This window comes from Micromonospora haikouensis (assembly GCF_000876225.1).
GTDB classification, from domain to species: Bacteria; Actinomycetota; Actinomycetes; order Mycobacteriales; family Micromonosporaceae; genus Micromonospora; species Micromonospora haikouensis.
Genome location: NZ_JXSX01000002.1, coordinates 115,344 through 230,686 on the forward strand (window position 1 = coordinate 115,344; position 115,343 = coordinate 230,686).

Sequence of the window (115,343 nt, forward strand, 5' to 3'; positions counted from 1 at the left end):
CGCGCGGGTGGACCCGGTGGCGGCGAAGAAGAACTTCGAGGCGAGCCACGGCTGGGCGCAGCGCAGCCCCCAGCCGGACCTCGCCGCCGGCCGCGCCTTCGCCCGGCTGCTGGGGCTCTCCGGCGCCGCCGCCGAGGTCAAGCGGGGCACCGCGCCGGCCTCCGGCGGCGAGTCGACCGGCGCGGCCCCGGCCCCCGGCGCCGAGCTGGGCAAGGTCGAGTCCCCGCCGATGATCCGGCTGGTCGACATGATGATCACCGACAGCGACAACGTGATCGCCGAGGCGCTCGCCCGGCAGGTGGCGCTGGCCCGGGACCAGCCGGCGTCCTTCGCCGGCGGCGCGGCGGCGATGGACATCGTCCTCGGCGAGCTGGGCCTGCCCGCCGACGAGATCACCCTCTCCGACGCCAGCGGGCTGTCCCGCAGCGACCGGATCAGCCCCTCCCTGCTGACCGACCTGATCGCCATCGCCGGCGACGGCTCCCACCCGGAGCTCGGCAGCATCTTCGGCGGCCTGCCGGTGGCCGGCTGGTCGGGCACCCTCGACGGGCGGTACCGGTCGGACGGCACGACGGCCGGGGCCGGCGTGGTCCGCGCCAAGACCGGCACGCTGACCGGGGTGCACGCCATCGCCGGGCTGGTCACCACGGCCGACGGGCGGCTGCTCACCTTCGCCGTGCTCGCCGACAAGGCCCCGGCGGGCAGCCTCGACGACACCCGCCGCGCCCTCGACCGCGTCACGTCCGCCCTGGCCCGCTGCGGCTGCCGCTGACCGGTCCGCGGTGGTATGTCCTCCGATCACCGAAAGGTGGGGGTGTTCCGGCGCGGGTACGGTGGGTGCATGGCGCAGTTCGTGGACTGGGATCTGGCCGCCGCGACGGCGGGGGCCCTGGGCAAGTCGGGGCCCCGGGTGTCGTACGCCGAGGCCACCGAGGTGGTCTCCGAGCTGCGGCGGCTGACCGACGAGGCGGCCGGGCACGTGGCCGACTACACGGGGCTGCGGTCCCAGGTGGTCCACCCGCCCGTGCGGGTGGTGGACCGCCGGGACTGGGCGGCCACCAACATCGCCGGGCTGCGGGAGGTGATCACCCCACTGGTCAGCCGGCTCTCCGGCGACAAGCGGCCGGGCCCGCTCACCGAGGCGGTCGGCTCCCGGCTCACCGGAGTGCAGGCCGGCACCGTGCTGGCGTACCTGTCCGGCCGGGTCCTCGGCCAGTACGAGGTCTTCTCCGGCGACCCCGGCCAGCTGCTGCTCGTCGCGCCGAACATCGTCGAGGTGGAGCGGAAGCTCGGGGCCGACCCGCGCGACTTCCGGCTCTGGGTCTGCCTGCACGAGGTCACCCACCGCACCCAGTTCACGGCCGTGCCCTGGATGCGGGCCTACTTCCTCGGCGAGGTGCAGGCGTTCGTGGACGCCTCGCAGGGCGGCGAGCACCTGCTGGAGCGGCTGCGCCGGGGCGTCGCCACCCTCTCCGACGCGGTGAAGGACCCGGACAGCCGGGCCAGCGTGCTGGACATCGTGCAGACCCCCGCCCAGCGGGCCGTGCTCGACCGGCTCACCGCGCTGATGACCCTGCTGGAGGGGCACGCCGAGTTCGTCATGGACGGCGTCGGCCCGCAGGTCATCCCCAGCGTCGAGTCGATCCGGGCCGCGTTCAACCGGCGCCGGGAGACCGGCAACCCGCTGGAGAAGGCGATCCGCCGGCTGCTCGGCGTCGAGGTCAAGATGCGCCAGTACGCCGAGGGCCGCAAGTTCGTCCACGGCGTCGTCGAGCGCGTCGGCATGGAGGGCTTCAACAAGATCTTCGGTTCCCCGCTGACCCTGCCCCGGCTCGACGAGCTGGGCGACCCCGACGCGTGGGTGGCCCGGGTGCACGGACCGGCCGGCACCCCGACCGCCGGCTGACCGTACGCCGATGCCCGCGCTCGCCCCGGCGGTCGCCGCCGTCCGGCTCGCGGTCCGCCGCGCGCTGACCGGGCTGCCCGGGGCCGGGCCGGTGCTCGTCGCCTGCTCGGGCGGGGCCGACTCGCTGGCACTGGCCGCCGCCGCCGCGTTCGTCGCGCCCCGGCTGGGCCGCCCGGTCGGCCTCGTCACCGTCGACCACGCGCTGCAGGCCGGCTCCGACCGGCGGGCCGCCGACGTCGCGGCCTGGGCCGCCGGGGCCGGCTTCGCGCCGGCCGAGGCGGTACGCGTCGACGTCGCCGGCCGCCCCGGCGGCCCCGAGGCGGCGGCCCGCGAGGCGCGCTACCAGGCGCTCGCCGAGGCGGCCCGGCGGCACGGGGCGGCGGCCCTGCTCACCGGGCACACCCGCGACGACCAGGCCGAGACGGTGCTGCTGGCGCTGGCCCGGGGCGCCGGCCCGCGCGGGCTGGCCGGGATGCCGCCCCGGCGGGACCTGGCCGGGGTGCCGCTGCTGCGGCCCCTGCTCGACGTGGGCCGCGAGCAGACCCGCAAGGCGTGCGCCGCGCTCGGCCTCACCCCGTGGGAGGACCCGCACAACGCCGACCCGTCGTACGCCCGGGCCCGGGTCCGGGCCGACGCGCTGCCCGCGCTGGTCCGCGCCCTCGGCCCCGGGGTGGTGGACAACCTGGCCCGGACCGCCCGCCTGGCGGCCGCCGACGCGGCGGCCCTCGACGAGCTGGCCGCCGCCGCCCTGCCCGCGACCTCGTCGGCCGGCAGCTCGTCCGCCGTCGACGGTCCGGCCGGCGTGCGGGCCCCCGGCGGCGGGCTGGTGGTGGCGGCGCTGGCCGGGCTCGCCCCGGCCGTGCGGACCCGGGTGTTGCACGCCTGGGCCCGGGAGCTGGGCGCGTCGCCGGCCGCGCTGTCGCACCGGCACGTCGAGGCGCTCGACGCCCTGGTCACCGCCTGGCACGGACAGGGCGACGTCCATCTGCCCGGCGGCCTGCGGGTGGCCCGCCGCGCGGGCCGGTTGACCGCGGCCGGCCCGGCCGGCTGACCGACGTCGCGCCGGCTGCGCCCACGCCGCCGCCCCGGCCGGCTCGGGTGATCGACTCCGTGCCGGCGACATGGGGGCTTCCGGCTCACGGTGACCCCGCCAGGTCGCCGGCCTGGAGTGGAGCACGCTGGAGGCTCAGGAGGCGGCGACGCGGTCGCGGAAGGTGGTGCGGTAGGCGTGCGGGGTGGTGCCGACCCGCCGGGCGAAGTGGTGCCGCAGCGCCGCGGCGTCGCCGAAGCCGGACCGGCCGGCCACGCTCTCCACGCTCAGCGGGGTCTCCTCCAGCAGCCGCCGGGCCAGCAGCACCCGCTGGTTGGTCAGCCAGTCGTGCGGGGTGGTGCCGGTCTCGGCGCGGAACCGGCGGGCGAAGGTGCGCGGCGTCATCCCGGCGCGGGCGGCGAGCTCGTCGACGGTGACCGGCCGGTCGAGGTGACCCACCAGCCACGCCAGGACCGGCTCCAGGGTGGGCGCCTCGGGGGCCTTCGGGATGGGCGCCTCGACGTACTGCGACTGGCCGCCGTCGCGGTGCGGCGGGACGACCATCCGGCGGGCGAGTCGGGTGGCGATTGCCGACCCGTGCTCGTGGCGCACCAGGTGCAGGCAGGCGTCGATGCCGGCGGCCGTGCCGGCGCCGGTGAGCAGGCGGCCGTCGGCCACGTAGAGCGAGTCGCAGCGGACCCTGGCCCGGGGGTGGCGGCGCTGCAGTTCGTCGACGTGCCGCCAGTGGGTGGTGCACTCCCGGTCGTCGAGCAGCCCCGCCGCGCCGAGCACGAACGCGCCGGTACAGACGCTGAGCACGTACGCGCCGCGCGCGTGCGCCCGGCGCAGCGCCGCCAGCACCTCGGGCGGTGCGACCGCGCCGTCGTGCCCGGGGACCGCCACGAGGTCGGCGTCCTCGACCGGCGTCAGGTCCGCGTTCGGGGTGACGAGGAAGCCGGAGGAGGTACGCACCGGAGCGCCGTCGGCGGCGCAGACGTCGAACCGGTAGCCGGGGAAGCCGTCGTCGGTGCGGTCGGTGCCGAACACCTCGGCGAACACGCCCAGCTCGAACGGGACCACCTGGTCCATCATGACGACGGCGACGGAACGGAGCATGTGACGAGGGTAACCGCTCGGGTGGCAGGAAATCGAGGTGCAGTGGCGTTCCTGCCACTGTCCCGCCGCCCGGCGGGGGCGCAGACTTGGGTCAAGTCCGGTGCGCACCGGCGGCGAAAGCATCCCAAAGCCTGCGAAAGCGAGCGCCGCCATGGAATCCCTGTTGCTCCTGCTCTTCCTGCTCTTCCTGGCCGCCGCCTCGGCGGCCGGCCTCACCGCCGACACCCGGGACTCGGCGGACTGGAAGCCCACCGACGGCGGCCGCCGGTGGCGGTCCCGCACCTGCTGACCTGATTGCTGTCGGTATGCGCGAGAAATGCCAGGCGGGGCCGGCCCCGAAAGAGGCGGCCCCGCCGACGGCGGACATCCGGCGTACGGCAGGCTAGGAGCCATGGCTGACGGCTCCTGGTACGACGCCGACATCGACCACGTGATCATTTCCGAGGCGCAGATCCGCGAGAAGACCGCAGAGCTGGCCAAGCAGGTGTCGGCGGATCACGCCGACGTCGACGGGCTGCTGCTCGTCTGCGTGCTCAAGGGCGCGGTCATGTTCATGGCCGACTTCGCGCGGGCGCTCGGCCGGCAGGGCCCCCCGGTCGAGCTGGACTTCATGGCGATCTCCTCGTACGGCCAGGGCACCACCTCCTCCGGCGTGGTGCGCATCCTCAAGGACCTGGACCGGGACATCGCCGGCCGGCACGTGGTGGTCGTGGAGGACATCGTCGACTCCGGCCTCACCCTGTCCTGGCTGCTGCGCTACCTGGAGTCGCGGTCGGCGGCCAGCGTCGAGGTCGTCGCCCTGTTCCGCAAGCCGGAGGCGATCAAGGTCCCGGTGCCGGTGAAGTACGTCGGGTTCGACATCCCGACCGAGTTCGTCGTCGGCTACGGCCTCGACTTCGGCGAGCGCTACCGCGAGCTGCCCTACGTCGGCGTGCTCAAGCCCGAGGTCTACGCCCGCGCCTGACCGACGGGCGCGGCGCGGTGCCCGTCAAGCGGACGTTCAGCGCACTCTCAGCTGATCGGACTACGGTAGAGGCCGGTGGTGTGGACGCACCCTCCACGTCCGACCCCTCGACCCGCGTGACCGGGCGGTCGGGTGGCCGGGCGGGGAAACCACGCCACGCCGGCTGAAACCCGGTTCGCCTTACGCGTAACTGCTGGCCTCGCAAGGCCACATGTCGCGCACACGGTGTACCGTCGAGTGACCGTGACGCGGCAGTGACGCGTCCCGGGGTCGAGGCCGGCCCGCACGGCGGCTCCGGCCGCCGCCGCGGCGGCGACAGCCATTCAGACGGTCAGGACGTCGATCAGGAGGATGCGGGCGTCTCGGCGCTCGACAACAGCATGGAACGTACGCGTTTCTTCCGCCGACCGGTGGTCTGGATCATCCTGGTCATCCTCGGCGCCGTTGTGCTCAGTCAGCTGTTCACCGCTGGTCCCAGCTACCACCGCGTGGACACTTCCGTTGCGCTCGACCAGCTGCACACCGCCAAGATCAAGAAGGCGGTCTTCCAGGACAAGGAGCAGACGCTCCAGCTGGACCTGGAGAACAAGACCAAGTTCGGTGACACCACCACCGACCGGATCGAGGCCCAGTTCCCGTACGAGGTCGGTGACGAGGTCTGGAACGACGTCCTCGCGGCCAAGGCGGCGAACCGGATCACCGGCCCGGCCGACACCAAGGTGTCGTCCGACAGCGTCTGGGTGAGCCTGCTGGTCAACCTGCTGCCCATCGCGCTGCTCGTGCTCCTGCTGCTGTTCTTCATGTCGCAGATGCAGGGCGGCGGCTCCCGGGTGCTCAACTTCGGCAAGTCCAAGGCGAAGATGATCACCAAGGACACCCCGAAGACGACCTTCGCGGACGTCGCGGGCGCCGAGGAGGCCGTCGAGGAGCTGCACGAGATCAAGGACTTCCTGCAGAACCCGGCGAAATACCAGGCCCTGGGCGCGAAGATCCCGAAGGGCGTGCTGCTCTTCGGCCCGCCCGGCACCGGTAAGACGCTGCTCGCCCGCGCCGTCGCCGGCGAGGCGGGGGTGCCGTTCTACTCGATCTCCGGCTCCGACTTCGTCGAGATGTTCGTGGGTGTAGGCGCGAGCCGGGTCCGCGACCTGTTCGAGCAGGCCAAGTCCAACGCCCCGGCGATCGTCTTCGTCGACGAGATCGACGCCGTCGGCCGCCACCGCGGCGCCGGCATGGGCGGCGGCCACGACGAACGCGAGCAGACCCTCAACCAGCTCCTCGTCGAGATGGACGGCTTCGACACCAAGGGCGGGGTCATCCTGATCGCCGCCACCAACCGGCCGGACATCCTCGACCCGGCGCTGCTGCGCCCCGGCCGCTTCGACCGGCAGATCCCGGTGGACGCCCCCGACATGGAGGGCCGCAAGGCCATCCTGCGGGTGCACGCCAAGGGCAAGCCGTTCACCCCCGACGTCGACCTCGACTCGGTGGCCCGCCGCACCCCGGGCTTCAGCGGCGCCGACCTGGCCAACGTGATCAACGAGGCCGCGCTGCTCACCGCCCGCAAGGACCAGCGGGCGATCACCAACGACTCCCTGGAGGAGTCGATCGACCGGGTCATCGCCGGCCCGCAGCGCCGCACCCGGGTGATGAGCGACCAGGAGAAGAAGATCACCGCGTACCACGAGGGTGGGCACGCGCTGGTCGCCTGGGCGCTGCCGCACGCCGCACCGGTGCACAAGGTGACGATCCTGTCGCGTGGCCGCTCGCTGGGCCACACGCTGGTCCTGCCGACGGAAGACAAGTACACCCAGACCCGCGCCGAGATGGTCGACACCCTGGCGTACGCGCTGGGCGGCCGGGCCGCCGAGGAGCTGGTCTTCCACGAGCCGACCACCGGCGCCGGCAACGACATCGAGAAGGCCACCGGGCTGGCCCGCGCGATGATCACCCAGTACGGCATGAGCTCCAAGCTCGGTGCGATCAAGTACGGCACCAGCGGCGACGAGCCGTTCCTCGGCCGCAACATGGGCCACGAGCGGGACTACTCCGACGCGGTGGCCGCCGAGATCGACAACGAGATGCGGGCGCTGATCGAGCTGGCCCACGACGAGGCCTGGGAGATCCTGGTGGAATACCGGGACGTCCTGGACAACATCGTCCTGGAACTGATCGAGAAGGAGACCCTCTCCACCGCCGACATGGCCCGGATCTGCGCCCGCGTGGTGAAGCGCCCGCCGATGGCCCCCTACAACGGCTTCGGCAAGCGTCAGCCCTCCACCGAGCCCCCGGTCCTCACGCCGACCGAGAAGGAGGCGCTCAAGGCGCAGGCCCAGGCCGACGGTGCCTCCGTCGGCGGCGGCCTGCCGGGCTCCAACAACTCGGACGGTACGCACTGAGCACCGACCCGACGCCCGGTCACGAGGCACCGATCCCGAGTGCCTCGTCGACCGAGCCCGACACCGACGGTCTGGACTACCTCGCCGCGCGGCTGGTCAACGGTAAGTTGACCGGTCGCCCGGTCGAGGAGTCCGTCGACCTGGCCCGCATCGAGAAAGCCGTACGCGAGATCCTCATCGCCGTCGGCGAGGATCCCGACCGCGACGGTCTCGTGAAGACCCCGGCCCGGGTCGCCCGCGCGTACGCCGAGCTCTTCGCCGGCCTGCGGGTCGACCCGGCGCAGGTGCTCAGCACCACCTTCGAGGCCAACCACGAGGAGCTGGTGCTCGTCCGCGACATCGATGTGATGAGCCTCTGCGAGCACCACCTGCTCCCGTTCCGGGGCAGCGCGCACATCGGCTACATCCCCGGGCCGGACGGCCGGATCACCGGCCTGTCCAAGCTCGCCCGGCTCGTCGAGGTCTTCGCCCGCCGTCCCCAGGTGCAGGAGCGGCTCACCTCGCAGATCGCCGACCTGCTGATGAGCAGCCTCGCCCCGCGCGGCGTCGTGGTCGTGCTCGAATGCGAGCACATGTGCATGGCCATGCGCGGCATCCAGAAGTCCGGAGCGAAGACCATCACCTCCGCGGTGCGCGGCGTGCTCCAGCACGACGCCAAGTCCCGCGCCGAGGCGATGGCCCTGATCATCCCCCGCTGACCGGCGGGGCAATCCGACGCCGGGGCGACCACGCGGTCGCCCCGGCGTCGTCGTACCCGGCCCCCTGGCCGCGCGGCCGGTCACGGCCCTGTTGGTCAACCGGCCAGCATCGCCAGCACGAGCCCGGCGGTGGTCAACACAGCCGGGACGAGACACACCAGGACCCCCCACCGGGGCGTCCGGTCCACCGGGCTGCCGGCCGGGGCACCGGCCCGCCCGCCCGGAGCGGAGGGCACGGCACCACCGCCGGTCAGCACGGCCGGGTCGCCCGCCGGGCGGACCGGGGCCGCACCGTGCGCCGCTGCCCCACCGGCGGGCCGTTCGGCGTTCCGTCCGGCGTGGTGTGCCGCCGCCGCCCCCGAGGTCTCGCCGAAGAGGCGGCCCACGCCGATCCAGCCCACGACGAAGGCGGCCGCAGGCATCGGGAGCCCGCACACCAGGGCCACCACGCTCGCCGGACCGGGACCCGTCGTCGCGTACAGCAGCACCTGAAGCAGCGGAACGACCAGCGCGAGCGGCCCGTAGACCAGCATGTTGCGCAGCCGTGGCGGCCAGGTCCCCGCACCGGTCCGGCCACGCCCGGCCAACAGGCCGTCCGCCCCGTCCGCCCACTCCCGCGCCGCGCGCAGGGCCGTCGACACCGCCGTCGGCCCGCCGACCATCTCCCGGGCCGCCTCGCTCAACTCCGGCGGCGACGGCGCCAACACGATCGGGGGTACGCCCAACTCGCGCAGCCGGGACCGCTGTGGTGCCAGCCGCTCGCGTACCCCGGTCAGCTCCTCGCGGGCGGCCTGCACCGCCCGGGCCTGCTCTGTCGCGGCGGTCGCCGCGCCCCGGCGTACCCCGTCGAGCTGGCGGGCGGCGGCGACGTACTCCGTCCACGCCGCGGCGCCGTCGACGGCGGGCACCGGGTCGACGCCGGTCCGCTGCCGGACCGGCCCCGCAGCCGGCGGCGCGGCGACGACGCTGATCGACTCCCGGCTCACTCGCCCTCCCCGTCGTCGGTCCCTGCCGTGGCACCGGCGGCCCCCGTCGCGGTGCCGCCTCCCGTCGCGATGCCGCCTCCCGTCGGGGTGTCGGCTCTCGTCGCGGTGCCGCCTCCCGGCGTGGTGTCGGCTTCCGTCGGGGGGCCCGTCGACGGCGGAGCGTCACCGCCCGGACCGGCGAACGGCACCAGCAGGACGCCCCGCTCGTCCGGGCCGTCCCAGAGCATCGCCCGGCCCGGCCGGGGACGCCACTGCACCGGACGCCCGAACAGCGCCGCGAGCTGGGCTCCCGGCACGTCCACCGCGACCACGGCGGCCAGCTTGTCGAGATCGTCCTCGGCCCGGGCCATCGCCGTGAACGGCGGCACCGTGCGCCACCAGCCGAGCAGATGCCGGCCGGCGGGCGGGCCGTCCCGCAGCAGGACCCGCAGCCGGTCCGCCAGCAGCTCGTGAACGGCGGCCGGGTCGGCCGGCCGATCGCGCGTGTCAGGCCCGTTCGCCGGCCGCTCGTTGGCGGCGCGCCGGTCCGTCGGCCGCCCCTGCGGGGCAGGCCCGTCAGCCGGTCGCTCCTGCGAGGCGACCCTGTCCAACCCGAAGACCACGAGGTAACCGGGTTCCTCGGCGTCGACGGCGGCGAGCAGTCCCGGCAGGTCGACACGCTCCACCCGGTGCTGGCCGGCGAGGTCCGCCGCGAGGGAGTCCGCCACCGGTGCCGCCTCGGCGGCGAGTGCGGCCACCACGAACCGTCCCGTGCCCGGTGGGTGGTGCGCCGCGACACTACGGGCCGCGGTGGCCAACAGGGCGACCGCCTCCGCCCCCGGGCCGAGGACGGCCAGATTGCGGCCGGCACCCGCGCCCAGCGGCACCATGACCGTCGACCGGGACAGATCCACCGCCCGCCCCAGCAGGGCCACCGGTCCCCGAGCCCGTCCCGCGAAGGCCGCCCGGTAGTGCGGATCGTTACGCAACGACGGGCGCGCCCAACCGGCGAAGACGACCGGCGGAGCCGACCGCTCCGGACGGGCCGTCCAGAGCCTGCGCCGCAGCTCCCCGATCGTCTCCGGAGCCTCGTGCGGGTCGGGGAAGCGGACCATCCGCTCGTGCCCCCGGGTGGCACCCCGGGGACCGCCCAGGCCGCCCGCAGTGTTCACCACCGCACTGCCCACCGGCAGCCCGGCCGCGGCGTCGTTGCTCGGCTCCAACACCGGACCGCCGCCGGCCAGCGCCACCCGCACCGGGAACTGCCCGAGCATCGAGTCGCGGGTCGTCGGCCCGCCGGCGATCCCGAGATCGCCCTCCCCGGCCAGGACCAGGTGCACGCCGTACGCCCGACCGGAGCGGGCCAGGGCGTCCAGCCGGGCGACCGCGTCGGTGGCCAGCCGGTCCCGCTCGGCCAACAGGAGCGGAAGATTGTCGATCACGCAGACCACCCGGGGCAGGGCCTGGTGCTCACGCAGGCCGGCGAACCGCTGCCCACCGGCGCGCTGGCCGGCCTCCTCCCGGCGACGGGCCTCCGCCGTCAGCTCGTCGAGGAGGTCCAGCACGTACTCCCGGTCGGCGGCCATCCCCGCCGACCGCACCTGCGGCACCCAGGACCGGTCCCGCTCGGTCTGCAGGAACTCCGCGAACGACTCGCCGTCACCCAGGTCGGCCAGGTGCAGGACCAACTCGTCCGGGCCGTACCGGGCGGATAGGCCGAGCAGCACGTTGCTGAGGAACGCGGCACGATCCGCCCCGGACCGCCCGCTGACCAGCCAGTGCGGGGTCAGCTCGGTGAATCCCACGGTCACCGGACGACCACCCGCGTCCCCGACCGTGGTGGAGACGCCCTCCGCGGAGCCCACCGCCCACAGTGGCGCGGTCGGGTCGGGCAGCAGGTCGGCCAGGCTGAGCCGGGAACCGGCCTCGATCTCCGTGGCCAGCCGTCGGCACACGGCGTCGACCAGCTCCGACGGCGGATCGTCGTCGACGAAGACGGGGGAGTTCAGCCCGCCGGGTGGCTCCGCCCCCGGACCCGCCAGGGAACTACCCGGCGGGTCACCCAGCAGCGCGTACGCGTTGCGCATGGCCAGGGGGGTGGCCTGCGGCAGGGGAGCCCGGGTCGCGCACGGGCCGGCCGGTGGCCAGCCGGCCACGATCAGGTGCAGGCCGGCAGCCCGACCCCGCGCCGCCAGCGCCTCGACCCGATCCAGATCGGCCGGATCCGTCGCCTCCGGCCACCCGGCCACGACCAGCAGCAGCGTACGGTCGTGCCGGCGCGGCCGGCCACTGCCCGGCGACACCCACTGCTCCGCCTCGGTGAGCACGGCCCGCAGCCCGGCGACGTCCGTGGCCGGCGGGGGCAGCAGGCCGGCGTCCGCGAGCCCGGCGAACGGGGCGAACGTGCCATCCGGTGGTGCAGCCCGTCCGGTGCCGGTGCCGCTGGTGTCGGTGGTCGTGGCCGGGCTCGCGCCTGTACCGCTGGTGTCGGTGGTCGCGGCCGGGCTCGCGCCTGTACCGCTGGTCGTGGCCGTGCGCGCGGCGGTGGCGGTGCTCGGTCCTGCGCCGGGCACCGTGTTCGTTCGCGCGCCGGTCGCGGTGCCGACGGTGGTGGTGCTGATGCTTGCGGCGCCGGTCCCGTCGACGACGCGGACCAGCAGGCAACCGGCGGGCGTCCCCGCCAGCAGGCGCAGCAGTACGGCCCGGAGCAGCCCCGCCACTCGTGGATCCCGGGCGTCGCTGTCGATCGTCAGATGGCCGGTGCCGAGCAGCGGCACGAGGGCGGGGAAGCGTGCGTCGTCCAGCGGCGCCGCCATGCCCACCCGGACGAACGGCGGTGGACCCTCGCCCGAAGGGGCCGCCACGGTGAGTGTCTCCAGTGACGCCCCCGCCCAGCCCGGTGCGAGCAGAGCCGCCGTGGACCGCAGCCGGTCCGCCAACTCGTACTGGCGGCGCTGGTCGGCCGGCGCGGGCCGGATCTCGTCGAGGATGGCGGCCGCCGCGGCGGCCGTCGCCTCCGCCCTGCGGTGCAGGGCAGCGGCGCGGTTGGTGCGTGTCCTCGGACCGAACACCGCGTCCACCCCCTCGTCCCGAGGTTGGGAACCCCTCCCCGAGCAGTGACGGTATCCCAGGTCCCGCCCGTCCTCAGGGATGCGGCACGGCGGGTGCGCCGGAGATGTCCGTGACCGGTCGGATTCTCACCGCTGGGGGTCGTCCTGTCACGATCCGCTGCATCCTGGGCATTGGGTACGAGGCGTCCAGCCGATAGCCTCAAGGGGTGGAATCAGTGCAGCCCCCCGCCGGTTCCCAGGTCTCCCGCGTACCGGCGCAGCGGACCCCGCCGGAGCAGTTGGTGCCCCCGTCGGGGACACCGACGCCGGCACGTCGGCCGGGGCGGGTGCGGACCATCATCACGGTGGTGGCCGGGGTGCTCGGGTTGCTGCTCGTCGGCGGCGGTATCACCGCCTTCGTGCTGTACGACCGCGCGACCAGACCGGATCGCAGCGCCCCGGACGTGGTGGTCGACAACTATCTGCGTGCGTTCCTTGTCGACCGCAACGACATCAAGGCCGACCAGTTCACCTGCTCAGAAAGCCCGCCGGAGCTGGAGGAACTCAGCACACTTCGCGACGATCTGGTCGCCCGTGAGGACCGGTTCTCCACCACGATCTCCGTGAGCTGGGGCAGGCTGGACCTTCAGGAACAGGGGGAGGGGGTGACTGTTCGGGTTGATCTGATCATCTCTGCTTATGTCGACGGGGTCTCACAGAGCGACCGCCAGTCGTGGCAGTTCGATGTCAGAAAGACCGGTGATGAGTGGCGGGTATGTGGCGGCACCGCTGCGGCCTGAACTTCCTCACTACTCGATCCAGAGGAGATGGACCGGCACCTCCAAGGTGGTGGGCGGCTGACCTCGCCAGGCCCAGCGATACCACTCCAGTTCCGGCGTGACCCGAACGCAGATGTCCCCCTCGGCCCCCGAGTAGGTCTCGGTCACCGCGCGGAGGTCCCGCTGCTCACCGGAATCGGCTACGTGCACGACCCGGCGTCCCGTGACAGCGCCGGCCTCGAAGACGGGAGTCGGTGCCCGATGGGTCGGCGCGTCCAGGGAGACCAGGTTGACGCTGGAGACCCCGACCGGCGGGACGCTCGGCCGGTTTCCCAGGGTCTCGACCCACACCCGCTCGACCGGCACCAGCGGGGCAAAGACCTCGACCTGCTCGGACTCCGCGCGGTACCACTCCTGCTCGGGAATGACCGGCACGTACGTCCGGCTGTTCTGCACCACGCGTTCGTCGGCGCGCAGGTCGCCGCGCCAGCCGAGACCGGGCAGCCCGACCAGCACCCGCCGTCCCCGCAGTTCGACCCGTCCGGTCGCGGGCACGATCTCGACCGGCCTGGGTGGCTGGGGTGCCCAGTCAGGCTGGTCGGCGAAGGGGTCGGGAAGTGGCCCGGTCATGCGTACCGGAGTCCTACGCCTTGCCGTTCAGCGGCGCGCCCCGGTCCCGCATGAAGGGCACCGGGTTGACGGCACCACGACTGGACCGGTCCCCGTCGAGGTGCACCTCGAAGTGCAGGTGCGGGCCGGACGAGTTTCCGCTGCTCCCGACCTCACCGATCACCTCACCGGCCTTGACCAGTTGGCCGGGGACAACCCGAGGCTTGACGATCATGTGGCAGTACCGGGTCACGTAGCCGCCGGCGTGCAGCACGTCGACGAACCAGCCACACCCACCCTTGCCCGGATAGCCGTCCACATCGCAGCTCAGTTGGCCGTTGTTGGCAGGGTCGCAGCGGGCGACCAGCACCCGGCCCGTTGCCGCCACGCGGATCAGGGTGCGCTTCGGCGCAGCGATGTCCACCCCGTTGTGCCGGGGGCGACTGGCCGTCCGGAATCCGGAGCCGACGCCCCCCGGAATCGGCGCCGTCCAACCCGAGGCGGCGATCTGGCCGCGGGAGGCGGCATTGCAGATGCTGCGCTGAGCCACCTGCACCGTGCGGGCCGCCCCGCCGGCGAGCGCGTCGACGATCTTGCTGGCCAGTTCCTCGTGCTTTGCGTAGGCGTCGGGGAAGGCGCTCACCTGCACCCGCTGGGCGGCCCTGGTCAGCGAGAGCTGCTCCCATCCCGGGATCTTCACCAGCTTCTCGTAGAACTTGCGTGACGAGTAGGACGGATCCTGCAACTGCTCGGGAGACCCCCAGCCCTGGCTGGGACGCTGCTGGAACAGGCCCACCGAGTCGTGGTCGTTGCGGCTGCCCAGGTGGGGGAGGTTACGTAGGCCGGACTCCTGCATGGCGGTCGCGACGGCGATCACCCACCCGCGGGGCGGGACCTTCATGTCCGAGCCGACCTTGATGATGACCGCGGCGTTGCGGATCTGGCTCTCCCCGTACTGTGCGAAGCGAGGCATCTTGCCGGAGACCTTGACCTGGTGGGACGAGCCGCAGGCGGACTGGGCCTCTGGGGAGAGATCGTCGCTGCCGCCGCTCAGTTCGGTGAGGAAGAACGCCGCGGTCCCTCCGGTGCAACAGAGCAGCGCGAGCGTGGCGGTCAGTGCTACGGCCAGCGCGCCGAGCCGCAGCTTGCGCCGCGGGTTGTTGCTGTCTCCCGTTTGCTCGCTCATGTCCGCTCCCAGTCCACGGCGTCGACCAGCCACTGCCCGTCGGGGGCCACCAGTTCCAGGCGTAGCCGCCCGGTGTCGAGCGGAACCAACACCTCGACGAAGCGTTCCGTCCGCGGGCGGAGGCTCGCTTCGCCGGTCGTTCGTTCCGCCGGAACACCCGCCGGATCGGCGCCCGAGAGCTTTTCGGTGAGCTCCGGGGTGGAGAGCGGGCGCAGGGCCTCGTGCCACTCGTCCGCGCTGTTCCCGCGGCCACCGAGCCACGCGGCGACGAACCGGTCCGCGATCTGCTCGGGGGTCGGTGCGCCGGGGCTGGTCACCGGCGTCGGGGGCGCGGTGCCGCCGAGTACGCCGTCGTCACCATAGGTCGGGTCGACGGTGGTGATCGGCTGCCGGGGCCGATTGCTCAGCCCCGCCGCCGGGTCTCCCGGACCGGACACCAGCCGGGCGGCACCGATGACGCCGAAGACCAGAACCCCGATGGCCAGTGCGATGCCCAAGCGGGACCGCAACACCCGAGTGAAGAGGAACTCCACCGCTCGTCGCATGGCCCTCACCGCGCTTCGGTGCGGATCCGCGGTGCGGAAGGCCGGGGCGTGGCCGGCTCGGCGGTGCCAGGCCGGTAGATGACGAAGGACGGGTTCTCCGCCGGGACGTCCGGCTCGGTCCAGTTCGAAGGCTGACGGCGTCGTGGTCGGGGCGCGGCGGGCCGCGCGGGGCTGCGCCGTTCCGGCACGGTGGCCTCGTCGGGACGTTCGCGTCCGTCGGGTCGCTGCCGCTCCGCGGCGTTCGCGTTGCCGACGGCGGCGTGGCTCGGGTCCTCGTGCCGGGCCTCGGGCCGCAGAGTCGTCCGCTCGACCGTCGCGCCGCGCTTCCGGGCCAGGGCCGGCTCGTTCGTGCCACCAGGCTCGGCCACGTCGAGCCTCGCAGCGGTGCGCATGTCCCGGAAGAACCGGCGGTGCCACGATCCCGCAGAGCTGACGGCCTCGCTGCTGTCCTTGCCGCCGAGCTGGGTGATCCGCCGGTACGGCCGCAGCAGCAGCCAGCCGACCACCCCGCAGAGCCAGACGAGCACCACCTGGAGCCAGCCCGCCAGGGTCGCCGTGCTCATGATCAGATCCACGGCGAAGAGGTAGATGGCGGCCCCGGTGCCGAAGATGGCGATGTTGAACACGGCGGCGACGACGGCGTTGGCCAGCCGGCGCAGCCCGGCGCTCGCCGGGCGCATCAGCCCAATCGTGCCGAGGATCGGCGCCGCGATCACCGCCCACCGGAAGATGAGGAAGCCCAACAGCACCAGCAGCGACGCGGTGAGGTCGAACATCGCGAAGAGCAGCGCGGCGAGCACGGCGATGAAGCCCGAGCCGACCCGGTCCATGTCCCGAAGGCCCTGGAGGTACTCGTACGCCTCCCGATCCTCGTTCTTGATCTGCTCCGCGACCCGGGCCCACTGCTGCTGCTTGGCGGAGATGGTCGTGTCCCGGGTCGCCGGATTGGCCCGGATCTTCTCCGTCTCCTCCCAGGACAACGACTTGGCGTCGTAGAGCGCCGGTCCATACTTCTTGGCGGTCTCGCTGTCTGCCGATCCGAGCACCCCGCGCAGCCAGTTGCGGTAGAGCATGGACTCGGTCGCGGTGTCACTGGCCCGCACGGCAGGAGGGCGCTTGTCGATGCAGGCATCCGGGTTGGGCAGGGCGCACTTTTCAGGCGGGGTGTCCCGGGTCGCTGGCCCGACGGCGTCGTGGACCACGCCGAGGGTGGTGACGAGCGTGCCGTCGGCGATGTTCGCGGACTTCACGGGCCACGCGGCGAGGGCGGTCACCGCCACCATCACCAGCAGGGCCCAGCCGGCGGTGGTCATGGCGTTGCTCATGTCGGACTGGCGGGACCGCCAGAGCAGGTAGAGCCCCACCACGCAGAGCGTGATGATGCCGAAGACGCTGAACACCTTCTGGTAGACGGCCTTGGTGGCCTGCTCCACCAGGGGGTCGGCCCAGGCCCACATCGACCGGGGATCCCAGGCCCGCTCCCGCAGCGCGTTCGAGCCGCCGATGATCGCGGTGGCGATCATGAACTCGCCGTTCGCCACCGTGGTGGTGAACTTGTAGTCCGGATGGATCACCGCGGAGGCGCAACCACCGGGCAGGTCGTAGGTCGGGAAGCTGTAACCGGCGTATCCGTAGTCGCTGTAGAGGCCCTTGGGGCCGGGCAGCTTGGCGGAGTCGGGGCGGGAGGCGAACCAGCCGGCGAGGCCCGAGTCGGGTGCGGAGGGCACCGGGGCGTTGCGGCACTCCACCTGGTCCTTGCTGACCGCGCCCAGCTTGTCGACGCAGGTGCGGAAGTCCGCCTGCCATTCCTGGGTGCTGCACAGGTCAGCCTTGGCCTGCGCGGTCGGCAGGGCGGCGTACGCCGCGTCGCCGCCCACGACCGGCCAGGAGACCGTGGCGCCGGCGAGTACGCCGAGCGCGAGCAGGAACGCTGCTATTCGGGCCCGGCCCCTCGCCATGTCACGCCTCCAGGTCCGCGATGGTCGGCAGTTGGCCCGCTGCCGCGGCGACCGCGGCGGGGGTGGTGTCCAGGTGGTCCAGCAGCCCGTCGACGTACGACACGTCCACCCGGACCTTCTGCACCCGCCCGTCGACGTCGCGCATGACGAACTCGCGGAAGCCGAGCCGGGTGGCGGAGGTGGCGTCCGCTGTGGAGAGGGAGGCCAGTGTCGCCTCGTACCCGTCGTTGACGGGGACGCGGAGCAGCCGCAGCGCCTCGGAGGCGATCTCGGTGTCCTCGGCGATGCGGCCGACGAACACGGTGGAGACGAGGTTCTGCACGTCGAGGCCGAGGATGTCGCGCGGGTTCTGCGAGGCCACCAGCGCGGCGAGGTTCCATTTGCGGGAGTCGCGGGCGAGGCGCACGAGGAACGACCGGCCGGAGCGCCAGCCCTCCATGAAGTGCGCCTCGTCCAGGCCGACCAGCTTCCTGGAGGACATCGACCCGCCGTAGCAGCGCCGCACCGCGAGCCGGTGGGCGGTGTGCAGCATGGGCAGCGCGAGCGCCTCCTCGGCCGACCAGTACTCGCGTTCGATCTTGAGGTCGGGCAGTCGCAGCCCGGCCATGGTGATCACGGTCAGTGCCGCGTCGGCGCCGAGCAGCCCCTCCGGCGGGCGGCCGAAGAAGAGCATGGCCAGCGGCATCTCGGCGGTGTCGAGCAGCAGGTTCGCCAGTTCCTTGCCGGCGTCGTCGTCGAGTTGACCGAGGCAGGCGACCACGTCGTCCAGGGTGGACGTCTCCTCGGCCGGCACCTGCCGGACCGCGTGCCGGAACAGGGTGGCGGTGGACGCCTCCCGGGCCACCTGCGGCGGCACCAGCATCATGCAGATGTCCTGCACCAGCATGCGCCGCTCGGCGCGGGCGTTGGAGACCGCGATCTCGAACTCCCGGTCGCCGGCCGCACCGGCGCTGAACTCGCTGCGCAGCGGCGTCGGGATGAGCGCGTACGGCGCCAGCGTCCCCTGCTCGGACCCGGTGAGGTTGAGCACCCGCGAGTATGGTCGCAGCTCCGGCATGCTGCACAGCCGGGCCAGCGGGCCGGACGGGTCGAGCAGGGTCACCTGCACCCCGCGCCGGGCGGCCAGGTAGCCCAGCGCGCCGAGCAGGGTCGACTTGCCGCCGCCGGGCTCGGCGACGAAGACCGCGAGCCCGGAGCGTTCCCGCACCTCCATCGGGAAGTGCAGGTCGAGGAAGACCGGCCGGCGGCAGGTGCCGGCGGTACGCCCGATCAGGTCGCCCCGCCGGTCGCCGACGGTGGACGCGGCCTGTGGGAGCGCGGCGGCGAGCAGGTTGACCGGCATCCGCCGGACGTAGCCGGTGTTGGCGATCGGCTCGCCGGGGATGAACTCGCGGGCCAGCCAGTCCTGGTTCTTCGGGTGCTGCAACGACACGCGCAGTTCCCGGGAGTAGAGCTGGATCAGCCGGCGGGCCCGCTCCAGGCACTCCTCGCGGGTGCGGCCGCCGACGGCGATGCGGTGCCAGCCGTGGGCCCGGGCGGAGTCGACCGGCAGGCCGGTGGTCATCTCGTCGCCGATGACCAGCGCCCGCTTGGCCAGCCGCTCCAGCTCGGGCGGGGCGTCGATGCCGTGCTCGGCGTAGTCGAGCTGCTGGGAGCGGATCATCCGCAGCCGGTGTTCGAGGTTGCGGAAGGAGTCACCGGAGCCGAGGATGTCGACCCGGGTGGAGATCTCCATCGGCCAGGGCAGCCGCTCGTGGAAGTGCAGCCAGGGCTCGTGCCGCTCGGGGATCTCCAGCGGCTCCATCCGGCCGACGGCGAGCACGGCCACGTGCCGCTCCTCGCCGGTCATCCGGTTGACCAGCTTGACCGTCGACCCGTACGGGGTGCGGTACCGCTCCACCTGCTCGGTGAGGGCGAGCAGGTCGCCGCGTTCCCACCGGCCGTTGGTGACGGGGGAGAGGGCGCCGGGCGGGGCCATGCAGAGCGCCACCGAGCGGTAGAGCAGCCACTCCAGCTCCTGGGCCGTGACCCGCCGGCCGCGCATGCCGAACGCCCCCAGCACCTCGTCGAACTGCTCGACGGTGCGGCCGAGCTTGCGGCGTTCGCCCTCGGCGACGCCGCGGCCGAAGGTGCGCAGGAGCCGTTCGGTGAGCGAGTCGCCGAGGGAGCGTCGGGCGAAGGTCACCCCGAGGTACGTCTGCCCCTCGGCGTGGTTGACGGACAGCAGGTGCCGCTGGGCGGCCACCAGGTGGTCGCCCCAGCCGGTGGTGCCCGGCACGTCCGGCAGCGGGGACGCGGTGTGCGCGTCGATGGTGCGGGCCCACTCGTCGGCCGGGAACGGGCGGGTGGTGCGGCGCAGGTGCAACCGGAAGCCGGCGAGGCCGGCGTACTGCTCCGAGATCGCGGCGAGCAGGGCCTCCCGCTCGGCGTCGGGCCGGAACGCCCAGCGCACCTCGGGCAGCCAGTACCACGCCGTGACGGTGTTGGGGGTGAAGGTCAGGTGGCCGGCGATCTCGGTGATGGCCAGCTCGACCGACGGGTCACGGTCCCCGAACTTGATCTTCGGCGGCTTCACCTGCCGCGCGGGGCGGGCGGGCTTCGCGGGCTTGGCCGGCTTGGCGGGTTTGCCGGCCCGCTCCCGCCGTTCGGCCGTCCGCTGCCGGGGTGCCGTCACCTCGCGGCCGGCCGGGGGCTGCGCCGGCTCCGCCGCCGGGCGTGCCGGTCGGTCCGGCTCCCAGCCCCGGGGCGCTGCCTCGGCGTTGCGCTGCGGGGACGAGACGGAACCGCGCTGCGGGGACGGCGTGGCACCGCGCTGCGGGGCGTGCGCGTCCTCCCGCCGTGCCGACGGCTCGGTGTCCCGCTGCGGGGACCGCTCGGGTTCCCGGCGTGCGGGCGGCTCGGCGTCCTGCCAGCCGTACGTCTCGTCGTCGGGGTCGGTGGGCGGCGCGACCACGACCGGGGGCGGCGGCAGGTCGGGCGCGGGCGCCGGTCGCGCCGCCGGCAGCCGCTCGACGTGCTGCTGGGGGACCCGGGGCCGGCCGTGCGGCGTGGGGGCGGCGGGGGGCCGTTCGGCGGGGGCCGGCGGGATCTCGGCCCGTGCGGGCGGGGCCGCGACGGCCGGCGGCTGGTGCGGGATCGGGGGGTGCTCGCGGGCCGTGGGTCGGGGCGGCGCGGGCAGCGCGGGCCGGGGCACCGGGTGGGCGCCGCCGAAGAGGTCGAGGAACGGCGAGTCGATGTCGGCGCTGTCGGCGACCATCGGCGGGCTCGGCTCGGGGCCGGCCGGCACGGGGCGCCCGGGCGTGGGTCGGGGTGCCTGGAAGACGCCGACGCGGCCGTGGCCGGGGGTGGTGGCCAGGGCGGGGTCGAGGGCGACCTCGTCCAGATCCTCGTCCGGAGGGTAGTCGAACGAGCGCGCACGGTTACCGTGCGTGGCCGCGTGACGTCCTGCCGGGGAACCCGGCGTGGAAGAGCGACTCATGCCACCGCCTCATCCGCGTGCTGCTTCGGCCCGATCGGCGTACGCCCGGTCATGCCAGTTCCTCCCGGATCCTGATCCGGCTCGCCACCAGGCGCGGATCGCGCTGCTCGGCGGCCGACTCCCGGGTGCGCCGCCAGTCGGTCAGCGCGGTGCGGATCACCATGCGCGCGGGCCGGTCGGGGTCGACGTACCGGAAGATGAACGAGGTGCTCACGATGGCGAGCGCGATCTCCCAGGCGGGAAAGAGCTCGACCTGCAACGTGAACAGCCAGTGGATGAACATGTAGAGGGGTACGAGCAGCATGAACACGCCGTACTGGGCGTACGGCAGGTGGACGGGCAGGGTGTAGCCGGGCGGCCCGAGGTAGACCAGGCGGGCCCGGTAGATGTCGTCGTCGGTGCGCAGCCGCATCTGCCCGCGCCTATTCGAAGATCAGGTCGATCAGGTAATCACCGACGAAGAAGAGTGTGGCCGCTCCGGCGATGAAGGCCAGCCCGACGATCGCGATGGCGGAGCTGGTCAGGACCTTGGAGATCTCGCCGCGGCTGGCCCGGCCGATGAAGATGACGCCGAGCACGGCCAGCAGGATCGGCGCGATCTTGCTGGCGAAGAACGTGACGACGCTGTTGGTGTCGATGCCCTTGGGTGCCGGCTCGGCGAGTGGAGTCGACGCCAGGGTGTGGAGCGCGTGGGTGACGCCGGACGACGTCGCCTCCATGAGCTCGATGGCGATCACTGGAACCTCCCCATGTTGCGGCCGGCAAAGCCGCGGCGGTGCGGTAGGCGAGCTTGGCGGGATGGTGCTCACTCTGCGCAGTGTCGGCGACCCTGCGTTCGTCACCCACCACGCGGAGTAGTGAGCTTTGGGGGGATTTTTCCCGCTTCGGCCCTCCCTCCAGGCTTCGCCGTCTCGCTGCTGGGCAATTCCAAAGGGTACGGGCCGCCCCCCTTTGCGACAAGCCGCGAAGAGTCGGCCCGGAACGACCCGGACGACCGATCGTACACTCGTTCTAATTGCCATGTCAGGGGTGTCGCCGGCGGGGCGCACCGGGCTGCCGGAGCCCACCGCCACGACCGGTACCGTGCAGTCGTGACCGATCTGGTACGGACTCGGACCCCGGTGGTGATGGGCGTCCTCAACGTCACGCCCGACTCCTTCTCGGACGGCGGCCGATACGCCGATCTCGACGCCGCCGTCGCACACGGGGTGCGACTGAAGGAGGAGGGCGCGCACCTGGTCGACGTCGGCGGCGAGTCCACCCGTCCGGGGGCCGACCGGGTGGACGCCGCCACCGAGGCAGCCCGGGTGCTGCCGGTGGTCCGGGAGCTCGCCGCCACCGGCGTCGCGGTCAGCATCGACACCAGCCGGGCCCGGGTGGCCGAGGCCGCCCTCGCGGCCGGGGCGGCGGTGGTCAACGACGTGTCCGGCGGGCTGGCCGACCCGGACATGGCCCGGGTGGTCCGCGACGCCGGCTGCCCCTGGGTGCTCATGCACTGGCGCGGGCACTCGCGCGGCATGAGCGCGCTGGCCCACTACACCGACGTGGTGACCGACGTGCGGGCCGAGCTGGCCGAGCGGGTCGACGCGGCCCTGGCCGCCGGGGTGACCGCCGACCGCATCGTCATCGACCCCGGGCTCGGCTTCGCCAAGACCGCCGAGCACAACTGGCAGCTCACCGCCCGCCTGCCCGAGCTGCTGGAGCTCGGGCTCCCGCTGCTGTTCGGGGCGAGCCGCAAGTCGTACCTGGGCCGGCTGCTCGCCGCCGCCGACGGCACCCCCCGGCCGACCGCCGGCCGGGAGACCGCCACCGCCGCGACCAGCCTGCTCGCGGTCGCGGCCGGGGCCTGGGGGGTACGCGTGCACGACGTGCTCGGCACCGTCGACGCCCTGGCGGTCTGGCGGGCCAGCGGCAGTCCGCGCCTCGCGCCCGCCCGCGAGGGTGGGCGGGCGGCCGGCAGGGGCCCGAGGGCGACGGCAGGAGTCGGAAGTCCGACGGAGGGGGAACGGTGACCGACCGGATCACGCTGACGGGCCTGCGGGCGCACGGCCGGCACGGCGTCTACGACTTCGAGCGGGAGCGGGGGCAGGAGTTCGTCGTCGACGCCGTCCTCGAACTCGACCTCGCGCCCGCCGCCCGTTCCGACGAGGTGACCGACACGGTGCACTACGGGGAACTGGCCGACCGGCTGGTCGCGGTGCTGACCGGCGAGCCGGTGAACCTGATCGAGACGCTCGCCGACCGGCTGCTCGCGATCTGCCTGGCCGATGACCGGGTGACGCGCGCGACGGTCACCGTGCACAAGCCGGAGGCGCCCGTGCCGCACGCCTTCACCGACGTCGCCGTCACCATGACCAGGACGCGGACCGACCCCCCACCGGCCGCACCGGACGGGGGTGCGGCGTGACCCGCGCCCTGCTCTCCCTCGGCAGCAACCTCGGCGACCGGGCGGCCCACCTGCGCTCGGCGGTCGACTGCCTCGGCGAGGCGGTGCTGCTGGTCTCGGGCGTCTACGAGACCCCGCCGTGGGGCGACGCGGACCAGCCCGCGTACCTCAACGCGGTGGTGCTGGTCGAGGACCCGGCGGCGGCCCCCCGGGACTGGCTGGCGCGGGCCCGGGCAGCCGAGCGGCGGGCCGGCCGCGAGCGCGACCCGGCGCGCCGCTTCGGCCCCCGCACCCTCGACGTCGACGTCGTCGCCGTCTGGGACGACGCCGGCGAGCCGGTGGTCAGCGACGACCCGGAGCTGACCCTCCCGCACCCCCGGGCCCACCTGCGGGCGTTCGTGCTCCGGCCGTGGATCGACATCCAGCCGTACGGGCGGCTGCCCGGGCACGGCTGGCTGACCGACCTGCTCAACGCCGAACCGGTGGCCGGCGACGCCCTGGAACTGAGCCCCCGACCGGATCTGGCGTTAGAGTCGTCGGCATGAGCCAGTGGAGCCGGCCGGCATGACCCAGGCGCAGTCCCGACCGCCGGGCGGGTCGGATCCCGACCGCTCCAGGATGGGCCCCACCCGGATCTCCACCCTGGTCGTCGCCGGCCTGGCCGCCGCGGCGGTGGCCTGGCTGCTGATCAGCACCCTCTACGGCGGCTTCCCGCGGCTGCCCTGGCTGCCGGTGGTCACGCTGGCCGCGTTGGCGGTGCTGGAGGCGTACGCGGCGGTCAACACCCGCAGCCGGATCGAGCGCCGGCCGGGGCGCGACCCGGTCAATCCGCTGCTGGTGGCCCGGTTCGTGGTGCTGGCGAAGGCGTCCGCCCTGGCCGGGGCGATCTTCGCCGGCTGGTGCGCCGGGCTGACCGGGTGGCTCTTCGTCGAGCCCACCCGGGCCGCCGCAGAGGACCGCCCGGCCGCCGGTGCCGGCCTGCTCGCGGCACTCGCCCTGGTGGCCGCCGCGCTGTGGCTGGAGCGGTCCTGCCGGGTGCCGGAGCGGCCCGAGGACGAGCGTGACGCCGACCGGCGGGAGGGCGGCCCGGGTCAGCGCTGAACACGGGGGGTTACGCCCGGAGCGGCGCGCAGGTACCGTGCCTGGCGACCGGAGAGCAACGGCCGCCCCGGTCCGCCCGGGTCGGACCCTGCGGCCGTGACCTGGGGAGGGCACGCGTCATGGGGCACGAGGATCCGGGCCGGCACAACCCCGTGGAGCCCTCGTCGGGCGTGCCCGCGTCGGTGCTGGAGAACGTCTTCGACGACCCGGCCCACGGCGAGCCGGGCCGCGACCGGGTCGCCGTGCACGTCGTCTGGGAACTGCTGCTGGCCGCGGCCCTCGCCGTACTGACCTGGCTGCTGTGGCAGGCCGAGCCGGCCGCGCTGCGTGACGACGGGCTGCGGTCCCTGCTGGTCGACGTGGTGGCGCTGGGGCTGCTCGTGCTGGCGGCCGGGCTGACCCTGCGGACCTCGGCCGTGAACCTGGCGGTCGGCCCGGTGGCGGTCGCCGCCGCCCTGCACGTCGCCGAGCAGGGCGACCGCGGGGTCGAGGTCGCGCTGGGCCACGCCGTGGCGGTGGCCGCCGTCGGCGGGCTGGCCGTGGGGCTCGCCGTGGTGCTGCTGCACGTGCCCGGCTGGGCGGCGAGCCTGGCCGGCGCGGCCGGCGTGGTGGTCTACATCCAGCAGCGCCCCGCGCCGGTGCTGGTGCAGGGCGGGTACGACCCCCGGGACACCGCGTTCTACCTCTTCGCCGGCTTCGCCGCCGTGGCCGTCCTCGGCGGACTGTTCGGGGCCATCCGCCCGGTGCGCCGCCTGATCGGCCGGTTCCGCCCGGTGGCCGATCCGGCCCGCCGCCGGGGCGGGGTGGCGGCCACCATCGTCGTGTTCGCCTTCGTCCTCTCCACGGTGTTCGCCGCGCTCGCCGGCATCCTGTTCGCCAGCAACGGCGACGGGCCCGTCGTCCCCACCGAGGGGCTGGGCTGGACGACGCTCGCCGTCGGCATCGCGCTGCTCGGCGGCACGAGCGCGTACGGCCGGCGGGGCGCGATCTTCGGCACGCTGCTCGCCGTCAGCCTCGTCGTGGTCCTGCGGGCCTGGCTGGACGCCGAGGGCTGGATCGTGAGCCGGTGGGCGGTCGGCGGGGTGGCCCTCGGCGTCGGGCTGGTGGTCACCCGGCTGGTCGAGACGTACGGGCGGCCCCGGACGGCGGGCGCGGAACCGGAGCCGGTCCCCCGGGGCGACGGCACGATCAGCTCCGGCTGGTCGGTGCCCCGGCCGGCGCCGGTGGGCGACTGGCCCCCGGCCCTGCCCACCCGCACCGACGACACCCCGACCGACCCCTGGGACGCGTCGCGCTGGGACGACCGCCCGCCGCGCTGGGACGCTGGCGACCGCTGACCTGCACGAGTCGGGGGCGGCGGCGCGCCGCCGGTGATCTCGCCGGTTAGGCTCGGCGGCATGACCGAGACACCTTCCACCGGCACCGGCGGGCACACGTTCGACGAGTTGGACGCGCTCTCCACGGACGAGCTGCGGGAGCGGGCGTTCGCGACGGCCCGGGAGCGGCGCGACGTCGGGTTCTTCTGGTCGGTGCTGCGCCACCTGCCGAACGCCGACGAGGCCGCCGCGCTGGACGGCGCGCCGAACTCCGTCGGCCCGACCATCGACGAGGCGGCGGCGCTGTGGCGGGAGCTCACCGGGCACGGCTACGAGGAGTCCGCGCCGCTGCTGCGGGCCAAGTTCATCGACTACCTGATGAAGCACTGACCGGAGCGCGGTCACCGTGGTCCGCAGGTTTGCCCGCCGGGGCGCGCCGGGAACTGGTCGCCTCATGGCCGCCATCAACCGCTCGGGTGTCACCAGCCGGTCGGGCCCCGTCAGCCGGTACGGGACCGCGGCCGGCACCGGCACCCTCGCGGTGCTGCTGCTCGTCGCGGTCTGCGGCAGCCCGCTGTACGTCGGCTGGGCCGAGGACCACACCGACCCCGAGTCTGCCGGCGGCTGGTTCCTGCGGCTGCTGGCCTGGCCGGCGTGGCGGTTCGGCTCCGGCGACTCGGGGCAGGGCGTGCTCGCCACCGACCTGCGCGCCATCCTGCTGGTGGTGCTGGCGGCGGCCCTGCTCTACCTGCTGCCCGCGTCCCAGGTGGCCCGGGTGCAGGGGTCGGTGAGCCAGTTCTTCTCCGGCTGGGGCGCGTACGTGCTGGCCGCCGGCCTGGCCGCGCTGCTGAGCACGCTGCTCGGGCCGGCCCCGTCGCTGCTCGCCGCGCTGCAGGCCGCCGGCACCGGGGCCGGGTACGGCTTCCTCTCCGGCTGGATCATCGGCACGGCGAGCCTCGGCGGCCGGGCCTGACCGCCGCTGCGCAGCCCCGCCGCCCCGCCTGACTCAGGCCGTCTCCCGGCCGGCGCCCAGCGCGCGTTCCCGGGTGAGCACGCCGGCCGGCCCGCCGTCGGCGGTCACCAGCACCCGGTCCGCGCCGGAGGTCAGCATCACCGCGAGCGCGTCGTACGCCGAGGTGCCCAGCGCGACCTGCGGCAGCCCTGCCGGGTCGGCGGGGGCCGGCTCCAGCGCCTCCCGGGTGACCGGGGTGACCGCCAGCGCCCGGATGCCCCGGTCCGCGCCGACGAAGTCCCGGACGAACTCGGAGGCGGGCGCGGCGAGCAGGGCCGCCGGGGTGTCGTACTGCTCCAGCCGGCCGCCCTGGGAGAGCACGGCGATCCGGTCGCCGAGCCGGACGGCCTCGTCGAGGTCGTGGGTGACCAGCACGATGGTCTTGCGCACCTCGGCCTGGAGGCGCAGGAACTCCTCCTGCAGCCGGGTCCGCACGATCGGGTCGACCGCCGAGAACGGCTCGTCCATCAGCAGCACCACCGGGTCGGCGGCGAGCGCGCGGGCCACCCCGACCCGCTGCCGCTGCCCGCCGGAGAGCTCGTGCGGGTAGCGCCGGCCGAACCGGCCCGGGTCGAGCCCCACCAGCTCCAGCAGTTCCTCGCTGCGGCGGCGGATCCGGTCCCGGGGCCAGCCGAGCAGCCGGGGGACGGTGCCGACGTTGGCCACGACCGTCTGGTGGGGGAACAGGCCCACGTTCTGGATGACGTACCCGATGCGGCGGCGCAGCGCGACCGGGTCGACGCGGGTCACGTCCTCGTCGCCGAGCAGGATCCGGCCGGCGGTCGGCTCGATCAGCCGGTTGATCATGCGTAGCACGGTCGACTTGCCGCAGCCGGACGGCCCGATCAGCACCACCAGCTCGCCGGCCGGCACCCGCAGGCTCAGCTCGCGGACCGCCTCGGTGCCGTCCGGGTACCGCTTGCCGATGCCCTCCAGCGCGATGGCCGCCGTGGGGGTTCCGGCCGCCTCGGGTCCGGCGGGGGTCCGGGTGTTCGGGGTAACGTCCACGCATGTCCTTCCGCCTGAGCTACCGGGCCGACCCGGGTAACCCGTGGTTCTCCTGGCAGTACGTGCGGGACAACTCTGACACGATCGTCGCCGCGCTGCGCGACCACGCCTCCCTGACCGCCCGGGCCGTGCTGATCGCCGCCCTGGTGGCCCTGCCGCTCGCGGTGGCGGCCCACTGGTTCCGCCCCCTCGCCGGCCCGATCCTCGCGTTCACCGGGGTGCTCTACACGATCCCGTCGCTGGCCCTGTTCGCGTTCCTCGCGCCCTACCTCGGGATCGGGGCGGTGACGGTGCTCAGCGTGGTGGTGCTGTACGCGCTGCTGGTCATCGTCCGCAACGCCGTCGCCGGGCTGAGCCAGGTGCCGCCCGAGGTCCGCGAGGCGGCGGAGGGGATGGGGTACGGCCGGTGGGGCCGGCTGCTGCGGATCGAGCTGCCGCTGGCGCTGCCCGGCATCCTCACCGGCCTGCGGCTGGCCACCGTGTCGACCGTGGCGCTGGTGACCGTCGGCGTGGTGGTCGGCCGGGGCGGGCTGGGCCAGCTCATCTTCGCCGGCTTCCAGAACAACTTCTACAAGGCCGAGATCATGACCGGCACGCTGCTCTGCGTCCTGCTCGCCCTCGTGCTGGACCTGGTCCTCGCCGGGCTCGGCCGGGCGGTCACCCCCTGGCTGCGCGGGCGGGCCCGGTGAGCAACCCGGTCGGCCAGGCGGTGCTCTGGCTCAACGACCCGCTGAACTGGACCAACCCGGGCGGCATCCTCGACCGGCTCGGCGAACACCTCGGCATGTCGGCCGCGGCCGTGCTGCTCGGCTGCCTGGTGGCCTGGCCGGTCGGGCTGTGGCTCGGGCACACCGGTCGGGGCGGCGGGCTGGTCGTGCTGGTGTCCAACGTCACCTTGGCGATCCCCACCCTGGCCCTGCTGACCATCCTGCCGCTGACCTTCCTCGGGTTCGGCCGGCCCGCCGTGGTGGTCGCGCTGGCCGTGTTCGCGGTGCCGCCGCTGCTGGCCAACGCGTACACGGGGGTGCGGCAGACCGACCCGGAGGCCCGGGACGCGGCGCGCGGGATGGGGCTGTCGGGCGGGCAGGTGCTGCGCCGGGTGGAGCTGCCGCTGGCGGTGCCGTACCTGGCCGCCGGGTTCCGTACGGCGGCGGTGCAGGTGGTGGCGACGGCCGCGCTGGCCTCGTTCGTCAACGGCGGCGGGCTGGGCCAGATCATCCGGGCCGGCTTCGGCCTGGACATCGCCGCCGGTGGCGGGCAGATCATCGCGGGCGGTCTGCTGGTGGCGGGGCTGGCGATGCTGGTCGAGCTGGTGTTGGCCCTGGTCGAGCGGCTGGTCACCCCGCGCCCGCTGCGCCCGGCGCGGCGGCGGGCCAACCGCCGGGCCGCCGACGCCGTCGCCGGGAGCTGACGGCCCGGGTCACGCTCGGGTGACGATCCGGTGACGAACCTCGCCTCGGGTTGTCGGTCCCGGCGGGCAGGATGTTGGGTGGAAGATCGCGGGCGACGACAGGAGATCGTCCGTCGGACACGCGGCCGGCCCGGAGGGTCGCGCCGGGACACGGAAGGCGGGCTTGATGCGCGCACGTACACGGCTGGCCATCGGCGCGGTCGGCGCCCTCGCGGCGGCCGGTTTCCTCACCGGCTGCGGCGACGCCGGCTCCTCCGGCACCGAGGCCCCGCAGCAGGGGGCGTCGGGGGCGGGGTGCGCCCCGGTGGCCGGTGACCAGCTCGTCGTCCTCGCCGACGACAAGAAGCTCCAGAACACCGACAACGTCATCCCGGCGGTCAACGCCAAGGCGGCCACCCCGGAGCTGCTCGCGGCGCTGGACAAGGTCTCGGCCGCGCTGGACACGCCGAAGCTGATCGCGCTCAACAAGGCCGTCGACGTCGACCGCAAGACCAGCAAGGTCGCCGCCGAGGAGTTCGTCACGGCCAACAACGTCACCCAGGGCATCGCCAAGGGGTCGGGCGGCACGATCGTCGTCGGCGCCGGCAACTTCACCGAGAGCCAGACCATCGCCGAGCTGTACCGCATCGCGCTCACCGCCGCCGGCTACCAGGTCAAGGTGCAGCAGATCGGCAACCGGGAGCTCTACGAGCCGGCCCTGGAGAAGGGCGAGATCCAGGTCGTCCCCGAGTACGCGGCGACCATGGCCGAGTTCCTCAACACGAAGGCCAACGGCAAGGACGCCCAGCCGGTCTCCTCGCCGGAGCTGGACAAGACCGTCGCCGCCCTCAAGGCCGCCGGCGAGAAGGCCGGCATCGCCTTCGGCACGCCGTCCGCCGCCCAGGACCAGAACGCGTTCGCCGTCACCAAGGCGTTCGCCGACAAGTACGGGGTGAGCACGCTGTCCGAGCTGGCGGCGAAGTGCTCCGGCAGCGCGACCGTGCTGGCCGGCCCGCCGGAGTGCCCGCAGCGCCCGAAGTGCCAGGCGGGCCTGGTGGAGGTCTACGACTTCAAGGCCGGCTCGTTCAGCTCGCTGGACGCGGGCGGTCCGCAGACCAAGAACGCCCTGAAGACGGGGAGCGCCAGCGTCGGCCTCGTCTTCTCGTCCGACGGGGCGCTCGCGGCCAGCTGACCCGCCCACCGGTCGCCGGTGTCCCCACCGGGCCCCGGCGACCGGTGCTGGCAGGGCGTTCCCAGTAGGCGGAACTCTCGGTAGGCTGCACATCCATGCCCGCCCCGGTTGCCGCCACCGACAGGCGTGATCCCCGACTGCTGTCCGTGCTGTTCTGGATCGGCGTGGCGCTGGCCCCCGTCGCGGCGCTGATCCTGCTGGTCGCCGACGGCAACGGCCCGCTGCGGTTCGCCGCCGTGCTGGCGATCGTCGCCGTGGTGCTGATCGGCCTGTCGATCGCGCTGCGCGCCGACGGCGACGGCGGGCACGGCGAGGCCGAGGAGCTGCGGGACGAGATCGACCAGCTGGGCCGGGAGCTGCGCGGCGAGATCGCGGCCGCCGCCCAGCGCGGCAACCAGGCGCTCGATGCGTCCCAGCGGGCCCAGGAACAGGTCGGCGCGCTGCGTCGCCGGCTGGACGCCGCGGCGGCCGGGATCGCCGCCGACCCCGAGCCGCCGGCTGTGCAGTGGGCGGGCACGCAGCCGGCGGGTGCGGGCCGGGCCCGGGTCGCGCCCGCCGAGACGTACGCCGACGCCGGCCCGCCCGGCGACGCCGAGGCGGCCCCGGCGGGCCTGTTCCGTGCGCCCGCCCTCCCGGACGACGCGTCCCCCGGCCACCGCCCCCGGCCGACCCCACGCCACGGCGCGGACGGCCCGCCCCGACCGGGTGTCTACGGCGGCGACCGTCCGGCCCAGCCGGGCGTCTACGGCGCGTCGGCCCGCCCGGCCGAGCCGGGCATACGGGTGCCGCAGCCGGCCTCCCCCGACCCCGCCCCGGCCCCGCGCCCGGTCGGCATGGTCCGGCACACGGAGACCGTGCACGTCACCACCCGGCACACCGTCGTCGACGGGCCGGACCCGGCAACGGGCGGCTACGGCGGCTACGGCGGCGAGCGCTGGTCACCGGCTCCCGGAGGTTACGGCGACGGGTGGTCCCCGGCTGCGGACGACCGGTGGTCACCGCCTTCCCCGGAGCGGTCGTGGGCCGGCGGCCGACGACCGGCGACCGGCGAACCGGAGGGCCGGTCGTGGGCCGGGCACGCCGACCCGGCCGCCCACGTGCGGGGCGCCGACGCCCACCGGGACCCTGCCCAGGTCGACCCGGAGCCGTTCGACGACCGCGCCTGGGCGCGGCAGCCGCCCTCCCGGGACGAGCCGGCCCACGCCCCCCGCCCCCAGGCTTGGAGCGCGCCCGTGCAGCCGGAGGCGCGGGGCGTCTACGGCGGTGTGCCGGCCGGCGGCGGCGCGGCGGGTCGGTACGAGGTGGACCGCGCCCCCGCGTCCCCGCCCGCGCCCGCCGCCTCGGGCCAGTGGTCCGAGGCGGAGGCCGGCGACCGGTGGGCGGAGGTACGCGACGACGACCGGGGCCGGGAGGTCCGGGTCGGTGAGCGCCGGGCCACGGCGCACGCCGACGCGACCGGCAGCGGATACCGGGTGGAGGACCGCTGGGCGGCGGTCCGGCAGGGCGACCCCCACCCGGAGGGAGGCCCGGTGGACCGCTGGTGGGACGCCGCCGCTGCCGGACCGGGGACCGACCGGTCGGGCGGTTGGCCGGACGCGGACCGCAGCGGCGCGGGCCCGGACGGTCGGCCCGGCCGCGCGGAGCCGGGCAGCGGCACGGACTGGGACCGCGGGACGTGGTCGGAGCCGGCCTCCCCGGCGCTGCCGGCGGGCGGCGTGCCGGTGCCGGCGCAGTGGCGGCCGCCGGCCCCACGCGAGGCACCGTCGGCGGAGCAGTGGGGCGCGGCGGAGCAGTGGGGCGCGGCGGAACCCGAGCCGGCCCGGCCCAGCCGGCACCAGCGCGCCGACGGGCAGCGGTACGGGTATCCGCCCCGCGACGAGACGCCCCGCGCCGGCGCTGCCCGCCCGGCCGACCACTGGCGCTGACCGGCGGCACGGGCCGGTCAGGACCGGGCGACCCGTTACTTGTCGATGTCTCCCACCACGAAGAACATCGAGCCGAGGATCGCGATCAGGTCCGGCACCAGGCACCCCGGCAGCAGGGTGGCCAGCGCCTGCACGTTCGCGTACGACGCGGTGCGCAGCTTCAGCCGCCACGGCGTCTTCTCGCCCCGCGACACCAGGTAGTAGCCGTTGATGCCGAGCGGGTTCTCCGTCCACGCGTACGTGTGCCCCTCGGGGGCCTTCACCACCTTCGGCAGCCGGGTGTTCACCGGCCCGGTGAGCCGGTCCACCCGCTCCAGGCACCGCTCGGCGAGGTCGAGCGAGACGTACACTTGGTCGAGCAGCACCTCGAACCGGGCGTGGCAGTCCCCGGCGGTCTTCGTCACCACCGGCACGTCGAGCTGGTCGTAGGCCAGGTACGGCTCGTCGCGGCGCAGGTCCAGGTCGAGCCCGGAGGCGCGGGCGACGGGCCCGGACGCGCCGAACGCGGCGGCGTCGGCGGCCGACAGCACGCCCACCCCGACGGTGCGGGCCAGGAAGATCTCGTTGCGCCGGATCAGGTTGTCCAGGTCCGGCAGGCGGCGGCGCACCTCGCCGATGGCGGCGCGGGCCCGGCCGGTCCAGCCCGCCGGCACCTCCTCCTTGAGCCCGCCGACCCGGTTGAACATGTAGTGGATCCGGCCGCCGGAGACCTCCTCCATGACCGCCTGGATGGTCTCCCGCTCCCGGAACGCGTAGAAGACCGGGGTGATCGCGCCGATCTCCAGCGGGTAGGACCCGAGGAACATCAGGTGGTTGAGCACCCGGTTCAGCTCGGCCAGGGCCATCCGCAGCCAGGTGGCCCGCTCGGGCACCTCCATGCCCATGAGCCGCTCGACGGCGAGCACCACGCCCAGCTCGTTGGAGAACGCCGACAGCCAGTCGTGCCGGTTGGCGAGCACGATGATCTGCCGGTAGTCGCGCACCTCGAACAGCTTCTCCGCGCCCCGGTGCATGTACCCGACGATCGGTTCGGCGGCGACCACCCGTTCCCCGTCGAGCACCAGCCTGAGCCGCAGCACACCGTGCGTGGAGGGGTGCTGCGGGCCGATGTTGAGCACCATGTCGGTGCCGAGCTGCTCGCCGCCGGCCCCGGTGCCGACGGTCAGCTCGCGCAGGTCACCGGTGTCCGTGGTCATGCCCGTCATCGTGCCATGAGCGCATCGACGGCGACGCCGACCGGCTGGAGCAGCCACCAGTGCCCGCCGAGCCCGGCCGGGTCGGTCAGCTCGGCCACCGCCGACGCGGCGGCGAGCGCCCGCACGTAGCCGGCCGGGTCGGTGCCGGCCAGGCTCAGCGGCGGTCGCCCGCCGTCGGCCCCGAGCGCCCGCAGCGCCTCCCGCTGCGACACCAGGGTGTACGCGCACCCGGCGACCCGCTCACCGGCGGCGGCGACGGAATCCATGGCCACGTGGGCGGTGACGTCGCACGACCCGTCCGGCACCGGCGGCACCTGCCGCCCGCCCCGGTATCCGGTCAGCGTCCCGCCCACCGGCCGCGCCTGACGCAGGTGCCCGTAGTCCACGCCCAGCGCCACTCCCCGCCGCAGGCGCCCCACGACCCCGGCCCAGGCCAGATCCCGCCCCCGCCCCACCTCAACCCGCCCCCCGTACTCGGTGATCAAGAGGTTTGCGTCAGGTTCGGGCCCTTCCGCTGACGCAAACCTCTTGATCACCGGGCCTGGGGTGGGGGTGGGGGTGGGGTGCCAGTGGGTCAGCCAGGTGTGGTCCTCATCGGTCAGTGGGGGGCCTGGGGTTTCCTCGCCCGTGCTCGGGTTCACCAGTTGGTAGCGCCAGCCGGTTTCGGTGGGGACGGCCACGTCGACGGGGACGTTGTCCAGCCATTCGGTGGCCAACAGCAGGCCGGTGATTCCCGTCGGGGTCTCGGTCGTCCAGCCGATGGCCGGAGGCAGGTCCGGCGGGCGGGGGGCCAGTTCCACGGCCGTGAGGCGCAGGCGGCTGCTGAGGGACCCGGCAGCCTCGTCGGCCAGGGTGGCCAGGGCGCGCAGCAGCTCGCCCCGGCCGGCGCCCACGTCCACGATGTCGAACGGCGTGGGGAACCCGAGGGCGGCGTCGAGCCGTGAGACGAGCCGGAACACCGCCGCCGCGAACGCCGGGGAGGCGTGCACGCTCGTGCGGAAGTGACCAGCCGGGCCCGCCCCGGCGACGAAGAAGCCCGTCGGCCCGTACAGGGCGCGGTCCATCGCGTCCCGCCAGCGCAGCGCCGTGGAGTTCATCCCGCGTTCAGGGTCCGTCACCGTGCCGACCCTACGGTCTGCGGGCATGAGACGAATCGCGATCCCCGCGCTGGTGGCCGTACCGCTGCTGCTGGCCGCCTCCGGTGCCGCCGCCGCCCCCGCCCGGGACGACGCGCTGCGCGCGGTGCGGGCGGTGGCCGAGACCCCCAGCCTGTACGACGACGAAGCCGGCGGCGACGCCGACGCCGACGACCCCGCGATCTGGGTGCACCCGACCGACCGGGCCGGCAGCCTCGTGATCGCCACCGCCAAGAACGGCGGCCTGCGGGTCTACGACCTGGCCGCCCGCGAGCGGCAGGCGATCGCCACCCCGCCCGCCCCGGGCCCCGACGACGAGTCCGGCCGGTTCAACAACGTCGACCTGGTGGCCGGGTTCCGGCTCGCCGGGCAGCGGGTCGACCTGGCGGTGGTCACCGACCGGGGGCGCGACCAGCTCCGGTTCTACCGGATCGACCCGGCCACCCGGCTGCTCACCGACGTGACCGCGCCGGGCGTGCCGTACGCGTTCAGCCGGGACCAGGCCGAGGTCGACGAGCAGCGCACCGCGTACGGGCTGGGCACCTACGTCGACCCGGCCGGTGCCGCGTACGCGGTGGTGAGCCGGCGCAGCACCCCGGAGGTGGGGGTGTTCCGGCTGGTCGAGCGCGCCGGGCGGGTCACCTACCGGCCGGTGGACCGGCTGACGCTGCCGTCGGCGTTCACCCTGCCCGACGGCACCGCCTGGTCGCCGTGCACCGACCCGGGCGACGGCCCGCAGGTGGAGGGGACCGTGGTGGACCCGGACACCGGCGTGGTGCACCTGGCGCAGGAGAAGGTGGGCCTGTGGCGGACCCGGCTCGCGGGCGGCCGGTTCGCCGGGGCTCCGAAGCTGGTCGAGCGGGTCCGCGAGTACGGCGTGCCGGCGGCGTTCGACCCGGCGGAGGACGACTGCGTGACCGACTACCCGGCCGACCCCGGGTTCGGCGGTCGGATCGCGCAGGACGTGGAGGGGTTGACGATCTACCGGACGGGCCGCCTGACCGGCACCCTGGTCGTCTCCGCGCAGGGCGACGACACGTTCCACACGTACGACCGGCGCACCGGCCGCCCGACGGGCCGCTTCGCGGTGGTCGACGGCGCGGTGGACGGCTCGCAGGAGTGCGACGGCGCGGCGGTGACCGCGACCCCGCTGCCGGGCTTCCCCGGCGGGCTGCTGGTGGTGCACGACGGCCGGAACACCCCGGAGACCCCGGGCGGGGACGGCGAGGCACGCCCGGACACCGACTTCAAGTTCGTCGACGCCGGCTTCCTGCGCGGCCGGTGACCGTGGCCGGGCCGGGCCGCCGTGGCACCCTGCGGCGGCCCGGCCCGCGCCGGCGGTGAAGGTTTTCACACCTTCTTGTTGCGACCTCTTCACCGCGGCGCATACTTGCCATCGACCGGTACCCCCTTCGAGGACTGGATCGTTGCCATGAGCGCACCGCTGCGCCCGCGTCCGGCTGCCCCCGCGCGGGCCGTCGCACCCTCGGGCGGCGCCACACTCTCCTTTCCCCGCGTGCTGACCGTCGGCGTCCTCGGCGCCGGCCGGGTCGGCGCCGTGCTGGGCGCGGCGCTCGCCGCCGCCGGGCACCGGGTGGTCGCCGCCTCCGGCGTCTCCGGGGCGACCAAGGCCCGCATCGCCCTGCTGCTGCCCGACGCCGCCAACCGTTCCGCCACCTCCGTGGCCCGTGCCGCGACCGACCTGCTGCTGGTCGCCGTGCCCGACGACGAGCTCGCGGCGGTGGTGGCCGGCCTCGCCGAGACCGGGGCGCTGCGCCCCGGCCAGGTGGTCGCGCACACCTCGGGCGCGCACGGGCTGGGCATCCTCGCCCCCGCCGCCGCCGTCGGGGCCCGCCCGCTGGCCCTGCACCCGGCGATGACCTTCACCGGTACGCCCGACGATCTCGGCCGGCTCGCCGGCATCTCGTACGGCGTGACCGCGCCGGCCGAGCTGCGCCCGCTGGCCGCCCGGCTGGTGGCCGACCTCGGCGGGGTGCCCGAGTGGGTGGGGGAGGCCGACCGCCCGCTCTACCACGCGGCGCTGGCGCACGGCGCCAACCACCTGGTGACCCTGGTCAACGAGGCGGCCGACCGGCTGCGCGACGCCGGGGTGGGCCAGCCGGAGAAGGTGCTCGCCCCGCTGCTGCGGGCGGCGCTGGAGAACGCCCTGCGCCTCGGCGACGACGCGCTGACCGGCCCGGTGTCCCGGGGCGACGCCGGCACCGTACGCCGGCACCTGGAGCGGCTGGCGGCGACCGCGCCCGAGTCGGTCGCGGCCTACCTGGCCCTGGCCCGGCGCACGGCGGACCGGGCCATCGCGTCGGGCCGGCTGCGCCCGGCGGACGCCGCGCCGCTGCTCGACGTGCTCGGCGGGACCCGACGAGAGGTGAGGCACGCATGACGGAGCTGGTGCGGACCCGCGCGGAGCTGGCGAAGGCGCGCGCCGCCCTGACCGGCACCGTCGGCGTGGTGATGACCATGGGCGCGCTGCACGCCGGCCACGAGACGCTGCTGCGCGCCGCCCGGGAGCGGGCCGACCACGTGCTGGTGACGATCTTCGTGAACCCGCTCCAGTTCGGGCCGAACGAGGACTTCGACCGCTACCCGCGCACCCTGGAGGCGGACCTGGAGGTCTGCCGGCGGGCCGGTGCCGACGTGGTCTTCGCGCCGGACCGGGGCGAGGTGTACCCGGACGGCGAGCCCCTCGTGCGGGTGGACCCGGGTCGGCTCGCCGACGACCTGGAGGGCCTGAGCCGGCCCGGCTTCTTCCACGGGGTGCTCACCGTGGTGCTGAAGCTGTTCCACCTCACCCGCCCCGACCTGGCGTTCTTCGGCGAGAAGGACTACCAGCAGCTCACCCTGGTGCGGCGGATGGCCCGGGACTTCGACGTGCCCGTCGAGGTGGTCGGCGTGCCGACCGTGCGGGAGCCGGACGGGCTGGCCCTGTCCAGCCGTAACCGCTACCTCTCGCCCCCCGAGCGGGAGGCCGCGCTGACCCTGTCCGCCGCGCTGCGGGCCGGCGCGGCGGCAGCCGACCGGGGCGAGCCCGGCGGCGAGGTGCTGGCCGCCGTGCACCGGGCGCTGGGCGACGGCCCGCCCGGGGTCGAGGTCGACTACGTGGCGCTCACCGACGCCGACCTGGAACCCGGGCCGCCCCCCGGGCCGGCCCGGCTGCTGATCGCGGCCAGGGTCGGCACCACCCGCCTGATCGACAACGTGGCGATCCGGCTCGCCCCCCGACCCTGACCCGTCCTCCCGCCCCGCGAAAGGCAAGGCACCCCGATGTTCCGCACCATGCTCAAGTCGAAGATCCACCGGGCCACGGTGACCCAGGCCGACCTGCACTACGTGGGCTCGGTGACCGTGGACGAGGACCTGCTCGACGCGGCCGACCTGCTCCCCGGCGAGCAGGTGGCGATCGTGGACGTCACCAACGGCGCCCGGCTGGAGACGTACGTGATCCCCGGCGAGCGGGGCAGCGGCGTGATCGGCATCAACGGCGCCGCCGCCCACCTCGTGCACCCGGGCGACCTGGTCATCCTGATCTCGTACGGGCAGTTCGACGACGCCGAGGCGCGGGCGTACCGGCCCCGGGTGGTGCACGTCGACGCCGCGAACCGGGTGGTCGAGCTGGGCGCCGACCCGGCCGCGGCCGCCCCGGGCACCGCCGGCGACCCGGTCCCGAGCCCGCTGGCCGTCGTCGGCTGACCCGGGCCGCCCCGGCCGGATCCCCGCCGCCCGCGCCGCCGGGCGTCCGGGTCGACCCCCGCAGTCGACGCGGATGTCTGCCCGTACGCGGTATGTCACCGATGGTCATCCCTGGATACTCTTGGGTCCCGTCGCGAGCTGGTGGTTGGGGAGGCCCGATGCGTCGTGCGTTGACGAGCGTGTGCGCCGCCCTGGTCACGGCGGTCGTGCTGGCCGGCTGTGGGGGCCAGGCGGGCCTCGACGGCGACCTCACCGACGACTGGGCCGCCCCGGGGCCGGCGGGCCCGTTCACCCCGGCCGCCGAGGTCTGCCAGGTGGCCGACTTCGTCGACGTGCTGCCCCTGTCGGCGTACGCGCCGGTCGACTGCGCGCTGCCGCACCGGGTGGAGACCGTGCACGTCGGCGCGTTCCCGGCCGACCGGGCCGCCCCGCCCGGCAGCGGCTCGCCCGAGCTGCGCGCCCCGTTCGCCGACTGCGACACGAAGGCCACCGCGTACGTGGGGGACGACTGGCGGGCCGGCCGGCTCCGGCTGGCCGTGGCGGTGCCGTCGAAGACGGGCTGGACGTCCGGGGCCCGCTGGTACCGCTGCGACCTGACCGAGGTCAGCACCGCCGAGGCGGGCGCGACGCCGGTCACCCGCACCGGCAGCCTGCGGGATGCCCTGAAGGGTCCCTCCCCGCTGCGGCTGGGCTGCCAGCGCAGCGACAACGTCGGGCGGCGCGGCGCGCAGGTGCTGAAGCCGGTGGAGTGCGCCACCCGGCACGACGCCGAGTTCGTCGGGGTGTGGAAGGCGCCGGACAAGCCGTACCCGGCCCGGGACGCCGACTGGCTGCCCTTCTACACCGGCTGCCGCACCGTCCTGGCCCGGTACGCGGGGGTGCCGGACGACGACGACCTGCGCTACCGCAGCGGCCTGGTGGTGCGCCCGCCGGGCGCGGGGCGCTGGCGGGTCGGCGACCGGGGGGTCCGCTGCTACCTGTGGCTCAGCGACCGCACGGTGACCGCCTCCCTGAAGGGCGCGGGCCCGGCCGGCCTCCCAATCCGGACGAAGTGACCGCCGCCCCGTCGGCCGGGCGCGGCGACGCCCCCCGCCCGACCCGGACGCAGGGCACGCCGGCCGCCCGGGGTAGCCCAAACCACTCGTCCCGCCCCCGCCGCCCGAGGTGAACGGCGTTCGGGTTGACTGTGCTCATGGACCTACCGACCGTCGACCTGCCCGTCCTGCCGACGATGCTGGCCGCGCCCGCGCCCGGTTGGGTGGAGACCACCGACGTGATCGTGGTCGGCTCCGGGGTGGCCGGGCTGACCGCCGCGCTGCACCTGCGCGAGGCCGGCCTGCACGTCACCGTGGTCACCAAGGTCAACATCGACGACGGCTCGACCCGCTGGGCCCAGGGCGGCATCGCCGCCGTGCTCGACCCGGCGGACACCCCGGCCGCGCACGCCTTCGACACCGAGGTCGCCGGGGTCGGGCTGTGCGACCCCGCCGCCGTGCGGGTGCTGGTGGAGGAGGGGCCGACCCGGCTGCGGGAGCTGATGCGCATCGGCGCGGAGTTCGACCGCCACCCCGACGGCTCGCTCATGCTCACCCGGGAGGGCGGGCACCGGGCCGACCGGATCGTGCACGCCGGCGGGGACGCCACCGGCGCGGAGGTGCAGCGGGCCCTGCACGCGGCGGTCCAACGCGACCCGTGGATCCGGCTGGTCGAACACGCCCTCGTGCTCGACCTGCTGCGCGCCCCCGGCGACGGGCCCGGCGGGCTCGGCCCGGCCTGCGGGATCACCCTGCACGTGCTCGGCGAGGGCAGCGAGGACGGCGTCGGCGCGCTGCTGGCCCGCGCGGTGGTGCTCGCCACCGGCGGGATGGGGCAGGTCTTCTCCGCCACCACCAATCCGGCCGTCTCCACCGGCGACGGCGTGGCGCTGGCCATGCGGGCCGGCGCGGCGGTCACCGACGTGGAGTTCGTCCAGTTCCACCCCACGGCGCTGATCACCCCGGCCGGCGCCGGCGTGCCGGGGGCCGGCCGGGCGCAGCAGCCGCTCGTCTCCGAGGCGCTGCGCGGCGAGGGCGCGCACCTCGTCGACGGCGACGGCAAGCGGTTCATGGTCGGCCAGCACGAGCTGGCGGAGCTGGCCCCCCGGGACGTGGTGGCCAAGGGCATCCACCGGGTCATGCTGGCCACCGGCGCCGACCACGTCTACCTCGACGCCCGGCACCTCGGCGGCGACTTCCTGGCCGGGCGCTTCCCGACCATCGTCGCCTCCTGCCTGGCCATCGGCGTCGACCCGGCCACCGACCTGATCCCGGTCGCCCCGGCCGCCCACTACGCCTCGGGCGGCGTCCGCACGGACCTGCGCGGTCGCACCTCCATCCCCGGCCTGTACGCCTGCGGCGAGGTGGCCTGCACGGGCGTGCACGGCGCGAACCGGCTGGCCAGCAACTCGCTGCTGGAGGGGCTGGTGTTCTCCCGCCGGATCGCCGAGGACATCGCCGCCGGCCTGCCCGAGCAGGCCCGGCCCGCCGAGGGCGGCGCGTGGGCCGGCGGGGGCGGCTGGGTGGTGCCCGCCGAGGGGACGCCCGCGCTGCAGCGGGCGATGACCCGGGGCGCCGGGGTGCTGCGCTCGGCGGACACGCTCGCCGCCACCGCCACGGAGCTGGGCGAGCTGGGTTCCGGCCGGGGCACCCCGCGCACCGCCGACTGGGAGGCCACGAACCTGATCACGGTGGCGTCGGCGCTGGTCGCCGCCGCGTACGCCCGCCAGGAGACCCGGGGTTGCCACTGGCGGGAGGACCACCCGACGGCGGACGAGCGGTGGCGGGGCCACCTGGTGGCCGAGGTCGGGGCGCAGGGCAGGCTGACGTCTCGCTGGGAGGCTGGAGAGCGATGAGGGATACGACGGAGCAGGCGCTGCGGGCGGCCGGGCTGGACCCGGCCGAGGTACGGCGGGTGCTCGTCACCGCGTTCGCCGAGGACCTCGGCCCGGACTTCCTCGACGTCACCAGCGTCGCCACGATCCCGGCGACCCAGACCGACACGGCCGACCTGGTCGCCCGCGCCGACGGGGTGGTCGCGGGGCTGGCCGTGGCGGCCGCCGCGTTCGAGCTGGCCGCCGAGGTGACCGGCTTCCCGGCCGGCCCCGGTGCCGGGCCGGCTGCCGGCGCGAAGGCGGGCGGTGGCCGTACCGTCGAGGTGTCGGTCGTGGCCCACGACGGGCAGCGGGTGGCCCGCGGCGACGTGCTGGCGACGGTGGCCGGGCCGACCCGGCTGCTGCTCACCGCCGAGCGCACGGCGCTCAACCTGCTCTGCCGGATGTCCGGGGTGGCCACCCACACCCGGGCCTGGGCGGACGCGCTGGCCGGCACGAAGGCGACCGTGCTGGACACCCGCAAGACCACCCCGGGCCTGCGGGCGCTGGAGAAGTACGCGGTGCGGGCCGGCGGTGGCACCAACAAGCGGATGGGCCTGTACGACGTCGCCATGATCAAGGACAACCACAAGTTCGCGGCCGGCGGTGTCGCGGCGGCCTACCGGCGGGTCCGGGAGGTCTTCCCCGGCGTGGCGGTGCAGGTGGAGGTGGACACCCTCGCCGAGGCGCTGGAGGCCGTGGAGGCGGGCGCCGACTTCCTGCTGCTGGACAACATGACCCCGGCGACGCTGCGCGAGGTGGTGGCCGCGGTGGGGGACCGGGCGGAGCTGGAGGCGACCGGCGGGCTGACCCTCGACGTGGTGGCGGAGTACGGGGCGACCGGCGTGGACTACCTCTCGGTCGGCGCGCTGACGCACTCCTCGCCGATCCTGGACGTCGCGCTGGACCTGCGCCCCCGGTGAACCTCCGCGCGTCTAGGCTGCGTGCGTGCTGCTCTGCATCGACATCGGAAACACCAACACCGTGCTGGCGACCTTCGACGGCGACAAGCTGGTGCACTCCTGGCGGATCAAGACCGACGCCCGCTCCACGGCGGACGAGCTCGGGCTGATGTTCCGGGGGCTGCTCGCCGGTGACGCCGTGGAGATCACCGGGGTGGCCGCCTGCTCGACGGTGCCGGCCGCGCTGCGGTCGCTGCGGACGATGCTCGCCCGCTACTACGCCGACCTGCCGAGCGTCATCGTCGAGCCGGGGGTACGCACCGGCGTGCAACTGGCGATCGACAACCCGAAGGAGGTCGGCTCCGACCGGGTGGTCAACACGCTCGCGGCGTACACGCTGTTCGGCGGGCCGTCGATCGTGGTCGACTTCGGCACCACCACCAACTTCGACGTGATCAGCGGCCGGGGGGAGTTCCTCGGCGGCGCGTTCGCCCCCGGCATCGAGATCTCCTTCGACGCGCTCGCGGCCCGCGCCGCCCAGCTGCGCAAGGTGGAGGCGGCCAAGCCCCGCTCGGTGATCGGCAAGAACACCGTCGAGTGTCTCCAGTCGGGGCTCTACTTCGGCTTCGCCGGGCAGGTCGACCGGATCGTCGAGCGGATGACCGAGGAGCTGGGCGAGGTGCGGGCGGTGATCGCCACCGGGGGGCTGGCGTCGGTGGTGATCGGCGAGTGCCGCACCATCACCCACCACGAGCCGATGATCACTCTCATCGGCCTGCGCATGGTCTACGACCGCAACGTGTGAGGTGCAAGGAAGGGCCCCCTGTCAACGCTTTCGGTAGAGAAGGGCACCCCTCTCACCCCGTACCCGTTGGGGCGGCGGCCGCGCCGAACGACAGGGCTTCGGTGGGGTCGGTCATGGCGGGAGGTTATCCCGTAACGGCCGCCAGAGCCCTTGAGTACGCTCGGCCCTGACCCCGCCGAAACTCCTTAGCTGAGGAAGCGTGCCGTGACCGAGCAGAACGCCGTGCCAGTCGACCCCGCCGACGACCTTCCCGAGCAGATGAAGGTCCGCCGGGAGAAGCGGGACCGGATGCTCGCCGAGGGCGTCGAGCCGTACCCCGTCGGGTTCGCCCGGACCGACACCCTGGCCGAGGTCCGCGCGCGTTACGCCGACCTGCCCACCGACACCGCCACGGGCGACCGGGTCTCGGTCACCGGCCGGGTGATCTTCGTACGGAACACCGGCAAGCTCTGCTTCGCGACGTTGCGGGACGGCGACGGCACCGAACTCCAGGCGATGCTCTCCCTCGACCGGGTCGGGGCGGAGCGGCTGGACGACTGGAAGCGCCTCGTCGACCTGGGCGACCACGTCGGGGTGACCGGCGAGGTGATCACCAGCCGGCGCGGCGAGCTGTCGGTGCTGGCCGAGCAGTGGGCGATCACCGCGAAGGCGCTGCGCCCGCTGCCGGTGGCGCACAAGCCGCTCAGCGAGGAGGCCCGGGTCCGCCAGCGCTACGTCGACCTGATCGTCCGCCCGCAGGCGCGGCAGATGGTGCGTACGCGGGCCGCTGCCGTGCGGAGCCTGCGCGACTGCCTCCACGGGCAGGGCTTCGTCGAGGTGGAGACGCCGATGCTCCAGTTGCTGCACGGCGGTGCGGCGGCCCGGCCATTCGTGACCCACAGCAATGCGTTGAGCACCGATCTGTATCTGCGAATCGCACCGGAACTGTTTCTCAAGCGCGCCGTGGTCGGCGGCGTCGATCGGGTGTTCGAGATCAACCGTAACTTCCGTAATGAGGGCGTCGACTCTTCGCACTCGCCCGAGTTCGCGATGCTGGAGGCCTACGAGGCGTACGGCGACTACGACACGATGGCGTCGCTGACCCGTAATCTGGTGCAGGAGGCCGCGATCGCGGTCGGCGGCTCGACCGTGGTGACGCACGCGGATGGCCGCGAGTTCGATCTGGGCGGCGAGTGGCGCTCCGTGACGCTCTTCGGGGTGCTTTCGGAGGCGCTCGGTGAAGAGGTCACCGTCCGCACCGAGCGGGCCCGCCTCGTCGAGTACGCCGACAAGGTCGGCCTGGCCGTCGACCCGAAGTGGGGGCCGGGCAAGCTCGCCGAGGAGCTGTTCGAGGAACTGGTCGTGCCGGGGCTCCAGGCGCCGACGTTCGTGCGGGACTACCCGGAGGAGACCAGCCCGCTGACCCGGGCCCACCGCAGCGAGCCGGGGCTGGCCGAGAAGTGGGACCTCTACGTCCTCGGGTTCGAGCTGGGCACCGCGTACTCGGAGCTGGTCGACCCGGTCGTGCAGCGGGAGCGGCTCGTCGCCCAGGCCCAGCTCGCGGCGCGCGGCGACGACGAGGCCATGCGGCTCGACGAGGACTTTCTCCGGGCCATGGAGTACGGAATGCCCCCGGCCGGCGGCATGGGAATGGGAATCGACCGGCTGTTGATGGCGCTGACGGGCCTGGGAATTCGGGAAACCATCCTCTTCCCGTTGGTCCGCGCGGAGTAGCCGACCGGCCACACCGCTAGGGGCAGTTACCGCATCCTATTGACGAGGCAAGCATCGGGCGGGTTATTGTGCTCTCAGTTTGCAGGATCACCCTGCTCGAAAGGAATGTGGGACGTGGCCAAGCAGATCATTCACAAGCTGGTCGATGACCTGGACGGCGGGGACGCTGACGAGACCGTCAAGTTCGCGCTCGACGGCGTTCAGTACGAGATCGACCTGTCCGCCACGAACGCCGAGAAATTGCGGGAGGTTTTCTCGCCCTACGTCGCCAACGGCACCAAGGTGGGCCGGGGCGGCGTGGTGGTCGGCGGGCGGGCTGCGCGCGGCCGGGGTGGCGCCACCGCCGACCGTGAGCAGAACAAGGCGATCCGGGCGTGGGCCAAGCGGGAGGGCAAGGAGATCTCCGACCGGGGGCGCATCCCCCAGGAGATCGTCGACGAGTTCCACGCGAAGCGCTGAGCGCCGAGGCGGTCCCGGGTGACCGCCGCAGTCGCCGGGTGCGACAAGGCCCTCGGCGGGACAACCCCGACACGGGCGACACCGACGCCGGACCGGAGCACACCTCCGGGCCGGCGTCGCCGTGTCACCCCCGCCGGGAAGAACCCGCTCCACCGCGGCGTTGTCCACAACCGGTGGAAAACTCGTCCACAGCCTGTGGACAACCGGCCGTCGGCCTGGTCCGCTCGTCGGCCCGGCCGAACCGCCGCCCGACCCGGGTCTCCGGAGGGCGGCTGCGGGCCCGCGGGGAGGCCCGCAGCCGGGTCCCACCGCCCGTCCGAATTTCGCTCTGCGCGTACACGCGGAGACCCCGGAACACGCCCTGAGCGCGGACGGTTGGCTAAAACGACGCGTACCGGACCCCCGCGGAGGACACACGACCTCAGCGGAGTCGGTCCGCGGCGATAGAGTAATGAGGCAAGGACGCCCGTCCCGGACGTCCGCGCACCGGCCCCGCCGAGATCTGACCATCAAGGCGCACGGCACGTGAGGAGCACGAGGGCATGTTCGAGCGGTTCACCGACCGAGCGCGACGGGTTGTCGTCCTGGCCCAGGAAGAGGCCCGGATGCTCAACCACAACTACATCGGTACGGAGCACATCCTGCTGGGCCTGATCCACGAGGGTGAGGGTGTCGCGGCGAAGGCCCTGGAGAGTCTGGGGATCTCGCTGGAGGGTGTGCGTCAGCAGGTCGAGGAGATCATCGGTCAGGGCCAGCAGGCGCCGAGCGGGCACATCCCGTTCACGCCGCGGGCGAAGAAGGTCCTGGAGCTGTCGCTGCGCGAGGCGCTGCAGCTCGGCCACAACTACATCGGCACGGAGCACATCCTGCTCGGCCTGATCCGCGAGGGCGAGGGCGTCGCCGCCCAGGTCCTGGTGAAGCTCGGGGCCGACCTCAACCGGGTCCGCCAGCAGGTGATCCAGCTCCTCTCCGGCTACCAGGGCAAGGAGCCCGCGGCGGCCGGCACGACGACGGGCGAGGCCGCGCCGTCGACCAGCCTGGTGCTGGACCAGTTCGGTCGGAACCTGACCCAGGCTGCCCGCGAGGGCAAGCTCGACCCGGTCATCGGGCGGGAGAAGGAGATCGAGCGGGTCATGCAGGTGCTGTCCCGCCGCACCAAGAACAACCCGGTGCTGATCGGTGAGCCCGGCGTCGGCAAGACCGCCGTCGTGGAGGGCCTGTCCCAGAAGATCATCAAGGGCGAGGTCCCGGAGACGCTGAAGGACAAGCAGCTCTACACCCTCGACCTGGGCGCGCTGGTCGCCGGCTCCCGCTACCGGGGTGACTTCGAGGAGCGCCTGAAGAAGGTGCTCAAGGAGATCCGCACCCGGGGCGACATCATCCTGTTCATCGACGAGATTCACACCCTCGTCGGCGCGGGCGCGGCGGAGGGCGCGATCGACGCGGCGTCGATCCTCAAGCCGATGCTGGCCCGTGGCGAGCTGCAGACCATCGGCGCCACGACGCTCGACGAATACCGCAAGCACCTGGAGAAGGACGCCGCCTTGGAGCGGCGGTTCCAGCCGATCCAGGTGGGTGAGCCGTCCCTGGCGCACACGATCGAGATCCTGAAGGGCCTGCGCGACCGGTACGAGGCGCACCACCGCGTCTCGATCACCGACGCCGCCCTCGTGGCCGCCGCAACTCTGGCCGATAGATACATCTCCGACCGCTTCCTGCCGGACAAGGCGATCGACCTGATCGACGAGGCGGGCGCGCGGATGCGGATCCGCCGGATGACCGCGCCGCCGGACCTGCGGGACTTCGACGAGCGCATCGCGCAGGTGCGCCGCGACAAGGAGTCCGCGATCGACGCGCAGGACTTCGAGCGCGCCGCGCAGCTCCGCGACAAGGAGAAGCAGCTGCTGGGCCAGAAGGCGCAGCGGGAGAAGGAGTGGAAGGCCGGCGACCTCGACGTCGTCAGCGAGGTCGACGACGAGCAGATCGCCGAGGTCCTGGGCAACTGGACCGGCATCCCGGTCTACAAGCTGACCGAGGAGGAGACCTCCCGCCTGCTCCGCATGGAGGACGAGCTGCACAAGCGCGTCATCGGCCAGGAGGACGCGGTCAAGGCCGTCTCGAAGGCCATCCGGCGCACCCGGGCCGGCCTGAAGGACCCGAAGCGCCCATCCGGCTCGTTCATCTTCGCCGGCCCGTCCGGCGTGGGTAAGACCGAGCTGTCCAAGGCGCTCGCGGAGTTCCTGTTCGGCAGCGAGGACGCCCTCATCCAGCTCGACATGTCCGAGTTCCACGACCGGTACACGGTGTCCCGGCTCGTCGGTGCCCCTCCCGGCTACGTCGGGTACGACGAGGGCGGGCAGCTGACCGAGAAGGTGCGGCGTCGGCCGTTCTCCGTGGTCCTCTTCGACGAGATCGAGAAGGCCCACCCGGACGTGTTCAACACTCTCCTCCAGATCCTGGAGGACGGGCGGCTGACCGACGGCCAGGGCCGGATCGTGGACTTCAAGAACACGGTCATCATCCTGACCACCAACCTCGGCACCCGGGACGTCGCCAAGGCCGTGTCGCTGGGCTTCCAGGCGTCGGAGGACTCGGAGTCCAACTACGACCGGATGAAGCAGAAGGTCAACGACGAGCTGAAGCAGCACTTCCGGCCGGAGTTCCTCAACCGGATCGACGACACCATCGTGTTCCACCAGCTGCGGCAGACCGAGATCCTCTCGATCGTGGACATCATGATCGCCCGGATCGAGACCCAGCTGCGCAACAAGGACATGGGGCTGGAGCTGACCGACAACGCCAAGAAGTACCTGGCGAAGAAGGGCTTCGACCCGGTCCTGGGCGCGCGGCCGCTGCGGCGCACGATCCAGCGCGACATCGAGGACAACCTGTCCGAGCGGATCCTGTTCAACGAGTTGACCCCCGGCCAGATCGTCGTGGTCGACTGCGAGGGCGACCCGGAGGACATCGACAAGTCCAAGCTGGTGTTCCGCGGCTCGGACCGACCCGCCGAGGTCCCCGACGCCGTCCCCGCCGAGCTGGGCGGCACCGAGGCCGCCTGAGCCGAGGAGAACGACGACAGAACGGGCGAGGGCCCGGCGGCGAGAGCCGCCGGGCCCTCGCCCGTTCTTCCTGCGGTGGATGCCGGGGATATGGGGGCATCAGGCGGCGCGGAAGCCGCGATGTCGGCGACCTGGCGGCCCTGCCTGAGCGGGGCGGGACACGAAGGCGGTCCGGGGGCGGTCCGGGCTGGCCGGGTGGGACCCCGGCCGGCCCGGGGCGGGTCAGGCGTCCAGGGCCGGGGCCGGGATCGCCGGGCCGTCGCCCGCGAGGCGGAACGTCTCCCCGCCGGCCGGTTCCACCAGGCCGTCGGTGACCAGCCCCGCGAGGGCCCGGGAGCGCTGCACGTCGTCGGTCCAGACCTGGTCCAGCCGTTGGCGCGGCACGGGCCCGCTGGACTCCCGCAGCACCGCCAGCAGCAGCCCGCGGACCTGGCGGTCCGTGCCCGCGTACCGCTGGGGACGCCGCGTCGGGCCGGCCGGCGCCGCCTGGCCGGAGGCCCGCCAGGCGCAGATCGACTCCACCGGGCAGACCGCGCACCGGGGCGACCGGGCGGTGCAGACGACGGCCCCCAGCTCCATGAACGCGGCGCTGGCCAGGGCGGCCTCGGCCGGCTCCGCCGGCAGCAGTTCCTCGGTGGCCACCAGGTCGGCGGGGCGGGTGGCCGGGCCGGCGTCCGGCTCCCCGGCGACCGCCCGGCTGACCACCCGCCGCACGTTGGTGTCCACCACCGGGTGCCGCTGCCCGTACGCGAAGGCGGCCACCGCCCGCGCCGTGTACGTGCCGACCCCCGGCAGGGCGAGCAGCTGCTCCAGCCGGTCCGGCACCTCGCCGCCGTGCCGCTCGACGATCGCCACCGCGCAGTCGTGCAGCCGCATCGCCCGGCGCGGGTAGCCCAGCCTTCCCCACATCCGGATCGCCTCGGCGGGCGGGTCGGCGGCGAGCGCGGCGGGCGTGGGCCAGCGGGCCAGCCACGCCTCGTACGCCGGCAGCACCCGCACCACGGGCGTCTGCTGGAGCATGACCTCGCTGACCAGGATCGCCCACGCGCCCACGCCGGGCACCCGCCACGGCAGGTCGCGGGCGTTGCGCTCGTACCACCGGCTGACGCGGGTGGCGAAGGTGTGCTCGGACATCGCGTCGTCGATCATGTCACGGGCCGCCTTCCCGCAGGTTGGGCGGGCCGGGCGGGGCGACGCGGAGGCCGCCCCCCGATCGGGCAGAATGCCCGGATGAGCGAGCTCGCGATCACCGTCATCGGCCGGGACCGGCCCGGCATCGTGGCCGACGTCGCCGAGGTGCTCGCCCGGCTGGGCGCGAACCTCACCGACTCCACCATGACCCGGCTGCGGGGCCATTTCGCGATGACCCTGATCTGTGTGGGCCCGGCCGCCGCCGACGTCGAGGCCGCGCTGGCCCCGCTCGCCGCCGACGGCCAGCTCCTGGCCACCGTACGGGCGGTCGCCCCCGACGGCGCGACCGCGCCGACCGGTGAGCCGTACGTGCTGGCGGTGCACGGCGCGGACCGGATGGGCATCGTCGCGGCGATGACGCGGGTCCTGACCGACGCGGGCGGCAACGTCACCGACCTGAGCACCCGGCTGACCGGCTCCCTCTACGTGGTGGTGGCGGAGGTCGACCTGCCGCCGGGCACCTTCGACGAGGTGGCCGGCCGGCTGGCGCGTACCGCCGCGGAGTTGGGCGTGGGGGTCAGCCTCCGCCCGGCGGACACGGACCTGCTGTGACGACGGAGTACGCGGGCCTCGCGGGCTGGACACCGGCGGCGCTGCCGGTGCCGGGGGAGGTGCGCCCGGTGGTGTCCGCCCCCGACCCGGTGCTCAGCCGGCCGGGGCCGGAGGTGGATCCGACCTCGGACGAGGTGGTCCGCCTGGCCGCCGACCTGATCGCCACGATGCGGGTCTCACCGGGTTGCGTGGGCCTCGCCGCCCCGCAGGTCGGCGTGGGCGCGCAGGTGTTCGCGGTGGACGTCACCGGTCACCCGAAGGCGCTCACCGTGCACGGCACGTTCGTCCTGTGCAACGCCCGGGTGGTGGAGGCGACCCGGTGGAAGAGCGGCCGGGAGGGCTGCATGTCGGTGCCCGACCTCACCGGCGACGTCAAGCGGGCCAGCCGCCTGGTCGTCGAGGGGCTGCTGCCGGGCACCGGGGCGCCGGTGCGGCTGGTCACCGACGGCTTCGAGGCGCGCGCCTTGCAGCACGAGATCGACCACTGTCTCGGCCTGCTCTTCCTGGACCGGGTGGCCGGGGCGCACGCGATCTACCAGCGCAAGGTCTACCAGTGACCGGTCCCGGCACCGCCGGGCCGGGTGCCGCTGCGGGCGGGACCGCCGTCCCCGGCGGGGTGTCGCTGTCGTGAGTGGAGGGTCGTCACGGTGAGCCGAGGGTGCTCCGGCGCGTCGCGCCCGACGACGGTGCGTCGCGCCGCTACGGTGGGGGCATCATGCGTCTGACGGTCGGCCCCCTGCCACCCGCCGTGTACTGGCGGCGTCGCGCCGTCGTACTTGGAGCGGGCCTTCTCTTCCTGATTGTCCTGCTCTATTCCTGTAATGGCGCGGGCAACACCGGCACCACGCCGCAGTCGAAGTCGACCCCGACTCCGACGGCGACCCCGGGTGCGGGCGACCCGTCGGCGGTGCCCGACCCGAGCGGCTCGGTGCTGACGCCGCAGACCGGCCTGCCGCCCGGCGGGTCGGACGACCCGGGCAGCGACCCGGGCTCGTCGGGGGGCGACGAGGGCGGGTCGAGCGGCGGCCCCTCCGGCGGCGATGGCGCTCCGGCCGGGCCCGGTGCGGACGCCGGGACGTGCACCGACGCGGAGATCTCGGTGACGCCGGTGGTGCTGCCGACGTCGGCGCAGCAGGGCACCGTGGTCAGCCTCCAGCTCAAGATCAAGAACAAGTCGGACCGCACCTGCAGCCGCGACGTGGGCGCGGACTTCCAGGAGCTGTTCGTCAAGTCGGGCGCGGAGAAGGTCTGGTCCTCCGACACCTGCGGCAACGTCAAGGGCTCGGACGTGCAGTCGTTCACGCCCGGCTTCGAGCGGTCGTACCAGGTGGACTGGAACGGGCGGGACACCAGCCGCTGCAAGGACGGGCTCGCCAACGGCCCGTTCCCGCCGGCCGGGGCGTACCAGGTCTTCGGGCGGCTCGACACCAAGCTCAGCTCGCCGGTGAAGCTCACCATCACCGGCTGACGGCCCGCCCCGCCGCCGAGGCGGTTCCGACGCCCGGCACCCGGCGGCTCGGTTCCGCTGCCGCCGGGCGTCGGGCGCGTCAGACGTAGCGTTCGAGGATGGAGGCCTCGGCGAGCCGGGACAGCCCCTCCCGGACGCCGCGGGCGCGGGCGTCGCCGACGCCCTCGACGGCCTGCAGGTCCTCCACGGTGGCCCCGAGCAGCCGCTGGAGGCTGCCGAAGTGCAGCACCAGCCGGTCGACGATGGCCACCGGCAGCCGGGGGACCTTCGCCAGCAGCCGGAAGCCGCGCGGGCTGACCGCCGCGTCCAGCGCGTCGGAGGCGGCCGGGTAGCCGATGGCCTTCGCCACCGCGACCAGGTCGATCAGCTCGGTGGCGCCCAGCAGGTCCAGCTCCACCAGCGCCTCGTCGAGCGTGCGGGACTTGCGGCCGGCGGGCAGGTAGTCGCGGATGACCAGGGTGCGGTCGGCGTCCACGCCGGCCATCAGCTCGTCGAGCTGCAGCGCCAGGAGGCGGCCGTCGGTGCCGAGCTCCACCACGTAGCCGGCGATCTCGTCGGCGATCCGGCGGACCATCTCCAGCCGCTGCACGACCGCCACCGCGTCCCGGACCGTCACCAGGTCCTCGATCTCCAGGGCGGAAAGGGTGCCGGAAACCTCGTCGAGACGCAGCTTGTAGCGCTCCAGGGTGGCCAGGGCCTGGTTGGCCCGGGACAGGATGGCCGCCGAGTCGTCCAGCACGTGCCGCTGGCCGTTGACGTAGAGGCTGATGATCCGCATCGACTGGCTGACGGAGATGACCGGGTAGCCGGTCTGCCGGGCCACCCGCTCGGCGGTGCGGTGCCGGGTGCCGGACTCCTCGGTCGGGATCGACGGGTCCGGCATCAGGTGCACCGCCGCCCGGACGATGCGGGTGCCGTCGCTGGACAGCACCACCGCGCCGTCCATCTTGCACAGCTCCCGCACCCGGGTCGCCGAGAACTCCACGTCGAGGGGGAAGCCGCCGGTGCACAGCCCCTCGACGACCTTGTCGTAGCCCAGGACGATCAGCGCGCCCGTGCGGCCACGCAGGATCCGCTCCAGGCCGTCACGCAGCGCGGTGCCGGGGGCCATGAGGGCGAGATTGGCCCGCAGCGGATCACCGCTCGCGCCGCCGGCACTCCCGGTCACGCTGACGCTGATCGGACGGGCGGGCGAGCCCACGGCACCGGTGCGGGCGTGGGGTGTCGCGCCGGCGGTTTTGCTGGCATCGCGGTCGATCGGCACGCGCACAGTCTACGGACTGGCGTGCGGTGGGTGCTGTCGTGGTTACTGTGATGTGTCACGATGCCCCCTGTCGACCGTGTCGGGAGGCCCGCCGCGCTTGTCCGGAATCGCACCGGCGGTCCGACCCGACGGCCACCGTCGGTCACTCCGCCGATGCGCGGGCGGCACACTGGAGCGCCGAGCGCACGTCGGTGACCTCCATCACGCGCATGTTCTCGGGGCCCGCCCCGGCGCTCTCCGGGCCGCATCCCGGCGGCACGAGGGCCACCCGGAAGCCGAGCCGGGCCGCCTCGGCGAGCCGGCGGGGCACCGCGCCGACCCGGCGCACCTCGCCGGTGAGGCCCACCTCGCCGATCGCCACCAGGTGCGGGTTGATGGCGAGGTTGAGACCGCCGGAGGCGACCGCGAGGGCCACCGCCAGGTCGGCGGCCGGCTCCACCACCCGGATGCCCCCGACGGTGGCCGCGAAGACCTCCCGGTCGTGCAGGGTCAGCCGCTCGGCGCGGCGCTGGAGCACCGCCAGCACCATCGCCAGCCGGGCCCCGTCCAGCCCCGACACGGTGCGCCGGGGCGAGCCCGCCACGGTCGCCCCGATCAGCGCCTGGACCTCGGTGACCAGGGCCCGCCGCCCCTCCATCGCCACCGTGACGCAGGTGCCCGGCACCGGCTCCGAGTAGCGGGTGAGGAACAGCCCGGACGGGTCGGCGAGGCTGCTGATGCCGCCCTCGTGCATCTCGAAGCAGCCGACCTCGTCGGCGGCGCCGAACCGGTTCTTCACGCCGCGCACCATCCGCAGCGACGAGTGCTTGTCGCCCTCGAAGTGCAGCACCACGTCGACCAGGTGCTCCAGCACCCGGGGCCCGGCCACCTGGCCGTCCTTGGTGACGTGGCCGACCAGAACGGTGGCGACCCCCCGCTCCTTGGCCACGGCGACCAGGGCGGCGGTGACCGCCCGCACCTGGGTCACCCCGCCGGGCACCCCCTCGGTGCCGGCGGTGGAGATGGTCTGCACCGAGTCGAGCACCAGCAGCCCCGGCTTCACCGCGTCGAGGTGGCCGAGGACCGCGCCGAGGTCGCTCTCGGCGGCCAGCCAGAGCTGGTCGTGCAGGGCGTTCATCCGCTCGGCGCGCAACCGCACCTGGCTGACCGACTCCTCGCCGCTGACCACCAGCGACGGGCTGCCGGCGGTGGCCGCCCACTGCTGGGCGACGTCGAGCAGCAACGTGGACTTGCCGACCCCCGGCTCGCCGGCGAGCAGCACCACCGCGCCGGGCACCAGGCCGCCGCCGAGCACCCGGTCGAGCTCGCTCACGCCGGTGGGGCGGGCCTTGGCCGGTGCGGCGCTGATGGTGGCGATCGGCCGGGCCGGCTCGGCCGGCATCCGGGAGCTGACCACCCGCCCGGAGACGGTCGGGCCGGTCACCGTGCACTCGACCACCGAGCCCCACTCGCCGCACTCGGGGCAGCGCCCCACCCACTTGGGCGGCTGGTGGCCGCAGGCGTCGCACTCGTAGGCGGGGCGGGGCTCACGGGCGGCCCGGCCGCGCGGGGTCGCCCTGGAGGGTGTCGATCGGGGCGTCGTCACACCGGAACGTTAGTCCCCCCGTACGACGAAGCACCGCCGGCGTGGCGGGTGCCACGCCGGCGGTGCGGTCGAGCTGTTACCGGTCGGCGGTCAGCCGCCGTGGCCGGAGCCCTCGGTGCCGCCCTCCGCGCCGTGCGCGCCCTCGCGCTGCACGATCTGGGACGGCTGCGGGAGCGGGGTCAACGGGACGCCGACCGGGGCCGGGGTGCTGACGGTGTTGCCGTTGCCGAAGTCGAAGGTCAGGTTGACCTGCTGGCCGGCGAGCAGCGCCTGGTTGAGGCCGACGAGCTGGAGCGACCGGCCACCCTGCACGTTGAGCTGGACGTAGCCGAGGGCGGGGATCTCGAACCGGGCCGGCTCCCCGGCCGGGGCCGACGGGCTCGGCGAGGCGGACGGGCCCTCCGACGCGCCCTCGGACGGCGAGGCCGACCCGGACGGCGAAGCGGACCCGGACGGCGACGCGGACCCCGAGGGCGAGGCGCTCTCCGACGGCGACTCGCTGGCCGACGCCGACGGGCTCGGCGAGGCGGACGCGCCGCCGCTGATCACGATCTCCCGTGCGCTGTCCGTGGTGACGGTCACCGTCACCGGGCTCTGCGTGTCGTTGTAGAGCACCGCGTTGACGGCGGCGTTCGCGCCGGCCTGGTAGCCACCGGCGCCCGGGTACTCCACGTAGAGCCCGCGCACCTTGTAGGCGTTGTCCGAGGTCTGGATGTTGACGCCCTGGACCGACGGCTCCTTGTTGGCGGTCTCGGCCACCTGGCCGGCGCCGCAGCCGGTCGCCAGCAGGCCGGTCGCCGCCGCCACGCCGGACAGCAGCAGGGCCGCCCGCCGGGAACCCCTGATCGAGCGCGTCACGTCGGTCCTCCTCGTCACGATCCCCACCCGGCCGTCGCCGGGCACGGTGGCCATACCCGCGCAGACCGGCTTCAGGGTAGTTGGGGCTGATCGGGAGCCGCACGCCGACCCGGCACCACCACCTTCCCGGGCACTCAGAGCACCCGGCCGCCGGTGACCAGCAGCACCACGTCGATCAGGGCCACCAGCAGCACGGCCCGGAACGCGGCCACCCCCCGGTCGCCGGAGCGGCGGGCGTTGCGGCCGGCGTACCAGGTCAGGGGCGGGACCAGCGCGGCGGTCGCGACCGCCGACAGCCCGAACCACGACGGCGGCCCGGGCGGCCCGGCGACCAGGGTGACGGTCGCGGCGAGCAGCAGCGCGGCGGCGGCCACCCGGCTGCCGGCCGCGCCGAGCCGGTGCGGCAGCCCCCGCACCCCGGTCCGGGCGTCGTCGGCCAGGTCGGGCAGCACGTTGGCGAAGTGCGCGCCGGCACCCAGCAGAGCGGCGGCGGCCACCAGCCAGGCCGGCGGGCCGGGGGCGCCGGGCAGCGCGAGCACCACGAAGGCGGGCAGCGCGCCGAACGACACCGCGTAGGGCAGCACGGAGAACGGCGTCGACTTCAGCGGCCAGTTGTAGGCCAGGGCGGAGACCAGGGCCACGGTCGCCCAGACCGCCGCCGTGCGGTTGGTCGTCGCCGCCGCGAGCAGCACCGTGGCCAGGGCCGCGGCCCGCGTCGCCAGCCCCACCGCGCGCCGGCTCACCGCGCCGGCGGCGACCGGCTTGTCGGTACGCCCCACCGCCGCGTCCCGGTCGGCGTCCAGGTGGTCGTTGGACCAGCCGACGGCGAGCTGGCTGGCGAGCACCGTGAGCGCCACCGCGGCGACCCCGGACGCACGGTGCCCCACCCCCACGGCGAGCAGCCCCGCCACCACGGTCACCGCCGCAGCCGGCTCCGGGTGACTTGCCCTGAGCAGCCCTAACACCGTCGTCGCCATATGGGAAGTCTGGTCGTTACCGTCCGGTCGTGCCACGCTCGGTGCCATGCCTTACGGATCGTCCCCCGTGTCCGACCGGCCGCGCGTGCTGCCGCCGAACGATCCCCGGCAGTACGACGACCTGGCCGACGAGTGGTGGCGTCCCGACGGGGCGTTCGCGATGCTGCACTGGCTCGCCCGCGCCCGGGCGGCCCTGGTGCCGCCGGCCACCCGGCCCGACGCCCTCCTGGTCGACCTGGGCTGCGGCGCCGGCCTGCTCGCCCCGCACGTGGCGGGCAAGGGCTACCGGCACGTCGGCGTCGACCTCACCCGATCCGCCCTGGCCCAGGCCGCCGCGCACGGGGTGACCCCGGTCAACGGCGACGCCACCGCCGTGCCGCTGGCCGACGGCTGCGCCGACGTGGTGGCCGCCGGTGAGCTGCTGGAACACGTGCCGGACTGGCGGGCCGCCGTGGCGGAGGCGTGCCGGCTGCTGCGGCCGGGCGGCCTGCTGGTGCTGGACACGCTCAACGACACCGCGCTGAGCCGGCTGGTCGCGGTGGAGATCGGCGAGCGGCTGCCGACGGTGCCCCGGGGCATCCACGATCCACGGTTGTTCGTGGACGACCGGGAGTTGATCGCCGAGTGCGCCCGGCACGGCGTCGAGCTGCGGGTCCGGGGCGTCCGGCCGGAGGTGGGCGGCACCCTGCGCTGGCTGGTCCGCCGGCTGCGGGCCGCCCGCCGGCCGCCGCTGGGCGGCGGCCTGTCGCCATCGGGCGGGCGGGAGCCCCGGATCAGGCCGACCTGGTCGACGGCGGTGCTCTACCAGGGGCGCGGCGTCCGGCGCGGATAGCCGGGCGCGCGCCGGGGTACAGGTGAGGCCGGACCGCGACAGCTCCGCCTCTCGTTGGTGACGACGTGGGGTACGCGAACGAGAGGTGGGGAACGTGGCCGTACCGGTGATCGCGGGTCTGGGCACGGCGCAGCCGCCGGGGGCCACGCAGGACGAGCTCTGGTCGGGCTTCTTCGCCGGCCACTTCCCCGACGCCACCCGGGCGCTCGCGCAGCGGATCTTCGCCAACTCCGGCGTGACGCGGCGGCAGGCGGCGGTCAACCCGCTGCTGGAGGACGTCTCGGACTGGCCGACGGAGCGCCGGATGCGCCGCTACCAGGTCGAGGCGCTGCCGCTGGGCAAGGAGGCGGTCGGCCGGGCGCTCACCGCCGCCGGCCTGGACGCCGGGGACGTCGGCATGTTCATCGTCTGCTCGTGCACCGGGTACGCCACGCCCGGCCTGGACATCCTGCTCGCCCGGGACCTGGGCATGGCCCCGCACACCCAGCGGATGGTCGTCGGCCACATGGGCTGCTACGCGGCCCTGCCGGGGCTCGGCGCGGCCGGGGACTTCGTCACCGCCCGGCAACGGCCGGCGCTGCTGCTCTGCGCGGAGCTGACCAGCCTGCACATCCAGCCCGCGACGGCCCGGCTGGACACCCAGCAGATCGTCTCCCACGCCCTCTTCTCGGACGCCGCCGTCGCCGCCGTGGTCGTCCCCGGCGGCCGGGGGTACGCGCTGCGCGAGGTCACCGCCATCACCGACACGTCCACGGCGGACCACATGACCTGGGACGTCACCGACACCGGCTTCCGGATGGGGCTGTCCCCAAAGGTCCCGCAGGTGCTCTCCCGCCACGTCCGGGGCCTGGTCGACGGCCTGCTGGCCCGGCACGGCGCGACGCTGTCGGAGGTGGGCGGCTGGGCGGTGCACCCGGGCGGCCCGCGCATCCTGGACGTGGTGGAGCGCGAGCTGGCGCTGCCGCCGCAGGCGCTGGACGCGGCCCGCGCCACCCTGGACGCCCACGGCAACTGCTCCTCGGCGACGGTCATGCTGATCCTGGACCGGCTCCTGCGGGCGCAACGCCCTGCCGAGCGGATCCTGATGCTCGCCTTCGGCCCCGGCCTGACCCTCTACGCCGCCCTCCTGGACCACACCCCCTGATCCACCCCGCCCCTCCCCACCCCGGCCTCGCTTCGGTGATCAAGAGAAAAGTGTCAAAGTTGATCTCGACGATGACGCAAAGCTCTTGATCACCGAGCCGAGCGGGGGGTGGGGCGGGGGGTTAGGCTCGGCGGTGTGGGTGGGGCGGGGGATGTCTGGGTGGATCGGCTGCGGGGCGGGGTGCTGGCCGGGCTGGCCGTGCTCCTCGTGGTCGCCGGCGGCGCGTGGTGGCGGGGTGCGGCTCCCCGGATCGACCCGACGGGCGGGCCGGACCGTTCGTCCGCCGTGGATCCTGTAGACGCTGTGGACTCCGTGCCAACGGGTCGGGAAACGGGTCGGGTCGTCCCCGGTGACAGTCCCCATGTCGTCGTCGATTCGGCGAACGGTCGGGTGATCTTCAGGTCCCCGCGCCGGGCCGTCGTCCTCGACGGACCCACCGGGCAGGTGCTGGCCGACGATGCCAGCGGGTCCGTCCCCTACGACCGGGGCGGCGACCTCGGTGGGTTCGGCACCCTGTGGCAGGCCCGGCTGACCCTGCGCCCCGGCATGCCGCCGCAGCAGCGTGCCGTTCCCGCCGCCGGGTCCCGGCCCCACCTGCTGCAGGCCCGGTGCACCGGCCCGGGAGAGCTGCTGCTGGTGGCCTTCCCCTTTGGTCAACGCGAGAGCCACCGGGTGGCGTGCGACGGCTCGTCCGCCACCGTGCTGCTGGACGGCGGGAAGAAGCTCCGCTTCGTCCTTGCCGTGTCCGGCGACGCCCCGGTCGTGGTCGATGCCCGGCTGGCGGCCCTGGCCTTCTGAGCCACCGCCCGTTCCTCCTGATCAGGTGCCGAGGCGGGCCAGGTCGGCGCGGTAGTCCTCGGCGGAGCGCAGCTCCGGCACCACCCGGACCAGCACGCCGGCGCGGTCGACCAGCAGCGCGGTGGCCGCCCCGGGCTGCGCCGGCAGCCGCAGGAAGGTGCGCAGGCCGCCGGCCGGGTCGGCGAGCGGGCGTACGGTCGCGGTGGCCGACGCCGGGGTGGCGTGGACCGTGCGGCCACCCTCCACGGTGACCACGGTCACGCCGGGCGGGGCGAGCGCCGCGGCCTCGGCGACCCGCTCGGGGCAGGGGCAGGCGTCCACCAGGATGATCACGGCGGGCGTGAGGCCGCGCAGCGAGACGGCCGAGTTCCCGGCGTCGACCAGGTCCAGCGCCGGCAGCGCCCGGCCGCTCAGGTCGGTCGCCGTCGGGTACGGCACGACGGTGGGGCGGTCGCCGCCCCGGGGTGACCGGGGCCAGGTGACGGCGAACAGGCCGGCGAGGGTGATCAGCAGCGTGACCAGCAGGACGAGCAGCGGCAGCCGCAGCGGTGGCCGGCCGCCGGGGCGGGGGAGCAGGCCGAGGCGGCGACGCCAGCGGGTCTGGTTGGCCTGGCGGCGCAGCTCGCGGCGGACCCGTGCCGCCTCCTCCGCGAGCGCGGACGGGTCGTCCGGCACGACGATGCGGCCCCACTCCGGTGGCAGACCGGGGAGGCCGTCGGCGGAGCCCTGGCCCTCTGCGTCGGGCATGCCCATCGGACCCCCTGCAACCGTCTCGGCGCGCGGACAGTGTTGTGCCTCCAGGGTCCCGCACCGCCGGGTCCTCCCGCTACACCTGGGCGCGGCTGGCGCGACCGGGATACCATGGGAACAGCGCATAGCCCGAGAAATCCACGCTCCGATCACCCGCGTCGGGGTGTCATCTGCCAATCACGGAGCGTGTTCAGACCATCGGTTTGGCCTCCTGTCAAGCTGAAGAAATACCTCTCACAGGGCCCCTGAGCTGCGCCAACGGTCAGGACAGCGGTGGGACATCGGTGCCTGAGCGTGTTACCCTAGACACAGCGAAAGGGGTTTCGAACCTATGGTTTTCAGTGTCGGCGAGACCGTTGTTTACCCCCACCACGGGGCCGCACTCATCGAGGCAATCGAGACTCGGGTCATCAAGGGCGAGCCCAAGCAGTACCTCGTCCTGAGGGTCGCGCAGGGTGACCTGACGGTCCGGGTGCCCGCTGAGAACGCCGAGATCGTGGGTGTGCGCGAGGTGGTCGGCGAAGAGGGCCTGGGCAAGGTCTTCGACGTCCTCCGGGCTCCGCACACCGAGGAGCCGACCAACTGGTCGCGGCGTTACAAGGCGAATCTGGAGAAGCTGGCCTCCGGCAACCCGCTGAAGGTGGCCGAGGTCGTGCGCGACCTGTGGCGCCGGGAGCGGGAGCGGGGCCTGTCGGCGGGCGAGAAGCGCATGCTCGCCAAGGCGCGGGACATTCTCGTCGGCGAGGTCGCGCTGGCCGAGAAGAGCACCAAGGACGAGGCGGAGACGCTGCTCGACAAGGTGCTGACCGAGGCCTGATCCGCACCTGATCATCGACCACCCCGCAGCAGCAGAATCCGAGGACCGCGACGTGACCGCGCAGCTCAATCCGCGCGGTGACGTCGCGGTCCTCGTGCCTGCGGCCGGTGCCGGCGTACGCCTGGGCCCGGGCGCGCCCAAGGCCCTGCGCCCCCTTGCCGGTGAGCCGCTGCTCGTGCACGCCGTGCGCCGGATCGCCGCCGCCGCGTCCGTGCACACGATCGTGGTGGCCGCCCCGGCGGCCGAGGTCGACGCGGTCCGCGACCTGCTGACCCCGGTCGCCCCGGTGACGGTCGTCCCCGGCGGGGCGGAACGCCAGGCGTCCGTGGCCGCCGCGCTGGCCGCCGTCCCCGCCGGCCCGGAGATCATCCTGGTGCACGACGCGGCCCGCGCGCTCACCCCGCCCGAGCTGGTCGAGTCCGTCGCCGCGGCGGTCCGCTCCGGGCACGACGCGGTGATCCCCGTCCTCCCGGTCGTCGACACGATCAAGGAGGTCGGCCCGGGCGAGGTGGTCCTCGGCACGGTCGACCGGTCCGCCCTGCGTGCCGTGCAGACCCCGCAGGGCTTCCGCCGCGCGGTGCTGACCGCCGCCCACGAGGCGGCCGGCGACCCGCTCACCGACGACGCGGGCCTCGTCGAGAAGCAGGGCGTGCCGGTGGTCTGCGTCCCCGGCTCCGAGCACGCCCTCAAGGTCACCCGCCCGTTCGACCTCGCGCTGGCCGAGCACCTGCTGGCCGGCGGCGCGTGACGCGTACCCTCGGTTCATGATCGTTCCTCGGGTGGCCATCGGCACCGACGTGCACGCCTTCGAGGCGGGCCGACCCTGCTGGCTGGCCGGCCTGCTCTGGCCCGACCAGGACGGCCTGGCCGGGCACTCCGACGCCGACGTGGTCGCGCACGCCGCCTGCAACGCGCTGCTCTCCGCCGCCGGCCTCGGCGACCTCGGCGCCAACTTCGGCGTGGCCGAGCCCGAATGGGCGGGCGCGCCCGGGGTGGCGCTGCTCACCGAGACCGCCCGCCGGGTCCGGGCGGCCGGCTTCGAGATCGGCAACGTCTCCGTGCAGGTCGTCGGCAACCGGCCGAAGATCGGGCCGCGTCGCGCCGAGGCGGAGGCGGTGCTCTCCGAGGCGGTCGGTGCGCCGGTGACCGTCTCCGCCGCCACCACCGACGGGCTCGGCTTCACCGGGCGCGGCGAAGGGCTCGCCGGCATCGCGGTGGCCCTGGTCCACCCGGTCCCGCCCGCGTAGGGTCGCCCGATGCCGAGCGACGCCACCGCCGAGGGGTACCTCCAGCGCGCCCAACTCCTGGCCGACCTCGGCCGGTACGACGAGGCCGCCGGCGAGGTCGGTCTCGCCCTCGCCCTGGAGCCGGCGAACGCCGACGCGCTGACCACCCTCGCCCGGGTGCACCTGGCCGCCGGCCGCCCCGCCGAGGCGCGCGCCGCCGCCGAGGCGGCCCTGGCCCTCGCGCCGGACACCGTCGCCCCGCTCGTCGCCCGGGGGCTGGCCCTGGTCGAGCAGGGCGAGTACGCCGAGGCGGCCGGCACCGCGGGCCGGTTGCTCGCCGCGGCCGCCGATGACGCGTACGCCCAGCGCAGCGCCGCCGCGATCCTGTCCGGCTCCCGCAACGGGCAGCCGGCCCTCAACGCCGCCTGGCGGGGCGTCGAGCTGGCCCCGGAGGAGTCCCAGGCGCACCTGGTGCTCGCCCTCGTCGCCGCCCGGCTGCGGCTGTACGACCTGGCCGAGCGGGCGTACCGGGAGGCGCTGCGGCTCGACCCGGAGCTGGACCGGGCCGGCGACGAGCCGGGGATCGTCCGGCTGGAACGACGCTGGTACGCGGCGGCGCTCGCGGAGCTGGCGGAGAGCGTGCCGGCCGTCCAGGCGGCCCCGGTCGCGCCCGACAGGCCCCGGGGCGTCGTCGACGACCTGCGCCGGCTCGTGCTGTACGGGGCGGGCTGGACCCTCGTGGGTGCCGTGCTGGTGGCGGTCGCGGCGGCCGGGACGTCGTCGTCCGGCCCGTCGAGGTTCCTCGCGGTGCTGGTGGCGGTGAGCGGGGCGGTGCTGGGCTGGTTGCTCGCGGCGCGGGTGCCCGGGCTGACCCGTACGGTGCTGCCGGGGCTGCTGCGCTCGGACCGCTCGCTGGCCCTGGCGGTGTACGCGGTGGCCGCCGGGCCTCTGCTGTTGCTGCTCTATGCGGTGGTGGGGACGCCGTGGCCGCTGGTTCTCGCGATCGCGGTGGCCGCGGTGGGGGAGTTGGCGGTGTTCTCCCGGACGGTGCGCTGAACGTCGTCCTGATGCTTCCAAGGCGCGTTCGTTGCGGTGCGTTGTGGTGGGGCCCCGGCGAACCCCTGACGTGGTCGCTGTCCGCCCCCGCTAGCCCGTGGCGAGGGCGGTCAGGCGGTCTGTCGAGATGCAGGAGGTCAGGCAGCGTTCCTTGGCGTCGTTGGTGAGCTGGGCCGTCCAGGTGGTGAAGCCACCGTCGCCGAGCTCGACGGGCTCGCCGCCGGGCGTCGCGGTGATCCGCAGCGCGGCGTCGACGTAGTAGCCCCGGCCGCGGGTGCGCTCGGGTTCCTCGGCGAGCGGCACGCCGCCCGCCGCGAGGGCGGGCCGGACCGTGTCGTCGAGGCGTTCCCGCAGCACGGGGGAGTCGAGGACGGTGAACCGCAGCGTCGGCGCGGCCGACGGCGCCAGGCGGGCGAGGACCCGCTGCCAGTAGCCGAGGTGCAGCGTCAGCAGCCGGGCCTCGGTGCGGCCCGAGCCGGTGTCGCGGGCGCTGGACACCAGCGCGAAGAGCCGGAAGTGCGCCTGCATCCCCGCGCCGAACCGCTGCGCCCGCAGCACCCGGTGGCTGGCCGCGAGGTGCACCGCGCCCCGCCCCTTCCCGCGTCGCCGCCGGTCGGCGGCCTCGACCGCCAGCGCGTTGGTGGGGTCGCTGACGACCTCCACCGGGCGGATGGTCGTGACGATGCGGTCCTGGCTGCCCGGGCCGACCGCCGCGCAGGTGCCCAGCGGCGCGACGGGGGACAGCTCCACGCCTGCCACCTCGGCGGGCAGCAGCTCCCACAGCAGCGCCTGCACGGCGGCGCTCGCGCGTGGGTCGCCGTCGGCGGGGCGGACGAACCGGTCGTCCCGCCAGCGGCGCAGCACCTCGGCGGGCCGCACCCGCGCGGCCCGCGTCCGGGCCAGGGAGAGCAGGAGCGTGGTCAGGTCCGCCGCCGGCAGGGCTTCCAAGGTCTTGCGTACGTCGCCGGGCAGCGCCACCCACACCCGCCGCTCGGCGTCCGACATCCTGGCACCGCTCATCCGGTCACGATGGTCGATGCGGGGCGGCCGGTCCACCGAGTTACGCGGGCTGCCCGCCCGCGTCGGGTTCCTGCCGGGAGCTGTCGTATGCCTGGCGGGAGCTGCGGACGTGGTCGTGGTGGCGCATCGACCAGTGCAGCAGGCCGGTGAGCGGGTCGGTGAGGCTGTGGCCCTCGTCGGTGAGGGCGTAGTCGACCCGGGGCGGCACGCACGGATGCACGGTGCGGGTGACCAGTCCGTCGCGTTCCAGGTTGCGCAGGGTGTGGGTCAGCATCCGTCGGCTGATGCCCTCGGTGGCGCGCTGGAGGTCGCTGAACCGGCGCGGGCCACCGCGCAGCAGCACCACGACGATCACCGTCCAGCGGTCGCCGATGCGGTCGAGGGTGTCGCGGAGCGGGCAGTGCTCGCGCATCGCCTCCGTCACCCGGACGTCGGGCGGGAGGGCCAGCTCCTGGGCCAGCCGGGCACCCGGCGGGGGCGTCGTCATCGGTTACTCCGGTGTGCCTGGGGCAGGCAGATGTGCCGTCTTCCGCGATCGATCCTCGCTGTCCAGGATGGGGGCGGCAACCGCCTTTCCCATGACGGGCGAGGCCACGTTCGTGAACGGAGCGGGATCAGATGATCGTTGGGGTGACGGGGGCGTCCGGTGGGCTCGGCGGGCGTACGGTGCGGATGCTGGCCGGGGCGGGGCACCGGGTCGTGGCGCTGACCCGCGATCCGGGCGCGGCCCTGGCCGGGGCGGGCCGGGCGGCACCGGAGCGCGTCGAGGCACGGCGGGTCGACTTCGACGAGCCGGCCGGTCTCCCGGCGGCCCTCGCCGGGATCGACCGGCTGCTGATCGTGAGCACGGACGCCTGGGAGCCCGCGCGGCGGATCGCCCAGCACCGGGCGGCGATCGATGCGGCGGTGGCCGCCGGGGTGGGGCACGTCGTCTACACCTCCCTGGTGGCTTGCGACGGGCCGCCGGAGCTGCTCAACGCCGCCCACCGGGCCACCGAGGAACAGCTGCGCGGCTGCGGGCTCCCGTGGACGATCCTGCGCAACGCCATCTACGCCTCGGGTGTCGCGGAGCTGCTGGCCCCCGCCGTGTCCACCGGGCGGCACGTGACGAACGCCGGGGACGGCGCGGTGGCGTACGTGGCCCGGGACGACTGCGCGGCCGTGGCCGCCGCCGTGCTGACCGCCGGGCCGGAGCCGGCCGGTGGCCTCGCGGGGCGGGCGCTCGACGTGACCGGCCCCGAGGCCCTCACCGCCGCCCACCTGGCCGGCCTGCTCGGGGGGCGCCTCGGTCGGCCCGTCGAGGTCGTCCACCTCGACGACGACGCCTACCGGGACCGGCTGGTCGGGGCGGGGACCCCGGAGCCGGTGGCGGCGGCGCTCGTCGCCCTCGGGCAGGCCGTCCGGTCGGGGCGGTACGGGCGGGTCTCGACGACGGTGCCGGAGCTGACCGGCGGGCCCGCCCGCCGGGTCGATGCCTCCGTGGTGGTGGCTTCCTAGCCGGCGGGTGGGGTAGCGGGCCGGGCCCAGGTCCAGGCGTACGCGGGGTCCTCGCACTCGTCCGCCGCAGCGCACAGGTCGAGGGGGCGGAACGTGTCGACCATGACGGCCAGCTCGTCGAAGAAGTCGACGCCGATCGAGCGCTCGGCCGCGCCGGGCTGGGGGCCGTGGGTGAAGCCGGACGGGTGCAGGGAGATGGAGCCCTGCCCGATGCCGGAGCCGCGCCGTGCCTCGTAGTTGCCGCCGGTGTAGAACAGCATCTCGTCGGAGTCGACGTTGTGGTGGTTGTAGGGCACCGGGATGGCGTCGGGGTGGTAGTCGACCTTGCGGGGCACGAACGAGCAGATCACGAAGTTGGGGCCCTGGAACGTCTGGTGCACGGGCGGCGGCTGGTGGATGCGGCCGGTGATCGGCTCGAAGTCGTGGATGGAGAACGCCCACGGGTAGAGGTGGCCGTCCCAGCCGACGACGTCGAACGGGTGGTGGGCGTAGACGTACCTCGTCCAGCCGCGCCGGTGCCGGACCAGGACCTCGACGTCGGAGCCGTCGATGAGCAGCGGGGCGTCCGGCCCCCGGACGTCGCGCTCGCAGTAGGGCGAGTGCTCCAGGAACTGGCCGCGCACCGACAGGTAGCGCTTGGGCGGGCCGAGGTGCCCGGCGGCCTCGACGGCCAGCAGGCGGGCCGGCTCGTCGCCGGTGGGGACGAGGCGGTGGATGGTCGACGTCGGGATGATCACGTAGTCGCCGGCCACCGCGTCGAGCGCGCCGAACGGTGACTCGACCCGCAGCGACCCGGACTCCAGGTAGAGGCAGTGGTCGCCGGTGGCGTCGCGGAACAGCGGGGACGGCCGGTCGGCCGACACGTACGCGATGCGCACGTCGTCGTTGGCGAGCAGGTAGCGCCGGCCGAGGATCGGGTCGGCCCCGGTGTGGTCGAGCTGGTGGGTGCGCAGGTGGCGGGGCTTGAGCGGCAGGTTGGGCACGCGGGTGACGGCCGGCGGGTCGTACGCCTCGGCGGCGACGATCGCGGTGGGGGCGTGCCGGTGGTAGAGCAGGGACGAGTCGGCGGAGAAGCCCTCCTGGCCCATCAGCTCCTCGGCGTAGAGGGTGCCGTCGGGCTGGCGGAACTGGGTGTGCCGCTTGCGGGGCACCTCGCCGACGCTGCGGTAGTACGGCATGTCGCCTCCCGATTCGTCGCGTTCACCCGAGCATGGGCGCGTTCACCGGTCATCGTCCCGTTCACCGGCCGCTGGCGTCCGATAGTCGGACGCTGTTGTCCGTTCCTTGTAGCGTCCCGTAAGTTCTTGTTCCGTGTCAACGCACGTGCCACACCTCCTCGCCGGCCTCGTCGACGACGCCGCCGTCTTCCCGCCCGGCAGCGCGGCGCTGCCCGACGCGCTCGCCGCGCACCGTCGGCACCGCGACTCCTGGTACGCCGACCTGGTCGGCCCGCTGCTCGTGCCCGCCTCGGCGGTCGTCTCCGGCGAGCTGGCCGCAACTCTGGCCGGCGGGCCGGGCAGGTCGGCCGGAGCGCCGGGCGGCCCGGCCGACCCCGCCGCGCCGGGCGGCGACAGCGCCGGAGGCCGCCTCGTGGTCGGGCTGATCGGCGACACCGGGATCGACGGGCTGCCCGCCGCGCTGGCCGCCCTGCCGGCCGGCGTCACCGCCCGCCAGGTCGAGGTGGCCGTCGCCAAGCGCGGCGAGGACCCCCTGCCCGGCCTGACCGCGCTGCTGGGCCTGGCCGGGCGGTCCGGCGGGGTCGACGTCCACGCCGAGCTGCCGCTGACGTTCGGGCTGATGGGGGCGCTCGACGCGGTCGCCGCCGCCCGCGCCGACGGGGTGCCGGTCGCGGCGAAGTTCCGCACCGGCGGGCTGGCCGCCGAGCTGTTCCCCACCCCGGTCGAGCTGGCCGCCGTGATCTGCGCCTGCCGGGACCGGGCGCTGCCGTTCAAGCTGACCGCCGGGCTGCACCACGCCGTGCGGCACCGCGACCCGGAGACCGGCTTCACCCACCACGGCTTCGGCAACGTGCTCGCCGCGACCCTCGCCGCCGCCGACGGGGCCGAGGTGGACGAGGTGGCCGCCGTGCTCGCCACCACCGACCCGGTGCCGCTGGTCGAGCGGGCCCGGGCCGCCCGCGCCGCCGACCGGCCGCTGTGGGTGGGGTACGGCTCGTGCAGCATCACCGAACCACTGACCGACCTGATCCGGCTGGGCCTGGTCGACGCAGGACACGACGTGAACGGGGGAGACGAGGCATGACCTGGGTGACGGGTGCCGAGGGCTCGGCGTACGGGGTGCGCAACCTGCCGTACGGGGTGTTCCGCTCCGGCGGGGGCGACCCCCGCGTCGGCGTACGGATCGGGGAGTTCGTGCTCGACCTGGGCGCGGCCGAGGCGGCCGGGCTGGTGCTGGCCGCCGGCGCGCTGGGCCGGTCCACCCTCAACGCGTTCCTGGCGCTGGGGCGGCCGCAGTGGACCGCCGTCCGGCAGCGGGTGACCGAGCTGCTCACCGACTCCACCCACCGGCCGGCCGTCGAGCCGCTGCTGGTGCCGCTGGCCGAGGCCGAGCTGCTGCTGCCGTTCGAGGTGGCCGACTACGTCGACTTCTACTCCTCCGAGCACCACGCGGGCAACGTCGGGCAGATCTTCCGCCCCGGCCAGCCGCCGCTGTTGCCCAACTGGAAGCACCTGCCGATCGGCTACCACGGCCGGGCCGGCACGGTGGTGGTGTCCGGCACGCCGATCGTCCGCCCCACCGGGCAGCGGGCCACCCCGGACGGGCCGGTCTGCGGGCCGTCCGTGCGCCTCGACATCGAGGCCGAGGTGGGCTTCGTCGTCGGCGTGCCCAGCGCGCTCGGCGAGCCGGTCGGAGTGGCCGACTTCGCCGACCACGTCTTCGGGGTGGTGCTGGTCAACGACTGGTCGGCGCGGGACATCCAGGCCTGGGAGTACCAGCCGCTCGGCCCGTTCCTCGGCAAGTCCTTCGCGACCTCCGTGTCGGGCTGGGTGACCCCGCTGGACGCGCTCGCCGGCGCGTTCGTGCCCGCGCCCGAGCAGGACCCGCCGGTCGTGGAGTACCTGCGGGACGTGCCGCACGTGGGGCTGGACCTGCGGCTGGCCGTGGAGTGGAACGGCGAGCGGGTCAGCGAGCCGCCGTTCGCCACCATGTACTGGACGCCCGCCCAGCAGCTGGCGCACCTCACCGTCAACGGCGCGTCCCTGCGCACCGGCGACCTGTACGCCTCCGGCACCGTCTCCGGCCCCCGGCGGGACCAGGTCGGCTCGTTCCTGGAGCTGACCTGGGGCGGCGCGGAGCCGGTCACGGTCGGCGGGGCGGAGCGCACCTTCCTGGCCGACGGCGACACGGTCACCGTCACCGCCACCGCGCCGGGCCCCGACGGCACCACGATCGCCCTCGGCGAGGTGACCGGCACCATCCGCCCCGCCCGCTGACAGCCAGAGATCCCGGTCGCACATCAGGTGCGACCGGTGCCTGACCCCGCTCGTTGATCGAGCCGGGTTCCCCGCGTGGCGGAACCCGGCCGGCGGCTCCGGGTGGTGCCGCCCGGCCGTCGTGGGACGTCCCAACGGAGTGGAGGCAATCAACATGATCGATCTTGCGGGTGCCGTCTGGCGCACCAGCAGCCGCTCGAACGACCAGGGGCTGTGCGTCGAGGTGGCGGACAACCTCGTCAGCAGCGCCGGAGTCGTCGCCGTACGCGACTCCAAGGACCCGGCGGGTCCGGCGCTGACCGTCAGCCCGCCGGGCTGGACCGCGTTCGTCGACGCGATCCGGGTCGGGCGTTTCCTGGCCTGACCCTGACCCCGGGGTGCCCAGTCACCCCCGGATCGGCCACCAGCGGCGGAACTTCCGCCGCTGGGGCCCCACCGCGCGCTCACCCGCCGTACCGTGGACGACACGGGAGGTGTCATGTCGACGGTCACGGTCACCGAGTTCATCGAGGCGCCCGCCGTCGACCTCTGGCGGCTCCTCGTCGACCTGCCGGTCCGCGCCGACTGGCTCCGCACGGTCGGCGGGGTCGAGCTGCTCACCCCCGGCCCGCTCGCCCCCGGCACGGCCTGGCGGGAGACCCGCACCCGGCCGGACGGGGGCACCCAGGCCGAGGAGTTCGTCGTGGTGGAGTGCGTTCCGCCCCGGCGGCTGGTGCTCGCCTCGCCGGGCATCGGCGTGTCCTACCGCACCACCTGGGTCCTGCGCACCGTCCAGCGCCGCCGCCGGGCCTGCACCGCCGTCACCGTCGCGCAGGAGGCGGTCGCCACGGCACCGTACGGTCGGGTGCTGGCCCTGCTCTTCGGCGGCCTGGCCGCCCGCGCGGTCGAGGGCACCTTCCGCCGCGACCTCGCCGACCTCTCCCGCGCCGCCCACCCACCGACCCAGGCCGAGGCGGCCTGAAAGCGCGCCGGGCCGGTGCGCCGGGCCGGGTGCCGGCCGGCACCGGAGCGGGCCGGCCTCGGTAGGGTGCCGGGCGGAGGTGCGGCATGACTGTGGCGAAGGGACGGCGGGGCGTCGCGATGACACTCGCGGCGCTGGTCGGCGTCGCGGCGGTCGCCTTCGTGGTCCACCGGGTGCTCGCGCCGGCCGAGGTGGAGACCCCCGCCCGCGCCGCCTACCCGGCCACGGCCACCCCGGCGATCGGCGTGGTGGGCCGGCTGCCGGCGGCCCCGCTGATCGTGGACGGCCGGCTCCGCGTCTACGCCGCCACCCGCCAGGTGTACGCCGACCAGCCCGCCGACTCCCGCAACCGGGTCAGCCCGTACTGGTCGTACCGGCGCTGGCCGGCGGAGGTCAGCGGGGTGGTGGCGGACGCGACCACGGTCGTCAGCCGCTGGTCGGACGGGAAGCTGGTGGCGCTGGACGCGCGTACCGGACGGGTGGCCTGGCAGTCCGACGGCCCGGAGCCCGCCGCCGGCTGGACCGCCCGCCGCACCGGGGCCGGCACCGTGTGGGCCCCGCCGGGGCTGTTCCTCGCCCGCGCCGCCGACGGCCGGCCCGTGCTGGTGGTCGCCGGCCCGCAGCGGGTCGCCGGCTTCGCGCTCGCCGACGGCCGGCGGCTCTGGTCGGCCGACGTGGACGGCGGATGCCGGGACGACGTCGCCACCACGTCGGCGGGGCGGCTCGTCACCGTCGACCGGTGCGCCACCCCGGTGGCCGTCGAGTTCCGCGACGTGGCCACCGGCACGCCGACGACCCGCCTGACGCCGGCCGGGGCCACCGCCGACCTGACCGTCACCCCGGTGGGCTGCGTGAGCATCCGCTCCCGGTGCCGGGGCCTGCACGCCGAGGGCTTCGCCGACGGGGCCGGCCGCGGCTGGCTGGTCGGCGCCGCCGATCCGGTCGCCGCCCCGGCCCTGGACCAGGCCGGGTCGGAGCTGGACGGCGACCGGGTCGTCGGCACGGCCGGCGGGGTGGTGACCGCGCGGTCGGCCCGCACCGGCGAGGAGCTGTGGCGTCGCGCCGACCTCGGCCCGGCCCGGATCCTGGCCGTCCAGCCCGGCCGGGTGCACCTGCTCACCGAGACCCGGGACCTGGTCACCCTCGACCCGAGGACCGGCGCGCAGCGCTCCCGCTTCCGGCTGGAGGTGGGCCGCGACGGCATCGGCTGGGCCGCCGGCCTGGCGTACGCGGGCGGCGGCTACGTGGCGGTGGAGCGGCTGCGCGAGCCGGTCGCCCCGGACGCCGACGACCAGCGCTACTTCCTGATGTCCGAGCCGGTGCTGCTCGCCGCCACCTGAGCGACGGGGCGGCACCGGCTCGGGCCGGTCGGGTCAGGCCAGGGCCGGGTCGGGTCAGGCCAGGGCGGACTCCGCGACGGCGAGGAACGCGTCGTTCTCGGCCGGGGTGCCGATGGTGACCCGCACCCCGTCGCCCGGGAACGGCCGCACGATCACGCCGCGCGCCTCGCACGCCTTGCCGAACCCGACCGCCCGGTCGCCCAGCGGCAGCCACACGAAGTTGGCCTGGCTGGCCGGCACGTCCGGGACGAACTTGCGCAGCGCCTCGGTGACCCGGTCCCGCTCGGCGACGACCAGCGCGCAGCGCCGCTGCACCTCGTCGGCCTGCGCGAGGGCGGCGAGCGCCCCGGCCTGGGCGGCCATGCTGGTGGAGAACGGGGTGACCACCTTGCGCACGGCGGCGGCCACCTCGGGCGCGGCGACGAGGAAGCCGATCCGCAGGCCCGCCAGCCCCCACGCCTTCGACAGGGTGCGCAGCACGACCACGTTCGGCCGGTCGAGGTAGGTCAGGCCGTCCGGCACCTCGGCGTCGGTGACGAACTCCCGGTACGCCTCGTCGATGACCACCAGCACGTCCTCGCCGACGGCGTCGAGGAACCGGTCCAGCTCCGCCTTGCGTACGGCGGTGCCGGTCGGGTTGTTGGGGTTGCAGACCAGCACCATCCTGGTCCGGTCGGTCACCGCCGCGGCCATCGCGTCGAGGTCGTGCCCGTGCCCGGCGTCGTTGGGCACCCGCACGCTGGTCGCGCCGCTGGTGGCCGCGATGATCGGGTACGCCTCGAACGACCGCCACGAGTAGAGCAGCTCGTCGCCGGGCAGGCAGGTGGCCCGCACCAGGTGCTCGGCCAGCGCCACCGACCCGCAGCCCGTGGCGATCCGGTCGGGGTGCACCCCGTGCCGCTCGGCGAGCGCCTGGCGCAGCGCCACCACGCCCATGTCCGGGTACCGGTGCGAGCCGGCGACCGCCTCGGCGACCGCCTCCACCACGCCGGGCAGCGGCCCGTAGGGCACCTCGTTGCTGGCCAGCTTGATCGCCTCCGGCAGGCCCAGCTCGCGGGCCAGGTCGGCGGGGCTGCGGCCGGGCACGTAGTTGGGCAGCGCGTCGAGGTCGGCGCGGGTCAGCCGCAGCGGCGGCTCGTGACGTCCGGTGTCGGTCATGGGTTGTCTCCCGAAGGGGTGGCGGGGGCGGCGGGGTCGTCGGACGGCTTGGCGGTGCCGTCGGCCGGCTTGGTGGTGCGGGGAGGGAGCCGGACCACCACGGTCTGCGCGCGCTTGTCGTGCAGCGCCTGCCGCAGCGGGTGGTCGAACAGCGGCGACACGGCGTCGACGAGCTGGAGCAGCAGGCCGAAGCCGCAGCAGTACCAGAGCAGGGTGGGCAGGCCCAGCGTGCTCCACCGGCGCAGCGCCCGCCCGAAGCCGAGCGGCTGGTCGGCCTCGACCGGCACGGCCCGTACGCCGAGCAGCCGCTTGCCGAGGGTCTGCCCGTTGCCGGCCATCGCGGGCACCTCGTACGCGAACCAGAGGGCGGTGGCGATCAGCAGGATGGCGACCTGGAGCCCGCCGGCCTGCTCGCCGGGCTGCGGCAGCCCGTCGGTGGACGTGTCGCCGGCCATGCTCCGGCGCAGCACCTCCCGGAAGTAGGGGGTGACCTCCTCGACGTACCGGTAGACGAACCAGCCGTTGACGACGGCGTTGAGCAGGAACACCGCGCCGAAGTCGATCAACCGGGCGACGAACCGGGCGCCGAAGGAGGCCAGCGGCAGCCCGTGCGGGCGGGGCACCGGCGGACGCCCCGGCCACCCCGGGTACGCCCACCCGGGCGGGTACCCCTGCCCAGGTGCCGACGGCTGGCCGGGAAACCCGCCGGGCAGGCCGTACTGCGGGCCGCCGACGGGTCCCGGCTGCTGGCCGGGGTGCGGCGGCTGCCCGGGCTGCCCCGGGAACGGGGGCTGGCCGGTCCCCGGCCAGCCGGGGAACGGGCCCGGGGCGGGCGGCGCGCCAGGCCCACCGGCCGAAGCGGGGACGCTGCCGGTGATCGTCGGCGCGGCCGGACCGCCCTGGCCGGGGGCGGGGCTGGCCGGCGGCGGGGGCTCGACCGGGGGCGGCCCCTCCGGCGGGGTGGCGTCGACGGGGATCGGCGCGCCGATCCAGCCCTCACCGTCCCAGTACCTCCTGGTGTCGGGATCGGCGGGGTCGACGTACCAGCCTGGTTGCACGCTCACGGAGCAACCTTAACGACGACCGTCCGGGCGAACTTGTCGTGGAGGCACTGCTGCCAGGGCTTGTCCCCGAGCTGCCAGAACCCGTCGAGGTAGTTGAACCCGGGCACCACCGTGGCGGCGACGAACTGCACGAGGTAGCGCCGCCCGGCCATGCCGCGGTCGAGCGTCCGGGTCGGGTCGAGCGGGACGACCCGGAGCTTCATCACCTTCTTGCCCAGCGTCTGCCCGGACCGGAGCAGGTATTCGACGTGGTAGAGCCAGTAGAGCCCGAGCATCAGCACGACCAGCCCCAGCTCGGCCAGGAGCAGCGGCAGCACGAGGTCGGTCAGGAACGACTTGGGTTGGTATCCGAGGAGTTGGTCGACCGGCTCGGTCCGGGTGAACTGGTCGAACACGGTGAACCAGACGTACACCATTGCCGGCAGGAACAGCGTCAGGCCGACCAGGCCGGCGACGACGCTGTCGATCAGGAAGGCCAGCAGGCGGTCGCCGAAGCTGGCCAGCGGCTGCCCGCCGGGGCCGACCGGCACCGGCGGGTGCCCGGGGCGCGGCGGGGCCCACCCGGCCGGTGGTGGGGCGTAACCGCCCGGCGGGGTCCACGCTCCCGGCGGGGCCCAACCGCCGGGCGGGGCGTAGCCGGTGGGGCCGGGCTGCGCCGGGACGGCGTACCCCTGCGGGGCGGCGGGCGGCGCGACGCCACCGGCGGGCGGCTGCCCGCCGGCCGGCGGCGTCGGGTACGTCGGAGGCTGGGTCACGCTCGACAGTGTCGCAGGTGACTACAGGTTGCCCCGCTTCTCCTGCTCCCGCTCGATCGCCTCGAACAGGGCCTTGAAGTTGCCCTTGCCGAAGCCGAGCGAGCCGTGCCGCTCGATCAGCTCGAAGAACACGGTCGGGCGGTCCTGCACCGGCTTGGTGAAGATCTGCAGCAGGTAGCCGTCCTCGTCCCGGTCGACCAGGATCTTGCGGGCCTTCAGCTCCTCGATCGGCACCCGTACCCGGCCGATCCGGGCGCGCAGCTCCGGGTCGTCGTAGTACGAGTCCGGGGTGTCCAGGAACTCGACGCCGGCCGCGCGCATCGCGTCGACGCTGGCCAGGATGTCGTTGGTGGCCACGGCGATGTGCTGGGCCCCCGGGCCCTGGTAGAACTCCAGGTACTCGTCGATCTGCGACTTCTTGCGGGCCACGGCCGGCTCGTTGAGCGGGAACTTGACCTTGCGGGTGCCGTTGGCGACGACCTTGCTCATCAGCGCCGAGTAGTCGGTGGCGATGTCGTCGCCGACGAACTCCGCCATGTTGGAGAAGCCCATCACCCGCTTGTAGAAGTCGACCCACTCGTCCATCCGGCCCAGCTCCACGTTGCCGACCACGTGGTCGACGGCCTGGAAGAAGCGCTTCGGCTGGAGGCCGGCGTCGATCATCGGCTGCCGGTCCACGATCGGGCCGCGGGCCACGAAGCCGGGCAGGAACGACCCGGTGTAGCGGGACCGGTCGACCAGGGTGTGCCGGGTGTCGCCGTACGCGTCGATGACCGCGAACCGGACCGTGCCGTGCTCGTCGCTCAGGTCGGTGGGCGCGGTGCGGCCCGTCGCGCCCTGGGCGACGGCGTGGGCGTACGCGGCGTCGACGTCGGGCACCTCCAGCGCGATGTCCACCACGCCGTCGCTGTGCTTCGTCACGTGCTCCGCGCCCGGGGCGTCGGGGCGCACCGCGCCGGTCAGCACGAACCGGGCCGAACCGCTGGTCAGCACGTACTCGGCGTAGTCGCGGAAGCCCTGCTCCGGCCCCCGGTACGCCACGCAGGTCATGCCGAACGCCGTCGAGTAGTAGTGCGCCGCCTGCTTGGCGTTGCCGACCATGAAGTGGACGTAGTCGAGCGCCTTCACCGGGAACGGGTCGCGGCTGATGTCGTGGTCGACGGCGCCGACGAGCCGGTCGACGTCGATCTCCTCGGTGGGCTTGGGTCGGTCGATCGCCTGGGTCACGGTGGCCTCCCTCGCGTACCGGCCGGCCTCGTGGGCCGCCGTGGGCTGGTTGTCCAGGAAGCATCGCCGGAACGGATTCGGTTGGGCAACAGTCGCGGTTAGCCCTGGTCAGGTTGCGCATTCGGTATGGTGTCGACCCGTGACCGCTGTGCAGGATGTCCAGCTCGACGAGCTGGACGCGCGACTGATCGAACTCTTCGCCGAGGAACCCCGGATCGGGGTGCTGGAGTGCTCCCGGCGGCTCGGGGTGGCCCGGGGCACCGTCCAGGCCCGCCTCGACAAGCTCGTCGACCGGGGGGTGATCGGCGGTTTCGGGCCGGACATCTCCCCGGCCGCGATCGGCTTCGCGGTGACCAGCTTCGTCACCCTGGAGATCAGCCAGCGGCTCGGGCACGACCCGGTGACCGCCCACCTCGCGGCGATCCCCGAGGTGCTGGAGGCACACACCATCACCGGCTCCAGCGACCTGCTCTGCCGGATCGTCGCCCGCTCCAACGCCGACCTCCAGCGGGTGATCGACCAGATCGTGGCGTACGAGGGGATCCGGCGGGCGTCGACGATCATCGCGCTCGCCCAGCAGATCCCGTACCGGACGCTCCCCCTGGTCCGCTCCGCCGCCCGGGGAGAAGGAAGGGCCCCCTCCTAACGCCTTTGGTAGAGGAAGGGCCCCTTTTAACACGCCGGTCACCGAGAAAGCGGCGCGACACGGCCACGCGGGCGCTCGGGGCGGCGGTGATCGTCGTTACCGTGTCCGGTGTGGCGAAGGTGGGCGGCCTCAGGATGCGTGGCTGGTTCCTGCTCGGCCTCGTCACGGTGGTCGTCCTCGCCGTGGCCGGGGTGTGGAACCCGTGGCCGGGCGTGTGGGACTGGGTCGACCGCAGCGAGCCGATCTCCGAGCCCGACGTCATCTGGCAGCAGCGCGTCGGCGGCACCCCGAAGAGCGTCACCATCGCCGGCGACACCGTGATCGTCGAGCAACGCACCCGGGTCGAGGCGCGCAGCCTCGCCACCGGCGCGCAGCTGTGGGACCGCAAGGCCGACTGGGCCGCCGTGGCCGGCGGGGACCGCGACCCCGTCGTCGCCGTGGGCAAGCTCCTGGTCAAGGGGTACGAGGTGCTCGACCCCACCACCGGCGCGACCCGCCGCCGCGACGGCGACGCGGTGGCCGTGTGGACGTACCGGAACCTGCTGCTCGACGCCCACTGCGTCGAGGCGACCGACTGCACGCTCAGCGCCTGGGACCCGCGCGGCACCGCGCCGCTGTGGACGGCGTTCCTGCCCGGCGTCAGCACCGGCCTCTTCGCCGACAACCCCGACCTGCTCGGCACCCGCCGGCTCACCGCCAACCGGATCGACGCCGGGGCGGCCGGGCCGGAGCCGGTGCCGCCGCTGCTCGGCTTCCCCGTCGACGGCCGGGTGCACGTGGTGGACACCGCCACCGGCCGGGTGCTCCAGAACGTCGAGCCGGGCCGCGACGAGCGGCTCGCCGTGGTCGGCGGCCGGATGCTGCGGATCAGCGCGGTCGGCCGGGACGGCGCGTGCGCGTTCACCCTCACCGCGCACGACCCGACCACGGGCAAGCAGGTGTGGCGGCGCACCGGGATCAACCTGCGCACCGCCGACAGCGCCGGCTGCGTGCAGCGCGAGGACCCGCAGGGCGCGCGGAACGTGCTGATCGGCGTGGCCCCGGACGGCCGCGAGGCGGTCATCGACGGGTACGACGGGCGGCTGCTCCAGGTCAACGACGAGGGGCAGAAGCTGATCGCCGTGGACGACCGGTACGCGCTGCTGCGCACCGCCGACAAGCGCTCCATCGTCGCCCGGGAGCTGGGCGCGGACCGCACCCGGTGGACCCGGCCCACCGGCGAGAAGAACGGCGCGACGCTCACCCCGTACGCGGCGGTGCTCACGCAGGAGAAGCCGAACCGGCTGATCGCGCTGGACCCGCGTACCGGAAAGGAGCTGTTGGTGCTGCGGACCTCGGCCAACGCCCTGGCCGTGGGCCCGGCAGGCATGGTCATCGGCGAGGGCCGCGAGATCGGGTACGTCCGCTTCGGCGCGGGCGGCAGCGGGACCGCGCCCGGCGGCGACGCCGGTGTGCCCGGCCCCGGCAGCAGCGGCGGCGACCCCGGCGGCGACGCGCCGGGCGGCGGCGACGGGCCGGCCGACGAGGACCGCTGCGGCCCGAAGCGGGAGCTGTGCTGAGTGCCGCCCGGCGGTTCCGTTGAGCGGGGTCCGGCCGGGGTGTTGAGAGCGAGGTCCCTTCAGGCACCCGTCGGGTGCGAGCGATCGACCGGTCTGCCCTAGGCTTTCCGCTCATGAGCAGTGCCGCCGCGTTCTCCTACGCTCCCTTGCTGCCGACCGGTGCCGACCAGACCGAGTATCGCCTGGTCACCGACGAGGGTGTCGACGTCGTCAACGGTCCGGGCGGGCGCCGGTTCCTCACCGTGGAGCCGGCCGCGCTGACCGCGCTGACCGCCGAGGCGATGCACGACATCGCCCACTTCCTGCGCCCCGCCCACCTGGCCCAGCTCCGGGCGATCATCGACGACCCGGCGGCCTCGCCGAACGACCGGTTCGTCGCGCTGGACCTGCTGCGCAACGCGAACATCGCGGCCGGCGGGGTGCTGCCGATGTGCCAGGACACCGGCACCGCCATCGTGATGGGCAAGCGCGGCCGGCACGTGCTCACCGACGGCGGCGACGCCGAGGCGATCTCCCGGGGCGTCTACCAGGCGTACACGAAGCTCAACCTGCGCTACTCGCAGCTCGCCCCGCTGACGATGTGGGAGGAGCGCAACACGGGCAGCAACCTGCCGGCGCAGGTGGAGCTCTACGCCGAGGACCCGGACGGGCACCCCGACGCCTACAAGTTCCTGTTCATGGCCAAGGGCGGCGGGTCGGCCAACAAGTCGTACCTCTACCAGGAGACCAAGGCGCTGCTGAACCCGACGCGGATGATGCAGTTCCTGGAGGAGAAGCTGCGGCTCATCGGCACCGCCGCCTGCCCGCCGTACCACCTGGCGATCGTCATCGGCGGCACCAGCGCCGAGTACGCCCTCAAGACCGCCAAGTACGCCTCCGCGAAATACCTCGACGCCCTCCCGACGCAGGGCTCGATGACCGCGCACGGCTTCCGCGACCTGGAGCTGGAGGCGGAGGTGCTGGAGCTGACCCGCAACTTCGGCATCGGGGCGCAGTTCGGCGGGCGCTACTTCTGCCACGACGTGCGGGTCGTCCGGCTGCCCCGGCACGGCGCGTCCTGCCCGGTGGCGATCGCCGTGTCCTGCTCCGCCGACCGGCAGGCCGTCGCCAAGATCACCCCGTCGGGCGTGTGGCTGGAGCGCCTCGAAACCGACCCGGCGCGCTACCTGCCCGACGTCACCGACGAGACCCTCGACGCCGAGCAGGTGGTGCGCGTCGACCTCAACCGGCCGATGGCCGAGATCCGCGCCGAGCTGTCGAAGTACCCGGTGAAGACCCGGCTGTCGCTGACCGGCCCGCTCGTCGTCGCCCGGGACATCGCGCACGCCAAGATCGCCGAGCGGCTCGACGCGGGCGAGCCGATGCCGCAGTACCTGCGAGACCACGCCGTCTACTACGCCGGCCCCGCCAAGACCCCCGAGGGGTACGCTTCCGGCTCGTTCGGCCCGACCACCGCCGGCCGGATGGACGCGTACGTGGAAAAGTTCCAGGCGGCCGGCGGCTCGATGGTGATGCTCGCCAAGGGCAACCGGTCCGCCCAGGTGACCCGCTCCTGCCAGCAGCACGGCGGCTTCTACCTCGGCTCCATCGGCGGCCCCGCCGCCCGCCTCGCCCAGGACTGCATCCGGCACGTCGAGGTCCTCGAATACGCGGAGCTGGGCATGGAGGCGGTCTGGAAGATCGAGGTGGAGGACTTCCCCGCCTTCATCGTCGTCGATGACAAGGGCAACGACTTCTTCGCCGAGGTCACCAAGCCGGTCCTCACCGTCGGCCGCCGCTGACCATCGCACACCAAGGAGCCCCGGTCGGCTGGCCGGGGCTCCTTGGTGTCGGGGCGCTCGGGTCAGCCCTGGCGGTCGCGCGACTCGTACTCGTACAGGGCCGTCGCACCCTCCCCGCGATCCTGGTCGGAGAGGGTCAGGCGCTTCACGGGGACCTTGACGCGCTGCCCCGTCGCGGCGCTGCCGGCGTCGAACCACACCTCCACCGTGTTCCCAGCCGGTAGCTTGCGTGGGCCGACCGCCAGGATCGTCATGAGGCGCGCCTTCCGGTGCGGGGCGGCTGGAGGCGGTCAGGGAAACTGTTCATCGGGTCGGACCTCCCGTGTCCGATCAAGGCTCCCGGTTCGCGTGGCTGCGCTTACTGGGGGCCGCTTCTTTGGATGCCCCAGGGACGCTTCGAGGGGCGCAGCCCGCCAAGCGCCCGAGGGATGCCAGGGACTCTATCGTCCTGACGCATAGGTTGCCTAGGGTGCCCTGGTTGCCGCTATCGCCGTGGGCGCTCCTGTTGCCCGCGATGATGAAGTCATGACTGCGAGAATCGACCCGATGTCGCCGGTTCCGCGATACCGGCAACTCGCCGTGATCCTTCGGAATGCGATCGAGGCCGGCGAGTACCCGCCGGGGAGCCGGCTCCCGTCTGAGAAGACGTTGACCCAGACCTACGGGGTGGCGCGCGAGACCGCCTCCAAGGCAATGGACGCGCTGGCGGCTGAAGGGCTGGCCGTCATGGTTCCTGGCGTGGGCTGGCACGTCCCGCCCGAGGGTGCTGGCGACCCTGACGCCTAGGCACCCAGCCCGTGCTCGCCGTCGGCCGCCGCTGACCGTCCCGCCGACGCCCCAACTCCCGCGTGTGGGACTCACTCCTGGTGATCGACTCGGCGGTTTGCGGTGCGGTTGTCCGTCTTGTGTTGGCAAGTTGTAGTCGACCTTTACATCGAACAACTCTCATCTCTACTGTGTGACGCACCGTTAGGCGTGTGATCACGGGGGGTTAGCCGATGGCTGGTTGGCGTACGCCTGCGTACATTTCGTGGGGCCGCTCAGAGATCTTCCGACGCTGGCTGGCAGGCGTGACCGCGACGGTTGTCGTAGGCACCGCCCTCGGTGTGCCGGCCACCCCCGTCGCAGCCGCGCCGGACAGGGGCGCGTGTGTCGAGGAGCAGCCGAACGGGATCGCGGCCCGGCGAATGGTGGCGACCTGTGGTCGGCGGGTGGAGATCCTCTCCGAGCGCACGGAATGGTCGCAGACGTTCGCCAACGTCGACGGCTCGCAGACGCTCGAACAGACCATTGAGCCCACCCGGGTGCGCAAGGGCGGGTCATGGGTGCCAGTGGACACGACGCTCAAGGCCACCGCAGGGGGTATCGCGCCCCGAGCCACGGTGCTGCCGATGGTCTTCTCTGCCAAGGGGGGCGACGGTCCGTTCGCCACGCTGCACGATGGGTCCCGTCGAATTGAAGTCTCCTGGCCGGGAAAGCTCCCCGTGCCGGTCGTGAACGGCTCCACGGCCACCTACCGGGGCGTCCTGCCCGACGTGGACCTCCAGGTGACAGCCCAGCCACTCGGCTTCTCGGAGGTGCTGGTCGTCAAGACCCGCGCGGCCGCCGCGAACCCTAAGCTGGCGACGCTGCGGTTCGGCGTGGAGACGAAGGGGGTCACGGTCGGTCCGACCTCCGGTGGGGGGCTCGCCGCCCGGGACAACAAGGGCGGCATCGTCTTCGCCGCCCCGGCTCCCCTGATGTGGGACTCGTCAGAGGCCGGGGATCCTGCGGGCGGAACTCCGGAGAAGGGCAAGGGGCAGGCTGCCGGCCCGGCGCACAAGCCGACGGTGGCCGAGGCCGGAGCCGCGGGTGCCAGGGCTGACGGTGCTGCGGCGGGCCGGGACGACCTACCTGAGGGTGCCCGACGGGCCGTGATGCCCGTACGGGTCGACGGCGGCACGATGACGCTGATCCCCGACAAGAGGATGCTGGCCGATCAGCGGGCCAAGCTGCCGATCTACATCGACCCGTCGTGGACCGGCGGGATCGCGAGCAACGCGTGGACGTCGGTGTGGAGCAAGTACAAGTCGAGCTCCTTCTGGCAGAACTCCACGGCGCTCTACAACGGCAAGACGGTCGGTTCTGCGGGCGCGGGGCGTACCGAGGACTGCTCGGGCTGCGCCGACCACATCATCCGGTCGTTGTTCCGGATGAACACCGCCAGGGTCGCGGGCACGCACATCCTCAGCGCCCAGTTCCGGGTGGAGCAGCGGTGGTCCTGGACGTGTAGCCCGAAGTCGAACGCGAAGCTGTGGATGACCGGGGCGATCTCGTCGGGCACCACGTGGAACAACCAGCCCACCTGGTACAGCTCCTACACCGCGCAGAGTGTCGGCAACCGCAAGTACGGCTCGGCCCACGGTTGCCTCGGCACCGGCACCATCGAGTTCAACGTGACCTCGATGGTGGCAAAGGCGGCGGCGAGCAAGTGGTCCACGCTGACGGTCGGACTGCGGGCGGTCGACGAGGGCACCAAGGACCAGTGGAAGCGGTTCAACCACGCCTCGCCGAAGCTGGCGATCACCTTCAACACCAACCCGAACGCGCTGTCGGACCTCCGGTCGCACAACAAGGACTGCGCGACGGGTGCCTCCCGGCCCTACGTGCTGAGCGCGACGCCGACCCTGGCCGCCAAGCAGTCCGACCCGGATGCCGGGCAGCAGTCCCTGACCACCTACTTCTACTGGTGGCCGGTCGGCGGCACCCGGAACGAGACGAACAAGGTCTCCCAGGCGACGGGCAATCCATCGCCGGTGTCGCAGGCGATTCCGTCGGGCAAGCTGACCGACGGCGCGAGCTACGTGTGGCAGGCCCGCACCTGGGACGGCTCGCACTACGGGCCGTGGTCCGGCACCTGTGAGTTCACCGTCGACACCACAGCGCCACCGCCGCCCACCAGCATCACGTCCACCGACTACACCAGCGACGGGGTGCCGCGCGGCGGCGTCGGCCTGTCCGGCACCTTCTCCCTCGCCGCGCCGACCGTCCGGCCGCACGAGGTCAGGGAGTACGCCTACAGCCTGGACTCGGGTGTATTGACGGCGGCGAAGACCGTGCCGGCGCGCACGACGGATTACGGTGCCTCGGTCACGTTCGCTCCGCAACACGACGGCATCAACACGCTCTATGTGTGGTCGAAGGACCACGCGGGCCGGTTCTCCTCCCCGGTGACGTACACCTTCAGCGTCCGTGCCGGTTCAGGCCCGGCCGGTGAGTGGACCTTCGAGGAGACCGGCACCACCGCCACCGACGTCTCCGGTCACGGCAACACCCTGACGCTCGGCACGTCCGCCACCCGGGTCGCGGGTCGCTCCGGCGTCGGCACGGCCCTGTCGCTGCCTGGAACCAGCGCGGCGACCAGGGCCGGCGTCATCAGCTATCCGCACCCGGACACCAACGCCTCCACCCCGGCCCGGACGGACACGAGCTTCACCGTCACGGCCTGGGTGAAGGTCAACTCGATCTCGGGCACCGGACTGCAGACCGTGATCAGCGCGAACGGCTCCCGCATGTCCGCCTATCACCTCGGCTACGCCGGCAGCAACCAACGCTGGCGGTTCACCATGGCCGCCGCCGACACCGACAACGCCGGGCTCTACACCGCGTTCTCCGACGCGGCACCCACCGCCGGCAAGTGGACTCACCTTGCCGGCGTGTACGACGGGTCGACGAAGAAGCTCACGCTCTACGTCAACGGTGTCGCCCAGGCCACCACCGCCACCCTCACCGGCGGCTTCAACGCCACCGCCGAGGTGGCGATCGGCAGGCGAATGTGGAACGGCGGTGCCGACGGCTACCTCACGGGCGCGGTCGACGACGTGCGGTTCTACAACTTCGTCGAGACGCCGGCCAACCTGGCGAAGCTGGCCGTGCCGCTGCCGCCCCAGGTCACCTTCCCCGACGGGACCGAGGTGAACTCCGGCGGAACGCTCGCCGTGACGTTCGACGCCGGTGGCGACACGAACGTCACGGCGTTCAACTACAGCGTCGACGGCACCGGGCTCAGTAGCACAGTGAACGCCACCGCGCCGGGCGGCACGGCGACCGTGACGATCAACGTCGGCGCGACCACCGGCACGCGGGTGGTCTATGCCGTCGCGGTCGACGGCAGCCGCCTCAGCGGCCTGGCACAGGGTGAGTTCACCGTGGCGGGTGGGGCAAGCATCTCCGGCACGGTATGGGACCCGAACTACCTGCCCCAGGCCGGAGCGGTCGTGCAGCTCCAGCCCGGCGGCTACCAGGCCACCTCCGGTGCCGACGGCAGTTACCTGCTGGAGAACCTTCCGGTCGGCACGTACACCCTCACCGCGACCTTCGGCGGCAGGTGCGGCCTCGGGGAGACCCTGCAGGTGCTCATCAATGGTCCAGGGATGACGCGGGAGATCTTCCTGGCGCCCCTGAGCGACGATCTGGGCACGACCTGCACCGAACAGACCACCGCCTTCAGCGCCGCGTCCACCACGCTGGCGCTGACCGGCGACGACGCGGTCGCCGCAGTGCCACTTCCCTTCGCCTTCCCGTTCTACGGCGGCGCCTACCGCAGCGCGTGGGTGGACACCAACGGTCTGCTGTCGTTCACCGACCCCGGCGGTTCCCACCCGTACACCGGGGGAGGTCAGCTGCCCGCGCCGGCAGAGCCGAACGCCGTGGTGGCCCCGTTCTGGGACGACCTGGTGGTCGACGCTTCCGCGAGCGTGCGTACGGCGACCACCGGCACCGGCAGCGGCCAGCGGTTCGTCGTCGAGTGGCGCAACGTGCACCGCAAGGGCAACACCGCCCAGCGGTTGTCGTTCGAGGCGATCCTCGCGCCGGACGGCACGGTGACCACCAACTACGACCAGCTCGACAACGCCGCGGAGAAGGGGGCGAACGCGATCGTCGGTATCGAGGCGGACGCGGGCGAGGACGGCCTGTCGTACTCGATCGGTGAGCCGGTGCTGGCCAGCACCAGGGCCATCAGCTTCGTCCGCCCGGACGTTGCGGGTGGGCTGGAGACGCACAACCTGTCCGGCGTGCTGACCGACGCGGCCGGCACCCCCGTCGTGGGTGCCACGGTCTCGCTCGACCCGACCGGCGTGAGCACCACTACCGGCGCTGGCGGGGCATACGCCTTCACCGGTCTGGTCGCGGACAGCTACACCGTGTCGGCGAAGCTCGCCGGTCGGTGCGGTGTCGCGGTCCGCGCCCAGGTGGAGCTCTCCGCCGACATCGTCCGCAACCTCCAACTCGGCCCCGACTACGGTGGCCTGGGCTACGCCTGCGCCACCGGCGCGTCCGGCTTCCAGGCGGCGTCCACGGTCCTCTCCCTGACCGGCGACGACGCCGCCACGTCGGTGACGCTGCCCTTCCCGGTGCAGTTCCACGGGCAGTCGTACACTACCGGCCGGGTGCACACGAACGGCCTGGTCAGCTTCGGCAGCGCCTCGGGTGAGCCCGACACGTGGGCCAACCCGACGATGCCGACGGCGACGGCCCCCAACGCCGTGGTCGCCCCGTTCTGGGACGACTTCGAGGTGGACGCGTCGGCCAGCGTGCGGACGCAGACCCTCGGCACGGCCCCAAACCGGTCGTACGTGGTCGAGTGGCGCAACGTCAACTTCCGCCCGCCGAGCACTGGCCGGCTGACCTTCGAAGTGATCTTCCACGAGGACGGGCGGATCGCGTTCCACTACGGTGCCATGTCGACCCCGGTCCAGCAGGGGGCGGGTGCGACCGTGGGCCTGGAGAACGGATCGGGAACGGTGGCCGCGCTCTATTCCTTCCAGGAGGCGGCGCTCACCGGCAACACCTCCATCACCTACACGCCGGCACCGACCGGCACCGTCAAGGGTGTCCTCACCACCGCCGTGACCGGGCAGCCGCTCGCGGGCGCCACGGTCAGCCTGAACCCGGGCAACCGCAGCGCCATCACCGCCGCCGACGGCAGCTACCAGTTCACCACCGTGCCGGTGGGCGAGTACGCGGTCGCCGCAGCCACCGGCGACAGCCGGTGCGCTGGCCAGTACGCCAAGGAGACTGTCAACCACCCCGGCGGCACCTCCGACGTGGACCTGTCGGTGATGGTCGATGGCGACGAGTTCGGCTACAAGTGCACCACCGGGGCGACGGCGTTCGTCCCCGGTGACGTGACGGAGAGCTGGACCGGAGACGAGACGGTGTGGCAGAAGAACCCGCCGTTCCCGGTGAAGCTCTACGGGGAGTCGTACACCTCGGCCTGGATCAGCGCCAACGGTCTGATCAGTTTCAAGGACCCGGCGTACTTCGGCTGGATCGGGTCCATCCCGGGCACCCTGCCGTCGCCGGCCGCCGAGGGCTCCCCGAACGCTGCCGTCTACGTCCACTGGGACGACTGGGTGGTCGACACGCAGGCGGCGATCGCCACCAAGATCAGCGGCACCGCTCCCAACCGGCAGTGGGTCGTGGAGTGGCGCAACGTCCACGCCTACGGCGACACCAACACCCGCGCCACCTTCGAGGTGATCTTCAGCGAGGGCGGCGACGTCACCCTGGCCTACAGCGGCATCGATCCCACCAAGCCGATTGAGCGGGGCGGCGAGGCCACCGTCGGTATCGAGAACGCCGACGGGTCCATCGGTTTCCAGTACCTGCACCGGGAGAACTGGCTGGCCAGTGGCCAGGGGGTGACGTTCAAGCCCAACCCGCCGGGCCTGGGCAGCGTCACCGGCACGATCACCTGCCAGGGCACCCCCGTCGCCGGGGCGAGCGTCGCGGTTGCCAGCGCGACGGCGACGACCGCAGCGGACGGCACCTACCAGGTCACCGCCGTGCCGGCCGGATCCTGGGCGGCGATCGCCACCGTGCCCAGCGGCACCTGCAAGGGCTCCGACGTGCGGCAGGTCGTGGTCGGGACAAGCACCCAGGCGACCGCCGACTTCGCCCGGGCAGCCACGCCCACCGGCGGTGGGTACACGCTGGCCGAGCAGGCCGTGGCGTACGTTCCCGCCAATACCACCGTGCTGCCGGTCACGGGGGACGACGCGTACACCTCGGTCGCCCTGCCCTTCCCCGTGAACCTTTACGGGCAGAGCTACAGCACCGGCTGGGTGGACAGCAACGGCGTGGTCAGCTTCGTCGACCCCGGCGAACCCTCCCCCGACGCCTGGCCGATCCCCTCGCCAGCCAGCCCCGAGGAGCCAAACGCCGCGCTCTACCCGCTCTGGCACGACTGGGTCGTCGACAGCAACGCCAGCGTCCGCACCGCTGTGCGCGGCAGCGCGCCCAACCGGCAGTTCGTCATCGAGTGGCGCAACGTCCACTCCTTTGAGGATCCCCTCACCCGGATCACCTTCCAGGCCATCCTCGACGAGGCGGGTGGCTACAGCTTCGCCTACACCGACAACGACGGAACCTTCCTCGAACGCGGCGGCGCCGCCACCGTCGGCATCGAGAACGCCGACGGCACTTCCGCGATCCAATACACACATCGCCAACCTGTCCTTCGCCCCGGGCTGGGGCTGAGGTTCGACCCGCTCACGCCATGACCCTGTTTCGACCGCGCCCAGCCCTTGAATCTCGGACCCTCCGGAGGCCCTCGGTGATGTCCAGCTTGCCCGCAGTCCCCGATCTCTCGCCGATGCGGTGGGCCCGTCGTCGTACGCTGCGCCGCTCCGGTGTCGCAGTGAGTGTTGCCGTCGTTATGCTGGCCACCCTGACGGGGATTCCAGCCCCAGTTGCGGAGGCCGCTGAGCCCACCAGGGCAGTAGCCAAGCCGGTGCCGACGGTGCCCGTGAGCGCGGTCAAAAGTCGATTGGACGACCAGACCAAGCATCCCCGGGCGGCGAGTGCGAAGCCGGCACCGGTGTGGCCGGCGGGGGGCACGGCCGTGGTCGACCTGACGTCTGGGCAGCCCGGCAAGTCGGTCCCCGCGGGCGGTTCGCCGGTACAGCTCAGGCCAGCATCTGGGACGGGTCGCTCGGCTGCGACTGATCCGCAGCGGGTGCGGCTGGAGGTCCTGGACCGGGCGGCAACACATCGTGCTCAGGTACGGGGGGTGTTGCTGTCGATCGACCGCGCGGACGGAGCGGCCGGTGCCGGTCGGGTCGACCTCACGGTGGACTACCGTTCCTTCGCCACCGCGTATGGGGCTGACTGGTCGAGTCGGTTGCGACTGGTGTCACTGCCGGCGTGCGCACTGCGTACGCCGGAGAAGAGGCAGTGCACGGGAACGCCGCTGCCGTCCCGCAACGATCTCGCCGCCCGTACGGTGACAGCTACCGTGCCGGTGAACGCGGTCACCAGCCTGATCGCGGTGACGGCTGCCCCGTCCGGGCCCGCCGGGGACTATTCGGCCACGCCGCTGCAGCCGTCATCGACATGGTCGGCGGGCGGCAACTCGGGTGCCTTCACCTGGTCGTACCCGATGCGGGTGCCCCCGGCACCGGGCGGGCCCGCGCCGCAGGTGGAACTGGCCTATTCGTCCCAGTCGGTCGACGGCCGACACGCGGCGTCGAACAACCAGCCGTCGTGGGTGGGTGAGGGCTTCGAGGCCTGGCCCGGGGGTCACATCGAGCGCCGCTACCGGGCCTGCGCCGAGGACATGGACGGCTCGGCGAACAATGACCTGAAGACCGGCGACCAGTGCTGGGAGACCGACAACGCCACGCTGTCGCTCAACGGCCACTCCGGTGAGCTGATCTACAACTCGTCGGAAGACCGGTGGCACCTGCGTAACGACGACGGGTCCCGGGTCGAGCGCAAGACCGGGGCGGCCAACGGGGACAACGACGGCGAATACTGGGTGGTCACCACCACCGACGGCAAACAGTACTGGTTCGGCGCCCAGCGTCTGCCCGGCTGGGCATCGGGCGATCCGGTGACCAACTCGACGTGGACCATGCCGGTGTTCGGCAACGACCCGGGGGAACCGTGTCACGCGACCGCGTACGCCGACTCCGACTGCGTGCAGGCGTGGCGGTGGAACCTGGACTACGTCGTGGATCTACACGGCAACTCGGCCTCGTACTGGTACGTCAAGGAGAGCAACAAGTACGGCCGCAACCGGGACGCGGACGACGACGCCAGCTACGACCGGGGTGGCTGGCTGGACCGGATCGACTACGGCACCCGGAGAGACAGCGGCGTCGAATCGGTCCTCGACTCGCCGGCTCCGCTGCGGGTCGACTTCGCCGTCGCGGACCGGTGCCTGAGCGGCTGCGCCACGCACGACGAGGCCCACTGGCCGGACACGCCGTGGGACAGCGAATGCACCGGCACCTCCTGCACGGACAACTTCGCCCCGACGTTCTGGACGACCAAGCGGCTCGCCTCCATCACCACGCAGGTACGCGACGGCAGCAGCTATCGCGACGTCGAGCGATGGACCCTCACTCACACCTTCCCCGACCCCGGCGACGGTACCCGCGCCGGACTGTGGCTCGACCGGATCTCCCATGCTGGCCTGGTCGGTGCCACCACCACCGTGCCGGACATCGAGTTCACTTCGGTTCAACTGTCCAACCGGGTCGACACGGAGGACTTCGCTGCGGCGATGAACTGGATGCGGATCACGAAGATCCGCACCGAGTCGGGTGGCACCACGAGTGTCACTTATTCGGCGCCGGACTGCGTCGCCGGACAGACGCCCACGCCGCATACGAACACCCGCCGCTGCTACCCGGTGATCTGGACCCCAGAGGGCTATCAGAACCCGGTGACGGACTGGTTCCACAAGTATGTGGTCACCACGATCTTCGAGAACAACAACACCGGCGGGGTTCCACCACAGGGCAGCCCGCGCGTCGCCTACTCGTACAGCTACCTCGACGGCGCGGCGTGGCACTACAACGACGACGACGGGATCATTGACAGCAAGCGCAAGACCTGGTCGGACTTTCGCGGTTACGGCCGGGTCGGAGTGACCGTCGGCGACCCCGGCGAACAGACCTATTCCGAGACCCGCTACTTCCGGGGCATGAACGGCGACCGGGCAACGCCGACGGGCGGCACCAAGTCGGTCACCGTCGACGGGATCGCCGACGAGGACTGGTACGCCGGCACGGTCCGGGAGTCCAAGACGTTCAACGGGCCGGGTGGCCCGGTGGTGTCCCGGGGGACCAGTGATCCGTGGGCGTCCGCTGCGACCGCCACCCGGACGGTCAACGGGGACACCGTCACCGCCCGGTTTACCAGGATCGGCACGAGCCGCAGCTACACGATGCTGGACGCGGGCCGTGGGGAGCGGGTAACCAGGACGACCACCAGCTTCGACGCGTACGGGATGCCCGTCAGCGTGGACGACTTTGGTGACGACAACATCGCCGGCGATGAGCAGTGCGCCAAGACGGACTACACGCCGCGTAACGTCAGCGTCTGGTTGATGGACCGGGTCCACCGGGTGCAGAGCTACGCGGTGAAGTGCGCCGATGCCGTCACCCCCACCTCGCTGGGCGAGGGCGACGTCATCGGCGAGACCCGGACCTCATATGACGGTAACGCGTTCGAGGCGACACCCAGCCGGGGCCTGACCACGCGTACTGAGGTGATGGCGGCCTGGAACGCGGGCGCGCCGACCTTCACCACCGTCGCCCAAGCCGGGTACGACACGCAGGGCCGGGTCGTCTCCTCGCGTAACGCGATGAACTACGAGACGAAGACCGCGTACACCCCAGCCAGCGGTGGACCGGTCACGGCGACGACCGTGACCAACCCCTTGCTGCACGTGGCAGCCACGACGCTTGAGCCGGCTTGGGGCACGGCGACGGCGACGGTCGACGCGAACGGCAAGCGCACTGACCTGTCCCACGACGGGCTGGGTCGGCTCACCTCCGTGTGGCTGCCGGGTCGGACGAAAGGCACCGACAGCGCCGACATGACCTTCGCCTACCAGGTCCGCAACGACGCCGCCACCGTCGTCACGACCGCCCGGCTGAACGCTCAGGGCAACTACGTCACCACCTACGCCTTCTACGACGGCCTGCTGCGGCCCCGGCAGACCCAGGCTCCGTCGCCGTCCGGCGGTCGCCTGCTTACCGACACGTTCTACGACACCGCCGGGCGGCAGGCGAAGACGTTCGACCCGTACCATGCCGCCGGCACGCCGGGCACCACACTGGTGACCGCGACGGAGCAGGCCTTTGTGCCCACCCAGGCCAGGACCGTCTACGACGGTGCCGGCCGCGCCACCGCATCGATCTTCCAGCCCTACGACACCGAGCGCTGGCGGACCAGCACCTACTACGCTGGTGACCGGACCGACGTCACACCACCGGCTGGCGGCACCGCCACCTCCACCGTCACCGACGCCCGAGGCCGCACCGTCCAGATCCGCCAGTACCAAGGCGCAACGCCGACCCCGGGCGCGGCCGGCAGTTGGGACACCGCCACCTACACCTACAACCGCAAGGGCCAACTGGTGGCCTTCGCTGACCCGGCGGGCAACGACTGGACCCACACCTACGACATCCGGGGCCGGCAGACGACCACAGACGACCCTGACAAGGGCACCACCACGTTCACCTACGACAACGCCAGCCGCATAACCGCCACCGAAGACGCCCGCGGTCAGAAACTCGCCTACCGGCTCGACCCGCTCGACCGTAAGCGGGAGGTCTACGAAGGCCAGATCGGCGGCACCCTGCGGGCCCAGTGGGGGTACGACACCCTCGCCAAGGGCCAGCTCACCTTCAGCACCCGCTTTGTTGGCAACGCCGCGTACCAGTTGAAGGTCACCGGCTATACGGACAGCTATCAACCCACAGGCACTCAGTTCATCATCCCAACGTCCGAGACCGGGCTCGGCGGCACCTACAACTTCTTCAACGGGTGGAACCGTGACGGCTCGCTGGCCTCGACCAGTCTTCCGTCCACCAACATCGACTTGCCCGCCGAAACCCTTCAGTACGGCTACAGCGACCTCGGCCTGCCCACGACCCTCGGCACGCTCTACGGGTCGGACAACCTGTCCTACGTCGAAGGCACCGACTACAACGCCCTCGGCCAGGCCAGCCAGTACCACCTGTACTCCGGCAGCGGAGGACGCGTCCAACAGGCGTTCACCCGGGAACTGGAGACCGGCCGGCTCACCGGAATCCGCACCGACCGGGACTCGACCACCCCGTACACCCTCGCCGATGTCCGATACACCTACGACGCGGCTGGCAACATCGTCAAGGCCCAGGACGTTGTACCTGTCCCGGTCGATGACACCCAGTGCTTCGGCTACGACTATCTCCGCCGGCTCACCCAGGCATGGACCCCCTCCTCCGGGGACTGCGCCACCACTCCGACCGTCGCCGCCCTTGGCGGCCCAGCGCCCTATTGGCACAGCTGGACCTTCGACACCATCGGCAACCGGCTGACCCAGACCCAGCACACCAGCGCCGGGAATGCCACCACCACCTACGCCTATCCCACCGCAGGCAGCCCGCAGCCGCACGCCCTTACCGCCACCAGCGGCGCGCACACTGGCTCCTACACCTACGACCAGACCGGCAACACTCTCACCCGCCCCACCAGCTCTTCGGGAGCCCAGACCCTGAGCTGGGACGCTGAAGGCCACCTGGACACCTCCACAGACACCACTGGGACGACCAGGTACATCTACGACGCCGACGGCAACCGGCTGATCCGCCGCGACCCCACCGGTTCCACCCTCTACCTACCTGGCCAGGAACTCCGCTACACCACCGCCACCGGCACCGTCGCGTGCACCCGCTACTACACCCATGGGGGCGCCACGATCGCCTCCCGCACCCTCACCGGACTGAACTGGCTGTCCAGCGACCACCAGGGCACCGCCCAGGTCAGCGTGGCCGCCATATCACAGCAGGCGACCGTCCGCCGGCAGTTGCCCTACGGTCAGGACCGCGGCACCACCGCCGCCTGGCCCAACGACAAGGGCTTTGTCGGCGGCACCGCCGACACCACCGGCCTCACCCACCTCGGCGTCCGCGAATACGACCCCACTATCGGCAGATTCGTCAGCATCGATCCTCTTCAGGACCTGACCGATCCCCAGCAGTGGCACGGCTACGCCTACGCCAACAACTCACCGGCGACGTCCAGCGACCCAACCGGTCTGATCTGGATCAACGACGGTGGCGGCTCCTATGTCCCGCCCTCAGCAACGCCGTCGCCCACACCCGCGCCGGGCGGAGGCGGCTCCAGCGGTGGCGGATCCTCCACGCCGAGGGTGACCCCGTCGCCCTCGCCTGGGAGGACACCCATCCCTGTCGCGTGCATCCCCGAAGAGTTGTGCAAGGACCCGATGATCGAAGCTGTCGTCGGATTCGTGCCCTTCTCCGACGCGCCTGATTGTTTGCAAGGCGACGAGCTGGCCTGCGGCTTCACTGCACTGGACGCGGTACCGGGCGGAAAAATCGCACATGGTATTGGCGCTCTCGGATCTGCGCTCATCACCGCACGACGGCTGGCCAAGTATGCCGACGATGCTGCTGCGGGCCGTGGTCTGTGGGATTTACCCTTCAGGCAGCGGGGTTATCAGCTCGAAAAGCGCATCATGGACGAGATGGGGCTAAAGGGAATGCCCGCTCCCAACAATCCAACCATTGATGCCTTCGATCCTGTGACCGGTACTGCGACGAGCATCAAAACCAAGGCTTTGCATGAAGGCTTCTATAACGGAAAAGCGCTTCAGACGGAGTTGCGGAGAGATGTCCGGAAGTTGGAAAGGTATGAGGGTAAAACGTTCGGTGATGCCGTCATCAATAAGGATGACATTCGGCATAGGCAGCTGATTGTCGGCATTCCTTCCGGCACGGTTTCAAATGAACAGTATGCTGCGATGGTGGACGGCTATCGTTACGGGTTGAAGCGTCAGGTGGACGTGATATACGTAATCGTTAAATGAGTGGTTGGGTCGGCGGTCGTCCGCGCTGTCGATAGCGTCCTGTCGGAATCGGCGTATTTCCTTTGCGGCGCGACGCAGCCCCGGCCGGTGGCAACCCAAGGGTCGCCACCGGCCGGGGCTGTCGGTAACCCTTCTGTCCTGTATCCTGCGCTTCTCGTGGCATGGGAGCTGATTTCGGGGAGGAAGTATGGGGTACGAGCTACACATCAGTCGAGCTGAGGAATACTATGATAGCGAAGAGCACCCGATCGCCCTTGTCGAGTGGCTGACCTATGCGGAGAGTAACTCTGCGCTCAGGGTGGGTGGATGGCTCGGCTGGGATGAGGAGCGCCAGCCCATCTACGAACACGTCTGCACGGACGGCAGTTTGGTTTCGCTGACTTGGTTCGAGGGCGCTATTGAGATCAAGGGGAACTTCGACGGCGACCCTTACCGTGAGTTCGGAAGCATCGCCGAAGGCTTGCAGGCCAACCTTCAAGGCGACGACGGCGAGCGGTATACAGCGAGCGGTGTCCTCCCCCCTGCCCGATAGATATAGAGTCAGCGCTGGGAGCAGGGGCGGGGCGTGTCAGTGGTGCTAAAAGACTAGCTGGGGCGGGGCTTTCTGGGTTGCCGAGGATTCATACCCGCGTTTGGTGGGTTGGAATGATGGGTCTGAGTTTTCTCGGCGAAAACGCGATATTTTAATCGTGGGCAGAAGGGAAGTTAATCGTGAGTCTGGATGGGTTCCAGGCCGTCAGATCGGAGGTATTCCTTCCTGGTCGGAATTCGCTCTTTTTGCTTTGTTGGCGATTTATTCGGCAGCCACGATCGGCTTGTTAACAGGGTAGGCAACGCGAAAGGGGCGCCGGGCGTGAGCCCGGCGCCCCTTCGGCGTACGGCGTGGGTCAGCTCGGGTCGATGAAGATGTTGTAGTACGCCGGGCCGGAGACGACGCCCGCCGCCGTGCGGCTGCGCACCGTCAGGCTGTGGCCGTACGGCGAGTCCGCCGCCCAGCTCACCCGGGCCGTGCCATCCGCGCCGGCCGCGACGGTGGCCTCCGCCCCGTCGTCGAACGCGTACACGAACTCCGTGGTGCCCGGCAGCTGGGCGGTGAGCACGAACTCGCCGGTCTGCCCGACCACGGCACCGCCCTGCCAGCCGAACACGTCCGAGGTGACCAGCGGGCTCTGCGGGTCGACCCGGAACGAGTAGTACTGCGCGTCCGTGGTCACCCCGGCGGCCGTCCGCGCCCGCACCCGCAGCTCGACCCAGCCGCCGTACTCGTTGTCGTACGCCGACGGCGTCCACTCGACGCTGGCGGTGCCGTCCGCGTTCGCCGCCACGGTCCGCTCCGGCTCGTCGCGGAACTGGTAGACGTACGAGGTGACGCCGGTGACCGAGGGGTGCGGGGCGAAGGTGAAGGTGCCCGGCACGCCCGGCCCGCCGCCGGTCGTGTTGCGCGGGTACGCCTCGGACGCCACGGTCGGCGCGACCGAGGCGGGATAGAACGCCAGGCCGATCGGCTCGGACTCCACCCCGGCGCTGGTCCGGCTGAACACCTCGATCGTGTGGTACCCGGCGTCGGCCGGCGTGTACGACACGGTCGCCCTGCCGTCCGCGCCGGCCCGGACGGTCCGCTCCTCGCCGCGGCCGAACGTGTAGACGTACTCGGTGACGTCGGCCATCGCCGGGGCGAACGTGAAGCTGCCCTCGGTGCCGGCCGGCGCGCCCGGCGTCCCGTCGAACGGCCAGTCCTCCGAGGTGACGAACGGGGCGGTGCGCACGGAGAACGGGTATCCGGCGTCGCCGGAGAGCACGCCGTCGCGGGTGCGGCTGCGCACGTGCAGCGTGTTGTCGACCGCCGTCGGGGTGACGGTCACCGTGGCCGCCCCGGCGGCGTCCGCCGCCACGGTCCGCTCGGTGCCGCCGTTGAGCGACCACACGTACTCGACCACGTCCGTCATGTTCGGCGCGAACGTGAACTCGCGCGGCTGCCCGAGCCAGCCCTCGGGGTTGCCGTCGGTGACCGTCGGCGCGGTGTTGCGCACCCAGAACTCGTACCGGGTCTGCGGGGAGCGGTTGCCCGCTCGGTCCACGGCCTGCACGTTGAGCCAGTCCGGGCCGTACTCGTCGGGGGCGTAGCTGACCGTGGCGGTGCCGCCGGGGCCGGCGGCGACGTAGGTGGTGAGGCCCGAGCGGCCGTACCAGAATCCGACGACGTCGTCGGCCCCGGCGCTGGTGAAGGTGAAGTCACCGGCGATCCCCGGGCCGCCGTGGCCGGGGAAGCTCCGGTCGGACGGGTAGTCGGTGGAGACCACCGTGGGCGCGGGCGGGCGGGTGGTGTCGACGGTGAAGCGGCACTCCGGCGACCAGGCGGAGGCGGCGCGCTCGTCGGCGGCGCGGACCGCGAAGGCGTACGTGCCACCGTCGACCAGCAGGCCGCCGGGCACCGTGTACTGGATCGTGGCCGGGGCGTACCAGGCGGAGGAGGTCCACTCGGTGCGCTCGGCGGGGCGGTCCACCGGCCACCAGGCGAAGGTGGCCTGCACCCGGTCCCCGGCGGACGGCTCCAGCTTGTCCGGGTCGGTCACCTCGGCGGTGAGGACCGGCGTGGTGGTGCCGACCAGCAGCCCGTCGGCGCAGGTCCGGCCCGCGACGGTCAGATTGCCCGGCACGTCGGGCGCGGCGTTGGCCTCCAGCGAGACGCCCGGCTTCTTCATCCGTCGCCCGAAGTGCTTGTTGCCCTCGTCGTCGCCGGCGATCCGGGCCATCAGGGTGAGCGAGTCGCGGCCGTCGGCGACGGCCTGCCGGAACACCTCGGTGACGCCCAGCTCCAGGTAGCCGGCCGGGCAGGGCGCGGTGGGACCGACGTCGCCGACCTTCTCGCGTACGGCGGGTGCGGTGTTCCAGGTGGGCGGGGCGGCCGGGGTATCGGTGCGCCACAGCTCCAGCTCGCGCGGCTTCGTGCAGTCGGCGACCGTCGACTCCCCGGTGACGACCTGGGCGGTGATGATCTCCTTGCCCCGGTACGGGGTGAGGTCGAAGGTGAAGTAGGCCCGCGAGGTGTGCTTCACCCCGTCGGCCTGCCACGTGCCGACGGGCACGTCGGCGGCGGTGGTGGGGAAGGCGAGGGCGGGCTGCCGGGCGTCGGTGTAGCTGACGCTGGTGGGCAGGACGTACCGGGTCACGCCGGCACTGGCCGGCGCGGCGGTCACGGCCAGCGCGCCGGAGGCGGCGAGCAGGCCGGCGAGGCCGATGGTGGTCACGCGGCGCGGTGTGCGCCGCGGGCGTCCGGGACGAACGCCGGTGGAACCCCCGTTGAACTGCACGTCAGGCCCTTTCGTGGAAGGCAACGATTCCATGATCTTAATTACGTGACTGGCTCCGCGCCTTCGACTTTCGGCCCGCCCGTCCGCCTGGGCGGGCGATCATCTGCGGGGCGGCGACGGCCGGGGCAGGATGGTATGCGTGACGACTCCAGAGGCAGCGGGCTACCGGATCGAACGCGACTCGATGGGCGAGGTGGAGGTGCCCGCCGAGGCGCTGTGGCGGGCGCAGACCCAGCGCGCGGTGCAGAACTTCCCGATCTCCGGCCGGGGCATCGAGCCGGCGCAGATCAAGGCCCTGGCCCAGATCAAGGGCGCGGCGGCGCAGGTAAACGGCGAGCTGGGCGTGATCGACGCGGAGGTGGCCGCCGCGATCGCCACCGCCGCCGCACACGTGGCCGACGGCGGCTACGACGACCAGTTCCCCATCGACGTGTTCCAGACCGGCTCGGGGACCTCGTCCAACATGAACACGAACGAGGTCATCGCCACCCTGGCCAGCCGGGAGCTGGGCCGGGACGTGCACCCGAACGACGACGTCAACGCCTCGCAGTCCAGCAACGACGTCTTCCCGTCGTCCATCCACCTGGCGGCGACGCAGTTCATCGTCGAGGACCTGATCCCGTCCCTGACCCACCTCGCCGGTGCGCTGGAGACCAAGTCGGCCGAGTTCGAGACCGTGGTCAAGGCCGGCCGCACCCACCTGATGGACGCCACGCCCGTCACCCTCGGCCAGGAGTTCGGCGGGTACGCCGCCCAGGTCCGCTACGGCGTCGAGCGGCTGGAAGGGGCGCTGCCCCGGCTGGCCGAGCTGCCGCTGGGCGGCACCGCCGTCGGCACCGGCATCAACACGCCGCTCGGCTTCGCTGCGGCCGTGATCGCCAAGCTGCGCGAGTCCACCGGCCTGCCCCTGAGCGAGGCGCGCAACCACTTCGAGGCGCAGGGCGCACGGGACGCGCTGGTGGAGACGTCCGGGCAGCTCCGCACCATCGCCGTCGGCCTCTACAAGATCGCCAACGACATCCGGTGGATGGGCTCCGGCCCCCGCGCCGGCCTGCGCGAGCTGCGCATCCCCGACCTCCAGCCCGGCTCGTCGATCATGCCGGGCAAGGTGAACCCGGTGGTCGCCGAGGCCGTGCGGCAGGTCTGCGCCCAGGTGATCGGCAACGACGCGGCGGTCGGCTTCGCCGGGTCGCAGGGCGACTTCGAGCTGAACGTCATGCTCCCGGTGATGGCCCGCAACCTGCTGGAATCCATCAAGCTGCTGGCCGCGTCGAGTCGCCTGCTCGCCGACCGCTGCGTGGCCGGCCTGGTCGCGAACGCCGACGTCTGTCTCGCGTACGCCGAGGGCTCGCCGTCGATCGTCACCCCCCTCAACCGCCACCTCGGGTACGACGAGGCCGCCTCGATCGCCAAGGAGGCGCTGGCCAAGGAGATGGCGATCCGGGACGTGGTGATCGCCCGGGGGCACGTGGCCAACGGCAAGCTCACCGCCGAGCAGCTCGACGAGGCCCTCGACCTGCTCCGGATGACCCACCCCTGACGCTCGCCCGTCGGATCACGCCCGGTCCGCGTGCCCAGCCGTGCGCGTACTCCCTGCGGGGCGTGAGCCGGGCGACCGCGTACGGCCGGGGCGCGGCGCAGGCCCGGCGCAGCCGGAGCGGCCGAAGCGCCGCGTGCGGGGACGATCGGACGGCGAGCCAGGAAGTCCTCTACGGAGACCGCCAGCCCCGGGTCGTCGCGGTGGCCGACGAGCCCGAGAATCTGCGTCGTCTCCAGCGAGCCGGGGAAGCTACCCTCGGCGCGGCGTTGCCCCCGCAGGAGTCGATCGATCGGTTGAGGGAAGTGGCGGAGTCATGGAGTTGATGGGTGCCCATTGGCGGAAGAGCAGCCGCAGCGGGTCGAACGACCAGTGTGTGGAGGTGGCGACGGATCTTCCCGGGGTGGTCGGGGTGCGGGACAGCAAGGACCGTTCGAGGCCGGTGCTGACCATCGACGCGCACGCGTGGCGGGCCTTCGTCGCGGCGGTCCCCCGCTGACCGGCCACACGGTGCCCGGACCGGAGGTCCTGGACCGCCTCGCCCAGGAGCGGATCGTCTGGCTGTGCACGGTGCGGCCGAACGGTTCGCCGCACGTCACGCCGGTCTGGTTCCTGTTCCGAGGCGACGAGTGGTGGATCTGGACACAGGAGCGGAACCGCAAGGTCCGTAACATCGTCGTCGATCCCCGGGTGTCGCTGGCGCTGCCTGACGGCAAGTTCCCGGTCGTCGCCGAGGGCGCGGCCGTGATCGTGCGCCAGCCGTTCCCCGAGTGGGTCGACGACGGGTTCCGCCGCAAGTACGACTGGGACGTCACCGCCCCGGCCGGGCCCGCCGGGAAGAACGTCCTGATCCGGGTCCCCGTCACCCGCTGGCTGATGGCCGGCAGTGCCTCGTGACCCGGTCCGGCCGGTCCGGCTGGTTGATCGACTTCATGTCGGCGACGTGGCGGTATCCGACGGGTCGGGATACCGCCACCCGCCCGACATGATCTTCAGCGTGAAGGGGATGACGGGGATGACGGGGGTCGACGGGTCCGGGGCGGTCCTGCTGGAGACGGGGCGGCTGCGGCTGCGCCGGTTCACGGAGGCCGATGCCGACGCCCTGACGGAGCTGGACTCGGACCCGGAGGTCATGCGCTACCTGACCGGTGGCCGGCCCACCCCGGCCGACGTGGTCCGGGGCGAGCTGCTGCCCCGCCTCCTGGCCGGGTACGACCGGTGCCCCGGCCTGGGTCGGTGGGCCGCCGTCGACCGGGCGACGGGGACATTCCTGGGCTGGTTCGCCCTGGACGCCCCGGCGGCGGAGCCCTCGCCCGGGGCCGCCGCCCCGCAGGCAGGCGTGCGGCCCGAGGCAGGTCCCCCGGCGGCGGAGCCCGTGCCCGGGGCCGCCGCCCCGCAGGCAGGCCTGTGGCCCGGGGCGGGTGCCTCGAGAGCGGAGCCCGTGCCCGGGGCGGATGCCCCGCATGCAGGCCCCCTGCCCAGGCCGGCAGCGGGGGCAGCACCACCGGCGGCTGCACCACCGGCTGGGGCGCAACCGGCGGGGGCGCAACCGGCGGCGGCACCACCGGGGACGCAGGCCGAGTTGGGGTACCGGCTGCGGCGGGCGGCGTGGGGGCGCGGCCTGGCCACCGAGGGGTCCCGTGCCCTGCTCCGGTACGCGTTCGCCACCGTCGGCCTGGCCCGGGTGTGGGCGCAGACGATGGCGGTCAACACGCCCTCCCGACGGGTGATGGAGAAGGCCGGACTGCGGTACGTGCGCACGTTCCACCTCGACTGGGACGACCCGATCGAGGGCACCGAGCACGGCGAGGTCGAGTACGAGCTGCTCCGCGCGGAGTGGGCGACGCGCGAGGCCGGTTGATCGACGTCATGTCGGGCAGGTGGCGGTATCCGGCGGGTCGGGATACCACCACCCGCCCGACATGATGTTCAGCCCAGCGGGGATACCGCCACGTCGCCGACATGGCGGCGCGGCCCCGGGTCAGGACCGGGCGGCGGCCCGGCGGGCCCGGTAGGCGGTGACCGCCGCCCGGTTGCCGCACCCGGCGTCGCAGTACCGGCGGGACCGGTTCTTGGACAGGTCGACCAGCACGTTGTCGCAGTCCGGATGGTCGCACACGCGCAGCCGGCTCAGCTCGTCTCCGCGTACCAGGTCGGCGAGGGCCATCGCGGCCTCGACGGCCATCCGGGTGGGCAGCGGCGCGTCCCTGGGCACGGCGTGCAGGTGGTACGGCTCGTCGTCGTGGCGGATGAGCTGTGGCAACGCCCCGGCGTCGCGCAGCAGCGCGTTGACGGTGGTGACGACCTCGTCGGTGTCGGCGTACCAGATCCGGCGCAGCCGGAGGCGCAGGTCCCGGACGGCCCGCAGCTCCGCCTCGGTGCGTTCGTGCCGGCCGGTCCAGCCGTGCGTGGCGAGGAACGCGTCCAGGGCCGCCACGTCGGGCAGCGCCTCGCCGTGGCTGCCCCCGGTGTTGACCAGCGCGGCGGCGGCGATCAGCGCGGGCTCGGTGTCATGGGCGAAAAGCAACTTGACTCCTGTCGGCCGACCGACCTAGCGTCATGAGCATAAAGCTACTTGACTCATGACGTCCCGAGGAGAGTCGATGCGTCAACGACCCACCGGCGTCGGTCTCGGCCTGGCGCTGCTGTCGACCGTCACCTTCGCCACCTCGGGCACCTTCGCCCGTTCGCTGATCGAGGCCGGGTGGTCCGCGGAGGCCGTGGTGATCGCCCGGGTCGGCAGCGCGGCCGCCGTCCTCGCGGTGCCGGCGGTGCTGGCCCTGCGCGGCCGGTGGGACGTGCTGCGGCGCAACCTCGCCTCCGTGGGCGCGTTCGGGCTGCTCGCCGTCGCCCTGGCGCAGGCGTGCTTCTTCAACGCCGTGCGCTACCTCCCGGTCGGGGTGGCGCTGCTGCTGGAATACCTGGGCATCATCCTCGTGGTCGGCTGGATGTGGGCGGTCCACGGGCAGCGCCCGCGCCGGCTGACCGTGGCCGGGTCGGTGGCCGCGCTCGCCGGCCTCCCCGCCGTGCTGGACGTGACCGGCGGCGGTCGCCTCGACCCGGCCGGCGTGCTCTGGGGGCTGGGCGCGGCCGTCGGCCTCGCCGGCTACTTCGTGATCGCCGGGCGACTCGACGACGGCCTGCCGTCGGTGGCGATGGCCAGCGCAGGCATGGGCGTCGGTGCGGCGGCCCTGCTCGTGCTCGGCCTCGCCGGGGCGCTGCCGCTGCGGGCCACCTTCGGCGAGGTGACCTTCGCGGGGCAGCGCACGAGCTGGCTGGTGCCCATCGCCGGCCTCTCGCTGGTCGCGGCGGTCGTCGCGTACCTGACCGGGATCGCGGCGGCCCGGATCCTCGGGGCCCGGCTGTCGTCGTTCGTCGGGCTGACCGAGGTCATGTTCGCGGTGCTCGTCGCCTGGCTGGTGCTGGGCGAGCTGCCGACCGTGGTGCAGCTGCTCGGCGGCGCCCTGATCGTCGCCGGGGTCGCCCTGGTCCGCGTCGACGAACTGCGTGAGGCGCGGGCCCTCGGCCGGTCGCCCGCCCGCCCCGCCGAGCCCGCCCTCGCGGCCGAGGCATGACCATCCGCCATCGCGCCGTCCGGGCCGGCAGCCGGCACCCGGTCGGGGTCGGCCGGGCCCGTGCCGGCGCGCCCAGCTCGGGGGAACAGGGCCGACGTGGCCCGGGAGCCGGCTCGGTGGCACCCTTGCCGGCATGCTGACCCACGTCGTGTTCGACGCCGACGAGACCCTGCTCGACCTGCGCCCGGCGGTCACCGGCGGGCTGGTGGCCGTACTCGAGGAGATGCGGCGGCTGACCCCGGCGGCGGCCGAGGTCACCCTCGCGGACCTGGAGTCGGACTGGGGTGCGGTCTTCGGGGCGTTGAGCGCCGCGCCGGTCAACGAGATCCGGCGGGCCGCGCTGGCCCGGTCGCTGGCCCGGGCCGGCCTCGACGCGCACCTCGACGACCTCGCGGCGCTCTTCTTCGCCCGGCGCTTCGCGCTCACCCGGCCGTTCCCCGACGCGCTGCCCGCGCTCGCCGCCCTGCGCCCGCGCTACACCCTGGGTTACGCCACCAACGGCAACAGCCGCGCCGAACGCTGCGGGCTCACCGGCGAGTTCACCTTCGAGGTGTACGCGCACGAGAACGGCCTGCCGAAGAAGCCCGCCCCCGAGTTCTTCGCCGCCGTGGTCGAGGCCGCCGGGGTGCCCCCGCGTCAGATCGTGTACGTCGGCGACTCGCCGAGCCACGACGTCGTCGCGCCGCTGCGGGCCGGGATGCGGGCGGTGTGGCTCAACCGGGGTGGGCTGCCCCGCCCGGAGGGCGTGCCGGCCGACGCGGAGGTGTCCACGCTGGCCGCCCTGCCGGACGTGCTCGACCGGTACGCCCGGGTCGAACTGAGCGGCGCGTAGGCCGCCCGGCCGGCGGGCCGCGAGCCCGCCCCGCCGGCCGGCCCGTCGGCGCTGGATGACAGCGGGCCGACGAAAGCCTGATTGCCGTGTAATACGGACTCCCATCTAGCGGAACGCTCCCCGGTGGTATGGGATGGCTGCCACGTCCCTCAACGAGAGGATCTGATGTGGTGAGCAAGCGCTTCACCGCCGGTGCCGTCGCAACCGCAACGGCGTTGGCACTCACGGTGACCGGCGTGGTGGGCCCGGCCAATGCCGAGCCGACCGTGACCCGGGAGTTCACCGTCGTGGCGGAGTCCGGCGTCTCCGCCGACGCGGCGATCGCCGCGATCAAGGCCGCCGGTGGCACGGTCGTGTCCCGCACCGACGAGGTCGGCCTGTACCAGGTCACCAGCGACCGCGCCGACTTCGCCAGCCGGGCCGCCGCGAACGCCGCCCTGCTCGGCGCGGCCGAGAAGAAGGCCATCGGCCGCAAGCCGAAGCTCGACCGGGTCGAGCAGGAGAACCTCCTCGCCCAGGCCAAGGCCAAGGCGAAGGGCGCCCCCGCCAAGCGGGGCGCGAAGCTGGACCCGCTGGACGACAAGCTCTGGGGCCTGGGCATGATCCGGGCCGACAAGGCGCGCAAGGTGGAGCCGGGCGACCGCCGGGTCACCGTCGGCGTCCTCGACACCGGCCTCGACGCCAGCAACCCCGACCTGGCGGCGAACTTCAGCTGGTCACTGTCGCGCAACTTCGCCCCCGACATCCCCGAGGTCGACGGCCCGTGCGAGGTGGCGAGCTGCCTCGACCCGGTCGGCACCGACGACGGCGGGCACGGCACCCACGTCGCCGGGACCATCGGCGCCGCCGCCGACGGCTTCGGGCTCTCCGGCGTCGCCCCGAACGTGACCCTGGTCGAGCTCAAGGGCGGCCAGGACTCCGGCTACTTCTTCCTCGACCCGGTCGTCAACGCCCTGGTCCACGCCGGCAAGGCCGGCCTCGACGTGGTCAACATGTCGTTCTACGTCGACCCGTGGCTCTACAACTGCACGGCCAACCCGGCCGACTCGCCTGAGGCGCAGGCCGAGCAGCGGGCGACCATCGAGGCCATGACGCGGGCGCTCAACTACGCGCACCGCAAGGGCGTCACCCTGGTCGGCTCGCTCGGCAACAACCACGAGGACCTGGGCGCCCCGCGCACCGACTTCTCCAGCCCCGACTACGGCGCCGACCCGTACGAGCGGCCGATCGACAACGCGAGCTGCTGGGACTTCCCGGTGGAGGGCCCGCACGTGATCGGCGTGTCGGCGGTCGGCCCGTCCGGCAAGAAGGCCGACTACTCGAACTACGGCACCGAGCAGATCGCCGTGGCCGCGCCGGGCGGCTGGTTCCGCGACGGCTACGGCACCGACACCTACCGCCTCGACTCCAACATGATCCTCTCCGCGTACCCGAAGCACGTCCTCCAGGAGGAGGGCTCCGTCGACGAGAACGGCAACATCGTCGCCGGCTTCGAGGAGTCGGTGTTCAAGGAGTGCAAGGCCAACGGCGACTGCGGCTACTACACCTACCTGCAGGGCACCTCGATGGCGTCGCCGCACGTCAGCGGCGTCGCCGCGCTGATCGTCAGCAAGTACGGCAAGAAGGTCAAGGGCGGTCTGGGCATGGACCCGGACAAGGTGGAGCGGCAGCTCTACCGCACCGCCGCCGAGCGCGCCTGCCCGGAGCCCCGGCTGCAGACCTACACCAACGAGGGCCGTCCGGCCGAGTTCGACGCCTTCTGCGCCGGTAGCTCGACGTTCAACGGCTTCTACGGTCACGGCATCATCGACGCGTACGCCGCGGTGACGACCCGCATGTGACATCCCGGATCCTCTCCGGCTGGGCCCGGGCGACCACGGTCGCCCGGGCCCTCGCGCGTTTCCGGCTGCGGGCGTAGCTGGCGTCGCTCGTGTTGCGGGCGTCGCCGGGGTTCCGGGCGTCGCTGGCGTTGCGCGTGTTGCGGGCCTCGCTGGCGTTGCGCCATGTCGGCGACATGGCGGGGTCCAGGGGCCTGGGATGGCACGTTGTCGCCGACATGGCAGCGCAACCCCCGGCCCCGCCGCGCCCCGGCTCAGGCCCAGGCACAGGCCCGTTCGGGGCCAGGCTGCCGGGTTGGGGCGGGTCATCGCCGCCAGCCTCGGGACACCAGGGCGGCGCGCACCTCGCGGACCACCGCCGGGAAATCCCGGTGGAGGCGGCGGCTGGTCACGTGCAGCACGACCCAGCCCGCCCCGACGAGGTGGTTGAGCCGCTGGCGGTCGCGGTGCAGCTGCTCGGCGTCGGCGTGCCAGTGCCCGTCGTACTCGACGGCGACCCGGAAGGCCGGCCAGGCCAGGTCTGGGTGCAGGACCAGGCCCGACGCCAGCCGAACCGGGTGCTGGGTCACCGGGCGGGGCAGGCCGGCGAGCACCAGCCGCAACCGCAGCTGTGACTCCGGTGGCGACTGCGCGCCGCCGTCGGCGAGCCCGAACACCCAGCGGGCGCGCCGCCCGCCCGGCCGGTCGGCGTTGTGCTCGGTGACCGCCGTCAGGTCATCCCAGGTGACCAGCCCTCGGCCGAGCAGGCTGTCGACGATCGGCACCGCTTCGAACGGCTCCAGCCACACGGCCGTCTCCCATGCGGCCTGGGCCGGCTGCGTCCACCGCAGGGACCCGACACCGGCGGCGGTCCCGTCGATGATGCCCAGCCCGGCGGCGGTCCTCTCGACGGCTCCCTGGCCGGCGGTGGCGGGACCGGAGGCCGGGTCGGCGGCGGCTCCCGCCGCACCCGTCCGGCTGCCGGCTGGGTGGTCGTCGAGCGTCCGGTCGCCACCCGCCCGGCCGTCGAGTGTCCGGCCGTCGCCCGCCCGGGTGGCCGGGCCGCCACCCACTGGCAAGAGCGCCGGAGCAGCGCCGAGAGTGTGCACCCGGATGCCGGGCTGTGAGTCGATCCGGGCCGACCGGGGGACGAGCACATGCACGTCGTCGGTGAACGAGGCGGCGTGTTCGACGCCGAGCAGGTAGGCCGCCGACGGGCCGGCGAGCACCGCCTCGGGCGGCAACCGCAGCACGGCGGCGCGGCAGGCCAGGCCGTGGTCTCGGTGGAGTCGGGCGTCGGCGTACACGTCCTGACGCAGGCGCAGCCAGGACGCGCCGCGGAGCTGGTGCCGGCTGAGCAGCCCGAGCCGGACGGCCTCCGAGCCGCGGAAGACCTGCCGGGCCAGGGCAGCGGGGCGGGAAGGTTGTGGGGGCATGTCGACCAGCGTCACCGCCCCGGTACGCCCAGCGACACCCCTGTGGACAACCGGCCACCTCGCCGGCTCCCCACCCTGTGGATAACCGCCCGACCCGCCCTCGAATGTGCTAGCGGGGACGCGATGTCGGCAAGGTGGGGGTATCCGGCGGCGGGGATACCGCCATGTCGCCGACATGCCGGGCCCACCAGCCCAGCCGGCCCGCCCCACATGCCGGGCCCAGCCAGACCGGCCCAGCCTGACCAGGGCGGGCCGGGTCGGGCGGGCCGGATCGGGCCTGCGTCAGGGGGCCAGCGCCGCGCTGATCGCCGCCGCTGCCGCGAGCACCTGCTCGCCGACCGACTCCGGGTCCAGCGGGGCCAGCGCCACCACGCCGACGCTCGCCTCCAGCCCCGGCACGCCGAGCACCGGCGCGGCCACGCCGTACGCCCCGGGCTGCAACTCGCCGCTGGTGCTCACCGGGCCGGCGGATCCCGTGCGGGCGGCGAGGATGGCCCGCCCGGCCGCCCCCCGCTCCAGTGGATGCCGCGTCCCGGTCCGGTACGCCACGTGCAGCGACGTCCAGCTCGGCTCCACCACCGCCAGGGCGACCCCCTCGCCGCCCTCGACGACGGTCAGGTGCGCGGTCGCGCCGGCCTGCTCGGCGAGCCGCCGCAGGGCGGGCAGCGCCCCCTCGGCGAGCAGCGGCTGGGCCCTCCTGGCCAGGTGCAGCACGCCTGCGCCGAGCCGCAGCCGGCCGTCGCCGTCGCGGCGCACCATGCCGTGCCCGCTGAGCGCCCCGACCAGCCGGTAGACGGCCGCCCGGCCGATGCCGAGCCGGTTGGCCGCCTCGGTGACGGTCAGCCCGCCCGGTGCGTCGGCGACCAGGTGCAGCAGCCGCAGCCCCCGATCCAGCGTCTGAGCTGTCTCACCACCGCGCTCACCACCGCGCTCACCACCGCGCGTGCCGTCGTCGGTCCGGGTCGTCGTGCGCTCCTGCCGCGCCGCCTCATCCACGAGGGGCAGCGTACGACCCGGCACGGGACGAACCGGGAACGCGGGGCGGCGGACGACCCGGCGCGGGGCGAACCGGCAACGCGCGGACGGCTACCCTGGAGCCGTGACGCTACGCCTGTATGACACCGCCACCCGATCGGTGCGGGACTTCGTCCCGCGGGAAGCCGGCAAGGTGGGGGTCTACCTGTGTGGTCTCACGCTCCAGGGTCCCCCGCACATCGGCCACCTCCGCTCCGGCGTCAACTACGACGTGCTGCGCCGCTGGCTGCTGGCCCGGGGGTTCGAGGTGCGGTTCATCCGCAACCTGACCGACATCGACGACAAGATCCTGGTGAAGGCCTGCGAGCAGGACCGGCCGTTCTGGTCGATCGCGTACGCCAACGAGCGGGCCCTGACCGCCGCCTACCGGTCACTGAACGTGTTGCCACCGACGTACGAGCCGCGGGCCACCGGGCACATCCCCGAGATGCACGAGCTGATCGCGAAGCTGATCGACACCGGGCACGCCTACCCGGCCACCGACGGCTCCGGCGACGTCTACTTCGACGTGGCGTCCTGGCCGGCGTACGGCGCGCTGTCCGGGCAGTCGCCCGACGCGATGCAGGCCGCCGACGACGCCCCGGAGCGGGGCAAGCGCGATCCGCGCGACTTCGCCCTGTGGAAGGGCGCGAAGCCCGACGAGCCGGCCGACGCCTACTGGCCGTCGCCGTGGGGGCGGGGGCGGCCCGGCTGGCACATCGAGTGCTCGGCGATGTGCTGGCGCTACCTCGGCGAAGAGTTCGACATCCACGGCGGCGGGCTCGACCTGACCTTCCCGCACCACGAGAACGAGATCGCCCAGTCGCAGGCGGCCGGCCTGCCGTTCGCCCGTTACTGGGTGCACCACGGGCTGCTCGGCATCGGCGGGGCGAAGATGGGCAAGTCGCTCGGCAACGCCCTCGACCTGGCGTACGTCGCCTCGCTCGGGGTGCGCCCGATCGAGCTGCGCTACTACTACGCGGCGGCGCACTACCGGTCGCACATCGACTACACCGAGGATTCGCTGCGCGAGTGGGCCAGCGGCTTCCGGCGGATCGAGGGGTTCGTCCAGCGGGCCGCCGAGCGGGTCGGCCCCGGCGGGCTCGGCGAGCTGCCGGCCGGCTTCGTCGCCGCCCTGGACGACGACCTGAACACCTCGGCCGCGCTCGCGGTCCTCCAGGAGGTGCTCCGGGAGGGCAACACCGCCCTGGCCGCCGGCGACGATGTGACCGTCCGCACGGCGCTCGGCTCCGCGCGGGCGATGCTGGATATCCTCGGGATCGACCCCCTCGACGAGGCCTGGACCGGCGGCGGCCGCGTGGACGACCTGCGCGGCGTGGTCGACTCACTGGTCGCGCTGGCCCTGGAGCAGCGCGCGCAGGCCCGCAGCCGCAAGGACTGGGCGGCCGCGGACGCAGTCCGCGACCAGCTCAAGCTGGCCGGCGTGGTGGTCGAGGACACCCCCCAGGGCCCCCGTTGGACTATTGGAGAGCAGGACTGATGGCCGGCAACTCGCAGCGCCGTGGCCGGCGACTGACGTCGAAGGCAGGTGCCCCCAAGGGCTCCGGTGGCAAGAACAAGGACGCCCTCGCGGGCCGGGGCAAGACCCTGCCCGCCGACGAGCGCCCCTGGCACAAGGCCTACTCGGGCACCGAGAAGCTGCCCCAGCGCACCGCCTGGAAGCAGGACAAGGAGCGCCGGGCGGCGGCCGAGGAGGGGCGCACCCCGAAGGTCGGCAAGCCGGGCACCAAGGACACCACCTGGGGCAGGGGCGGCGGCCGGGGGGTGCCGACCCTGCGGGGCGGCGCCGGCGGCCGGGGCGGCAAGCCGGCCGCCCGCAGCGGGCCCCGGGTCGCGCCGGGCCGCAAGTCCAACCCGGCGAAGGACAGCCCGGAGCTGCTGGTCGGGCGCAACCCGGTGCTGGAGTCGCTGCGCGCCCAGGTGCCGGCCACCGCGCTCTACACGGCCCACGGCATCGAGATCGACGACCGGGTCACCGAGATCGTCCGCACCGCCGCCGACCGGGGCATCGCAATCCTGGAGATCAGCCGGGCCGAGCTGGACCGGATGACCGGCGGGGTGCTGCACCAGGGCATCGGCCTCCAGGTGCCGCCGTTCGCGTACGAGCCGTTCGAGGATTTGGTGGCGGCCGCGCTGGAGCAGACGGCCCCGCTGCTGGTGGCCCTCGACGGGGTCACCGACCCGCGCAACCTCGGCGCGGTGATCCGGTCCGCCGCGGCGTTCGGCGCGCAGGGCGTGTTCGTGCCGGAGCGGCGGGCCGCCGGGATCACCGCGACCGCCTGGCGCACCAGCGCGGGCGCGGCGGCGCGGGTGCCCGTCGCCCAGGTCACCAACCTGACCCGGTCGCTGAAGGCGTGCCAGGACGCCGGGTTCATGGTCGTCGGCCTGGACGCCGACGGCGACACCGACCTGTACGACCTGGAGGCCGCCGTCGGCCCGCTGGTCGTGGTCGTCGGCTCCGAGGGGCGCGGGCTGTCCCGGCTGGTCGGCGAGACCTGCGACCTGACGGTGAGCATCCCGATGGTCTCCGAGGTGGAGTCGCTCAACGCCAGTGTCGCCGCCGCGGTCACCCTCGCCGAGGTGGCCCGCCGCCGGGCCGCGGAGTCCTGACCCACCGCACCCGACCGACGCGCCGGGCCGTCCCCGCACCAGGGGGGCGGCCCGGCGTGCGTCCGGCTCCGGCAGGCGTACGCGAAGGGGGCGGCCCGCCACCCGGCGGACCGCCCCTTCCCGTGCTGCTGCGTCAGATCCGCTTGCCGGTGGCGGCGTTGAAGACGTGGGTACGCCCGGCGCGCGGCTTGACGAACACGGTGTCACCCATGTTCGGCATGGTGCGCCGGTCGGTGCGGACCACGAAGCGCTCGTTGTGGCCCTCCAGCGCGGCGTGGCCGTAGACGTTCGCGTCGGAGCCCAGGTCCTCGACCAGCTCGACCACGACGGGCATGCCGCCCTCGGTGGGGCTGACCAGGTCGCAGTCCTCCGGGCGGAACCCGACGGTGACCTTGTTGTTGCCGCCCTCGGCGCGGGCCGCCTCGGCCTGCTCGCGGGTCAGCGGGATGTTCATCTCGGCGAACGCCGCGCCCTGCTCGCTGAACGGGACGGTCTTGATGTTCATGGCGGGGGAGCCCATGAAGCCCGCGACGAAGACGTTGGCCGGGGTGTCGTAGAGCGCCCGGGGGGTGTCCACCTGCTGGAGGACGCCGTCGAGCATGACCGCCACCCGGTGACCCATGGTCATGGCCTCGACCTGGTCGTGGGTGACGTAGACGGTGGTGATGCCGAGCTTCGCCTGCAGCGACGCGATCTGGGTACGGGTCTGCACCCGGAGCTTGGCGTCGAGGTTCGACAGCGGCTCGTCCATGAGGAAGACCTGCGGCTCGCGGACGATCGCCCGGCCCATCGCGACCCGCTGGCGCTGACCGCCGGAGAGGGCCTTCGGCTTGCGGCTGAGGTACTCCTCCAGCTGGAGCAGCCCGGCCGCCTCCTTCACCCGCCGGTCGATCTCGTCCTTGGGGGTCTTGCGCAGCTTGAGCGCGAATGCCATGTTCTCGTACACCGACATGTGCGGGTAGAGGGCGTAGTTCTGGAAGACCATCGCGATGTCGCGGGCCTTCGGCGGCAGGTGGGTGACGTCGCGGTCGTCGATGTAGATCGCGCCGTCGTCGACGTCCTCCAGGCCGGCGAGCATGCGCAGGCTGGTGGACTTGCCGCAACCGGAGGGGCCGACCAGGACCAGGAACTCGCCGTCCCCGATCTGGAGGTCGAGCTGGTTCACTGCGGGACGCTCGGTGCCCGCGTAGATGCGGGACGCCTTCGCGTAGGTGACCGTAGCCATGCTGGAGCGCTTCCTTTCACCGGCAGGAACGTGCCGGACGATCCGAGTGAAGGAGCGACCGGCGTCGTGTGACGCCGGCCATCGGGCGACACGCCGGGCAGCCGGGGCCACCGGAAGTGTCATCCGTGTCACTGCACGGTAAACGCCTTTTCGTATCCTGCCAAGACATGAAGCATCGGGTGGGACGGACGGCATACGCATTCCGGTCAGTCGGGCACAGCCGGGCATCAATCTCCGCGCGGTTTCGCCGGGCCGGCGACGAACGGTCGCCTCCCGGTTCGGAAAGATTGCGTTTTCCGTGCTCGGAGGGGCTGCCGAGGGGGATGTTCGCAGCTCTGTCGCTTATGCTGACCACGCACGATGCGCCCCTGTAGCTCAGCTGGCCAGAGCACTCGCCTTGTAAGCGAGATGTCGCCGGTTCGATCCCGGCCGGGGGCTCCAGTCCCACAAGGCGGTTCCGGCGTCCTGCCGGGCCGTCCCGGTGGCGTGACAGCAACGGCGACCGTAGCGCGACGGGGGTGGGATGAGCCGCGCCGTGGAGGAGTCCAACCGGGCGATGCTGCGCGCCCGCGACGCCATGGACCGGTCGTACGCCCAGCCGTTGGACATCCCCGCCCTGGCGCGGATCGCGCACGTCTCGCCGGCGCACTTCATCCGCACCTTCCGGGCCACCTTCGGCGAGACCCCGCACCGCTACCTGCAACGTCGTCGGGTCGAGCGGGCCATGTACCTGCTGACCCAGACCGACCGGGACGTCACCGACGTCTGCTTCGCGGTGGGGTTCGCCAGCCTCGGGACGTTCAGCCGGACGTTCCACCGGATCGTCGGCGAGCCGCCGACGGCGTACCGGCGGGGCCGGGCACCGGCGGACGTGCCCGCCTGCTTCGCCAAGGCCTGGACGCGACCCAGCAGTTTTGGATAAGCAGCAGGTCAGGGCGGTCGCATAGCGTTCCGGGCATGACGATGAACGCGATCAGCCGCTCCCAGATCTACGTGCTCGACCAGGACGAGGCGCTCGACTTCTACGTGGGCAAGCTCGGCATGGAGGTCAACACCGACGCCGATCTCGGCTTCATGCGTTGGCTGACGGTGAACCTGCCGGGCGACCCGGAGCGGGAGATCCTGCTGGAGAAGCCGGGGCCGCCGGCCCTCGACCCGGCGACGGCCGAGCAGGTGCGGGAGCTGCTCACCAAGGGCGCGCTGGGCGGCTACCTCTTCATGACCACCGACGACGCGCAGAAGACGTACGAGGACCTGGTCGGCAAGGGCGTGGAGATCACCGACGAGCCGACCGAGCGCCCGTACGGCATCGACTTCGGCATCCGGGACCCGTTCGGCAACAAGATCCGTATCGGGCAGATGTTCCCGCGCGGCTGAGCCCGTTCCCGTGTCGGCCGGGCCGGCGGGCGGCGGGCGCGCGGGTTAGCATCGCGCCTCCCGACCGGTGAGGTGACGATGGCGAGCCGCCTGCTCTTCCTGGCCCGGCACGGCGAGCAGGACCGGCCCGCCGACGGGCAGGACGGGCCCGACGGCGCTTCGGGCGACCCGCCGGAGGTCGGCCTCTCCGCCCGGGGCCGGCGGCAGGCGGAGTTGCTCGGCGAGCGGCTGCGCGAGGTGCCGTTCGCCGCCGTCCACCACGGGCCGCTGCCCCGGGCCGCGCAGACCGCCGGGCTGGTCGCCCGGTCGCTGCCCGGTGTCCCGGTGTACGCCACCGAACTGGCCGGCGACCACCTGCCGCACGACACCGACCCGGCGGGCCTGCCCCCGGCGTACGCGAGGCTCCTGGCCGCCTACTCGCCGGCCGAGCGGGTCGACGGGCCGCGGCTGACGGCGGCGGCCGTGGCCCGGTTCGCCGCCGTGCCGGCCGACGGCGACGACCGGGTCCTGGTGGTCACCCACACCTTCCTGATCGCCTGGCTGGTGCGGCACGCGCTGGACGCGCCGCCGGGGCGCTGGCTCGGGCTGGGCCACCACAACGCCGGCCTGACCGTGATCCGTTACCACTCGGTCGGCCCGGCGACCCTGGTCGCGGTCAACGACGTGTCCCACCTGCCGCCGGACCTGCGGGCCACCGGCCTCCCGGCGGCCTACCGCTTCTGATCCCCCGGCGGGGCGTCGTCGCCGGCGATGACCTCCACCCCGGGTCAGCGGGCGGCCGTGAGCACGAACTCGGCCAGCGCCGCCGCGGCCGGCGGCGGCGTGCCCGCGACCGGGCAGTCGGTCCAGTCGACCGTGGCGCCGCCGACGCTGACCTGGTATTCGAAGGCGTCGCCGCAGCGGCCGTCGGAGTCGTCCGTGCCGCCCTCGGCGATCCGGGGGGCGGCGGCGAGCTGCCGCAGCCGGTCGAGGTCGGCCCCGGTGAACCGGCCGGTCCGCCGTGCGCCGGCCCGGTCGACGGCCGTCCACCGGCCGTCCGGCTCGACGGTGACGGTGTCGTCCAGCCCGCCGTAGCCGCCGGAGCGCCGCACGACCACGCGGTCGGCGGCCACCGGGGCGGCGGTGCCGGTGGTCGCCGGGCCTCCGGTGGACCCCGCCGGGCCGGTGGTCGGCGCGTCCGGGGCGGGCGTCGGGCCGGTGACGCCGGAGGGGGCCGACGTGGGGGTGCCCGGGTCGCCGGCGGAGCATCCGACCGACGCCAGCGACGCGGTGACGGCGGCGGCGACGAGGACGGCGCGGAGGAGAGTCGATCTCATATTGGTGGGACGTGTCCGGACTCGACCCGGTTCCGTCACCTGCCGTTACTCATCCGTTCGGCCAGTGTTGGGGTCGGAAAGCGTTCCCACCCTTCCCCTCCCGTTCATGTGTCTCTATATCTACATGCGTGACTACCCCCGTCACATCTTCTTGCCAGGAGGGCACGTGAAGAAAACCCTCGCCGCTGCGAGCGCAGCGCTGCTGACCGGCGGCCTGCTCGCCTGCGTCACCACCACGGCGCAAGCGGCACCCCCCGCCGCCCCCACCCCGGACGCCGCCGCCGCGGCCCGTGCCGACTCGGTCCTGCGCGCCAACCCCGGTGCCGTGCAGGGGACCGGCGCGGAGGCCTACCAGGTCGTCCGCACCAAGGTGGACGGCAGCGGTGCCTCACACACCCGCTACACCCGCACCTACCACGGCCTGCGCGTCTACGGCGGTGACTTCGTCATCCACGCCACCGCGAACGGCCAGTACGCCGGGGCCTCCGTGGGCCTCGCCGCCCCGCTGACCCTCGGCACCAGCCCGAAGGTCACCTCCGCCAAGGCCAAGGCCGCCGCGCGCAAGGAGTTCTCCGGCTCGCTCACCGCCGTGGGCACCCCGGAGCTCTTCGTCGACGCCAGCTCCGGCAAGGGCCGCCTGGCCTGGGAGACCGTCGTCACCGGCTGGAAGGCCGACAAGCAGACCCCGTCGAAGCTGCACGTGATCACCGACGCCGTCACCGGCGCGCTCATCGGCTCGTACGACGAGATCGAGTCGGTCGCCGGCAGCGGAACCGGCATCTACACCGGCGCGGTCGCCATCGACACCACGCTCTCCGGCAGCACCTACCAGATGATCGACCCGGTGCGCGGCAACGGCACCACCTGCGACATGAACAACGGCACGTCGACCTGCACCACCTTCACCGACGCCGACAACGTCTGGGGCACCGGCGCCAACAGCAACCGGCAGTCGGCCGCCGTGGACGCCCACTTCGGGGCCGCCAAGACGTTCGACTACTTCAAGAACGTGCACGGCCGCAACGGCATCTTCGGCAACGGCGCGGGTGTGCCGAGCCGGGTGCACTACGGCAACAACTACGTCAACGCCTTCTGGGACGGCTCCCGGATGACCTACGGCGACGGGTCCAGCAACTCCCGTCCGCTGGTCTCCCTCGACGTGGCCGGCCACGAGATGAGCCACGGCGTCACCGAGGCCGTCGCCGGCCTGGTCTACTCCGGCGAGTCCGGCGGCCTGAACGAGGCCACCAGCGACATCTTCGGCAACATGGTGGAGTTCTACGCCGCCGCGCCGAGCGACCCGGGCGACTACCAGGTCGGTGAGAAGATCAACATCAACGGCAACGGCACGCCGCTGCGCTACATGTACAACCCGTCGCTGGACGGCTCGTCCGACTCGTGCTGGTCGACCAGCACCAAGAACAAGGACGTGCACTACTCCTCCGGCGTCGGCAACCACTTCTACTTCAACCTCGCCGAGGGCACCGGCGCGACCGCGTACGGCACCTCGCCCGTCTGCGGCTCCGCCCCGGCGGTCACCGGCATCGGCCGGGCCAAGGCCGAGAAGATCTGGTTCCGCGCGCTCGACGTGTACTTCACCTCCAACACGTCGTACGTCAACACCAGCAACCCGGCGAACACCGCGCGGGCGTACAGCCTGAGGGCGGCCACCGACCTGTACGGCAGCTGCTCCACCGAGTACAAGGCCGTCCAGGCGGCGTGGACCGCGGTGAACGTGGCCGGCAGCGACGCGCCCTGCTCGTCGACCGGTAACGACTTCTCCGTCACGCTCTCGCCGACCTCCGGCTCGGTCACCGCCGGCGGCTCCGCCAGCACCAGCGTGGCCACCGCCACCACCAGCGGCACCGCGCAGACCGTCGCGCTCTCCGCGTCCGGCCTGCCCTCCGGCGCGACCGCGTCGTTCAGCCCGGCCTCGGTGACCTCGGGCGCGTCGTCCACCCTCACCATCGCCACCAGCGCCAGCACCCCGGCGGGCACCTACACCGTCACGGTGACCGGCACCGGCACCTCGATCAACCACACGGCCACCTACACGCTGACCGTGAGCAGCGTCGGCGGCGGCTGCACCGGCGCGGGCCAGAAGCTCGGCAACGCCGGCTTCGAGTCCGGCAACACGGTGTGGACGGCCTCCTCCGGCGTCATCGCCCAGCACGGCACCAGCCAGCCGGCCCGCACCGGCACCTACAGCGCCTGGCTCAACGGGCGCGCCACCAGCAACACCGAGACGCTGTCCCAGTCGGTGAGCCTGCCGGCGGGCTGCAGCTCGTACAACTTCAGCTTCTGGCTGCACATCGACTCGGCCGAGAGCACCACGAGCACCCAGTACGACAAGCTCTCCGTGCAGGTGCTCAACTCGTCCGGGACGGTGCTGGCGACCCTGGCCACGTACTCGAACCTGAACAAGGCCACCGGGTACTCGCTGAAGTCGTTCTCGCTGGCGGCGTACGCCGGCCAGACCGTCACCCTGAAGTTCACCGGCACCGAGGACTTCTCGCTCCAGA

97 protein-coding genes, 1 tRNA gene and 4 pseudogenes (2 of these 102 cut by a window edge) are annotated in these 115,343 nt (G+C 73.5%); 68 read left to right on the plus strand and 34 right to left on the minus strand.

Annotated features, from left to right (window positions below):
• The 3 genes from dacB to tilS all read left to right on the plus strand — a co-directional run.
• Window positions 1-772: the 3' portion of a D-alanyl-D-alanine carboxypeptidase/D-alanyl-D-alanine endopeptidase gene (dacB, locus tag TK50_RS17095; protein WP_229404932.1), read on the plus strand. It extends 656 nt beyond the left edge of the window; the window shows 772 of its 1,428 coding nt (coding positions 657-1,428); the start codon falls outside the window, past its left edge; it ends in the stop codon at window positions 770-772.
• 69 nt (window positions 773-841) lie between these two features.
• Complete coding sequence (locus TK50_RS17100) at window positions 842-1,906, plus strand: zinc-dependent metalloprotease (RefSeq protein WP_043964979.1); 1,065 nt, start codon at window positions 842-844, stop codon at window positions 1,904-1,906.
• Between the two features lie 10 nt (window positions 1,907-1,916).
• Window positions 1,917-2,957, plus strand: coding sequence for a tRNA lysidine(34) synthetase TilS (gene tilS / locus TK50_RS17105; protein ID WP_043964981.1), 1,041 nt, complete (start codon window positions 1,917-1,919; stop codon window positions 2,955-2,957).
• Window positions 2,958-3,092: 135 nt separating this feature from the next.
• Here tilS and TK50_RS17110 read toward each other — a convergent pair whose 3' ends face one another.
• Entirely contained in the window at window positions 3,093-4,052 is a 960-nt protein-coding gene (locus TK50_RS17110) for a GlxA family transcriptional regulator (RefSeq protein ID WP_043964983.1), read from the minus strand.
• 151 nt (window positions 4,053-4,203) lie between these two features.
• On the opposite strand from TK50_RS17110, the gene TK50_RS34435 reads away from it, so the two are divergent.
• The 4 genes from TK50_RS34435 (at window position 4,204) to folE (ending at window position 8,110) form a co-directional block, all read left to right on the plus strand.
• Complete coding sequence (locus tag TK50_RS34435; protein ID WP_176734168.1) at window positions 4,204-4,341, plus strand: hypothetical protein; 138 nt, start codon at window positions 4,204-4,206, stop codon at window positions 4,339-4,341.
• A 102-nt stretch (window positions 4,342-4,443) separates the two neighbouring features.
• On the plus strand, window positions 4,444-5,016 hold the full coding sequence (hpt, locus tag TK50_RS17115) for a hypoxanthine phosphoribosyltransferase (RefSeq protein WP_043964985.1): 573 nt from the start codon (window positions 4,444-4,446) through the stop codon (window positions 5,014-5,016).
• Between the two features lie 380 nt (window positions 5,017-5,396).
• Window positions 5,397-7,412, plus strand: coding sequence for an ATP-dependent zinc metalloprotease FtsH (gene ftsH / locus TK50_RS17120; protein WP_043966385.1), 2,016 nt, complete (start codon window positions 5,397-5,399; stop codon window positions 7,410-7,412).
• A 32-nt stretch (window positions 7,413-7,444) separates the two neighbouring features.
• The gene (gene folE / locus TK50_RS17125) at window positions 7,445-8,110 is read left to right on the plus strand and encodes a GTP cyclohydrolase I FolE (RefSeq protein WP_043964986.1); all 666 of its coding nucleotides are present in this window, start codon (window positions 7,445-7,447) and stop codon (window positions 8,108-8,110) included.
• Between the two features lie 95 nt (window positions 8,111-8,205).
• On the opposite strand, the gene TK50_RS35715 is transcribed toward folE, so the two are convergent.
• The 3 genes and pseudogenes from TK50_RS35715 to TK50_RS35785 form a co-directional block, all read right to left on the minus strand.
• Entirely contained in the window at window positions 8,206-9,096 is an 891-nt protein-coding gene (locus TK50_RS35715) for a hypothetical protein (protein WP_043964988.1), read from the minus strand.
• Window positions 9,097-9,443: 347 nt separating this feature from the next.
• Window positions 9,444-11,732 (minus strand): annotated as a pseudogene (locus tag TK50_RS17135) (FtsK/SpoIIIE domain-containing protein); the annotation flags it as partial.
• A pseudogene (locus tag TK50_RS35785) lies at window positions 11,706-12,155 on the minus strand (FtsK/SpoIIIE domain-containing protein); the annotation flags it as partial. The pseudogenes TK50_RS35785 and TK50_RS17135, both read right to left, overlap by 27 nt.
• 206 nt (window positions 12,156-12,361) lie before the next feature.
• Here TK50_RS35785 and TK50_RS17140 point away from each other — a divergent pair.
• Window positions 12,362-12,925 carry a hypothetical protein gene (locus tag TK50_RS17140; RefSeq protein WP_043966388.1) on the plus strand — a complete coding sequence of 188 codons (564 nt, stop codon included), beginning with the start codon at window positions 12,362-12,364 and terminating at the stop codon, window positions 12,923-12,925.
• Between the two features lie 9 nt (window positions 12,926-12,934).
• Here the strand turns inward: TK50_RS17140 and TK50_RS17145 are convergent, their stop codons facing one another.
• The 7 genes from TK50_RS17145 to TK50_RS17175 are packed head-to-tail and all read right to left on the minus strand — an operon-like array spanning window position 12,935 to window position 21,417.
• Window positions 12,935-13,534, minus strand: a complete 600-nt coding sequence (locus TK50_RS17145) for a hypothetical protein (protein WP_043964990.1) — start codon at window positions 13,532-13,534, stop codon at window positions 12,935-12,937.
• Window positions 13,535-13,547: 13 nt separating this feature from the next.
• Window positions 13,548-14,699, minus strand: coding sequence for a M23 family metallopeptidase (locus TK50_RS17150; protein ID WP_043964992.1), 1,152 nt, complete (start codon window positions 14,697-14,699; stop codon window positions 13,548-13,550).
• Entirely contained in the window at window positions 14,696-15,253 is a 558-nt protein-coding gene (locus tag TK50_RS17155; RefSeq protein WP_144420317.1) for a hypothetical protein, read from the minus strand. The genes TK50_RS17150 and TK50_RS17155 overlap by 4 nt, the downstream gene beginning before the upstream one ends.
• Window positions 15,250-17,202 carry an MFS transporter gene (locus tag TK50_RS17160; RefSeq protein ID WP_043964996.1) on the minus strand — a complete coding sequence of 651 codons (1,953 nt, stop codon included), beginning with the start codon at window positions 17,200-17,202 and terminating at the stop codon, window positions 15,250-15,252. The genes TK50_RS17155 and TK50_RS17160 overlap by 4 nt, the downstream gene beginning before the upstream one ends.
• A 1-nt stretch (window position 17,203) precedes the next feature.
• Window positions 17,204-20,680 (minus strand): ATP-binding protein, encoded by a 3,477-nt coding sequence (locus TK50_RS17165; protein ID WP_043964998.1) that lies wholly within the window; start codon window positions 20,678-20,680, stop codon window positions 17,204-17,206.
• Window positions 20,681-20,729: 49 nt separating this feature from the next.
• Window positions 20,730-21,092 (minus strand): hypothetical protein, encoded by a 363-nt coding sequence (locus TK50_RS17170; protein ID WP_043965000.1) that lies wholly within the window; start codon window positions 21,090-21,092, stop codon window positions 20,730-20,732.
• A 10-nt stretch (window positions 21,093-21,102) separates the two neighbouring features.
• Window positions 21,103-21,417, minus strand: a complete 315-nt coding sequence (locus tag TK50_RS17175) for a hypothetical protein (RefSeq protein WP_043965002.1) — start codon at window positions 21,415-21,417, stop codon at window positions 21,103-21,105.
• Between the two features lie 354 nt (window positions 21,418-21,771).
• Here TK50_RS17175 and folP point away from each other — a divergent pair, with 354 nt between their 5' ends.
• From folP to TK50_RS17210, 7 genes are all read left to right on the plus strand, one after another.
• Window positions 21,772-22,692 (plus strand): dihydropteroate synthase, encoded by a 921-nt coding sequence (gene folP / locus TK50_RS17180; protein WP_043965004.1) that lies wholly within the window; start codon window positions 21,772-21,774, stop codon window positions 22,690-22,692.
• On the plus strand, window positions 22,689-23,087 hold the full coding sequence (folB, locus tag TK50_RS17185) for a dihydroneopterin aldolase (protein ID WP_043965006.1): 399 nt from the start codon (window positions 22,689-22,691) through the stop codon (window positions 23,085-23,087). Before folP ends, folB begins: the two co-directional genes overlap by 4 nt.
• Window positions 23,084-23,611, plus strand: coding sequence for a 2-amino-4-hydroxy-6-hydroxymethyldihydropteridine diphosphokinase (gene folK, locus TK50_RS17190; protein ID WP_043965008.1), 528 nt, complete (start codon window positions 23,084-23,086; stop codon window positions 23,609-23,611). Before folB ends, folK begins: the two co-directional genes overlap by 4 nt.
• A gap of 19 nt (window positions 23,612-23,630) precedes the next feature.
• Window positions 23,631-24,167: a DUF3180 domain-containing protein gene (locus TK50_RS17195; RefSeq protein ID WP_043966390.1), complete on the plus strand. Its 537-nt coding sequence runs from the start codon at window positions 23,631-23,633 to the stop codon at window positions 24,165-24,167.
• A 119-nt stretch (window positions 24,168-24,286) separates the two neighbouring features.
• The gene (locus TK50_RS17200) at window positions 24,287-25,504 is read left to right on the plus strand and encodes an ABC transporter permease subunit (RefSeq protein ID WP_043965010.1); all 1,218 of its coding nucleotides are present in this window, start codon (window positions 24,287-24,289) and stop codon (window positions 25,502-25,504) included.
• A gap of 60 nt (window positions 25,505-25,564) precedes the next feature.
• Window positions 25,565-25,873, plus strand: a complete 309-nt coding sequence (locus TK50_RS17205; RefSeq protein ID WP_043965012.1) for a hypothetical protein — start codon at window positions 25,565-25,567, stop codon at window positions 25,871-25,873.
• Between the two features lie 64 nt (window positions 25,874-25,937).
• Entirely contained in the window at window positions 25,938-26,456 is a 519-nt protein-coding gene (locus tag TK50_RS17210) for a hypothetical protein (RefSeq protein ID WP_043965013.1), read from the plus strand.
• A gap of 33 nt (window positions 26,457-26,489) precedes the next feature.
• Here the strand turns inward: TK50_RS17210 and TK50_RS17215 are convergent, their stop codons facing one another.
• A complete protein-coding gene (locus tag TK50_RS17215) occupies window positions 26,490-27,503 on the minus strand; it encodes an ABC transporter ATP-binding protein (protein WP_043965015.1) in 1,014 nt (337 codons plus the stop codon).
• Window positions 27,504-27,505: 2 nt separating this feature from the next.
• On the opposite strand from TK50_RS17215, the gene TK50_RS17220 reads away from it, so the two are divergent.
• The 4 genes from TK50_RS17220 (at window position 27,506) to TK50_RS35455 (ending at window position 32,010) form a co-directional block, all read left to right on the plus strand.
• Window positions 27,506-28,192 carry an ABC transporter permease gene (locus tag TK50_RS17220; protein ID WP_043965016.1) on the plus strand — a complete coding sequence of 229 codons (687 nt, stop codon included), beginning with the start codon at window positions 27,506-27,508 and terminating at the stop codon, window positions 28,190-28,192.
• On the plus strand, window positions 28,168-28,914 hold the full coding sequence (locus tag TK50_RS17225) for an ABC transporter permease (RefSeq protein ID WP_043966392.1): 747 nt from the start codon (window positions 28,168-28,170) through the stop codon (window positions 28,912-28,914). Before TK50_RS17220 ends, TK50_RS17225 begins: the two co-directional genes overlap by 25 nt.
• Window positions 28,915-29,080: 166 nt before the next feature.
• Window positions 29,081-30,085, plus strand: coding sequence for a glycine betaine ABC transporter substrate-binding protein (locus TK50_RS17230; RefSeq protein ID WP_043965018.1), 1,005 nt, complete (start codon window positions 29,081-29,083; stop codon window positions 30,083-30,085).
• Between the two features lie 95 nt (window positions 30,086-30,180).
• Complete coding sequence (locus TK50_RS35455; protein ID WP_144420318.1) at window positions 30,181-32,010, plus strand: hypothetical protein; 1,830 nt, start codon at window positions 30,181-30,183, stop codon at window positions 32,008-32,010.
• A 35-nt stretch (window positions 32,011-32,045) separates the two neighbouring features.
• Here TK50_RS35455 and TK50_RS17240 read toward each other — a convergent pair whose 3' ends face one another.
• Together TK50_RS17240 and TK50_RS17245 are read right to left on the minus strand one after the other, a co-directional pair.
• Window positions 32,046-33,215, minus strand: coding sequence for an NADH-quinone oxidoreductase subunit D (locus tag TK50_RS17240; RefSeq protein ID WP_199486087.1), 1,170 nt, complete (start codon window positions 33,213-33,215; stop codon window positions 32,046-32,048).
• The gene (locus tag TK50_RS17245; RefSeq protein WP_043965022.1) at window positions 33,212-34,303 is read right to left on the minus strand and encodes an SAM-dependent methyltransferase; all 1,092 of its coding nucleotides are present in this window, start codon (window positions 34,301-34,303) and stop codon (window positions 33,212-33,214) included. The genes TK50_RS17240 and TK50_RS17245 overlap by 4 nt, the downstream gene beginning before the upstream one ends.
• Before the next feature lie 46 nt (window positions 34,304-34,349).
• On the opposite strand from TK50_RS17245, the gene TK50_RS17250 reads away from it, so the two are divergent.
• The 11 genes from TK50_RS17250 (at window position 34,350) to TK50_RS17300 (ending at window position 47,899) form a co-directional block, all read left to right on the plus strand.
• The gene (locus tag TK50_RS17250) at window positions 34,350-35,627 is read left to right on the plus strand and encodes a phytase (RefSeq protein WP_043965024.1); all 1,278 of its coding nucleotides are present in this window, start codon (window positions 34,350-34,352) and stop codon (window positions 35,625-35,627) included.
• Between the two features lie 147 nt (window positions 35,628-35,774).
• Entirely contained in the window at window positions 35,775-36,743 is a 969-nt protein-coding gene (locus TK50_RS17255; protein WP_043965025.1) for a Rossmann-like and DUF2520 domain-containing protein, read from the plus strand.
• On the plus strand, window positions 36,740-37,588 hold the full coding sequence (gene panC, locus TK50_RS17260) for a pantoate--beta-alanine ligase (RefSeq protein ID WP_043965027.1): 849 nt from the start codon (window positions 36,740-36,742) through the stop codon (window positions 37,586-37,588). The genes TK50_RS17255 and panC overlap by 4 nt, the downstream gene beginning before the upstream one ends.
• A gap of 36 nt (window positions 37,589-37,624) precedes the next feature.
• Window positions 37,625-38,050 carry an aspartate 1-decarboxylase gene (gene panD, locus TK50_RS17265; protein ID WP_043965029.1) on the plus strand — a complete coding sequence of 142 codons (426 nt, stop codon included), beginning with the start codon at window positions 37,625-37,627 and terminating at the stop codon, window positions 38,048-38,050.
• Window positions 38,051-38,208: 158 nt separating this feature from the next.
• Window positions 38,209-39,105, plus strand: a complete 897-nt coding sequence (locus TK50_RS17270; protein WP_043965031.1) for a septum formation family protein — start codon at window positions 38,209-38,211, stop codon at window positions 39,103-39,105.
• 137 nt (window positions 39,106-39,242) lie between these two features.
• Window positions 39,243-40,940 (plus strand): L-aspartate oxidase, encoded by a 1,698-nt coding sequence (locus TK50_RS17275; protein WP_043965033.1) that lies wholly within the window; start codon window positions 39,243-39,245, stop codon window positions 40,938-40,940.
• On the plus strand, window positions 40,937-41,881 hold the full coding sequence (nadC, locus tag TK50_RS17280; protein WP_043965035.1) for a carboxylating nicotinate-nucleotide diphosphorylase: 945 nt from the start codon (window positions 40,937-40,939) through the stop codon (window positions 41,879-41,881). Before TK50_RS17275 ends, nadC begins: the two co-directional genes overlap by 4 nt.
• Before the next feature lie 25 nt (window positions 41,882-41,906).
• A complete protein-coding gene (locus tag TK50_RS17285) occupies window positions 41,907-42,665 on the plus strand; it encodes a type III pantothenate kinase (protein WP_043965037.1) in 759 nt (252 codons plus the stop codon).
• Between the two features lie 204 nt (window positions 42,666-42,869).
• Window positions 42,870-44,378: a lysine--tRNA ligase gene (gene lysS, locus TK50_RS17290; protein WP_043965039.1), complete on the plus strand. Its 1,509-nt coding sequence runs from the start codon at window positions 42,870-42,872 to the stop codon at window positions 44,376-44,378.
• A 114-nt stretch (window positions 44,379-44,492) separates the two neighbouring features.
• On the plus strand, window positions 44,493-44,837 hold the full coding sequence (locus TK50_RS17295) for a histone-like nucleoid-structuring protein Lsr2 (RefSeq protein WP_198956599.1): 345 nt from the start codon (window positions 44,493-44,495) through the stop codon (window positions 44,835-44,837).
• Window positions 44,838-45,379: 542 nt separating this feature from the next.
• A complete protein-coding gene (locus TK50_RS17300; RefSeq protein WP_043965043.1) occupies window positions 45,380-47,899 on the plus strand; it encodes an ATP-dependent Clp protease ATP-binding subunit in 2,520 nt (839 codons plus the stop codon).
• Between the two features lie 222 nt (window positions 47,900-48,121).
• Here TK50_RS17300 and TK50_RS17305 read toward each other — a convergent pair whose 3' ends face one another.
• Window positions 48,122-49,033, minus strand: a complete 912-nt coding sequence (locus TK50_RS17305) for an HhH-GPD family protein (protein ID WP_043966396.1) — start codon at window positions 49,031-49,033, stop codon at window positions 48,122-48,124.
• 96 nt (window positions 49,034-49,129) lie between these two features.
• Between TK50_RS17305 and TK50_RS17310 the strand changes: the two genes are divergently transcribed.
• From TK50_RS17310 to TK50_RS17320, 3 genes are all read left to right on the plus strand, one after another.
• A complete protein-coding gene (locus tag TK50_RS17310) occupies window positions 49,130-49,642 on the plus strand; it encodes a glycine cleavage system transcriptional repressor (protein WP_043965045.1) in 513 nt (170 codons plus the stop codon).
• Window positions 49,639-50,199: a peptide deformylase gene (locus tag TK50_RS17315; RefSeq protein WP_043965047.1), complete on the plus strand. Its 561-nt coding sequence runs from the start codon at window positions 49,639-49,641 to the stop codon at window positions 50,197-50,199. The genes TK50_RS17310 and TK50_RS17315 overlap by 4 nt, the downstream gene beginning before the upstream one ends.
• A gap of 158 nt (window positions 50,200-50,357) precedes the next feature.
• A complete protein-coding gene (locus TK50_RS17320; protein ID WP_043966398.1) occupies window positions 50,358-51,110 on the plus strand; it encodes a hypothetical protein in 753 nt (250 codons plus the stop codon).
• Between the two features lie 79 nt (window positions 51,111-51,189).
• Here the strand turns inward: TK50_RS17320 and disA are convergent, their stop codons facing one another.
• The 4 genes from disA to TK50_RS17340 form a co-directional block, all read right to left on the minus strand.
• The gene (disA, locus tag TK50_RS17325; protein WP_043966401.1) at window positions 51,190-52,374 is read right to left on the minus strand and encodes a DNA integrity scanning diadenylate cyclase DisA; all 1,185 of its coding nucleotides are present in this window, start codon (window positions 52,372-52,374) and stop codon (window positions 51,190-51,192) included.
• A 142-nt stretch (window positions 52,375-52,516) separates the two neighbouring features.
• Window positions 52,517-53,959: a DNA repair protein RadA gene (gene radA / locus TK50_RS17330; protein WP_043965049.1), complete on the minus strand. Its 1,443-nt coding sequence runs from the start codon at window positions 53,957-53,959 to the stop codon at window positions 52,517-52,519.
• 90 nt (window positions 53,960-54,049) lie between these two features.
• On the minus strand, window positions 54,050-54,817 hold the full coding sequence (locus TK50_RS17335) for a copper chaperone PCu(A)C (RefSeq protein WP_043966403.1): 768 nt from the start codon (window positions 54,815-54,817) through the stop codon (window positions 54,050-54,052).
• A gap of 134 nt (window positions 54,818-54,951) precedes the next feature.
• Window positions 54,952-55,794, minus strand: coding sequence for a UbiA family prenyltransferase (locus TK50_RS17340; RefSeq protein ID WP_043965051.1), 843 nt, complete (start codon window positions 55,792-55,794; stop codon window positions 54,952-54,954).
• Between the two features lie 46 nt (window positions 55,795-55,840).
• On the opposite strand from TK50_RS17340, the gene TK50_RS17345 reads away from it, so the two are divergent.
• From TK50_RS17345 to TK50_RS17355, 3 genes are all read left to right on the plus strand, one after another.
• Entirely contained in the window at window positions 55,841-56,626 is a 786-nt protein-coding gene (locus TK50_RS17345; protein ID WP_043965053.1) for a methyltransferase domain-containing protein, read from the plus strand.
• A 94-nt stretch (window positions 56,627-56,720) separates the two neighbouring features.
• Complete coding sequence (locus tag TK50_RS17350; protein WP_043966405.1) at window positions 56,721-57,770, plus strand: type III polyketide synthase; 1,050 nt, start codon at window positions 56,721-56,723, stop codon at window positions 57,768-57,770.
• A gap of 390 nt (window positions 57,771-58,160) precedes the next feature.
• Window positions 58,161-58,568, plus strand: coding sequence for a hypothetical protein (locus TK50_RS17355; protein WP_043965054.1), 408 nt, complete (start codon window positions 58,161-58,163; stop codon window positions 58,566-58,568).
• A gap of 21 nt (window positions 58,569-58,589) precedes the next feature.
• On the opposite strand, the gene TK50_RS17360 is transcribed toward TK50_RS17355, so the two are convergent.
• The gene (locus TK50_RS17360) at window positions 58,590-59,321 is read right to left on the minus strand and encodes a hypothetical protein (protein ID WP_043965056.1); all 732 of its coding nucleotides are present in this window, start codon (window positions 59,319-59,321) and stop codon (window positions 58,590-58,592) included.
• Window positions 59,322-59,649: 328 nt separating this feature from the next.
• Between TK50_RS17360 and TK50_RS17365 the strand changes: the two genes are divergently transcribed.
• From TK50_RS17365 to TK50_RS17380, 4 genes are read left to right on the plus strand one after another with little or no spacing between them, the layout of a single operon-like run.
• A complete protein-coding gene (locus TK50_RS17365; protein ID WP_007073334.1) occupies window positions 59,650-60,135 on the plus strand; it encodes a CarD family transcriptional regulator in 486 nt (161 codons plus the stop codon).
• A 52-nt stretch (window positions 60,136-60,187) separates the two neighbouring features.
• Window positions 60,188-60,883: a 2-C-methyl-D-erythritol 4-phosphate cytidylyltransferase gene (gene ispD, locus TK50_RS17370; protein ID WP_043965062.1), complete on the plus strand. Its 696-nt coding sequence runs from the start codon at window positions 60,188-60,190 to the stop codon at window positions 60,881-60,883.
• 16 nt (window positions 60,884-60,899) lie between these two features.
• Complete coding sequence (ispF, locus tag TK50_RS17375; RefSeq protein WP_043965064.1) at window positions 60,900-61,382, plus strand: 2-C-methyl-D-erythritol 2,4-cyclodiphosphate synthase; 483 nt, start codon at window positions 60,900-60,902, stop codon at window positions 61,380-61,382.
• Between the two features lie 9 nt (window positions 61,383-61,391).
• Complete coding sequence (locus TK50_RS17380) at window positions 61,392-62,417, plus strand: tetratricopeptide repeat protein (protein WP_043965066.1); 1,026 nt, start codon at window positions 61,392-61,394, stop codon at window positions 62,415-62,417.
• A 90-nt stretch (window positions 62,418-62,507) separates the two neighbouring features.
• On the opposite strand, the gene TK50_RS17385 is transcribed toward TK50_RS17380, so the two are convergent.
• Window positions 62,508-63,437: a hypothetical protein gene (locus TK50_RS17385; RefSeq protein WP_241774044.1), complete on the minus strand. Its 930-nt coding sequence runs from the start codon at window positions 63,435-63,437 to the stop codon at window positions 62,508-62,510.
• Between the two features lie 40 nt (window positions 63,438-63,477).
• The gene (locus tag TK50_RS17390) at window positions 63,478-63,924 is read right to left on the minus strand and encodes a winged helix-turn-helix transcriptional regulator (RefSeq protein WP_241774045.1); all 447 of its coding nucleotides are present in this window, start codon (window positions 63,922-63,924) and stop codon (window positions 63,478-63,480) included.
• A gap of 131 nt (window positions 63,925-64,055) precedes the next feature.
• Here TK50_RS17390 and TK50_RS17395 point away from each other — a divergent pair, with 131 nt between their 5' ends.
• The gene (locus TK50_RS17395) at window positions 64,056-64,934 is read left to right on the plus strand and encodes an NAD(P)H-binding protein (protein WP_043965070.1); all 879 of its coding nucleotides are present in this window, start codon (window positions 64,056-64,058) and stop codon (window positions 64,932-64,934) included.
• On the opposite strand, the gene TK50_RS17400 is transcribed toward TK50_RS17395, so the two are convergent.
• Window positions 64,931-66,112, minus strand: a complete 1,182-nt coding sequence (locus TK50_RS17400; RefSeq protein ID WP_043965072.1) for a homogentisate 1,2-dioxygenase — start codon at window positions 66,110-66,112, stop codon at window positions 64,931-64,933. The two genes, TK50_RS17395 and TK50_RS17400, sit on opposite strands and share 4 nt — an antisense overlap.
• 133 nt (window positions 66,113-66,245) lie before the next feature.
• On the opposite strand from TK50_RS17400, the gene TK50_RS17405 reads away from it, so the two are divergent.
• From TK50_RS17405 to TK50_RS17425, 5 genes are all read left to right on the plus strand, one after another.
• Window positions 66,246-67,196, plus strand: a complete 951-nt coding sequence (locus TK50_RS17405; RefSeq protein ID WP_043965073.1) for a hypothetical protein — start codon at window positions 66,246-66,248, stop codon at window positions 67,194-67,196.
• The gene (gene fahA / locus TK50_RS17410; protein ID WP_043965074.1) at window positions 67,193-68,389 is read left to right on the plus strand and encodes a fumarylacetoacetase; all 1,197 of its coding nucleotides are present in this window, start codon (window positions 67,193-67,195) and stop codon (window positions 68,387-68,389) included. The genes TK50_RS17405 and fahA overlap by 4 nt, the downstream gene beginning before the upstream one ends.
• A gap of 154 nt (window positions 68,390-68,543) precedes the next feature.
• A complete protein-coding gene (locus TK50_RS17415; protein ID WP_043966409.1) occupies window positions 68,544-68,753 on the plus strand; it encodes a DUF397 domain-containing protein in 210 nt (69 codons plus the stop codon).
• 114 nt (window positions 68,754-68,867) lie between these two features.
• Window positions 68,868-69,350: an SRPBCC family protein gene (locus tag TK50_RS17420; protein WP_043965075.1), complete on the plus strand. Its 483-nt coding sequence runs from the start codon at window positions 68,868-68,870 to the stop codon at window positions 69,348-69,350.
• A gap of 86 nt (window positions 69,351-69,436) precedes the next feature.
• Entirely contained in the window at window positions 69,437-70,690 is a 1,254-nt protein-coding gene (locus TK50_RS17425) for an outer membrane protein assembly factor BamB family protein (RefSeq protein ID WP_043965076.1), read from the plus strand.
• A gap of 54 nt (window positions 70,691-70,744) precedes the next feature.
• Here TK50_RS17425 and hisC read toward each other — a convergent pair whose 3' ends face one another.
• The 4 genes from hisC to hppD are packed head-to-tail and all read right to left on the minus strand — an operon-like array spanning window position 70,745 to window position 74,894.
• The gene (gene hisC / locus TK50_RS17430) at window positions 70,745-71,848 is read right to left on the minus strand and encodes a histidinol-phosphate transaminase (RefSeq protein WP_043965077.1); all 1,104 of its coding nucleotides are present in this window, start codon (window positions 71,846-71,848) and stop codon (window positions 70,745-70,747) included.
• The gene (locus tag TK50_RS17435; RefSeq protein WP_043965079.1) at window positions 71,845-72,912 is read right to left on the minus strand and encodes an RDD family protein; all 1,068 of its coding nucleotides are present in this window, start codon (window positions 72,910-72,912) and stop codon (window positions 71,845-71,847) included. Before TK50_RS17435 ends, hisC begins: the two co-directional genes overlap by 4 nt.
• Window positions 72,909-73,667, minus strand: coding sequence for an RDD family protein (locus TK50_RS17440; RefSeq protein WP_043965082.1), 759 nt, complete (start codon window positions 73,665-73,667; stop codon window positions 72,909-72,911). Before TK50_RS17440 ends, TK50_RS17435 begins: the two co-directional genes overlap by 4 nt.
• A gap of 21 nt (window positions 73,668-73,688) precedes the next feature.
• Window positions 73,689-74,894 (minus strand): 4-hydroxyphenylpyruvate dioxygenase, encoded by a 1,206-nt coding sequence (hppD, locus tag TK50_RS17445; protein ID WP_043965084.1) that lies wholly within the window; start codon window positions 74,892-74,894, stop codon window positions 73,689-73,691.
• Window positions 74,895-75,033: 139 nt separating this feature from the next.
• On the opposite strand from hppD, the gene TK50_RS17450 reads away from it, so the two are divergent.
• The 3 genes from TK50_RS17450 (at window position 75,034) to TK50_RS17460 (ending at window position 78,880) form a co-directional block, all read left to right on the plus strand.
• Window positions 75,034-75,540: an Lrp/AsnC family transcriptional regulator gene (locus tag TK50_RS17450; RefSeq protein ID WP_043965086.1), complete on the plus strand. Its 507-nt coding sequence runs from the start codon at window positions 75,034-75,036 to the stop codon at window positions 75,538-75,540.
• Window positions 75,541-75,674: 134 nt separating this feature from the next.
• Window positions 75,675-77,099 carry a PQQ-binding-like beta-propeller repeat protein gene (locus TK50_RS17455; RefSeq protein ID WP_043966412.1) on the plus strand — a complete coding sequence of 475 codons (1,425 nt, stop codon included), beginning with the start codon at window positions 75,675-75,677 and terminating at the stop codon, window positions 77,097-77,099.
• Between the two features lie 113 nt (window positions 77,100-77,212).
• On the plus strand, window positions 77,213-78,880 hold the full coding sequence (locus TK50_RS17460; protein WP_043965088.1) for a fumarate hydratase: 1,668 nt from the start codon (window positions 77,213-77,215) through the stop codon (window positions 78,878-78,880).
• A gap of 62 nt (window positions 78,881-78,942) precedes the next feature.
• On the opposite strand, the gene TK50_RS17465 is transcribed toward TK50_RS17460, so the two are convergent.
• Complete coding sequence (locus TK50_RS17465; RefSeq protein WP_043965090.1) at window positions 78,943-79,134, minus strand: hypothetical protein; 192 nt, start codon at window positions 79,132-79,134, stop codon at window positions 78,943-78,945.
• Between the two features lie 271 nt (window positions 79,135-79,405).
• Between TK50_RS17465 and TK50_RS17470 the strand changes: the two genes are divergently transcribed.
• The 4 genes from TK50_RS17470 (at window position 79,406) to TK50_RS17485 (ending at window position 93,282) form a co-directional block, all read left to right on the plus strand.
• The gene (locus TK50_RS17470; RefSeq protein WP_043965092.1) at window positions 79,406-79,666 is read left to right on the plus strand and encodes a GntR family transcriptional regulator; all 261 of its coding nucleotides are present in this window, start codon (window positions 79,406-79,408) and stop codon (window positions 79,664-79,666) included.
• Between the two features lie 284 nt (window positions 79,667-79,950).
• Window positions 79,951-86,424 (plus strand): carboxypeptidase regulatory-like domain-containing protein, encoded by a 6,474-nt coding sequence (locus tag TK50_RS17475; protein ID WP_241774046.1) that lies wholly within the window; start codon window positions 79,951-79,953, stop codon window positions 86,422-86,424.
• A gap of 509 nt (window positions 86,425-86,933) precedes the next feature.
• Window positions 86,934-92,750: an RHS repeat-associated core domain-containing protein gene (locus TK50_RS17480; RefSeq protein ID WP_338390905.1), complete on the plus strand. Its 5,817-nt coding sequence runs from the start codon at window positions 86,934-86,936 to the stop codon at window positions 92,748-92,750.
• A 187-nt stretch (window positions 92,751-92,937) separates the two neighbouring features.
• The gene (locus TK50_RS17485; protein WP_043965094.1) at window positions 92,938-93,282 is read left to right on the plus strand and encodes a hypothetical protein; all 345 of its coding nucleotides are present in this window, start codon (window positions 92,938-92,940) and stop codon (window positions 93,280-93,282) included.
• 355 nt (window positions 93,283-93,637) lie between these two features.
• Here TK50_RS17485 and TK50_RS32295 read toward each other — a convergent pair whose 3' ends face one another.
• The gene (locus TK50_RS32295) at window positions 93,638-95,998 is read right to left on the minus strand and encodes a hypothetical protein (protein WP_052503860.1); all 2,361 of its coding nucleotides are present in this window, start codon (window positions 95,996-95,998) and stop codon (window positions 93,638-93,640) included.
• 193 nt (window positions 95,999-96,191) lie between these two features.
• Here TK50_RS32295 and TK50_RS17495 point away from each other — a divergent pair, with 193 nt between their 5' ends.
• The 5 genes and pseudogenes from TK50_RS17495 to TK50_RS33735 form a co-directional block, all read left to right on the plus strand.
• Window positions 96,192-97,601, plus strand: a complete 1,410-nt coding sequence (locus TK50_RS17495; RefSeq protein ID WP_199486088.1) for a class II fumarate hydratase — start codon at window positions 96,192-96,194, stop codon at window positions 97,599-97,601.
• A 313-nt stretch (window positions 97,602-97,914) separates the two neighbouring features.
• On the plus strand, window positions 97,915-98,097 hold the full coding sequence (locus TK50_RS17505; protein ID WP_043965101.1) for a DUF397 domain-containing protein: 183 nt from the start codon (window positions 97,915-97,917) through the stop codon (window positions 98,095-98,097).
• 11 nt (window positions 98,098-98,108) lie between these two features.
• Window positions 98,109-98,495, plus strand: coding sequence for a pyridoxamine 5'-phosphate oxidase family protein (locus tag TK50_RS17510; RefSeq protein WP_241774047.1), 387 nt, complete (start codon window positions 98,109-98,111; stop codon window positions 98,493-98,495).
• 118 nt (window positions 98,496-98,613) lie between these two features.
• Window positions 98,614-98,892: pseudogene (locus TK50_RS17515) on the plus strand (GNAT family N-acetyltransferase); the annotation flags it as partial.
• Window positions 98,893-99,162: 270 nt separating this feature from the next.
• Window positions 99,163-99,459: pseudogene (locus TK50_RS33735) on the plus strand (GNAT family N-acetyltransferase); the annotation flags it as partial.
• 120 nt (window positions 99,460-99,579) lie between these two features.
• Here the strand turns inward: TK50_RS33735 and TK50_RS17525 are convergent.
• Window positions 99,580-100,125, minus strand: a complete 546-nt coding sequence (locus tag TK50_RS17525; protein ID WP_043965103.1) for a CGNR zinc finger domain-containing protein — start codon at window positions 100,123-100,125, stop codon at window positions 99,580-99,582.
• A 76-nt stretch (window positions 100,126-100,201) separates the two neighbouring features.
• Here TK50_RS17525 and TK50_RS17530 point away from each other — a divergent pair, with 76 nt between their 5' ends.
• The 3 genes from TK50_RS17530 to TK50_RS17540 all read left to right on the plus strand — a co-directional run bounded on the left by TK50_RS17530 (window position 100,202) and on the right by TK50_RS17540 (window position 103,846).
• Complete coding sequence (locus TK50_RS17530; RefSeq protein ID WP_043965105.1) at window positions 100,202-101,173, plus strand: EamA family transporter; 972 nt, start codon at window positions 100,202-100,204, stop codon at window positions 101,171-101,173.
• A 133-nt stretch (window positions 101,174-101,306) separates the two neighbouring features.
• The gene (locus TK50_RS17535; protein WP_043965106.1) at window positions 101,307-102,005 is read left to right on the plus strand and encodes an HAD family hydrolase; all 699 of its coding nucleotides are present in this window, start codon (window positions 101,307-101,309) and stop codon (window positions 102,003-102,005) included.
• Between the two features lie 170 nt (window positions 102,006-102,175).
• Complete coding sequence (locus TK50_RS17540) at window positions 102,176-103,846, plus strand: S8 family serine peptidase (protein WP_043966427.1); 1,671 nt, start codon at window positions 102,176-102,178, stop codon at window positions 103,844-103,846.
• Window positions 103,847-104,148: 302 nt separating this feature from the next.
• On the opposite strand, the gene TK50_RS17545 is transcribed toward TK50_RS17540, so the two are convergent.
• Window positions 104,149-105,258 carry a hypothetical protein gene (locus TK50_RS17545; protein WP_043966429.1) on the minus strand — a complete coding sequence of 370 codons (1,110 nt, stop codon included), beginning with the start codon at window positions 105,256-105,258 and terminating at the stop codon, window positions 104,149-104,151.
• Window positions 105,259-105,540: 282 nt separating this feature from the next.
• Window positions 105,541-106,152 carry an IclR family transcriptional regulator gene (locus TK50_RS17550; protein WP_043966431.1) on the minus strand — a complete coding sequence of 204 codons (612 nt, stop codon included), beginning with the start codon at window positions 106,150-106,152 and terminating at the stop codon, window positions 105,541-105,543.
• A gap of 205 nt (window positions 106,153-106,357) precedes the next feature.
• Here TK50_RS17550 and cysS point away from each other — a divergent pair, with 205 nt between their 5' ends.
• Window positions 106,358-107,773: a cysteine--tRNA ligase gene (cysS, locus tag TK50_RS17555; protein WP_043965108.1), complete on the plus strand. Its 1,416-nt coding sequence runs from the start codon at window positions 106,358-106,360 to the stop codon at window positions 107,771-107,773.
• Window positions 107,773-108,903 carry a 23S rRNA (guanosine(2251)-2'-O)-methyltransferase RlmB gene (gene rlmB / locus TK50_RS17560; protein WP_043965110.1) on the plus strand — a complete coding sequence of 377 codons (1,131 nt, stop codon included), beginning with the start codon at window positions 107,773-107,775 and terminating at the stop codon, window positions 108,901-108,903. Before cysS ends, rlmB begins: the two co-directional genes overlap by 1 nt.
• Before the next feature lie 133 nt (window positions 108,904-109,036).
• Here rlmB and TK50_RS17565 read toward each other — a convergent pair whose 3' ends face one another.
• On the minus strand, window positions 109,037-110,128 hold the full coding sequence (locus tag TK50_RS17565) for an ABC transporter ATP-binding protein (RefSeq protein WP_043965111.1): 1,092 nt from the start codon (window positions 110,126-110,128) through the stop codon (window positions 109,037-109,039).
• A gap of 364 nt (window positions 110,129-110,492) precedes the next feature.
• On the opposite strand from TK50_RS17565, the gene TK50_RS17570 reads away from it, so the two are divergent.
• The 4 genes from TK50_RS17570 to TK50_RS17585 all read left to right on the plus strand — a co-directional run bounded on the left by TK50_RS17570 (window position 110,493) and on the right by TK50_RS17585 (window position 112,228).
• Window positions 110,493-110,569 (plus strand) — tRNA-Thr (locus TK50_RS17570).
• An 82-nt stretch (window positions 110,570-110,651) separates the two neighbouring features.
• Window positions 110,652-111,050, plus strand: coding sequence for a helix-turn-helix domain-containing protein (locus TK50_RS17575; RefSeq protein ID WP_043965113.1), 399 nt, complete (start codon window positions 110,652-110,654; stop codon window positions 111,048-111,050).
• A 35-nt stretch (window positions 111,051-111,085) separates the two neighbouring features.
• Window positions 111,086-111,505 (plus strand): VOC family protein, encoded by a 420-nt coding sequence (locus TK50_RS17580; RefSeq protein WP_043965115.1) that lies wholly within the window; start codon window positions 111,086-111,088, stop codon window positions 111,503-111,505.
• A 78-nt stretch (window positions 111,506-111,583) separates the two neighbouring features.
• On the plus strand, window positions 111,584-112,228 hold the full coding sequence (locus TK50_RS17585; RefSeq protein ID WP_043966432.1) for a histidine phosphatase family protein: 645 nt from the start codon (window positions 111,584-111,586) through the stop codon (window positions 112,226-112,228).
• A 44-nt stretch (window positions 112,229-112,272) separates the two neighbouring features.
• Here the strand turns inward: TK50_RS17585 and TK50_RS32300 are convergent, their stop codons facing one another.
• On the minus strand, window positions 112,273-112,821 hold the full coding sequence (locus TK50_RS32300) for a hypothetical protein (protein WP_052503861.1): 549 nt from the start codon (window positions 112,819-112,821) through the stop codon (window positions 112,273-112,275).
• 166 nt (window positions 112,822-112,987) lie between these two features.
• On the opposite strand from TK50_RS32300, the gene TK50_RS17595 reads away from it, so the two are divergent.
• A protein-coding gene (locus tag TK50_RS17595; protein WP_043965117.1) for a M4 family metallopeptidase crosses the window boundary here: on the plus strand, window positions 112,988-115,343 show its 5' portion. Its footprint extends 41 nt past the window's final position; the window shows 2,356 of its 2,397 coding nt (coding positions 1-2,356); the start codon lies at window positions 112,988-112,990; the stop codon falls past the right edge of the window.

Coding starts and splice junctions, on each gene's coding strand:
- TK50_RS17495 (WP_199486088.1), top strand. CDS start 96,192: ATGGTATGCGTGACGACTCCAGAGGCAGCGGGCTACCGGATCGAACGC.
- TK50_RS17360 (WP_043965056.1), bottom strand. CDS start 59,321: ATGGGCATGCCCGACGCAGAGGGCCAGGGCTCCGCCGACGGCCTCCCC.
- TK50_RS17395 (WP_043965070.1), top strand. CDS start 64,056: ATGATCGTTGGGGTGACGGGGGCGTCCGGTGGGCTCGGCGGGCGTACG.
- fahA (WP_043965074.1), top strand. CDS start 67,193: ATGACCTGGGTGACGGGTGCCGAGGGCTCGGCGTACGGGGTGCGCAAC.
- TK50_RS17200 (WP_043965010.1), top strand. CDS start 24,287: ATGGGGCACGAGGATCCGGGCCGGCACAACCCCGTGGAGCCCTCGTCG.
- TK50_RS17210 (WP_043965013.1), top strand. CDS start 25,938: ATGGCCGCCATCAACCGCTCGGGTGTCACCAGCCGGTCGGGCCCCGTC.
- panC (WP_043965027.1), top strand. CDS start 36,740: ATGACGGAGCTGGTGCGGACCCGCGCGGAGCTGGCGAAGGCGCGCGCC.
- TK50_RS17460 (WP_043965088.1), top strand. CDS start 77,213: ATGAGCAGTGCCGCCGCGTTCTCCTACGCTCCCTTGCTGCCGACCGGT.
- TK50_RS17470 (WP_043965092.1), top strand. CDS start 79,406: ATGACTGCGAGAATCGACCCGATGTCGCCGGTTCCGCGATACCGGCAA.
- TK50_RS17250 (WP_043965024.1), top strand. CDS start 34,350: ATGAGACGAATCGCGATCCCCGCGCTGGTGGCCGTACCGCTGCTGCTG.
- TK50_RS17420 (WP_043965075.1), top strand. CDS start 68,868: ATGTCGACGGTCACGGTCACCGAGTTCATCGAGGCGCCCGCCGTCGAC.
- TK50_RS17535 (WP_043965106.1), top strand. CDS start 101,307: ATGCTGACCCACGTCGTGTTCGACGCCGACGAGACCCTGCTCGACCTG.
- panD (WP_043965029.1), top strand. CDS start 37,625: ATGTTCCGCACCATGCTCAAGTCGAAGATCCACCGGGCCACGGTGACC.
- TK50_RS34435 (WP_176734168.1), top strand. CDS start 4,204: ATGGAATCCCTGTTGCTCCTGCTCTTCCTGCTCTTCCTGGCCGCCGCC.
- TK50_RS17220 (WP_043965016.1), top strand. CDS start 27,506: ATGTCCTTCCGCCTGAGCTACCGGGCCGACCCGGGTAACCCGTGGTTC.
- TK50_RS17380 (WP_043965066.1), top strand. CDS start 61,392: ATGCCGAGCGACGCCACCGCCGAGGGGTACCTCCAGCGCGCCCAACTC.
- TK50_RS17425 (WP_043965076.1), top strand. CDS start 69,437: ATGACTGTGGCGAAGGGACGGCGGGGCGTCGCGATGACACTCGCGGCG.
- TK50_RS35455 (WP_144420318.1), top strand. CDS start 30,181: ATGCCCGCCCCGGTTGCCGCCACCGACAGGCGTGATCCCCGACTGCTG.
- TK50_RS17385 (WP_241774044.1), bottom strand. CDS start 63,437: ATGAGCGGTGCCAGGATGTCGGACGCCGAGCGGCGGGTGTGGGTGGCG.
- TK50_RS17465 (WP_043965090.1), bottom strand. CDS start 79,134: ATGACGATCCTGGCGGTCGGCCCACGCAAGCTACCGGCTGGGAACACG.
- TK50_RS17545 (WP_043966429.1), bottom strand. CDS start 105,258: ATGCCCCCACAACCTTCCCGCCCCGCTGCCCTGGCCCGGCAGGTCTTC.
- TK50_RS17485 (WP_043965094.1), top strand. CDS start 92,938: ATGGGGTACGAGCTACACATCAGTCGAGCTGAGGAATACTATGATAGC.
- TK50_RS17580 (WP_043965115.1), top strand. CDS start 111,086: ATGACGATGAACGCGATCAGCCGCTCCCAGATCTACGTGCTCGACCAG.
- TK50_RS17575 (WP_043965113.1), top strand. CDS start 110,652: ATGAGCCGCGCCGTGGAGGAGTCCAACCGGGCGATGCTGCGCGCCCGC.
- TK50_RS17455 (WP_043966412.1), top strand. CDS start 75,675: ATGCGTGGCTGGTTCCTGCTCGGCCTCGTCACGGTGGTCGTCCTCGCC.
- TK50_RS17565 (WP_043965111.1), bottom strand. CDS start 110,128: ATGGCTACGGTCACCTACGCGAAGGCGTCCCGCATCTACGCGGGCACC.
- TK50_RS17390 (WP_241774045.1), bottom strand. CDS start 63,924: ATGACGACGCCCCCGCCGGGTGCCCGGCTGGCCCAGGAGCTGGCCCTC.
- TK50_RS17505 (WP_043965101.1), top strand. CDS start 97,915: ATGGAGTTGATGGGTGCCCATTGGCGGAAGAGCAGCCGCAGCGGGTCG.
- TK50_RS17240 (WP_199486087.1), bottom strand. CDS start 33,215: ATGACGGGCATGACCACGGACACCGGTGACCTGCGCGAGCTGACCGTC.
- TK50_RS17170 (WP_043965000.1), bottom strand. CDS start 21,092: ATGCGGCTGCGCACCGACGACGACATCTACCGGGCCCGCCTGGTCTAC.
- TK50_RS17195 (WP_043966390.1), top strand. CDS start 23,631: ATGACCCAGGCGCAGTCCCGACCGCCGGGCGGGTCGGATCCCGACCGC.
- TK50_RS17205 (WP_043965012.1), top strand. CDS start 25,565: ATGACCGAGACACCTTCCACCGGCACCGGCGGGCACACGTTCGACGAG.
- TK50_RS17270 (WP_043965031.1), top strand. CDS start 38,209: ATGCGTCGTGCGTTGACGAGCGTGTGCGCCGCCCTGGTCACGGCGGTC.
- TK50_RS17245 (WP_043965022.1), bottom strand. CDS start 34,303: ATGAACTCCACGGCGCTGCGCTGGCGGGACGCGATGGACCGCGCCCTG.
- ftsH (WP_043966385.1), top strand. CDS start 5,397: ATGGAACGTACGCGTTTCTTCCGCCGACCGGTGGTCTGGATCATCCTG.
- TK50_RS17230 (WP_043965018.1), top strand. CDS start 29,081: ATGCGCGCACGTACACGGCTGGCCATCGGCGCGGTCGGCGCCCTCGCG.
- rlmB (WP_043965110.1), top strand. CDS start 107,773: ATGGCCGGCAACTCGCAGCGCCGTGGCCGGCGACTGACGTCGAAGGCA.
- TK50_RS17365 (WP_007073334.1), top strand. CDS start 59,650: ATGGTTTTCAGTGTCGGCGAGACCGTTGTTTACCCCCACCACGGGGCC.
- TK50_RS17530 (WP_043965105.1), top strand. CDS start 100,202: ATGCGTCAACGACCCACCGGCGTCGGTCTCGGCCTGGCGCTGCTGTCG.
- TK50_RS17165 (WP_043964998.1), bottom strand. CDS start 20,680: ATGAGTCGCTCTTCCACGCCGGGTTCCCCGGCAGGACGTCACGCGGCC.
- TK50_RS17150 (WP_043964992.1), bottom strand. CDS start 14,699: ATGAGCGAGCAAACGGGAGACAGCAACAACCCGCGGCGCAAGCTGCGG.
- TK50_RS17110 (WP_043964983.1), bottom strand. CDS start 4,052: ATGCTCCGTTCCGTCGCCGTCGTCATGATGGACCAGGTGGTCCCGTTC.
- TK50_RS17145 (WP_043964990.1), bottom strand. CDS start 13,534: ATGACCGGGCCACTTCCCGACCCCTTCGCCGACCAGCCTGACTGGGCA.
- TK50_RS17305 (WP_043966396.1), bottom strand. CDS start 49,033: ATGTCCGAGCACACCTTCGCCACCCGCGTCAGCCGGTGGTACGAGCGC.
- TK50_RS17585 (WP_043966432.1), top strand. CDS start 111,584: ATGGCGAGCCGCCTGCTCTTCCTGGCCCGGCACGGCGAGCAGGACCGG.
- TK50_RS17100 (WP_043964979.1), top strand. CDS start 842: ATGGCGCAGTTCGTGGACTGGGATCTGGCCGCCGCGACGGCGGGGGCC.
- hisC (WP_043965077.1), bottom strand. CDS start 71,848: ATGACCGACACCGGACGTCACGAGCCGCCGCTGCGGCTGACCCGCGCC.
- TK50_RS17300 (WP_043965043.1), top strand. CDS start 45,380: ATGTTCGAGCGGTTCACCGACCGAGCGCGACGGGTTGTCGTCCTGGCC.
- ispF (WP_043965064.1), top strand. CDS start 60,900: ATGATCGTTCCTCGGGTGGCCATCGGCACCGACGTGCACGCCTTCGAG.
- TK50_RS17275 (WP_043965033.1), top strand. CDS start 39,243: ATGGACCTACCGACCGTCGACCTGCCCGTCCTGCCGACGATGCTGGCC.
- tilS (WP_043964981.1), top strand. CDS start 1,917: ATGCCCGCGCTCGCCCCGGCGGTCGCCGCCGTCCGGCTCGCGGTCCGC.
- TK50_RS17310 (WP_043965045.1), top strand. CDS start 49,130: ATGAGCGAGCTCGCGATCACCGTCATCGGCCGGGACCGGCCCGGCATC.
- TK50_RS17160 (WP_043964996.1), bottom strand. CDS start 17,202: ATGGCGAGGGGCCGGGCCCGAATAGCAGCGTTCCTGCTCGCGCTCGGC.
- TK50_RS17340 (WP_043965051.1), bottom strand. CDS start 55,794: ATGGCGACGACGGTGTTAGGGCTGCTCAGGGCAAGTCACCCGGAGCCG.
- TK50_RS17400 (WP_043965072.1), bottom strand. CDS start 66,112: ATGCCGTACTACCGCAGCGTCGGCGAGGTGCCCCGCAAGCGGCACACC.
- nadC (WP_043965035.1), top strand. CDS start 40,937: ATGAGGGATACGACGGAGCAGGCGCTGCGGGCGGCCGGGCTGGACCCG.
- TK50_RS32300 (WP_052503861.1), bottom strand. CDS start 112,821: ATGAGATCGACTCTCCTCCGCGCCGTCCTCGTCGCCGCCGCCGTCACC.
- TK50_RS17415 (WP_043966409.1), top strand. CDS start 68,544: ATGATCGATCTTGCGGGTGCCGTCTGGCGCACCAGCAGCCGCTCGAAC.
- TK50_RS17345 (WP_043965053.1), top strand. CDS start 55,841: ATGCCTTACGGATCGTCCCCCGTGTCCGACCGGCCGCGCGTGCTGCCG.
- TK50_RS17320 (WP_043966398.1), top strand. CDS start 50,358: ATGCGTCTGACGGTCGGCCCCCTGCCACCCGCCGTGTACTGGCGGCGT.
- TK50_RS17255 (WP_043965025.1), top strand. CDS start 35,775: ATGAGCGCACCGCTGCGCCCGCGTCCGGCTGCCCCCGCGCGGGCCGTC.
- hpt (WP_043964985.1), top strand. CDS start 4,444: ATGGCTGACGGCTCCTGGTACGACGCCGACATCGACCACGTGATCATT.